Origin of the sequence: Lacinutrix neustonica (assembly GCF_026625145.1) — a bacterium.
Taxonomy (GTDB): domain Bacteria; phylum Bacteroidota; class Bacteroidia; order Flavobacteriales; family Flavobacteriaceae; genus Lacinutrix; species Lacinutrix neustonica.
This window is the reverse complement of the sequence record NZ_CP113088.1, coordinates 1,871,200-1,986,542: the sequence shown is the minus strand read 5'-3', so window position 1 is coordinate 1,986,542 and position 115,343 is coordinate 1,871,200. Positions and strand designations below refer to the sequence as shown.

General features: G+C 35.0%; 104 protein-coding genes and 24 pseudogenes (2 of these 128 only partly in view). 36 read left to right on the top strand and 92 right to left on the bottom strand.

Annotated features, from left to right (window positions below; translation table 11 throughout):
- Positions 1-2,206: pseudogene (locus N7U66_RS10880) on the top strand (ribonucleoside-diphosphate reductase subunit alpha) (it extends 272 nt beyond the left edge of the window).
- A 525-nt stretch (positions 2,207-2,731) separates the two neighbouring features.
- Positions 2,732-3,682 carry a hypothetical protein gene (locus N7U66_RS10875; protein ID WP_267675346.1) on the top strand — a complete coding sequence of 317 codons (951 nt, stop codon included), beginning with the start codon at positions 2,732-2,734 and terminating at the stop codon, positions 3,680-3,682.
- Positions 3,683-3,740: 58 nt separating this feature from the next.
- On the opposite strand, the gene N7U66_RS10870 is transcribed toward N7U66_RS10875, so the two are convergent.
- Positions 3,741-4,613, bottom strand: a complete 873-nt coding sequence (locus N7U66_RS10870; RefSeq protein ID WP_267678514.1) for an OmpA/MotB family protein — start codon at positions 4,611-4,613, stop codon at positions 3,741-3,743.
- Between the two features lie 130 nt (positions 4,614-4,743).
- Between N7U66_RS10870 and chrA the strand changes: the two are divergent.
- Positions 4,744-5,870 (top strand): annotated as a pseudogene (chrA, locus tag N7U66_RS10865) (chromate efflux transporter).
- A gap of 51 nt (positions 5,871-5,921) precedes the next feature.
- Here chrA and N7U66_RS10860 read toward each other — a convergent pair.
- From N7U66_RS10860 to N7U66_RS10850, 3 genes and pseudogenes are all read right to left on the bottom strand, one after another.
- Positions 5,922-8,197 (bottom strand): annotated as a pseudogene (locus tag N7U66_RS10860) (anion permease).
- Between the two features lie 79 nt (positions 8,198-8,276).
- Positions 8,277-9,212: pseudogene (locus N7U66_RS10855) on the bottom strand (porin); the annotation flags it as partial.
- Positions 9,213-9,269: 57 nt separating this feature from the next.
- Positions 9,270-9,506 (bottom strand): hypothetical protein, encoded by a 237-nt coding sequence (locus N7U66_RS10850; RefSeq protein WP_267675345.1) that lies wholly within the window; start codon positions 9,504-9,506, stop codon positions 9,270-9,272.
- Between the two features lie 392 nt (positions 9,507-9,898).
- Between N7U66_RS10850 and N7U66_RS10845 the strand changes: the two genes are divergently transcribed.
- On the top strand, positions 9,899-10,258 hold the full coding sequence (locus tag N7U66_RS10845) for a toxin-antitoxin system YwqK family antitoxin (protein WP_267675344.1): 360 nt from the start codon (positions 9,899-9,901) through the stop codon (positions 10,256-10,258).
- A gap of 71 nt (positions 10,259-10,329) precedes the next feature.
- Here N7U66_RS10845 and N7U66_RS21800 read toward each other — a convergent pair whose 3' ends face one another.
- From N7U66_RS21800 to N7U66_RS21780, 5 genes are all read right to left on the bottom strand, one after another.
- Positions 10,330-10,746 carry a hypothetical protein gene (locus tag N7U66_RS21800; RefSeq protein ID WP_313791171.1) on the bottom strand — a complete coding sequence of 139 codons (417 nt, stop codon included), beginning with the start codon at positions 10,744-10,746 and terminating at the stop codon, positions 10,330-10,332.
- Between the two features lie 454 nt (positions 10,747-11,200).
- Complete coding sequence (locus N7U66_RS21795) at positions 11,201-11,491, bottom strand: hypothetical protein (RefSeq protein WP_313791170.1); 291 nt, start codon at positions 11,489-11,491, stop codon at positions 11,201-11,203.
- A 209-nt stretch (positions 11,492-11,700) separates the two neighbouring features.
- Positions 11,701-12,291 (bottom strand): TonB-dependent receptor domain-containing protein, encoded by a 591-nt coding sequence (locus N7U66_RS21790; protein ID WP_313791169.1) that lies wholly within the window; start codon positions 12,289-12,291, stop codon positions 11,701-11,703.
- Positions 12,231-13,943 carry a TonB-dependent receptor domain-containing protein gene (locus N7U66_RS21785; protein WP_313791531.1) on the bottom strand — a complete coding sequence of 571 codons (1,713 nt, stop codon included), beginning with the start codon at positions 13,941-13,943 and terminating at the stop codon, positions 12,231-12,233. Before N7U66_RS21785 ends, N7U66_RS21790 begins: the two co-directional genes overlap by 61 nt.
- Before the next feature lie 7 nt (positions 13,944-13,950).
- Positions 13,951-14,355: a carboxypeptidase-like regulatory domain-containing protein gene (locus N7U66_RS21780; protein ID WP_313791168.1), complete on the bottom strand. Its 405-nt coding sequence runs from the start codon at positions 14,353-14,355 to the stop codon at positions 13,951-13,953.
- A 182-nt stretch (positions 14,356-14,537) separates the two neighbouring features.
- Between N7U66_RS21780 and N7U66_RS10830 the strand changes: the two are divergent.
- A pseudogene (locus N7U66_RS10830) lies at positions 14,538-15,876 on the top strand (deoxyguanosinetriphosphate triphosphohydrolase).
- Here the strand turns inward: N7U66_RS10830 and dxs are convergent.
- Positions 15,873-17,646, bottom strand: a pseudogene (dxs, locus tag N7U66_RS10825) (1-deoxy-D-xylulose-5-phosphate synthase). The pseudogenes N7U66_RS10830 and dxs sit on opposite strands and share 4 nt — an antisense overlap.
- Before the next feature lie 149 nt (positions 17,647-17,795).
- Between dxs and N7U66_RS10820 the strand changes: the two are divergent.
- The 3 genes and pseudogenes from N7U66_RS10820 (at position 17,796) to N7U66_RS10810 (ending at position 21,251) form a co-directional block, all read left to right on the top strand.
- Positions 17,796-19,022, top strand: a complete 1,227-nt coding sequence (locus N7U66_RS10820) for a M36 family metallopeptidase (protein WP_267675343.1) — start codon at positions 17,796-17,798, stop codon at positions 19,020-19,022.
- Positions 18,997-20,478, top strand: coding sequence for a M36 family metallopeptidase (locus N7U66_RS10815; protein WP_267675342.1), 1,482 nt, complete (start codon positions 18,997-18,999; stop codon positions 20,476-20,478). Before N7U66_RS10820 ends, N7U66_RS10815 begins: the two co-directional genes overlap by 26 nt.
- Positions 20,479-20,802: 324 nt before the next feature.
- Positions 20,803-21,251, top strand: a pseudogene (locus N7U66_RS10810) (nucleoside deaminase).
- 3 nt (positions 21,252-21,254) lie between these two features.
- On the opposite strand, the gene N7U66_RS10805 reads toward N7U66_RS10810, so the two are convergent.
- From N7U66_RS10805 to N7U66_RS10755, 13 genes and pseudogenes are all read right to left on the bottom strand, one after another.
- Positions 21,255-21,494 (bottom strand): hypothetical protein, encoded by a 240-nt coding sequence (locus tag N7U66_RS10805; RefSeq protein WP_267675341.1) that lies wholly within the window; start codon positions 21,492-21,494, stop codon positions 21,255-21,257.
- Positions 21,495-21,555: 61 nt separating this feature from the next.
- A complete protein-coding gene (locus N7U66_RS10800) occupies positions 21,556-23,334 on the bottom strand; it encodes a chloride channel protein (protein ID WP_267675340.1) in 1,779 nt (592 codons plus the stop codon).
- Between the two features lie 69 nt (positions 23,335-23,403).
- A complete protein-coding gene (locus N7U66_RS10795; RefSeq protein WP_267675339.1) occupies positions 23,404-24,210 on the bottom strand; it encodes a tetratricopeptide repeat protein in 807 nt (268 codons plus the stop codon).
- On the bottom strand, positions 24,182-24,736 hold the full coding sequence (locus tag N7U66_RS10790) for a hypothetical protein (RefSeq protein ID WP_267675338.1): 555 nt from the start codon (positions 24,734-24,736) through the stop codon (positions 24,182-24,184). The genes N7U66_RS10795 and N7U66_RS10790 overlap by 29 nt, the downstream gene beginning before the upstream one ends.
- A 45-nt stretch (positions 24,737-24,781) precedes the next feature.
- Positions 24,782-26,538: pseudogene (aspS, locus tag N7U66_RS10785) on the bottom strand (aspartate--tRNA ligase).
- Between the two features lie 70 nt (positions 26,539-26,608).
- Complete coding sequence (locus N7U66_RS10780; protein WP_267678513.1) at positions 26,609-27,478, bottom strand: efflux RND transporter permease subunit; 870 nt, start codon at positions 27,476-27,478, stop codon at positions 26,609-26,611.
- Between the two features lie 55 nt (positions 27,479-27,533).
- Complete coding sequence (locus tag N7U66_RS10775) at positions 27,534-28,160, bottom strand: efflux RND transporter permease subunit (RefSeq protein WP_267675337.1); 627 nt, start codon at positions 28,158-28,160, stop codon at positions 27,534-27,536.
- Between the two features lie 117 nt (positions 28,161-28,277).
- Positions 28,278-30,074: pseudogene (locus N7U66_RS10770) on the bottom strand (efflux RND transporter permease subunit).
- Positions 30,075-30,163: 89 nt separating this feature from the next.
- On the bottom strand, positions 30,164-30,640 hold the full coding sequence (locus N7U66_RS21775; protein WP_313791167.1) for an efflux RND transporter periplasmic adaptor subunit: 477 nt from the start codon (positions 30,638-30,640) through the stop codon (positions 30,164-30,166).
- Complete coding sequence (locus tag N7U66_RS21770; RefSeq protein ID WP_313791166.1) at positions 30,597-31,028, bottom strand: efflux RND transporter periplasmic adaptor subunit; 432 nt, start codon at positions 31,026-31,028, stop codon at positions 30,597-30,599. Before N7U66_RS21770 ends, N7U66_RS21775 begins: the two co-directional genes overlap by 44 nt.
- On the bottom strand, positions 30,997-31,386 hold the full coding sequence (locus N7U66_RS21765; RefSeq protein ID WP_313791165.1) for a hypothetical protein: 390 nt from the start codon (positions 31,384-31,386) through the stop codon (positions 30,997-30,999). The genes N7U66_RS21770 and N7U66_RS21765 overlap by 32 nt, the downstream gene beginning before the upstream one ends.
- Positions 31,367-32,711: pseudogene (locus N7U66_RS10760) on the bottom strand (TolC family protein). The gene N7U66_RS21765 and the pseudogene N7U66_RS10760 overlap by 20 nt, the downstream one beginning before the upstream one ends.
- 5 nt (positions 32,712-32,716) lie before the next feature.
- Complete coding sequence (locus N7U66_RS10755) at positions 32,717-33,322, bottom strand: TetR/AcrR family transcriptional regulator (RefSeq protein ID WP_267678511.1); 606 nt, start codon at positions 33,320-33,322, stop codon at positions 32,717-32,719.
- 127 nt (positions 33,323-33,449) lie between these two features.
- On the opposite strand from N7U66_RS10755, the pseudogene N7U66_RS10750 reads away from it, so the two are divergent.
- Positions 33,450-34,423 (top strand): annotated as a pseudogene (locus N7U66_RS10750) (polyprenyl synthetase family protein).
- Positions 34,424-34,441: 18 nt separating this feature from the next.
- Positions 34,442-34,798, top strand: a complete 357-nt coding sequence (locus tag N7U66_RS10745; RefSeq protein ID WP_267678477.1) for a hypothetical protein — start codon at positions 34,442-34,444, stop codon at positions 34,796-34,798.
- A 31-nt stretch (positions 34,799-34,829) separates the two neighbouring features.
- Here the strand turns inward: N7U66_RS10745 and N7U66_RS10740 are convergent, their stop codons facing one another.
- The gene (locus tag N7U66_RS10740; protein WP_267678476.1) at positions 34,830-35,369 is read right to left on the bottom strand and encodes an alpha-ketoglutarate decarboxylase; all 540 of its coding nucleotides are present in this window, start codon (positions 35,367-35,369) and stop codon (positions 34,830-34,832) included.
- Between the two features lie 117 nt (positions 35,370-35,486).
- Between N7U66_RS10740 and N7U66_RS10735 the strand changes: the two are divergent.
- A pseudogene (locus N7U66_RS10735) lies at positions 35,487-38,244 on the top strand (2-oxoglutarate dehydrogenase E1 component).
- A gap of 158 nt (positions 38,245-38,402) precedes the next feature.
- Positions 38,403-39,656, top strand: a pseudogene (odhB, locus tag N7U66_RS10730) (2-oxoglutarate dehydrogenase complex dihydrolipoyllysine-residue succinyltransferase).
- A 732-nt stretch (positions 39,657-40,388) separates the two neighbouring features.
- On the opposite strand, the gene N7U66_RS10725 reads toward odhB, so the two are convergent.
- From N7U66_RS10725 to N7U66_RS10675, 12 genes and pseudogenes are all read right to left on the bottom strand, one after another.
- On the bottom strand, positions 40,389-40,862 hold the full coding sequence (locus tag N7U66_RS10725) for a LuxR C-terminal-related transcriptional regulator (protein ID WP_267678475.1): 474 nt from the start codon (positions 40,860-40,862) through the stop codon (positions 40,389-40,391).
- Between the two features lies 1 nt (position 40,863).
- Positions 40,864-41,031, bottom strand: a complete 168-nt coding sequence (locus tag N7U66_RS10720) for a response regulator (protein ID WP_267678474.1) — start codon at positions 41,029-41,031, stop codon at positions 40,864-40,866.
- A 49-nt stretch (positions 41,032-41,080) separates the two neighbouring features.
- Positions 41,081-41,527, bottom strand: coding sequence for a retropepsin-like aspartic protease (locus N7U66_RS10715; protein WP_267678473.1), 447 nt, complete (start codon positions 41,525-41,527; stop codon positions 41,081-41,083).
- The gene (locus N7U66_RS10710; protein WP_267678510.1) at positions 41,484-42,299 is read right to left on the bottom strand and encodes a CHAT domain-containing protein; all 816 of its coding nucleotides are present in this window, start codon (positions 42,297-42,299) and stop codon (positions 41,484-41,486) included. The genes N7U66_RS10715 and N7U66_RS10710 overlap by 44 nt, the downstream gene beginning before the upstream one ends.
- 28 nt (positions 42,300-42,327) lie before the next feature.
- Positions 42,328-44,055, bottom strand: a complete 1,728-nt coding sequence (locus N7U66_RS10705; protein ID WP_267678472.1) for a tetratricopeptide repeat protein — start codon at positions 44,053-44,055, stop codon at positions 42,328-42,330.
- Between the two features lie 91 nt (positions 44,056-44,146).
- Positions 44,147-46,106, bottom strand: a pseudogene (locus tag N7U66_RS22815) (DUF7849 domain-containing protein).
- A 364-nt stretch (positions 46,107-46,470) separates the two neighbouring features.
- Entirely contained in the window at positions 46,471-47,094 is a 624-nt protein-coding gene (locus N7U66_RS21760) for a hypothetical protein (RefSeq protein WP_313791515.1), read from the bottom strand.
- A complete protein-coding gene (locus N7U66_RS21755; RefSeq protein WP_313791514.1) occupies positions 47,009-47,500 on the bottom strand; it encodes a hypothetical protein in 492 nt (163 codons plus the stop codon). Before N7U66_RS21755 ends, N7U66_RS21760 begins: the two co-directional genes overlap by 86 nt.
- 76 nt (positions 47,501-47,576) lie before the next feature.
- Entirely contained in the window at positions 47,577-48,596 is a 1,020-nt protein-coding gene (locus tag N7U66_RS10685; protein ID WP_267678469.1) for a hypothetical protein, read from the bottom strand.
- 84 nt (positions 48,597-48,680) lie between these two features.
- Positions 48,681-48,893: a T9SS type A sorting domain-containing protein gene (locus N7U66_RS22565; protein WP_390886653.1), complete on the bottom strand. Its 213-nt coding sequence runs from the start codon at positions 48,891-48,893 to the stop codon at positions 48,681-48,683.
- 4 nt (positions 48,894-48,897) lie between these two features.
- Positions 48,898-49,137, bottom strand: a complete 240-nt coding sequence (locus N7U66_RS10680) for a hypothetical protein (protein WP_267678468.1) — start codon at positions 49,135-49,137, stop codon at positions 48,898-48,900.
- 24 nt (positions 49,138-49,161) lie between these two features.
- On the bottom strand, positions 49,162-50,607 hold the full coding sequence (locus N7U66_RS10675) for a hypothetical protein (RefSeq protein WP_267678467.1): 1,446 nt from the start codon (positions 50,605-50,607) through the stop codon (positions 49,162-49,164).
- Between the two features lie 103 nt (positions 50,608-50,710).
- Between N7U66_RS10675 and N7U66_RS10670 the strand changes: the two genes are divergently transcribed.
- From N7U66_RS10670 to N7U66_RS10660, 3 genes are read left to right on the top strand one after another with little or no spacing between them, the layout of a single operon-like run.
- Complete coding sequence (locus tag N7U66_RS10670) at positions 50,711-51,292, top strand: RNA polymerase sigma factor (RefSeq protein ID WP_267678466.1); 582 nt, start codon at positions 50,711-50,713, stop codon at positions 51,290-51,292.
- 4 nt (positions 51,293-51,296) lie between these two features.
- Positions 51,297-51,785 (top strand): hypothetical protein, encoded by a 489-nt coding sequence (locus N7U66_RS10665; protein ID WP_267678465.1) that lies wholly within the window; start codon positions 51,297-51,299, stop codon positions 51,783-51,785.
- Positions 51,760-52,029 (top strand): hypothetical protein, encoded by a 270-nt coding sequence (locus N7U66_RS10660; protein ID WP_267678464.1) that lies wholly within the window; start codon positions 51,760-51,762, stop codon positions 52,027-52,029. Before N7U66_RS10665 ends, N7U66_RS10660 begins: the two co-directional genes overlap by 26 nt.
- 186 nt (positions 52,030-52,215) lie before the next feature.
- Here the strand turns inward: N7U66_RS10660 and N7U66_RS10655 are convergent, their stop codons facing one another.
- Together N7U66_RS10655 and N7U66_RS10650 are read right to left on the bottom strand one after the other, a co-directional pair.
- Positions 52,216-52,692 carry a S41 family peptidase gene (locus N7U66_RS10655; RefSeq protein ID WP_267678463.1) on the bottom strand — a complete coding sequence of 159 codons (477 nt, stop codon included), beginning with the start codon at positions 52,690-52,692 and terminating at the stop codon, positions 52,216-52,218.
- A gap of 23 nt (positions 52,693-52,715) precedes the next feature.
- Entirely contained in the window at positions 52,716-53,792 is a 1,077-nt protein-coding gene (locus tag N7U66_RS10650; RefSeq protein ID WP_267678462.1) for a PDZ domain-containing protein, read from the bottom strand.
- Positions 53,793-53,975: 183 nt separating this feature from the next.
- Between N7U66_RS10650 and N7U66_RS10645 the strand changes: the two are divergent.
- The 9 genes and pseudogenes from N7U66_RS10645 to N7U66_RS10605 all read left to right on the top strand — a co-directional run bounded on the left by N7U66_RS10645 (position 53,976) and on the right by N7U66_RS10605 (position 59,187).
- A pseudogene (locus N7U66_RS10645) lies at positions 53,976-54,742 on the top strand (TatD family hydrolase).
- A 31-nt stretch (positions 54,743-54,773) separates the two neighbouring features.
- Positions 54,774-55,803 (top strand): annotated as a pseudogene (locus N7U66_RS10640) (asparaginase).
- Positions 55,804-55,984: 181 nt separating this feature from the next.
- A complete protein-coding gene (locus N7U66_RS10635; protein WP_267678461.1) occupies positions 55,985-56,758 on the top strand; it encodes a MotA/TolQ/ExbB proton channel family protein in 774 nt (257 codons plus the stop codon).
- Between the two features lie 33 nt (positions 56,759-56,791).
- Complete coding sequence (locus N7U66_RS10630; RefSeq protein WP_267678460.1) at positions 56,792-57,235, top strand: hypothetical protein; 444 nt, start codon at positions 56,792-56,794, stop codon at positions 57,233-57,235.
- A 13-nt stretch (positions 57,236-57,248) separates the two neighbouring features.
- Positions 57,249-57,869 carry an ExbD/TolR family protein gene (locus tag N7U66_RS10625; RefSeq protein WP_390886652.1) on the top strand — a complete coding sequence of 207 codons (621 nt, stop codon included), beginning with the start codon at positions 57,249-57,251 and terminating at the stop codon, positions 57,867-57,869.
- 24 nt (positions 57,870-57,893) lie between these two features.
- Positions 57,894-58,379, top strand: a complete 486-nt coding sequence (locus N7U66_RS10620; RefSeq protein WP_267678458.1) for an ExbD/TolR family protein — start codon at positions 57,894-57,896, stop codon at positions 58,377-58,379.
- Positions 58,380-58,482: 103 nt separating this feature from the next.
- Positions 58,483-58,728 (top strand): hypothetical protein, encoded by a 246-nt coding sequence (locus tag N7U66_RS10615; RefSeq protein ID WP_267678457.1) that lies wholly within the window; start codon positions 58,483-58,485, stop codon positions 58,726-58,728.
- Positions 58,686-59,003 carry an outer membrane beta-barrel protein gene (locus N7U66_RS10610; RefSeq protein WP_313791530.1) on the top strand — a complete coding sequence of 106 codons (318 nt, stop codon included), beginning with the start codon at positions 58,686-58,688 and terminating at the stop codon, positions 59,001-59,003. The genes N7U66_RS10615 and N7U66_RS10610 overlap by 43 nt, the downstream gene beginning before the upstream one ends.
- Position 59,004: 1 nt before the next feature.
- Positions 59,005-59,187 (top strand): hypothetical protein, encoded by a 183-nt coding sequence (locus N7U66_RS10605; protein WP_267678456.1) that lies wholly within the window; start codon positions 59,005-59,007, stop codon positions 59,185-59,187.
- Here N7U66_RS10605 and N7U66_RS10600 read toward each other — a convergent pair whose 3' ends face one another.
- The 22 genes and pseudogenes from N7U66_RS10600 to rplM all read right to left on the bottom strand — a co-directional run bounded on the left by N7U66_RS10600 (position 59,188) and on the right by rplM (position 78,270).
- Entirely contained in the window at positions 59,188-59,793 is a 606-nt protein-coding gene (locus N7U66_RS10600; RefSeq protein WP_267678455.1) for a hypothetical protein, read from the bottom strand.
- Positions 59,793-61,251 (bottom strand): annotated as a pseudogene (gene rpoN, locus N7U66_RS10595) (RNA polymerase factor sigma-54). The gene N7U66_RS10600 and the pseudogene rpoN overlap by 1 nt, the downstream one beginning before the upstream one ends.
- Positions 61,252-61,334: 83 nt before the next feature.
- Positions 61,335-62,766: pseudogene (gene asnS / locus N7U66_RS10590) on the bottom strand (asparagine--tRNA ligase).
- A gap of 36 nt (positions 62,767-62,802) precedes the next feature.
- Positions 62,803-65,222: pseudogene (locus N7U66_RS10585) on the bottom strand (efflux RND transporter permease subunit).
- Positions 65,223-65,285: 63 nt separating this feature from the next.
- Positions 65,286-66,545: a hypothetical protein gene (locus tag N7U66_RS10580; RefSeq protein WP_267678454.1), complete on the bottom strand. Its 1,260-nt coding sequence runs from the start codon at positions 66,543-66,545 to the stop codon at positions 65,286-65,288.
- Between the two features lies 1 nt (position 66,546).
- Positions 66,547-67,143 carry a peroxiredoxin family protein gene (locus N7U66_RS10575; protein WP_267678453.1) on the bottom strand — a complete coding sequence of 199 codons (597 nt, stop codon included), beginning with the start codon at positions 67,141-67,143 and terminating at the stop codon, positions 66,547-66,549.
- Positions 67,144-67,359: 216 nt separating this feature from the next.
- Positions 67,360-67,917, bottom strand: coding sequence for a ribosome recycling factor (gene frr / locus N7U66_RS10570; RefSeq protein WP_267678452.1), 558 nt, complete (start codon positions 67,915-67,917; stop codon positions 67,360-67,362).
- 67 nt (positions 67,918-67,984) lie between these two features.
- Positions 67,985-68,693 (bottom strand): annotated as a pseudogene (gene pyrH, locus N7U66_RS10565) (UMP kinase).
- 269 nt (positions 68,694-68,962) lie between these two features.
- Positions 68,963-69,295, bottom strand: coding sequence for a hypothetical protein (locus N7U66_RS10560; RefSeq protein ID WP_267678451.1), 333 nt, complete (start codon positions 69,293-69,295; stop codon positions 68,963-68,965).
- Between the two features lie 99 nt (positions 69,296-69,394).
- Complete coding sequence (locus N7U66_RS10555; RefSeq protein ID WP_267678450.1) at positions 69,395-69,874, bottom strand: hypothetical protein; 480 nt, start codon at positions 69,872-69,874, stop codon at positions 69,395-69,397.
- 139 nt (positions 69,875-70,013) lie between these two features.
- Positions 70,014-70,343: a hypothetical protein gene (locus tag N7U66_RS10550; protein ID WP_267678449.1), complete on the bottom strand. Its 330-nt coding sequence runs from the start codon at positions 70,341-70,343 to the stop codon at positions 70,014-70,016.
- A gap of 297 nt (positions 70,344-70,640) precedes the next feature.
- Positions 70,641-70,919 (bottom strand): hypothetical protein, encoded by a 279-nt coding sequence (locus N7U66_RS10545; RefSeq protein WP_267678447.1) that lies wholly within the window; start codon positions 70,917-70,919, stop codon positions 70,641-70,643.
- Between the two features lie 99 nt (positions 70,920-71,018).
- Entirely contained in the window at positions 71,019-71,747 is a 729-nt protein-coding gene (locus N7U66_RS10540; protein ID WP_267678446.1) for a hypothetical protein, read from the bottom strand.
- 321 nt (positions 71,748-72,068) lie between these two features.
- Positions 72,069-72,446: a hypothetical protein gene (locus N7U66_RS10535; RefSeq protein WP_267678445.1), complete on the bottom strand. Its 378-nt coding sequence runs from the start codon at positions 72,444-72,446 to the stop codon at positions 72,069-72,071.
- A gap of 2 nt (positions 72,447-72,448) precedes the next feature.
- Positions 72,449-72,646 carry a hypothetical protein gene (locus N7U66_RS10530; RefSeq protein ID WP_267678444.1) on the bottom strand — a complete coding sequence of 66 codons (198 nt, stop codon included), beginning with the start codon at positions 72,644-72,646 and terminating at the stop codon, positions 72,449-72,451.
- 82 nt (positions 72,647-72,728) lie between these two features.
- On the bottom strand, positions 72,729-73,367 hold the full coding sequence (locus N7U66_RS10525) for a hypothetical protein (RefSeq protein WP_267678443.1): 639 nt from the start codon (positions 73,365-73,367) through the stop codon (positions 72,729-72,731).
- Entirely contained in the window at positions 73,358-74,584 is a 1,227-nt protein-coding gene (locus N7U66_RS10520) for a hypothetical protein (protein WP_267678442.1), read from the bottom strand. Before N7U66_RS10520 ends, N7U66_RS10525 begins: the two co-directional genes overlap by 10 nt.
- A gap of 146 nt (positions 74,585-74,730) precedes the next feature.
- Positions 74,731-75,000 (bottom strand): hypothetical protein, encoded by a 270-nt coding sequence (locus tag N7U66_RS10515; RefSeq protein ID WP_267678441.1) that lies wholly within the window; start codon positions 74,998-75,000, stop codon positions 74,731-74,733.
- A 394-nt stretch (positions 75,001-75,394) separates the two neighbouring features.
- Positions 75,395-76,353 (bottom strand): annotated as a pseudogene (tsf, locus tag N7U66_RS10510) (translation elongation factor Ts).
- An 82-nt stretch (positions 76,354-76,435) separates the two neighbouring features.
- Positions 76,436-77,247: pseudogene (gene rpsB / locus N7U66_RS10505) on the bottom strand (30S ribosomal protein S2).
- 182 nt (positions 77,248-77,429) lie between these two features.
- Positions 77,430-77,815 (bottom strand): annotated as a pseudogene (gene rpsI / locus N7U66_RS10500) (30S ribosomal protein S9).
- A complete protein-coding gene (gene rplM / locus N7U66_RS10495; protein WP_267678440.1) occupies positions 77,815-78,270 on the bottom strand; it encodes a 50S ribosomal protein L13 in 456 nt (151 codons plus the stop codon). The pseudogene rpsI and the gene rplM overlap by 1 nt, the downstream one beginning before the upstream one ends.
- Positions 78,271-78,596: 326 nt before the next feature.
- Here rplM and N7U66_RS10490 point away from each other — a divergent pair.
- The 6 genes and pseudogenes from N7U66_RS10490 (at position 78,597) to N7U66_RS10465 (ending at position 83,961) form a co-directional block, all read left to right on the top strand.
- A pseudogene (locus tag N7U66_RS10490) lies at positions 78,597-80,549 on the top strand (YgiQ family radical SAM protein).
- Between the two features lie 74 nt (positions 80,550-80,623).
- Positions 80,624-81,613, top strand: coding sequence for a carbamoyltransferase family protein (locus tag N7U66_RS10485; protein ID WP_267678439.1), 990 nt, complete (start codon positions 80,624-80,626; stop codon positions 81,611-81,613).
- 13 nt (positions 81,614-81,626) lie between these two features.
- Positions 81,627-82,376, top strand: a complete 750-nt coding sequence (locus N7U66_RS10480; protein WP_267678438.1) for a carbamoyltransferase C-terminal domain-containing protein — start codon at positions 81,627-81,629, stop codon at positions 82,374-82,376.
- Complete coding sequence (locus N7U66_RS10475; RefSeq protein WP_267678437.1) at positions 82,363-82,773, top strand: SxtJ family membrane protein; 411 nt, start codon at positions 82,363-82,365, stop codon at positions 82,771-82,773. Before N7U66_RS10480 ends, N7U66_RS10475 begins: the two co-directional genes overlap by 14 nt.
- A gap of 2 nt (positions 82,774-82,775) precedes the next feature.
- Positions 82,776-82,934, top strand: a complete 159-nt coding sequence (locus N7U66_RS10470) for a DUF5989 family protein (RefSeq protein WP_267678436.1) — start codon at positions 82,776-82,778, stop codon at positions 82,932-82,934.
- A 484-nt stretch (positions 82,935-83,418) separates the two neighbouring features.
- Positions 83,419-83,961 carry a hypothetical protein gene (locus tag N7U66_RS10465; RefSeq protein WP_267678435.1) on the top strand — a complete coding sequence of 181 codons (543 nt, stop codon included), beginning with the start codon at positions 83,419-83,421 and terminating at the stop codon, positions 83,959-83,961.
- On the opposite strand, the gene N7U66_RS10460 is transcribed toward N7U66_RS10465, so the two are convergent.
- From N7U66_RS10460 to N7U66_RS10430, 7 genes are all read right to left on the bottom strand, one after another.
- A complete protein-coding gene (locus N7U66_RS10460; RefSeq protein ID WP_267678434.1) occupies positions 83,953-85,119 on the bottom strand; it encodes an SGNH/GDSL hydrolase family protein in 1,167 nt (388 codons plus the stop codon). The two genes, N7U66_RS10465 and N7U66_RS10460, sit on opposite strands and share 9 nt — an antisense overlap.
- 12 nt (positions 85,120-85,131) lie before the next feature.
- Positions 85,132-86,097 carry an acyltransferase family protein gene (locus N7U66_RS10455; RefSeq protein WP_267678433.1) on the bottom strand — a complete coding sequence of 322 codons (966 nt, stop codon included), beginning with the start codon at positions 86,095-86,097 and terminating at the stop codon, positions 85,132-85,134.
- Between the two features lie 5 nt (positions 86,098-86,102).
- The gene (locus N7U66_RS10450) at positions 86,103-86,738 is read right to left on the bottom strand and encodes a methyltransferase (protein ID WP_267678431.1); all 636 of its coding nucleotides are present in this window, start codon (positions 86,736-86,738) and stop codon (positions 86,103-86,105) included.
- 51 nt (positions 86,739-86,789) lie between these two features.
- On the bottom strand, positions 86,790-87,224 hold the full coding sequence (locus N7U66_RS10445; protein ID WP_267678430.1) for a hypothetical protein: 435 nt from the start codon (positions 87,222-87,224) through the stop codon (positions 86,790-86,792).
- A gap of 13 nt (positions 87,225-87,237) precedes the next feature.
- Positions 87,238-87,978 carry a B12-binding domain-containing radical SAM protein gene (locus N7U66_RS10440; RefSeq protein ID WP_267678429.1) on the bottom strand — a complete coding sequence of 247 codons (741 nt, stop codon included), beginning with the start codon at positions 87,976-87,978 and terminating at the stop codon, positions 87,238-87,240.
- A gap of 63 nt (positions 87,979-88,041) precedes the next feature.
- Positions 88,042-88,293: a hypothetical protein gene (locus N7U66_RS10435; protein ID WP_267678428.1), complete on the bottom strand. Its 252-nt coding sequence runs from the start codon at positions 88,291-88,293 to the stop codon at positions 88,042-88,044.
- On the bottom strand, positions 88,293-89,267 hold the full coding sequence (locus tag N7U66_RS10430; protein WP_267678427.1) for an SGNH/GDSL hydrolase family protein: 975 nt from the start codon (positions 89,265-89,267) through the stop codon (positions 88,293-88,295). The genes N7U66_RS10435 and N7U66_RS10430 overlap by 1 nt, the downstream gene beginning before the upstream one ends.
- A gap of 211 nt (positions 89,268-89,478) precedes the next feature.
- Here N7U66_RS10430 and N7U66_RS10425 point away from each other — a divergent pair, with 211 nt between their 5' ends.
- Both N7U66_RS10425 and N7U66_RS10420 read left to right on the top strand, forming a co-directional pair.
- Positions 89,479-90,519, top strand: coding sequence for an SGNH/GDSL hydrolase family protein (locus N7U66_RS10425; RefSeq protein WP_267678426.1), 1,041 nt, complete (start codon positions 89,479-89,481; stop codon positions 90,517-90,519).
- Positions 90,516-91,997 carry a glycosyltransferase family 39 protein gene (locus N7U66_RS10420; protein WP_267678425.1) on the top strand — a complete coding sequence of 494 codons (1,482 nt, stop codon included), beginning with the start codon at positions 90,516-90,518 and terminating at the stop codon, positions 91,995-91,997. Before N7U66_RS10425 ends, N7U66_RS10420 begins: the two co-directional genes overlap by 4 nt.
- Before the next feature lie 175 nt (positions 91,998-92,172).
- On the opposite strand, the gene N7U66_RS10415 is transcribed toward N7U66_RS10420, so the two are convergent.
- Positions 92,173-92,499, bottom strand: coding sequence for a hypothetical protein (locus N7U66_RS10415; protein ID WP_267678424.1), 327 nt, complete (start codon positions 92,497-92,499; stop codon positions 92,173-92,175).
- Positions 92,489-93,232 (bottom strand): hypothetical protein, encoded by a 744-nt coding sequence (locus N7U66_RS10410; protein ID WP_267678423.1) that lies wholly within the window; start codon positions 93,230-93,232, stop codon positions 92,489-92,491. Before N7U66_RS10410 ends, N7U66_RS10415 begins: the two co-directional genes overlap by 11 nt.
- A gap of 160 nt (positions 93,233-93,392) precedes the next feature.
- Between N7U66_RS10410 and N7U66_RS10405 the strand changes: the two genes are divergently transcribed.
- Complete coding sequence (locus N7U66_RS10405; RefSeq protein WP_267678422.1) at positions 93,393-94,226, top strand: 2OG-Fe(II) oxygenase; 834 nt, start codon at positions 93,393-93,395, stop codon at positions 94,224-94,226.
- 130 nt (positions 94,227-94,356) lie between these two features.
- Here N7U66_RS10405 and N7U66_RS10400 read toward each other — a convergent pair whose 3' ends face one another.
- The 7 genes from N7U66_RS10400 to N7U66_RS10370 all read right to left on the bottom strand — a co-directional run bounded on the left by N7U66_RS10400 (position 94,357) and on the right by N7U66_RS10370 (position 100,874).
- Positions 94,357-95,532, bottom strand: coding sequence for a lipopolysaccharide biosynthesis protein (locus tag N7U66_RS10400; protein ID WP_267678421.1), 1,176 nt, complete (start codon positions 95,530-95,532; stop codon positions 94,357-94,359).
- Entirely contained in the window at positions 95,525-96,574 is a 1,050-nt protein-coding gene (locus N7U66_RS10395) for a glycosyltransferase family 4 protein (RefSeq protein WP_267678420.1), read from the bottom strand. The genes N7U66_RS10400 and N7U66_RS10395 overlap by 8 nt, the downstream gene beginning before the upstream one ends.
- 87 nt (positions 96,575-96,661) lie before the next feature.
- A complete protein-coding gene (locus N7U66_RS10390; RefSeq protein WP_267678419.1) occupies positions 96,662-97,177 on the bottom strand; it encodes an FkbM family methyltransferase in 516 nt (171 codons plus the stop codon).
- A gap of 43 nt (positions 97,178-97,220) precedes the next feature.
- The gene (locus N7U66_RS10385; RefSeq protein ID WP_267678418.1) at positions 97,221-97,508 is read right to left on the bottom strand and encodes a 50S ribosomal protein L11 methyltransferase; all 288 of its coding nucleotides are present in this window, start codon (positions 97,506-97,508) and stop codon (positions 97,221-97,223) included.
- A 2-nt stretch (positions 97,509-97,510) separates the two neighbouring features.
- Positions 97,511-98,437, bottom strand: coding sequence for a GNAT family N-acetyltransferase (locus tag N7U66_RS10380; protein WP_267678417.1), 927 nt, complete (start codon positions 98,435-98,437; stop codon positions 97,511-97,513).
- Positions 98,438-98,440: 3 nt separating this feature from the next.
- Positions 98,441-99,427 (bottom strand): polysaccharide deacetylase family protein, encoded by a 987-nt coding sequence (locus tag N7U66_RS10375; RefSeq protein WP_267678416.1) that lies wholly within the window; start codon positions 99,425-99,427, stop codon positions 98,441-98,443.
- A 1-nt stretch (position 99,428) separates the two neighbouring features.
- On the bottom strand, positions 99,429-100,874 hold the full coding sequence (locus N7U66_RS10370) for an ArnT family glycosyltransferase (protein ID WP_267678415.1): 1,446 nt from the start codon (positions 100,872-100,874) through the stop codon (positions 99,429-99,431).
- A gap of 79 nt (positions 100,875-100,953) precedes the next feature.
- On the opposite strand from N7U66_RS10370, the gene N7U66_RS10365 reads away from it, so the two are divergent.
- Genes N7U66_RS10365 through N7U66_RS10355 form a run of 3 tightly spaced genes read left to right on the top strand, consistent with a single transcriptional unit; the run spans position 100,954 to position 103,035 of the window.
- Positions 100,954-101,694, top strand: a complete 741-nt coding sequence (locus tag N7U66_RS10365) for a glycosyltransferase family 2 protein (protein WP_267678414.1) — start codon at positions 100,954-100,956, stop codon at positions 101,692-101,694.
- A 28-nt stretch (positions 101,695-101,722) separates the two neighbouring features.
- Positions 101,723-102,607: a B12-binding domain-containing radical SAM protein gene (locus N7U66_RS10360; protein WP_267678413.1), complete on the top strand. Its 885-nt coding sequence runs from the start codon at positions 101,723-101,725 to the stop codon at positions 102,605-102,607.
- Positions 102,592-103,035 (top strand): hypothetical protein, encoded by a 444-nt coding sequence (locus N7U66_RS10355; protein ID WP_267678411.1) that lies wholly within the window; start codon positions 102,592-102,594, stop codon positions 103,033-103,035. Before N7U66_RS10360 ends, N7U66_RS10355 begins: the two co-directional genes overlap by 16 nt.
- A 252-nt stretch (positions 103,036-103,287) precedes the next feature.
- Here N7U66_RS10355 and N7U66_RS10350 read toward each other — a convergent pair whose 3' ends face one another.
- The 16 genes from N7U66_RS10350 to polA form a co-directional block, all read right to left on the bottom strand.
- Positions 103,288-103,533, bottom strand: coding sequence for a hypothetical protein (locus N7U66_RS10350; protein ID WP_267678410.1), 246 nt, complete (start codon positions 103,531-103,533; stop codon positions 103,288-103,290).
- The gene (locus tag N7U66_RS10345) at positions 103,530-104,390 is read right to left on the bottom strand and encodes an SGNH/GDSL hydrolase family protein (protein WP_267678409.1); all 861 of its coding nucleotides are present in this window, start codon (positions 104,388-104,390) and stop codon (positions 103,530-103,532) included. Before N7U66_RS10345 ends, N7U66_RS10350 begins: the two co-directional genes overlap by 4 nt.
- A gap of 4 nt (positions 104,391-104,394) precedes the next feature.
- Positions 104,395-105,141, bottom strand: a complete 747-nt coding sequence (locus tag N7U66_RS10340) for a class I SAM-dependent methyltransferase (protein ID WP_267678408.1) — start codon at positions 105,139-105,141, stop codon at positions 104,395-104,397.
- Positions 105,141-105,698 (bottom strand): B12-binding domain-containing radical SAM protein, encoded by a 558-nt coding sequence (locus tag N7U66_RS10335; protein ID WP_390886651.1) that lies wholly within the window; start codon positions 105,696-105,698, stop codon positions 105,141-105,143. The genes N7U66_RS10340 and N7U66_RS10335 overlap by 1 nt, the downstream gene beginning before the upstream one ends.
- Before the next feature lie 100 nt (positions 105,699-105,798).
- A complete protein-coding gene (locus tag N7U66_RS10330; RefSeq protein ID WP_267678407.1) occupies positions 105,799-106,143 on the bottom strand; it encodes a hypothetical protein in 345 nt (114 codons plus the stop codon).
- Between the two features lie 64 nt (positions 106,144-106,207).
- The gene (locus N7U66_RS10325; protein WP_267678406.1) at positions 106,208-106,531 is read right to left on the bottom strand and encodes a hypothetical protein; all 324 of its coding nucleotides are present in this window, start codon (positions 106,529-106,531) and stop codon (positions 106,208-106,210) included.
- 28 nt (positions 106,532-106,559) lie between these two features.
- The gene (locus tag N7U66_RS10320) at positions 106,560-107,357 is read right to left on the bottom strand and encodes a class I SAM-dependent methyltransferase (RefSeq protein ID WP_267678405.1); all 798 of its coding nucleotides are present in this window, start codon (positions 107,355-107,357) and stop codon (positions 106,560-106,562) included.
- Complete coding sequence (locus N7U66_RS10315; protein ID WP_267678404.1) at positions 107,358-107,966, bottom strand: hypothetical protein; 609 nt, start codon at positions 107,964-107,966, stop codon at positions 107,358-107,360.
- On the bottom strand, positions 107,963-108,298 hold the full coding sequence (locus tag N7U66_RS10310; RefSeq protein ID WP_267678403.1) for a hypothetical protein: 336 nt from the start codon (positions 108,296-108,298) through the stop codon (positions 107,963-107,965). The genes N7U66_RS10315 and N7U66_RS10310 overlap by 4 nt, the downstream gene beginning before the upstream one ends.
- A gap of 7 nt (positions 108,299-108,305) precedes the next feature.
- Positions 108,306-109,673 carry a B12-binding domain-containing radical SAM protein gene (locus N7U66_RS10305; RefSeq protein WP_267678402.1) on the bottom strand — a complete coding sequence of 456 codons (1,368 nt, stop codon included), beginning with the start codon at positions 109,671-109,673 and terminating at the stop codon, positions 108,306-108,308.
- A 67-nt stretch (positions 109,674-109,740) separates the two neighbouring features.
- Entirely contained in the window at positions 109,741-109,974 is a 234-nt protein-coding gene (locus tag N7U66_RS10300; RefSeq protein WP_267678401.1) for an FHA domain-containing protein, read from the bottom strand.
- Positions 109,965-110,678 (bottom strand): nucleotidyltransferase domain-containing protein, encoded by a 714-nt coding sequence (locus tag N7U66_RS10295; RefSeq protein ID WP_267678400.1) that lies wholly within the window; start codon positions 110,676-110,678, stop codon positions 109,965-109,967. The genes N7U66_RS10300 and N7U66_RS10295 overlap by 10 nt, the downstream gene beginning before the upstream one ends.
- A gap of 100 nt (positions 110,679-110,778) precedes the next feature.
- Complete coding sequence (locus N7U66_RS10290) at positions 110,779-110,937, bottom strand: hypothetical protein (protein ID WP_267678399.1); 159 nt, start codon at positions 110,935-110,937, stop codon at positions 110,779-110,781.
- A gap of 223 nt (positions 110,938-111,160) precedes the next feature.
- Positions 111,161-111,316 (bottom strand): hypothetical protein, encoded by a 156-nt coding sequence (locus N7U66_RS10285; RefSeq protein WP_267678398.1) that lies wholly within the window; start codon positions 111,314-111,316, stop codon positions 111,161-111,163.
- Between the two features lie 340 nt (positions 111,317-111,656).
- Positions 111,657-113,093 (bottom strand): MltF family protein, encoded by a 1,437-nt coding sequence (locus tag N7U66_RS10280; protein WP_267678397.1) that lies wholly within the window; start codon positions 113,091-113,093, stop codon positions 111,657-111,659.
- Between the two features lie 332 nt (positions 113,094-113,425).
- A protein-coding gene (polA, locus tag N7U66_RS10275; RefSeq protein WP_267678396.1) for a DNA polymerase I crosses the window boundary here: on the bottom strand, positions 113,426-115,343 show its 3' portion. Its footprint extends 929 nt past the window's final position; 1,918 of the gene's 2,847 nt are visible here — the last part of the coding sequence; its start codon lies beyond the right edge, outside the window — the gene reads right to left on this strand; it ends in the stop codon at positions 113,426-113,428.

Below are 115,343 nucleotides of genomic sequence, written 5' to 3'. Positions count from 1 at the left end.
AACATTTAGTGAAGTGATGCATGATTTGTATACGTACGTGAATCCACGAACGGGTAAAGCGGCTTCTTTGTTAAGTGAAGATGTGTATAATGTCATACAAGAAAATAAAGACGTTTTAGACTCGACAATCATTTATAACCGCGATTTTGGATATGATTATTTTGGATTTAAAACTTTAGAACGTTCTTATCTTTTAAAATTAAACGGGAAAATTGCAGAGCGCCCACAACACATGTTAATGCGTGTGTCATTAGGGATTCATTTAAATGATTTGGAATCGGCTATAGAAACCTATGAGCTGATGTCGAAAAAATACTTTACACACGCGACACCAACACTTTTTAATTCGGAACACCAAAACCGCAAATGTCATCTTGTTTTCTTTTAACAATGAAAGATGATAGTATTGAAGGGATATACGACACATTAAAACAAACAGCAAAAATCTCGCAAGCAGCAGGTGGTATCGGGCTATCGATTCATAATGTGCGTGCAACAGGCAGTTATATTGCAGGAACTAACGGGACTTCAAATGGTATTGTACCCATGTTAAAAGTCTTTAATGATACGGCACGTTATGTAGATCAAGGTGGCGGGAAACGTAAAGGAAGTTTTGCGATGTATATCGAGCCATGGCATGCAGATATTATGAGTTTCTTAGATTTAAAGAAAAACCATGGTGCTGAAGAGTTGCGTGCGCGAGATTTGTTCTACGCCATGTGGATGCCGATTTATTCATGCAGCGTGTACAGGAAAATGCAGAATGGACCTTAATGTGCCCTAACGAATGTCCAGGATTATGCGACGTACATAGTGAAGCATTTGAAACCCTATATATTAAATATGAAACCGAAGGTAAAGGGAGAAAAACCATTAAAGCGCGTGAACTTTGGGAGAAAATTTTAGAATCTCAAATTGAAACAGGTACCCCATATATGTTGTATAAAGATGCAGCAAACCGTAAGTCTAACCGAGAAAAATTTAGGAACTATTCGTTCTTCAAATTTATGTACGGAGATTATGGAATATACCGCTCCGAGATGAGGTCGCGGTATGTAATTTGGCATCTATAGCATTACCTATGTTTATAAAAAATGGAGCGTTCGATCATAAAGAACTCTTCCGAATTACAAAACGGGTAACAAAGAACTTAAATCGAGTGATCGATAGAAACTACTACCCCGTAAAAGAAGCCGAAAACTCTAACTTTAGACACAGACCAGTAGGTTTAGGTGTTCAAGGTTTGGCCGATGCCTTTATCAAATTGCGTTTGCCATTTACAAGTGATGAAGCAAAAGCCTTGAATCAAGAGATTTTTGAAACCTTATATTATGCGGCTGTTACAGCAAGTATGGAAGAGGCAAAAGTAGATGGCCCTTACGAAAGCTATAAAGGATCACCTATGAGTGAAGGGAAATTCCAGCATAATTTATGGAATATCCAAGAAGACACCTTAAGTGGTCGTTGGGATTGGGATAAATTAAGAAAAGAGGTTAAAAAACATGGCGTGCGTAACTCGTTATTGGTCGCGCCAATGCCAACAGCTTCAACCTCTCAAATTTTAGGAAATAATGAATGTTTCGAGCCGTATACCTCTAACATTTATACCCGTCGTGTACTGTCCGGAGAGTTTATAGTTGTAAATAAACACTTACTTGAAGACTTAGTAGAATTGGATCTTTGGAATGAAGAATTGAAAAACGAAATCATGAGAGCGAATGGTTCTGTTCAAAATGTCGACGGTATCCCTGCAGATATTAAAGAACTGTATAAAACGGTTTGGGAGATGAGCATGAAAGACATTATCGATATGTCTCGCCAACGGGGTTATTTTATAGATCAATCACAATCTCTTAATTTGTTCCTCGAAGGCGCAACCATGTCGAAGTTAACATCGATGCACTTTTATGCTTGGAAGAGTGGCTTAAAAACAGGTATGTATTATTTACGTACTAAGAGTGCGGTAGATGCTAAGAAAATGACGGTGACTAAAGAAAAGAAGGCAGAACCAATGGCTCAGAATGTCGCTGTAATTAATGACGGTGTCATACAAAAGCAACAAAAAGCAGCCAAAACAGCAGAGACCTTTGCAAAGCAAAACACTGATAATGTAGACGTTGAACCTTTAAGTGCTGAAGAAATGAAAGCGTTAATTGCACAAGCGAAAGAAGCAGAAGGTGATGATTGTTTAATGTGTGGAAGCTAATTAAATACTATTCTATACGGATGAAAGCATCTCACCTAATAAAATCGCTGTAATAAAAGCGCTAAATTAAGTAGTATTACCGAGAAAAGTGCCTTGAGGTTCAAGGTACTTTTTTTAGAGCTTAATTGAAATTGAAACTTCGACGCTAAGCAACTGATAATCATATTTATATGTAATTAAACGATGATTTTAAAAAAAATATAACCTTATAAAAATATAGTATATGTAGAGTAATATGGTGAAGATAAGTACAAAAAAAAGGGACATTTAGAAATATCCCTCTTGGCTTTTTTGTTTACAAGTTTGGTTCCTAGGCCTATTTTGTAATTAAAAATAAAAACGAGGTTAATAACCTCTTACTTATTTCTTCAAAGAAACAAAATTTCAATCTTCTTGCCAAGTTAAATATTTTCATTTAAAAGGATTTGTCTCTTAAGGCCTATAGTTAAGGTGTTTATGAGATGAATTATTTGTTAACCATTCTAGTTATTGTTGTTAACAACTAGAATTTAATAATTAAATAAAATGATTAATTACACTATTTACAGAGTTACACTCATTAATAAAGACAATGAAGACCAAGTATTAAATTATTTTAATGGAGAAAAGGATTTTTTAGAGGTATGTAATCAATTCTATGAATCTCTGAGAGAAAATAAGGTAGACTATTTTGATAGTAAAGGGAATAAAAGAACATTTTCGATAAGTTCAAATATTGACTATCAAATAAATGAAAGGCTATTAATATCTCATATAGATTCCGGTTATACTGGAGAAAATTTAGAAATACGCAGTGAACAAAATAAGTTAAACTATCCCGTTAATAAGACAGAGTTTCAGAGTAGAAAAGTGTTCTCTCTTTTTTATGTTCCTAAAAATTCAAAATATGGATATGTAGTTTATGAAAACAAACCTAAACATGGAGTTAAGGTGATATTTGAAAGGCAGCTTCAGAAGTTTCTTAAAGAATTGGGATATCAAGATTACAGAGTTGTAATGACACCTGGTCTAAATTTCAACTATTTATCCAATATGGTTGAAAATGGAAAACTAAAAAAAGTTAGGTTGATCAATTATAGACTTTCCTCTGATATTCAGTTAAGTCTTTGGAAAAATGTAAATTTAAAATCGGATGATCAAGATGTTAGAGAAATTAAATTCAAAAGCAAAACAGAAAACAGTTTGTTTAAAAAAGAGCTGTATGATCTATTTTTTTCTAAAATAAATAAAAGTGAAAAAATTCGCTTTATGAATCAATATGAAGTTGATGAAATTTCTTTTGAAGTTAATCACAATGGGGCTTCAAAAACATTTTACATCAAAGACAAGGCATGCATGAGAGCTAATGTTGATGTTTCAAAGCGTCTTGATATTATTAATGGAGAAGCAACTTATGAGTCTATGAAAATGATTGGGGTTGTTTTAATTAAGGAAATATTAGATTTTGGATTTTCCTATTATAATGAAGTAGCTTAAAACCAAAAAAGCATCCGTAATACGGATGCTTTTTTTATTATTTCATTCGGTTTAGTTGTTAATCAACCGTAGAAACGCCTTCTTGATTATCCATCAAAGCAAAAAACTTGTTAATGTTTGGTAAGATAACAATGCGTGTTCTTCTATTTTTTGAACGCCCATCACGCGTGTCGTTATCGGTAAGCGGTTGGTAGCTACTACGTCCAGCAGCAATTAATTTTGCTGGGTCAACATTATAACGGTCTTGTAGCTTTCGTACCACAGAAGTCGCTCTTAATACACTTAGATCCCAGTTATCGGTTACCTTTTCTGTATTAATCGTTCTACTATCTGTATGCCCCTCAACCATCACTTCTATCGACGGTTCAGAATTGATAACGTCTGCTAATTTTTGTAAGATGTTATCGGCTTTATTACTAATGCGGTAACTACCACTATTAAAAAGCATCTTGTCTGAAATGGATATCATCACCACCGTTTCATCAATATTGATCGCAATATCGTCGCTTTCATCTAAGGTAGACGTGTCCATCGATTTCTTTAAATTATACGACACAGCCAAATTCATAGAGTCTTTAAGCGTTGTTGCCTCACTTAATAAAGAAGGATCCACTTGCTTAAGCGTTTCACGCATTTTGCGCTTCGTCGCATTTGAAATGACAGCAGCATTACCAACAGCATCAAACTTAATATCGTTTTCTGCAGTTAAAGACCCCACCTCATCGGTTAAGGTATTTATTTTAGAATTGTACTGTTCAACACGTGCTTCAATTTGAGCAAATTTCTCTTCTAACTCTTCTTTTTCAACTTTCGTTTTGGTAAGTTCACTAACGACTTCACCTTTTTCTTGTTCTAGAGCTACGTATTTCTTCTTTGAAACACAGCTCGCCATTGTAATGATTGCGAATAATGCAATTGAGATTTTTTTAATAGTCATAATTAAGTTTATAGTGTTTGTATTAGATACGCACCTAATCCTGCTACAGACGTTTGAATATTGAATTTTACAATAATTTTAACATTATGATTAATTATCTTCAATTTTTGAAACGACAAGTGAAATGAATAATAATAAACTAAAAGACGTCGCTTTGGTGTTCTTTAAATTAGGCTGTTTTGCTTTTGGTGGTCCAGCGGCACACATTGCGATGATGGAACAGGAAGTGGTAACCAAAAGACAATGGATGACAAGGGACACGTTCTTAGACCTTGTTGGAGCAACAAACTTGATACCAGGTCCCAATTCAACAGAAATGACGATGCATTGTGGCTATGAGCGTGCTGGAAAAAAGGGTCTTTTTGTTGCGGGTATTGCCTTTATTTTTCCTGCCATTTTCATTACAGCGCTTTTAGCTTATTTGTATGTGGCCTATGGGCATTTACCGAAGTAACGCCTTTTATTTTTGGTGTCAAACCAGCGGTATTAGCCATTATCGCTTCTGCCGTTTATAAACTGGGCACAAAAGCGATTAAAACTATGGAGTTAGCTATATTAGGAACCCTCGTTTTAACTGTGAGCCTGTTTGGTGTTAGTGAAATTATAGCTTTGTTAGCTGCTGGCGTTTTAGGTATGGGCTATTTTTATATTAAAGAGAGGCGCCAAGGGCATTTGTATAGTTTTTTGCCTTTTACGATGTTTCTAACTCTCGGTGTGTCGCTGTTTAAAATAGAGACACTACAGGTTTTCTTTACCTTTCTAAAAGTAGGGGCCATCTTATATGGAAGCGGTTATGTGTTGTTTGCTTATTTAGATGCCGAATTGGTGAGCAAAGGCTGGCTCAGCAGGGTGGAACTTATAGATGCCATCGCGGTTGGCCAATTTACTCCGGGACCCGTATTGTCTACGTCCACATTTATAGGCTATCAATTGTCCGGTTTTCCTGGAGCCTTAGCAGCAACAGTTGGTATTTTTCTACCCTCTTTTTTATTTGTTTTATTACTTAATCCTTTAATTCCTAGAATGCAAAACTCTAAAATATTACGTTATTTTTTGGATAGCGTTAATGTTGCGGCTGTAGCTGTCATGCTTGCCGTGCTTCTTGTTATGGCACAGAAAACCTTAATAGATTGGAAATCCATTACCATTGCTGTTATAGCCAGCTACTTAACCTTTGGAACAAAATTAAGTCCCATTTGGAATATCATTATGGGGGCTGTTTTAGGTTTTGTCCTGGTTCGCTTTTTTTAAATAAAAAAAGCCACCATAATCATGGTGGCTTTTCTATCGTTATATGGACGTTTAATCCTCAGTAGTAATAGTTGCGGGAGCAACTGAACTGTCATGAGCATCATGATATTCTTGTAATAAATTCATGGTCGCTGTTAATAAATCTTTAGTCTCTAATAACAAGCTAAAATAAAGCGTCGTGTTTTTTGGACTAGACTCTTCACTACGTGTACGTGCGACTTGCTTCGAAATTTTAGAAGTTACTAGATCAAACACTTCTTTTTTGCTATTTAAGATGGCTCCAATTTGCTCAAAAGATCTAGAGTCAAATGCGCCTTTAATATCAACAAATAACAATTCTACGGCATCATCTACTTCTTTTAGCTCTTTAACCTGACTAAATTTAAGATTTTTATGGTTGTTATTTATGTGCTTATGACTGGTTTTAGAAATGTATTCTAAAGACTGTGTCATGTCCTGTAAATACCCTAATATATTAATATAGAAGCTACTTGCACTAACACTTGACTCATCTAAGTTTTTTATAAAATAGAAAATGTTATCACGCAGACTATCCACTTCATCTGCTAATTTTTTAACTTGTTTCTTATTCTTTTTTAATAATGACGAATCCTGCTTAGCAAGTCCTTTTATTGCATTCGTGTAAATTTTATTACCTCGTTTAACCACGCTTGAGATGTTTTTAGCACTCTCATGAATCACCCCTTGCACAGAACTGATATCTGAGGTTGTTAAACTGTCTTCTTCAATAGTTTTATTGGTGCTTTTTTTGTGTGAAGAATAATTTCTATATAATAAAATCACTGTTACCAATAATAAAATCGGTGTCATCACCATAGGATTCCAATTAATCAAGAACACCACGATTCCCGATGCGACAAAAGCACCAATGGCAGTACCAAACCATCCTCCAATAACATTTAAAACTCCTGCCACTCTGTAAACAGCACTTTCTCTACCCCAAGCGCGATCAGCAAAAGAGGTTCCCATAGCAACCATAAAGGTCACGTAAGTCGTGGATAAAGGCAATTTCATTGAGGTCGCTATTGCAATTAAAACTCCTGCAACCATTAAGTTTACAGAGGCTCTAATCATATCAAACGCGGGAGCATCGGCTCTAGCTGCTTTGCTTGAAGATTCCGTTGGTTTTTCAAAACTCAAGCTAATCTTATCTTGAATGGTTTTTGGAACTATAGAGTCTATAGCAATAGATAAAAAAGAAGTTCCTTTTACCACAGCTCTTGATAGTGCATTAGGTTCGAATTTCTCACTGGTATCGCCTTGACTCGAAAGTTTAATCTCTGTTTCGGCAACCGTTTTAGCTTTCTTAGAGAACCATAAGGTTAATACCATAATGCCTCCGAGAGATAAATAATAATAATGGTTCTGCCGGTACTTTTTTTGAAAGCACACCCATTGAAAATTCTCCGGCTGCTGTTCCGGAAACCACCCAAGCTTCATAAGAATGATAAGCGGCCATTGGGACACCAATAAAGTTCACTAAATCATTTCCGAGAGAAGGCCAATGCTAAGCCGAAAGTTCCAACTGCGATAACAATTATTAAAATACTTTTATTTGTGATTTTTTGAAAGGCAAAAGAAAACAAAGTCCGTAACACAAAACTACCAATTAATATAATGGCTTCTTTACCTTCAATAAGGCCTTGCATATCCTTGTAGTAAGGTGTGCCTTTTAAACCTTTTAAAAAGATGAAATACGTAATGGCTGCTAAAGCAAAGCCGCCAAAAAGCGCTCCAAAATTTTTAATTTTATTTTCGTAGTGGAATGTAAATACTAAGCGGGATACCCATTGTACCAAAGCTCCTATTGTAAAGGCTATAAATACAGACATGAGAATGCCGGAAATAATTTCTATGGCTTTAGAGGTGTTAATATAGTTTCCTAAATCTGCAATAGAATGTTCATCAGAGCCACTTATTTTTATTAAAGACATAACCACTGCAGCTCCCAATAAATTGAATACAATAGAAACCGTTGTTGAGGTTGGTAAACCTAGAGTGTTAAAGAAATCTAGAAGTAAAATATCAGTTATCATGACGGCCATAAAAATGTACATGATTTCATCAAAATAGAATTGTCCAGGCACAAAAATACCTTTACGTGCGACTTCCATCATACCGCTAGAAAACACGGCTCCAATAAAAATACCTAAACTAGCAACTATCATTATAGTACGCATAGAAATGGCCTTAGAGCCTATCGCTGAATTTAAGAAGTTAATCGCATCATTACTAACACCAACAACAATATCAGCAACAGCTAAAATGGTGATGGCAATCAACATAAATAAATAAATATTATCCATAATTTTTAATTAAAATAAGTTTGCAAATATCTCGAGTGTTTTCGAGTGTTGTGTTACCTCAATGTTATCTTTTAAATTTTTAAAAATGAATGTCAAATCCAAGTCTAAAGGTAATATTATCTTCGTTACCATCAACAGTCGTATAACTTAAGTCACTTTGTACCTTTAATTTGTGTCCCACAAGATACTTAGAACCTCCTAAAGTATATTGTTCTTGTGAAAGGCTTCCAGTAAAAGCATCATAATTTACGACGGTAAAACGTCCTGCAACTTCATAATTGCTTTTAAATAAATACCCCATTTGAAGGTTGAGTGCATTACCAGTTAAAACAGTACCTCCAGTTAAATCCCCATTAGAATCTGTTGCAAAGGTTCCGTCTGAATTGGTGGCAAATGGGTTTTCTGCATTGCGTATAGCATATTCTCCCATAAAAGAGAGGCCTCGGTATTTAAACATGGCATCAACAAAAATCGTTTCAACATCTGTTTCATACAAAGAAGTGCCCTCGTCGTTAAACATATAATCTCCTAAACCACTGCGTTCTCGAACCGCATCCTGATTAAAGTTGTAAGTAGCACCTAACATTAATTTTGGTGTTGCTTCGCGTTTTAAATCGGCTTGAACATAATCTCCTTTGGATTGAAATTCCCCAAATGGTAGAAGCTCTAAGCGACCGGTGTATTGCAATCCTCCTTTGTTACCTTCAGAAACATTACGTCCTTCACCTTGAGAAAGCGCTAATTTTTCACGCATTAAAAAGTGGTTGCCTAATTGTGCTTTATGACGTAATTGTATCCCTAAATCGCGGTCTATATTAAAACGACTGTTTAATAACGAACGATCTATTAATTGAAGATTGGCAGAAGACACGACGCGCTCCACGTTTCCAGGCAACTTAGTTTGTCCTGCCCAAAGTTCGAAATTTTCTGCAAAGTGCCACATGATCACGGCATCAAGAATGATATTAGGCGTGTCTCTATTAAAATCATTGGCTCCGAGAGACATCTCTGTTTGATAAGCCCAATTCTAGTTTGTATTTTAATTTCGGACTGTATGCAAATCCATCAAATTTTAAGCGCGCACGACGCACAATAAAGCCGTGTTCGGGCTGCCATATTGATTGCCGTCATGATTCCATGAAGACTCTGAGCGCACTTGAAAACGAGGTGCGAATTTGATACTAAAAGAACTGTCTTTAGCTGTGAAGTTTAGTAAACCCTTCCCGAAAGACGTATCGCTAATTTCTTGTGCATTTATAGACAAGTAGGCGCAAAGCAAAAATGCTGTAAGTGTAAATTTAAGTTTCATTGTAATCTATAGTTTTTTGTCGCCGCAAATAACTGACTCTAATGTTAACTCAATGTTTCCTAATGATTATTTTTTTAATTAAATCATATAAAAAAAGACTGCCTTGGCCTAGGGCAGTCTCATTAGAAATCATAATAATGTAGTCGACAAAAACTAATAGATTATATGAAATACTAATTGTTTGTCTATAGACAGTACAAATATCTCGGTATTCGAGTCATGTTATTGTAACCTTAATATTACCAAATTATTAATTCGCTATGTTAAATTTTAATTATCAAAATACTGATAATCAAGATTTTATGATTTCAATGTTAATTTAATGTTACCAAATGGTTGTTTAAATGTTAATTAAGATTTATATTTGATATATAATGATAAAACCCATAATTATGAAGAAATCAATTTTATTTTCAATTGCCTTTTTAATTGCTGTGGTATCTTATGCTCAGCAAGAGCGAGATTTAAAACTTAATAAAGACACTAATTTAATTGAAGTGGTTTATTATCATGACAATGGAGTTGTAAGTCAAACAGGTGCTTACACTACAGATGGTAAATTACAAGGAGAGTGGCTTAGTTTTGACACAGAAGGCAAGAAACAAGTTTCTGCAAATTATGATAATGGTAAAAAAGTCGGCAAGTGGTTTTTTTGGAACGAGACCACTCTTAAAGAAGTAGATTATAACAATAATGCGATTGCTAATATTAGTGAATGGGAAGTGAAAGCTCCAGTTGCTGTTAGGAATTAAATTAGTGAAAATTAAAAAACAAAAAAGCATCTTCGTCACGAAGATGCTTTTTTATTTATACCATTTTAAAACTATTCTATGGTCCAGCCTGCTCCCCAAGTAGCATAATCTGTTCCCGTTGCAGTACCTTCAGCTGTGTAAAAATCGGCGTCTGTAAAAGTGACTGTAGTGTCGTTTTTCATGTTTAATATAACATCTACAAAAGTGACTCCTGTGACTTGTAAATCATCACTTACAACCCCGTTACCTGTGTCTAAATCGTCTAAATCAAAACCTTCAGCATAGCCAGTAATCATAATGTTGTTAAATATACCTTGAGTTCCAGCTCTTAATCTTACTGCTTCTGCAGAGTTAGCAGAGCCTTCTCCAATAATAGTCACGTTGTTTACCGTTGGCTTAGAGAATATCCCTGAGGCATTGCTAAAATCGGTATTGTAACCATCGGCTTCAATCGCTTTATCATCTGTAGCTCTATTGGAGATGTACACTTCATTTAAAGTTCCGGAATAGCCTTCTGTCCAGTCTACAGAATCATCTTCAGCATGAATTACTGAAATGTAGCTCGCGTTTACCGTGCCTCCAAAAAATTCGATACCATCATCTTTTCCTGCGTAAGCCTGAATATAATTTACAGCCGTACCATTTCCAACACCGTAGAATGAAAAGCCGTTGTTTTCTGATTGTCCGTCAGCGGCACCCCCGAATATTCTACTCTTACGTAATTTAAAGCACCGTAATTGTCATTAGCTATATTTCCACCATAAGGTAAGTTAGCAATTTCTGAAGTTGCAGTAGCGGTTCCGGTTACTGAGTTTATAGGTGCTTTTCCTAATAAAATTAAACCTCCCCAATCTCCAGGTTGTGGGTTTGAAGCATCTGAAGTAAATACAATAGGACAATTGGCAGTACCGTTGGCTACAATTTTGGCACCCTGAGAAATGGCTACATATACGTTGGCTCCGAAGCTAAAGCTTCAATAGTCATACAACCAGGTATTGATAATGTGGTGCCGCTGGCCATAATTAACGCTCCATTAATTTTGTAAGTATTGTTTGCGTCTAGCGTTAAATCTTCGGTGTAAGTTCCCGACAAGAAAATAGTTTGTGGGTTTGAACCACCGCCACCTGTAGTGTTGTTTGTGGTTGTGTTGATTATAATATCAGAAGTATCGTCTGTAGTACAAGAAAATACTGTAGCTATTAAGGCTAAGCCTAAAATTAATTGTTTTTTCATTGTGTTCTTTTTTAATTTATTTTAATTAATAGTTGTGTTAAAAGTTGTATTTAATTTGAAGACTTAAGTTCATGCCGCGTTTGTAATCGGTAACTCCTTTGCCATTAGCAGAAGTTACAAATACGTTACCTTGGTTTTGGTCTTCTCTTATGTATTGAATGGTAGGATTTAATATGTTTTTTGCACTAAAGTTGATTTCAAAATCCTTTTTAATCGTGTTTTTCCGAGATGAAATCTAAAGTAGGAACACCTTTTTCTACGATGTTTCCTAAATCACCAGAGCCTAAGGCATCAATTCTATCAGAGAAATAAGAGAATACTAGGTTCGCTACTGGTTTGTAATTTTCAAAAGTTGGCGAGTAACTGATGTCTGCATTTAATAAAAGAGGAGATGCGCCCTGTAGCTCATCTTGTGCTTTCTTGAAAGATAAATCAAAAGTACCATCTATAGCAGGGTATAAATCTTGCTTGGTTTTCATGTAAGTCGCGTTAATTCCAAAGGATAAATTCGTGTCATCCGCGTCGTTTACAATGAGGTTTTTTCTTAACTCTACTTCTACACCATACACAGTAGCCTTATCTCCAGTTCTTACATAGCGTTGTGTTCCGGTGGCATCGCCTACAACTACTAGATTAATAGGGTTGTCTATCTGTTTGCCAAAAGCCCCTACAGAAAAGATCTCACTTCTACTAAAAAACCATTCGTATTTGAAATCGGCATTAACTATTTTAGAATAGCCTAACACATCCGGGTTACCACCAATTCTTGTAGAAACGTCTTCATAAACAAAAGGAGCCACTTCTTTAAATTCGGGACAGAAACCGTTTGGCTGGCAGAGAAACGTAAATTTTGATCGTCGTTTAAGGCATATTTAATGTTTAGTGTAGGTAGGACAAACGTTTCTTTAAAAGCACGTTCGCTATTGCCTTGATTTCCTAGGTTTATAACATCGTATTTAATAGACTGGTCAAAAGATTCTAGTCTAACCCCTGGAACAAATAACCATTTTTCACCAGCTTTAATTTCTGCATCCATATACCCTGCCGCAATACTTAATTTTCCGGAGTACGTGTTTTCAGGTAGCCCTGGTAAATTGGTGTTACCTAAGGTTTGATTGGGATCGGTAGCGCTCACAGGAATACCATTAATCACTGTGATGTCATAGCCTGTATTGTTATTATCAAAACTAATATTTGATAAGGTAAAGAAACTATCAAAGTTGTTAACGTCTGTAACGGCATATCCATTGTCTTGAATATCATAGCCATAACGAATATTATCAAACTGTCTTGTTTTGTACCTTCCGTTATAGCCAAAATTTAATTTAACAGTCTCATTGGCGTCATAAGCTAAATTAACCCTACCACTGTATTCGTCGTCTTCAATATTTTGAAAATAGCGCTGATTGTCAAAATCTACATTACTATAAAAGCTTGGATTTGTAGAGGCATCATTATCAAATGCCAAATGGTAGTTTTCTAAACTCACACGTTTTCTGTCGGGTTGGTTAGCATAGACCTTGTTATACCCAAAACCCCAGTCTAACTCATACTTCTCTGATTTGTGGTTTCCTAATAGTTGGTTAACAAACATTCCGGTTTGATCAAACTGAACATTCATTTGATAAAAACCTTCATCGGTGTTTAAAATAGCATCTCTGTTTTTTCCTTTTCCATCGATACCAAAATAGCCTACTTCGTCTGAAGAACTATTGATGAACACCGAGTTAAACTTTATACTATTCTCATCATTGATTCTATAGTTTATGTTAGTCATGCCCGTTGTCGTCGTACTATATTCGTATTCCTCGGCAGCATCAAAACGCTTTTTTTCTACAGTTGAAAAATCTACTGCTTTTCCAAATCGGTATTGATAATTGTTTTCAAACGAAGCTGTGGCAAAGACACTTAAACGAGAGTCGTCATTAAAATTAAAGGTATTGCCAACAGAAGCACCATAGTTAATATTAATAGGAGTGCTCACATTTTCCGGGTCTATACCATGTGATAAAATAACAGCAAAAGGATTGTGCTCATATCTGCCATAATAACCAAAATAGCCCGTACCTTCACTTCTTACAAAGCTTTTATCTATAGCATTGGTATTAAAGCCAGATCCAGTAAACACTTCAAAAAATAAATCACCTTTATGCTCTTTTGATGTGATGTCTACATTACCCGCAGAGAAATCGCCATAAAATCTCGAAGAGTAAGCCTTACTTATGGATACATTTTGAATAACGTCTGAAGAGAAGAGATTCAAGTCAATGTTTTTCTTGTTTACATCGTTAGACGGTAAAGACAAACCGTTCATAGTTGTATTTAAATAACGATCACCTAATCCACGAACATACACGTTACTTGAACCTTCTTGTTTAGATACACCGTAAATTTTAGCAACAGCACCGGCAGCATCACTAACACCTTTACGTGATAACTCGTCTGCACCAATACTTTGCTTAATTTCTACGGCCTTTTTCTCGGTTTAATAATAAGGCAGTTTCACTTTCTCGCTTTGTTGTTGTTTGAAGTACAACTTCTTCTAGTTTTGCTGTACTTGCCGCTAAGCTAACATTAATTTCTTTCTTTTCTCCAGCGTTAATTTGAACTGGAATATTTTGTGTTTCGTAACCTACAAAGCTAAATTCTAAAGTATAGCTTCCAGGTTCTAAATTAGCAATAGAATATAAACCATCAAAATCTGTAGTTTCCCCTTTCGAAGTCCCTTTAATGGCAACATTACACTGAGGTAATGCTTCGTCGTTATAGTCTTTATCAGAAACTTTTCCATAAACAGAACCCGTTTCTTGAGCGAAAGCGACTAATGAAGTTAGTAGTGTAATAATTAGCAAAAATTGTTTCATTTTTAATTTTAGTTTTCTCGATGCAAAGAAACTGCGGTTCTATGAATCGAAGGTTAAGCAGGCGTTAAAACTCAGTCATCAAAAGGTTAGCGCAATGTTACCAAGAGTGGGATTCATTTTTAATTTGGAAACATTAATTTAACATTGAATTTTTCTATCTTGCGAGCACTTAAAAACCAACTATGAACTGGGAACAATTACTCTCTTTAAAGCGCTTTGGAGACACCAATAAACGATTACGAAAAGAACAAGACGAAACGCGATTGGGTTTTGAGGTAGACTACGACCGTGTTATTTTCTCGTCGGCATTTAGAAGTCTTCAAGATAAAACCCAAGTGATTCCCTTATCGCAAACCGATTTTGTGCATACCCGTTTAACCCACAGTTTGGAAGTGAGTGTTGTAGGGCGTTCATTAGGGAGAAGAGTGGGTTTAAAAGTGTTAGAAAAACATCCGCATTTGCAAAACATTCATGGCTATCAGGCACATGATTTTGGAGCCATAGTGGCTGCTGCGGCGTTAGCTCATGATATTGGAAATCCGCCGTTTGGGCATTCGGAGAAAAGGCTATTGGAGAGTTTTTTAAATCGGAAAAGGAAGTCAATACAGAAAAGAGTTAACCGAAAAAGAGTATCAAGATTTATGTGATTTTGAAGGCAATGCGAACGGATTCAAAATCGTAACACAAAGTAGAGATGGACGTGAAGGTGGCTTAAGATTGAGTTATGCGACCCTTGGGGCATTTACTAAATATCCTAAAGAATCGCTTCCTAAAAAACCAACGCGTCATATTGCTGATAAGAAATATGGTGTTTTTCAGAGTGAGAAGGAGGCCTTTATTGACGTGGCTAAAGAACTAGGGTTGGAAAGTCGAAATGACAAGGCCATGAGTTACTCCCGTCATCCATTAGCCTTTTTAGTGGAAGCCGCAGATGATATATGTTATACGATTATAGATTTTGAAGATGGTATTAACTTAGGACTCATACAAGAAGAGTTCGCTTTGGAATATCTCATTAACTTAGTTCGCCATAAGATTAATACTAATAAATATCACGAGTTAAAAAACACAGAAGACCGCGTGAGCTATTTAAGAGCACTAGCTATTGGGACATTAATTGACGAAGCAGTGACTCTTTTTATGCAAAACGAAGACGCTATTTTAAATGGTGAATTTGATCAAGCCTTATTAGATAAAAGTCAATATGAAGCCCAAATTAACGACATCATTAAATTAAGCGTGGAAAAAATTTACCAATCTACAGAGGTAGTAGATAAAGAAATCGCGGGTTATGGTGTGTTGAGCACGCTTCTTGAAACCTATACAGAAGCGGTGAACAACAGCTACGAAAGCAAAGCCTCTAATTATGACGGTTTAATACTAAAAGGATTGCCTAAAACAATTAAAGTGAATCAAGATAGCATGTACGAACGCTTATTAAGTGTTTGTCATTTCGTTTCTTTACTATCTGACAGTCAGGCAATCATTCAATACAAAAAGATAAAAGGGTTTAGTTTTTAGATTAGTTTAGATGAAATATATTCTGAAAGTCCGTTAGCATCTAGGCCAATGGATTGCTGTAATTCATCAATAGTCCCATGTTCAATAAAAACATCGGGAATGCCTTTTAAGTAGACTTTGTTTTTATAGTGATGCTCAGCAGCAAATTCCAAAATAGCTGAGCCCAACCCGCCTATAATGGATGCGTCTTCAATCGTAACAATACGCTCATGTGTTTTGAAAATAGTGTGAAGTAATGTCTCGGTCTAATGGTTTTACAAAACGCATATCGTAATGCGAAATAGATTGAAGTGTTTCCTTTAAATGTATGGCCTCAGAAACATTTTTCGCAATACTACCAAGAGACAAAACCGCTAGTTTTTTTCCTTTTAATAGTACTTCCGCTTTTCCTATTTCAATTTTAGTAAAGGCTTGTTTCCAGTCAATTATATTTCCACGACCACGAGGATATCGAATGGCAATCGGGTGTTCTAGGCCTAATTGAGCAGTGTACATAATATTACGTAATTCAATTTCATTACGTGGAGCGAAAATGATCAAGTTAGGAATACAGCGTAAATAACTTAAATCGTAAACACCATGATGTGTTGCGCCATCTTCACCAACCGGACCAGCACGATCTAAACAGAAAATAACGGGGAGATTTTGAAGAGCAACATCATGAATCACTTGATCGTAAGCCCGTTGCAAAAAAGTAGAATAAATATTACAAAAAGGGATTAAACCTTGTGCAGCCATACCGGCAGCAAGTGTAACGGCATGTTGTTCTGCAATGCCCACATCAAAGGCACGATCTGGGATTTGTTCCATCATAAATTTAAGTGAACAGCCCGTTGGCATGGCTGGAGTAATGCCTATAATATTTTCATTCAATTTTGCTAATTCAACCAGTGTATGCCCAAAAACATCTTGAAACTTAGGCGCTTCAATACTGCCTTCTTTTACATACAAATCGCCTGTTTTTACATCGAATTTTCCTGGAGCATGGTAGGTAACTTGGTTTTCTTCTGCTTGACGAAGCCCCTTGCCTTTAGTGGTAATGACATGTAAAAATTTAGGGCCTTTTACAGTCTTTAAGCGGGTTAATTCTATAATTAATTTAGGTAAATCATGACCATCTATTGGGCGCGAATAATCAAAGTTTAAGGCTTCAAATATATTGTCTTGTTTTTGAGTGCCTTGTTTAACATTAGTCAAATATCGTTTTAGGGCACCTACGCTAGGATCGATACCAATGGCATTATCATTTAAAATAACTAATAGATTACAATTAGTGACGCCTGCATGGTTTAAGCCTTCAAAGGCCATACCACTCGCGATTGAAGCATCTCCAATGACAGCAATATGCTGTTTATTAAGATCACCTTTTAATTGAGACGCGAGGGCCATTCCTAACGCGGCAGAAATTGAAGTTGAGGAATGACCAACACCAAAAGTGTCAAATTCACTTTCACTTCGATTTGGAAACCCACTAATACCACTAAATTGTCTGTTTGTATGAAAGATGTCTTTTCTTCCCGTTAAGATTTTGTGGCCATATGCTTGATGCCCAACATCCCAAATGAGTTTGTCCTTTGGCGTATCGAAAACATAGTGGAGAGCAATTGTTAACTCAACAACACCCAAACTGGCGCCCAAATGGCCCGCTTTTGTAGCAACAGCTTCTATGATAAAGCTGCGTAATTCTTTCGTTAAATCAATAAGAGCTTTCTCATTGAGTGTCCTTAACTTTTTAATAGAATCAATGGTGTTTAAAATTGGCGTGGCCATAATAGGATAAAATTGATTGTAAAATTATCAAAATGAGCAGTATAAAATGTTAATTATTTAAGATAATTTAGAGATTATTGAAATAATTGTAAGTTGCTCCTTATATTTGGGACTTATCTTAAAAATCTATTAATAAACTAATTCAAACGATGAAGAAAAACTACTTTTTACAGCTTATTGTTTTCGCTTTCGCATTTGCTTTTCAAATGGGTAATGCTCAAAACCGATTGGCTAATAATGAATTTGGTTCAACCATTCAAAACTGGCTAAACCAAAATAAAGACAGCTATAGATTGTCTGAAAATGATCTTTCCAGCCTATTAGTAAGTGATGCTTATTTTTCTAAAAAAACTAAAATAAATCACGTTTATATTAATCAAGCCTATCAAGGGATTAAAATTCACAATGCTGTTTCAAGCGTAGCAATGAGAGATAATGCTGTGTTTTATTATGATAATGCATTACTTTCTAATATTGCTTCAAAAATAAATACAACAACTCCGGTAATTGATGCGCAATCGGCTATCAATTCAGTAGTCACGGCATATAATTTAGGACCTGTTTCTAATTTAGAGGTTCTTAAATCTTCAGAAGGGAGTTATCTTTTTTCTAAAGGGGGTGTTTCAAGAGTGGATATTCCAGTACAGTTAGTTTTTCAACCTTTAGAGAATGGAAGTATTAAATTGGCTTGGGATTTAAGCATTAATACTTTAGACAATAAAAATTGGTACAGTGTTAGGGTGGATGCTTCAACAGGAGCTATCATAGATACTAACAACTGGATTTTATCTTGTAACTTCGGAGATGGAAATCATAAAAAGCACACGTCACATAAAATAAAAGAAAGCACTGGAATTAATTTATTTAAATCAGAAAGTTCTTATATGGTAGATGGGTCTCAATATAGTGTTTACCCAATTCCTTTTGAAAATCCTAATGATGGACCATTAACTTTAGTTTCAGAACCCGCAAACCTCATCGCATCACCTTTAGGATGGCACGATACCAATGGTGCTGCTGGTGCAGAATTTACAATTACTAGAGGAAACAATGTCTATGCGCAAGAAGATGCGAATGGAGACGATGGTTTTGGTGCAGCTCCTGATGGAGGTGCCGCATTAGATTTTGATTATTCAGCATCAGTTATAACTACGACACCTTCTAGTTTCCAGGATTTATCACTTACTAATTTATTTTACATTAGTAATATCATGCATGATGTTTGGTATCAGTATGGCTTTGATGAGGTGAGTGGAAATTTTCAGCAAAACAACTATGGTAATGGTGGAGCAGGAAATGATTTTGTAGTGGCAGATGGCCAAGATGGTAGTGGTTTTAATAATGCAAATTTTGGAACACCTCCGAGATGGAAATAATCCAGGAATGCAAATGTTTTTATGGGATACGAATGGGAGTCCATTAACTGTGAATTCGGGTGGACCATTAGTAGGTGAAATAACAGCCGTTTCTCCTGCAGCAGGAGCTGGTAATAACATCACTGGGCCTTCAGGGACTCCAGTTACAGCAGATTTAGCGGTAATTATTGATGATAATATTGGACAACCCACTTCTACAGATCCTAATGATGGTTGTAACGCGGTCATCAATGCCGCTAATCTCAATGGTAAAATTGCCGTGATTAGAAGAGGGGCTTGTAATTTTACTTCTAAAATTCAAGCGGCACAAGATGCTGGTGCGGTTGCAGTAATAATGGTGAATCATAATAATCCAACGAATGATCCAGCTTATACCGAATATGTTAATATGTCGGGTGAGACAATGCCCCCTTTTACAATTCCGTCGTTGTTTATTAATAATGCAGATGGAGAACAATTAATTACAGCGCTTCAAAATAGTGAAGTAATTAACGCGACTATCTTTAGACCTTTAGTAGATGGTAGTTTAGATAACGAAATTGTGGCTCATGAATACGGGCATGGTATTTCTAATAGATTAGCAGGAGGGCCAAGTAATTCAAATTGTTTAGGGAATGCTGAGCAAATGGGAGAAGGCTGGTCTGATTGGTTTGGAATGATGATAACCATGAAGGCGACAGACCTTGGGACAGATGCTAGAGGGTTTGTAACGTATTCTACTAGCCAACCACTAGATGGTTTAGGAATTAGACCAGCACCTTATAGTACGGATACTAGCGTTAACTCGCTTACATATGCAAGTACTAATGATGACACTAATATTTCACAGCCTCATGGTATAGGAACGGTATGGGCCACCATACTTTGGGATTTAACTTGGAAGTATATTGAAAAATATGGTTTTGATTCAGATGTATACAATGGTACTGGTGGAAATAATAAAATAATGCAGTTGGTATTAGATGGACTTAAACTTCAAGCTTGTGGCGCAGGTTTTGTTGAAGGTAGAGATGCCCTTTTAGCCGCAGATACTGCTTTAAGTAATGGCGAAGACCAATGTATGATTTGGGAGGCTTTTATTGATCGAGGGGTTGGTTTGAACGCAAGTCAAGGGACTTTTGGCTCAAGAACAGATCAAGTTCAAGATTTTACAGCTCCTGCGTCATCAGATCCATCACTTCAAAATTGTACTAGTTTAAGTGTAGATAAATTCAAAGCTTCTAACTATTCAATTTTTCCTAATCCAACCAATAACATTTTAAATATTAATGTTAAAAAGAGTTTTGGTGAAGTGAACATTACATTAACGGACATTAACGGACGTGTTGTTTTAAATACAACAAAAATATTAAATGATAATGCCACTTTAAACATTGGGGCATTGCAATCTGGAATGTATATTCTTACTATTAAAGGAGAAGGTATTAATACAAACGATAAGATTCTTAAAAACTAAGTGTAGTTTTTAAGTCATAGAATTTAAAAGGCAGCTAAGAAATTAGTTGCCTTTTTTATTTAATAGTGTATCTCACAAGAAGCAGGTGTTCTACTGTGAGTCGCAATAACTTAATATTATAACAGGCATAAAATGAGCTAACGCTTTGGCGAAAGAGTTCAATAGCGAATTTTTTTAATTGAAGATATATAACCCTAGTTTTCTAATCATGGTCTTGGAATGACAATGTTCTATAGGGAGGTGATGGTTGAGTTTTTTGTTCATCTGAATCAATTTTTTTCAGATAGTATTAATAATTTAAATGAAATTGTATTTTTGTCATCTATGATAAATCCATACGACGACAAATATTTTATGCAAAAAGCAATTCAGGAAGCTGAGGCTGCTTATGAAAAAGGGGAGATCCCGGTTGGGGCTATAATCGTAATTGATAACCGTATTATTGCGAGAGCACATAATTTAACCGAGTTGTTAAACGATGTTACAGCCCACGCAGAAATGCAAGCTATAACAGCAGCAGCAAATTTTCTCGGAGGGAAATATCTTCAGAATTGCACCTTATATGTCACCTTAGAGCCTTGCCAAATGTGCGCAGGAGCATTATATTGGAGTCAGATTTCAAAAATTATATATGGGGCAAGGGATCCGAACGTGGTTGTATTCATCTTAACACAAAGTTGCATCCTAAGACTAAGATTGAAGGCGGGGTTTTAGAAGCAGAAGCATCAAGGTTATTGAAGCGGTTTTTTATAGAAAAACGCAACTTGAATTAAAGGTTATAGCTTTCGCTGGTCACCTTCCTTTTTACGCATTTCTTCTATTTTTTCTTTGGTTAACATGTATTCTTTAATATCTCTGTCTTTCCATCTATGGTATGTAAATAATGGAATGACTATAAAAAAGAAACTCAACACCCCGAAGCCAATAAGCTTCTGTGAGTAATCAACTTCTAATGTGTAGCCACAAATCACACTGGTAACCGAAGCGATAAAGAAAAGCCAAATAATATATTTCATTTTAGTATTTTATAAACTCACAAAATGCGTAAGGCATACGACAAAATTAAACAATTTAAAACTATGAACTAACATTAATCAATTGTCTTCTATAAGCCGTCAACAATTTTGACTTTGAAACAAATCCTATATATTTTCCATTGTCAATAACAGGTAAATTCCAAGCATTGGAATCTTGAAATTTCTGCATCACCTTTTGCATGGAATCTTTTTTATAATGAATTTTATCTGGTGGGTTATTCATAATATCCTGAACTAGGGTTGAATCATATAGAGATTGATCAAACATCATGTCGCGTATGTCATCTAATAAAAGGATGCCAACAAGTTGTTGGTCTTCATTGACTACTGGGAATAGGTTACGAGCAGATTTAGCAACACCTTCATGAAGCATTTTACCTAAAGTCATTGTAGGTTTTAAAACGATAAAATTGGTTTCAATGATGCCATCAAGTGTCATTAGAGTTAATACACTTTGATCTTTATTATGCGTCAATAATTGCCCTTTTTCAGATAATTCCCGAGTATATATAGTGTAATCAATCGCGCTTTTTTTAACACTGAAAGAAATACCTACAGCGATCATCAATGGTATAAATAATTCATAACCCCCTGTAATTTCAGCTATTAAAAAAATAGCGGTTAAAGGTGCGTGAAGTACTCCTGCAACTAATCCAGCCATCCCAATGAGTGTAAAATTAGTTTCTGAAACATTAAAACCCAAGCCAATATTATTAATAACTTTGGCAACCACGTTGCCTAATGCACTTCCCATAACCAGTGTTGGGATAAAAATACCCCCAACCCCTCCTGCAGCAAAAGTAGTGGTCATGGCTACTGCTTTAAAAATGGTGATACCAAATAATAATGCGATGACCACCCAAATATTGTCATTAAAAGCATCAAAAGGCGTTTTGCCTAAAGCTTGTAAATGTTTGCCAGCCAGCAAATTATTAATAAAACCGAAGCCCTCACCATATAAAGGAGGAATAAAGTACAGCATAACACCAATAGCTAGTCCGCCAATAATTAAACGCTGAAAAGCAGTTTTGAAACGCTCAAAAAATTTTAAAATGGCAAAGTACATTTTAGTAAAATAAATAGAGGCTAAGCCCGTACCAATTCCTAAAACAGCATAAAAGAGAATGTCTTTTATTTCAAACTTGTCTGAAAAGTTAAAATTAAAAAGTAAATCGTCCCCAAGAAAGAAGTATGATGTAATTACAGAAGAAACCGAAGCAATAAGTAATGGAAGTAAAGAGACAAAAGTTAAGTCTAAACTGAAGACTTCTACAGCGAATATGATTGCTGCAATTGGTGACTTGAATATAGAAGAAATAGCACCTGCTGCCGCACAACCTATTAACAAGGTTCTTGTTTTTCTATTGATATGAAAAAGCTTGCCTAAGTTTGAGCTTATAGCCGCACCAGATGAAATAGCAGGTCCTAAAAGTCCTACTGAACCACCGAAGCCAACAGTTAGTGGCGCAGCTATTAATGGGAAATATATTTTACTGCGTTGTAGAATACCGCTTTTTTTAGCTAAAGAATAGAGTACGGAAGGTATGGCGTGTTCTAATGGTTTTTTTGACACATATTTCACAAATAAATAGACTAACAATAATCCAATAACCGGTAAAATAAAATAGAGCTGATTGCTTGAAAACGCAATACTCTTAGATAGTAGAGACTCTATGGTAAACGTAATATTTTTTAATATAACAGCAGCTAAACCTGCCAATAAACCTACCAGTGCACTTAATATAAAAACAAAGTTTTTTTCTGATAGATGTTTGTATCTCCGGATTAAAAAGCGTCTAAAAGGTGTTTTTTTGGGCATAAGATTAGTCTCTATTAAAAATAACAAATAAACCTGTGGGAAGTAGATTTTTTGTTCAATTGTGAGCCGTTATTGCAATGTTTTTTTTAAGTCCTCTAAATCTTCCGGATATATTTGGCGTAAGGTTTCTACATAAGGCCGTTTATTATTATAACCTAAATTGTAATCTGCAATCGCTTCATTTATAGTTTCTTTGGATAGTTCTAAAAGGTTTTGGGCTTTAAATATTTGTGCTTTATAATATTTAGCATCTGCACTCAGATTACGGGAATACGCTAATTGTTTGTCAAAATTGACTAATGCTTTTTCGTAGTTTCCTGCTTCAAAATAAGAAATGCCGTTGTATAAGAACGCTGTAACATCGACATAATCTTCTCCAAAAGCTTTAATCTCTTGGGCGATATGTTTTTCAAAATAGGCATTAGATGCTTGATAATCTTTCAATCCTAAATAGGCGATGCCACGCCAATAATCTACACTATGGCCTTGTGGTGCATCAATAAAATTTGGAGTTAATGTATCTGAAGCGTCAAAATCTGCAATGGCTTTCTTGTAATCTCTATAAAACCATAAATATAAGTAGCCACGCCAAGGTATTCGAGTTGCAGCATCTAACGTAACAGCTTTATTGTACTGCGGCAACCATTGGTGTGGTAGTCCCCGTTTTAAGTACGCGACAGACAATTCGTAAACGGCTTGCTCATAAGTGGAGTCTATTTCTGTCGCTCTTTTTATTCCATTAATGCTCATCCTTGAGCCTTGTGGGTATTGAATCGCTCTTTTATAAACCGCTTCGGCTTTCTCTCTTTTTGTACTACAACAAAAGAGTAGTAAAAGACAGGCAATACTAAGGTATAATTTCAGTAATTTCTCCATTTTCTATGCGGTATGAAATGTACATGTAGGCATCTCTCTTTTTGTCGTGTAGATACACTGGATGCCATTGTTTAACATTTGTCGTTAAGTTAGTGAGTTGTTTTTTTAAATCTGAATTAAAAGACTGTGGTTCTAGATCGAGGTTGTTTTCATGCGTAATAAACCGCCCGGCTTTTCCTTCACAATTAATAATAAATCGAATGTTGAAATATCCGGAATCTGAATAATTTCGATTCTCGTACCCTTTATTTATATAGTCCCTAAAACCATTTTTTCCACTGAAATAAGGTAGGGTTTCTGATTGATTGTAATACTGATAAACATGATTTTTGTCACAAACCTTAAAGTCATCATTTAAAATAGAAATCTCCGGATTTATATAGTGGGCATCCTGTTTGTATTCACCTTCATTAGGTAATAAACTATAATGCATCAAATAATAAGTATAGGCAACTAAAAACCCAAAGACAAGCAAGAGAATGCCTAATATACTGCCTATTATTTTAAAAATCTTTTTTCCTTTCATAGTTCTAAACTAATAAAAAATCCTGCTCGAAGCAGGATTTTTTTATTATGATTTTAAGTTTAGTTTTAAACTTAATTCTTTTAACTGATGATCATCAATTGGTGCTGGTGCATCAATCATCACATCCCGACCCGAATTGTTTTTTGGGAAGGCTATAAAGTCTCTAATAGTTTCCTGTCCGCCAAGAATAGCGACTAATCGGTCTAAACCAAAAGCTAATCCCCCATGTGGCGGAGCACCATATTCAAAGGCATCCATAAGGAAGCCAAACTGTGCTTTGGCGTCTTCATCTGAAAACCCTAAATGCTTCAACATAATCGCTTGCGTCGCTTTATCGTGAATACGTATCGATCCACCACCAATTTCATTACCGTTTAAAACCAAATCATAAGCGTTCGCTTTTACGTCCCCTGGATGGGTATCGAGTAATTCTATTTGCCCTGGTTTTGGTGATGTAAAAGGGTGGTGCATGGCATGATAATGTCCTGTTTCTTCATCCAGTTCTAATAAAGGGAAGTCAATAACCCATAATGGCGCAAATACTTTTGGATCACGCAATCCTAAACGAGTCGCTAGTTCCATACGCAACGCACTTAATTGCGCACGTACTTTATTGGTCTCTCCGGAGAGTACACAGATTAAATCGCCAGGTTTTGCACCGGTTACCTCTGCCCATTTTGCTAAATCCTCTTGATCGTAAAATTTATCTACTGAAGACTTAAAACTACCATCCTCATTAAAACGCGCGTAAACCATACCTAAGGCACCTACTTGTGGACGCTTTACCCAATCAATGAGTTTGTCTATTTCCTTCTCCGGTATAGGTGTTTCCGCCGGGCACTGCAATACCAACCACTAATTCTGCCGTGTTAAACACGCTAAAATCTTTGTGTTGTGCTACGGCATTTAATTCTCCAAATGCCATTCCAAAACGAATGTCTCGGCTTATCGTTTCCGTATAAGCGCATCGCATCATCGTATAGCATTCTTGGGAATTTTTCCACTTCCACGCCGTTCACTTCTTTAAGTAAGTGGCGAGTTAAACCTTCAAATACATTTAAAATATCTTCTTGCTCAACAAAGGCCATTTCACAGTCAATTTGTGTGAATTACGGTTGTCTGTCGGCACGTAAATCTTCATCTCTAAAACACTTTACGATTTGAAAGTATTTGTCCATACCACCAACCATTAGCAATTGCTTAAAGGTTTGTGGCGATTGGGGAAGGGCGTAAAACTCGCCTTCATTCATTCGTGACGGTACCACAAAATCACGAGCACCCTCTGGTGTAGATTTAATTAAGTAGGGTGTTTCCACTTCTATAAAACCATCATTGGATAGATAGTTTCTAACTTCTTGAGTTACTTTTGCTCTAAAAATCAGGTTGTTTTTTACCGGATTACGTCTAATATCTAAATAACGATATTTCATACGAATGTCTTCGCCACCATCGGTTTTGTCTTCTATAGTGAACGGCGGTAAAAGGGCTTGGTTTAAAATAGTTAATTCTGAAACTAAAATCTCAATAGCACCAGTGGGCATATTTGGGTTTTTAGAATCGCGTTCAACCACTTTACCTGTAACTTGGATAACGAATTCACGACCTAATTTTTGTGCGCGTGCCAGCAATTCTTTCGAAGTACGCTCTTCATCAAACACCAACTGTGTGATGCCGTAGCGGTCTCGCAAATCGACCCAAATAATAAATCCTTTATCTCTCGATTTTTGAACCCAACCCGATAAGGTCACTTCTGTATTGATATGTGATGCGGTTAATTCACCGCAGTTATGACTTCTGTACATAATAATTGATTAGAATGCAAAAATAAAAAATCCGAAGTAAAGACTTCGGATTTTGGTGAATCATTTTAGACTATTTATCTAAAACTAAAGGCGTACTGGTTTCGAGTGGCTCTTTTTGCTCTTGATAGGTAAAGACTTCTTTTGTTTCTTCAGAAGACGTCTTTCTTCTAATCCACATTTTTATGCGCATAGATATATAGAATAATATGGGCACCACAATTAGTGTTAAAAAGGTTGCTATGAATAAACCATAGATTACAGTCCAAGCTAGTGGTCCCCAAAAAATCACGTTATCGCCCCCAAAATATATTTTAGGATTGAACTCACTAAACAATGAAAAGAAATCAATATTTAAACCTATAGCTAAGGGGATTAAACCTAGAATAGTGGTAATAGCTGTAAGTAATACGGGGCGTAAACGAGCTTTGCCTGCTAAAATAATAGCGGCTAATAAATCGTCTTTACTTAAGTATTCGTGATCTTCTAAATCTAACTCATTTTTCTTTCTGTCAATTAACAATTGTGCATAATCCAGTAATACCACACCGTTATTTACTACAATACCAGCGAGAGAGATAATACCCATCATGGTCATCATAATAACAAAAGGCGATCCTGAAATAACAATACCACCAAACACGCCTATTAAACTTAGGAAGATGGCAATCATAATGATGGCTGGTTTTGAAATAGAATTGAATTGGAAAATCAAGATTAAGAAAATCAAACCTAAACCGGTGAAAAAGGCGCCCATTAAAAAGGCCATTTGTTTGTTTTGCTCTTCGATTTGACCAGTATAATCAATGCTAATATTCTCTGGTAGATTGTTGAAGTTTTTCATTTCTTCTCTAATCTGTCCCACCGCTGCGGCAGCATCTGTAAAGCCTGGAGCTAGAGCCGAATAAACCGTTACCACTCGTTTTGTATCGCGATGTTTAATCGCACTAAAACCGGAACTGTTTTTTTGCTTGGCGACTGTAGAAATTGGAATCTCTCTAATTTGACCGTGAAGCCATGTCTCTAAAAATTATTTTCTCGTTGAAAATCGCACTTGTATTGTAACGATTGGCTTCATTAAATCGCACGTAGATATCATAATCTTCACCATCTTCTTTGAAAATACCTGCTTTAGCACCAAAAATAGAATTACGTAATTGTTGTCCAACCTGTCCTGAGCTGACACCCAATTCTCCTGCTTTCTCACGATCTACGACCACCTGCATGGCCGGTTTGTCTTTATTCACATCTATTTTTAATTCATCGATGGCCTCAATATTTTTAGAATTGATGAATTCCCGCATCAGTTCTGCAGTATTGATAAGGGCATTGTAATCATCGCCTTCCAATTCAATATTAATTGGTGCACCTGCAGGTGGTCCATTGGCATCTTTTTCTACTGAAATTAAAACGCCAGGATAAATACCTACCAATGACTCTTGTACTTTTTTTAGTAACTCCTGGCTGTCTGCACCATCCCGATATTTGTACTCACGCATGGAAACCGTGATTTTTCCTTTATGTGGCATTTCGGCAGCAGAACCACCATCCGTTTGTGGGTTCCCTGCCCCTTCACCCACTTGGGAAACCGCACTTTCTACGAGTACGTTTTCGCCATCCTGCACGTATTCGGAGCATTAAGCATCTTATATACTTTTTCTTCTATCTCTTTAGTAATGGCATTGGTTCGGTCAATATCTGTGCCTTGAGGATATTCAATGTAAACAATAATTTGATTGGGTTTATTCTCTCGGGAAGAATTCGATTTTTGTGCGTTGAGACGCTACAGAAACTCCAAACGCCATAAAGGCTCCAATAAGTAAAACAAAAGTTAGAATAGAAATAATCGCTGGACGCTTTCCTTTTAAAGCGGTTGATATTTTACCTTCATACCAATTTTCAAGTCTTACTAAGGTTTTGTTTTGAAAACGATTGGCCATACCTCTTAAAACCAAGCGGTATACCCAAAGCATGATAGCTGTAAAGATCATGACAGAACCTAAAGCTCTATAGGTTCCTCCAAACAATAAAATGAGCAAACCGATGCCTCCTATAATAGCCGAAATTCTAATTATTTTATTTATGGGCATTTCTTTATCTTCAATGGTCATGAATTGAGAGACCAAAACGGAGTTAAAGAATATAGCCACGATTAAAGAAGAGCCTAAAACAACAGATAGTGTGATTGGGAAATAGACCATGAATTCACCCATCACACCAGGCCATAATCCTAGCGGAATAAAGGCCGCTACTGTAGTAGCTGTCGAGATGATAATAGGAAATGCAATTTCCCCAATCCCTTTTTTAGCCGCTTCAACGCGAGTCATCCCTTCGTCTTCCATTAATCGGTACACGTTCTCGACTACAACAATACCATTATCTACAAGCATACCAAGCCCCATTATTAATCCAAATAGAATCATCGTATTCATGGTATAGCCTAAGTAGCTTAGTATCATTAATGACATAAACATAGACATGGGTATAGCAAAGCCAACAAATAAGGCGTTTTTAAAGCCTAAAAAGAACATTAAAACCGTAACCACGAGTATAATACCAAAAATGATGTTGTTTACAAGATCATCCACCTGCCCAATGGTTTTAGAGGATTGATCATTAGCGATTGTTACGCGTAAGTTAGATGGAAAAACATCTGTTTTAGCGTTCGCTACAATCGCTTCTATTTGTTCTGCGGCTGCAACCATGTTCTTGCCGGCACGTTTTTTAACATCCAACATGACCACACGATCTCCAAATTCTCTAGCGAAAGTGGTCCTGTCTTTTTCTTTAAAGGTCACAGTAGCTACATCTTTTAAATAAATGGGATTGTTGTTTTCAACTTTTACAACGAAGTCATTTAAATCAGACGGCTTCTCTATTTCACCAATAATGCGTATCGTTCGGCGTTGTCCACTGGTTTTTAAATTACCTGCAGACATCGTCATGTTGCCATTGCCTACAGCCCCAATAACGTCATCAAAATTTACTTTTGAGGCCATCATTTTATAAGTGTCTACTGCAATTTCAACTTCTTTTTCTTGAGCCCCACGGATGTCTACTTTTTTTATTTCATCTAAATCTTCAATTTCATCTTGAAGATACTCCCCAAATTCCTTGAGTTTGGCTACTGGATAATCACCAGTAAATATTGATGTTTAATATGGGTATTTCTTCACTCATACTCAATTCAAAAACATTGGGCTCTACTTTGGCACCGTTAAATGTTGGCCAGTCTTCTCCGAAGTTTCAGAATCTATTTCATCTTTTACTTTTTGCTTCGCTTGTTCTACAGAGATGTTTTCGTCAAATTCCACAATCACCATAGAATAATCTTCCTGCGATGTTGAGGTAATTTCAACAACATTACTCACAGTTTTTAGCTTGTCTTCTAAGGGATCTGTAATTAATTTTTCAATATCTTCAGCCGTGTTTCCTGGGAATAGAGAGCTCACATAGATTTTGGTTTCCTTAATCTCAGGAAAACTCTCACGAGGCATACTAAAATACGCTGAAACCCCTAAGAAGAGAATGAGCGCCATCGCCATATACATGGTCGTTTTATTTTTTATAGCCCATGAAGAGAGGATGAACTCCTTATCTACATTTTTTTTCTTTTTATGCTTTGCCATTATGCCTCCGTATTTTGATTAATAATTTGGACCTTCTGACCATCCTTCACACTTCGTGCGCCTTCTTTAATAATTTCAGCATTGTCTTCGATGCCTTTCAAGACTTCAATAACATCCCCTTGTGTTTTTCCCGTTTCAATAATCACTTTTTCAGCAATCGCGGTATCCCCTTCTTTTTGTTTTAACACATAGATGTATTGCTCTCCTTCAGCGTTTTCTGAAATGATGTTTTGTGGGACTAGTAGTGCCTTTTCATTAGTATAATCGTTAATCTTTAGCTTGGCTGTTAAGTTGGGTTTAATGGTCCCTTTTTTATTAGGTACGGCAATTTCAATATTAAACGTCCGGTTTGCTGGATTGATAAAATTCCCGGTTTGACGTACTTTAGAATTTAAAGTTTCTCCTAAAACAGGAAAATTAACCTCTACATCTTTATTCTTGGTGACGTCTGAAACATAACGCTCTCGGGACATCAACTGAAATATACATATCATTTAAATTTACAATACGCAATAAAGGCGTTTGTCCTGGAGCAACAACACTCCCTTGTTCTGTAATGATATCATCAATAACACCAGAGAATGGTGCGCGAACGGATGTTTTTGCTAACTGACTTTTTAATTGATTCACGGCTTCTACTTGACCTTCATAAGCCGATTTGGCTTGTAGGTATTGAATTTCACTACCAATTTTTTGATCCCAAAGACGTTTTTGACGTTCGTAAGTTGTTTTTGCCAAGTCTGCTTGAATTTGAAATTGCGCGATTTGTTGGCTCATGCCCCCATCGTCAATGCGCGCTAATAATTGCCCTCCGGAAACGTGTTGCCCTTCTTTAACAAGAACACTTCTTAAAATACCACCCATCTCTCGGAGTAATAACTAAATTTTGTTTTGTGGCAACATTACCTTGAAGTTCTAAAAAATGTTCGAATTTTTCAGATTTCGCTGTAAACGTTGTTATTAGTGGTAGTTTTTTTTCAGGCGTTAGCGCATCGATCCTCATATCGATGGTTTTTAATTTTGCACTAATTTCTTGTTGTTGTGCAATGAGTTTGTCACGTTCTGCTTTTACGGCATTAACATCTGTTGCAGAGGCAATATCAAGGGTTTTATTGGTATTGTCTCCACCGCAAGCCGTTAATAATAAAGTGAGAATTAAAATGGCATATATGTTTTTCATTGTAATGTATTTTCCGGATTGATTAATATTTTGGTACTTCATTTAAAACGGTTTCTAATGCGGCCTTTTTGGTTATAACGTCAAGCATGGTTTGTAATAATTCATTTTGAGCTTGGTACAATTGGGTTTGTGCTTGTCTCAGTTCAAAACTTGATGAAATCCCTTCGAAAAATTTCGTCTCGGTTCTTTTGTTCTATCCGTTCTGCCAATGCTAGATTGTCTCTTTTATTGTCATAATCTTCAATGGCAAATTGGTAATCGCTTTTTGCTTTAGCAATTTGAAGTTTGATTTTTTGTTCAATTTCAATCAAATCTGTATTTGATTTATCTAAATTAATTTGAGCACGTTGGGTTGCAGCACTTCGCATCCCTGAACTAAATATTGGGATACTCAAGTTAACGCCAAACAGAGAGGAGCCAAACCAATCTTGATTACTGTTAGTAAATGTAAATGCATCACTAAATGCAGAATAGCCCCCGTTTAAAAAAGCGTTAAGTGTGGGTAATGCTTTGCTTTTTTCAAGTTTCACCATCAAGGCCTTCGCTTCGGTATCATTTTCTGCGATTTGATAATCAATCGTGTTTTTAGGATTTGCATCCATTTCTAATAAACGTAAGGACATGTTTTGAACAGTTAGGGTCTCTAAGTTATCAGTCAAAATCAAAGGGTTATTAACATCCAGGCCAAGCACAATATTGAGCATTTGGTAGGCTAAAGTTTTTAACCTATTCGTATTATTTAAATTACTTTCTATTCCGAGACAAAGTGATTTTTAGTTGCTCAACACTCTCTTCTTCACCTAGACCATTTTCGTAAATTTTTGTGGTTTCAAAAAGGTTTTTTTCTAAGACACTAATATTACGTTCTAAAATATTAGTACTTTCCTCGGCTAATAATACATTGCCATAGGCGTCAATGACGGCTTTTCTAATTTCGAGATCGGTCTTTAATTTGGCGTTTTTAGAAATTTCCGAAACACTTTTGCAGATTGTAAGCCTACTAAATAAGACCCATCAAATAATTTTTGATTTAAAGTAGCAAAAGCAGTAACACTTTGTTTGGTGCCGAAAGTGACCTCTGCAAATTCCCCAGGATTACCACCAAAAAATTCTGCTGGTATCACTTGAACCTGTTGTTTTAGGAAATTTTGGTAGTCAACATTAGCACTAATTTGGGGTAATCCAGTAGCGGTCGTTTCCCATTTTTGTTGTTTAGCGGCTTCAATATCCAAAGCTGCATTTTGTGCGGTACGGTTATTTTCTAAGGCATAATCAATAGCTTCCTGTAGTGTGAAGCTGGTTTTTTCTTCTTGAGAAAATCCAAGAGAAAATGCGAATAAAAATAATAGAATATGAACGTGTTTCATATAGTTTATTGGTGGGTTTTTGTAATAAAATTATTTAATATATTGAATCCTTTTTCTGTCACTATGGCTCGCAAATGGTATTCTAAATAGCTCTCCATTAAATACTCCATGGTATAGGTTTCGGGTGGAAAAAACATGCTGTCTTTAATTCCGGTCATACCCGTGAAATACATTCTCGAAATAAAATCGATATCTATGTTAGGGCGAAAAACACCGGTCTCAACACCTTTTACGAGGCTCTCATGCACAGATTCGTGCATCTTTTCAAACTGTTTGAATTTTAATACTTCATGTATTTCAGGATAATATTTTTTAAGCTGAAATTGAGGCGAGGTTTTTTCGTTTTTTAAATGATGCATCACATACATCTTAATGTCATATAATTCCTCAATAGGGTTAGGCGAAGTGTCACAAATGCCGTCAATACCAGTGCAGATCACATCAAAAAGATTAAAAGCGACAGCTTCCACTAATTTGGTTTTATTTTCAAAATGAACATAAATCGTTTTTTTACTCATGCCCATTTCATTGGCGATATCATCCATGGTCACACTCTTAAATCCTAGATTTAAAAAGAGGTCGCTCGCTTTGTTTATAATTTGATCTTTTATCATAATGAGTGCAAAGATACATAAGGAAACTTTAAAAACATTAAAAGTTTCCTAAGTTTTAATAATTTCTTAACATTAGAATAACTTTCACTTCTATTAATTTAGGATTTTACATTATTTTTGCGGGATGCAAACAACTGAAAACTACCAAAACGAATTAATAGCGTATTTAGACTCATTTACAAAAACCGGAGAGCCTAAAAACCTATACGAACCTGTAAATTATATCCTAAAATTAGGAGGTAAACGTTTGCGACCAGTCCTTACCTTAATGTCTGCCGAAATTTTTGATTGTGATTATAAAAAGGCTTTAGATGCCGCTTTGAGTATTGAAGTGTTTCACAATTTTTCGTTGGTTCATGATGATATTATGGATGCTGCTCCTATACGACGCGGAAAGCAAACAGTTCACGAAAAGTGGGATGTAAATACGGGTATTTTATCGGGAGACGCTATGTTGATTATGGCGTATCAGTTATTTGAAAATTATGAACCACAGAAGTTTCAGGCTTTAGCAAAACTATTTAGTAAGACAGCTTTGGAGGTTTGTGAAGGGCAACAATACGATGTGGATTTCGAAGTGCGTGACGATGTTACTATCCCTGAATATCTTAAAATGATCGAATATAAAACAGCCGTGTTAGTTGGGGCTGCAATGAAGATGGGAGCAATAGTCGCTAGCGCTTCAGAAAGAGATCAAAATAGTATTTACGAGTTTGGAAGGTTGTTAGGTATTGCTTTCCAGTTGCAAGACGACTATTTAGACGCTTTTGGGGACCCGAAACGTTTGGGAAACAAGTAGGAGGCGACATTATTGAAAACAAAAAAACGTATTTATATTTAAAAGCGGTTGCATTTTTAAGTGTTTCAGAGAGCAAACAATTACAACAATTATATAGTGTCAATTTAAAGGATAACGACGAGAAAATTAATACCGTAAAAGCCTTTTTTATATCCAGTGGTTCTGCCGAAACCACAAAAAAAGAAATAGAAAATTACACGAGTAAAGCGTTTTCTGTTTTAGAAACTTTGAGTATTTCTAATGAAAAGAAAATGCTTTTACAACAATTTGGTAACACATTAATGACGCGTAAGGTTTAAATTGTGCGAATAAAAACCATGACATTACCAACTACTTTTGAAGATTTAATAGAAGAAGCTGAGACTTTAGACTTGTATAAAAAACTAATCTTTCAACTTAATAAAGATTTTTTATATGCTAATATTGATTTAGATTTTGAGGTCGAAATTCCACCTTCACAATTAAAATTAGTTTTGCATGAAACAGTATATAAGCTCCTACAACACAAATTTCGCGAATACCTCAATTTACTCTATATCATCGATGTTCCTGAACCTGCCATTAAAGCATTAGCTGGAGATGATACTGTTGCGCTTTCTGCTCAGGTGGCCTTTTTAATATTAAGAAGGGAATGGCAAAAAGTATGGTTTAGAAACAAATATTCTCAACAATAAGTCCTTATGTCATTGGGGATCCCGAGGAGTACTAAAAATAGACCCTAATAAATGGCGCCCAAGGTGTTGCGTAAACACTTTTGTCATTATCATATAATACATCATAGCGTAGACCAATGGTGGCTTGTTGTACGCGGTAACCCATACCAACAAACAAAGCGGGAACCCAGTACGAATCATCTTGGAAAGCCACAGCATCAAAGTTTTGGCTGACGTGATTTTGTTCAAATTCACCTGATAACTGAATCTCCTGAATGGGGTTAAATAAACTAATAACACTACCCCCTAATATTGTAGACTTAAAAGCATTTTTTTGACGATAATAAGTTCCATTTAGCCCAACACCCAATGAGAATTGTCGATTAAAATCGTAAACCGCACTGGGAGCAAGCGTCGCACTAAAAACAGCGTTTCCTATGCTTAATCCAATGCCGCCACCAAACCTTACCTGTTGCCAAAAATTATTTTCTGCTTTAGAGGAATCACCTTGTGAATGTGCAAGCGTGATAAAAATTAACGTAAATACTGAGAAAAGAATATTTTTTAAGACTTTGGTTGGTCTATCTTTCATAATCTTATATTTAGTGAAGTTAAGAGTGTTATAAATATAATAAAAGCATCTCTAATTTTAGATAATGTTGTATTTTTGATGAAATTTTGTTGAAGCGAACACGTCTTAAAGAAAATAATGGATAAATATTCCTTTTTAAACGCAGCACATACAGCATACTTTGCTGATTTATATGAACAATACCAAACAAATCCAGATTCTGTAGAGCCAAGTTGGAGAGCCTTTTTTCAAGGTTATGATTTTGGCAGCGAGAGTTATGGAGTGGATGGTGAAGTAGTAGAATATGATTCTACGCAAATCCCTGGCCAAGTACAGAAAGAATTTCAGGTCGTCAAGCTAATAGATGGCTATAGAAATCGCGGGCACTTATTTACACAAACGAATCCTGTTCGTGACCGTCGTAAATACGCACCAACTTTAGCGATTGAGAACTTTGGTTTAACTGAGCAAGATTTAGGGACTACCTTTAATGCTGGTGAAATTATAGGCATTGGTAAGCAAACGCTTAAAGAGATTATCACTCATTTAGAAAACATCTATTGTAAATCTATTGGGGTGGAGTACATGTATATTCGTAAGCCTGAAGAAATACAATGGATTCAAGATAAGCTGAATATCAATGATAATCAACCTAATTTTTCTTCAGAACAGAAAAAATACATTCTTAAAAAACTAAACGAAGCCGTGTCTTTTGAAAGTTTTTTACACACAAAGTATGTGGGTCAAAAACGTTTTTCTCTTGAAGGCGGAGAGGCTTTAATTCCTGCTTTAGATGCGATGATTGAGAAAGCCGCAGAGTTTGGTGTACAAGAATTTGTCATGGGAATGGCACACAGAGGACGTTTGAGTACGCTAACAAATATCTTTGGAAAATCGGCTAAGGATATTTTTAGTGAATTTGACGGTAAAGATTATGAAGAAGAAGTTTTCGATGGCGATGTCAAGTACCATTTGGGTTGGACCAGCGAACGTAAAACAGCATCCGGAAAAGCCATTAAATTAAGTATTGCACCTAACCCATCCCACTTAGAAACTGTTGGAGCTGTTGTAGAAGGTATTGTAAGAGCAAAACAGGATAAAGAATATAGTGATAATTTTAGTAAAGTTTTACCCATTATAGTTCATGGAGATGCGGCTATTGCAGGTCAAGGTATTGTTTATGAACTGGTACAAATGGCACAACTTGATGGTTATAAAACCAATGGTACCATTCACATTGTGGTAAATAATCAAGTAGGTTTTACAACCAACTATCTAGATGCGCGCTCAAGCACGTATTGTACAGATGTTGGTAAAGTAACCTTGTCACCAGTACTGCATGTTAATGCAGATGATGCTGAAGCTGTGGTACATGCTACGTTATTTGCTTTAGATTTTAGAATGCAATTTAAACGTGATGTATTTATCGACATGTTAGGGTATAGAAAATATGGTCATAACGAAGGTGATGAACCGCGTTTTACGCAACCGAAACTGTATAAAGCTATCGCGAAACACGCCAATCCTAGAGATTTATATGCTCAAAAGCTTTTAGCTGAGGGTATTATTGGAAAAGGGCATGTTAAGGAACTAGAAAGAGAATACAAAGATACATTAGAAGAGAAATTAGAAGATTCCAGGAAAGAAGACAAAACGGTCATCACCGCATTTATGGAATCGGCATGGAAAGATTTTACACGTGTTGATGAATTTGAGATGATGAAAGCGGTGGATACCACAACTTCTAAAAAGAAATTAACCGAAATTACTAAAGTGATTTCAAACCTTCCCAAAGGAAAGAAATTTATTCGTAAAATAGAGCGTCTCATCAATGACCGTCAAACGATGTTTGATGAAAACCGATTAGATTGGTCCATGGCTGAACACTTAGCCTATGGGACCTTATTAGATGAAGGATATGATGTGCGTATTTCTCGGTCAAGATGTAGAACGTGGCACATTTTCACACAGGCATGCCGTGGTTAAAGTAGAAGATAGTGAAGAAGAAATATTGCTTTTAAATCATTTGAATGCTTCGCAAGGTGATTTCTATATCTACAACTCTTTACTTTCAGAATATGGCGTGGTTGGTTTCGATTACGGCTACGCGATGGCAAGTCCGAAAACATTAGTGATTTGGGAAGCACAATTTGGAGATTTTAGTAATGGAGCACAAATCATGTTGGATCAATACATTTCTGCAGGAGAAGACAAATGGAAAACCCAAAATGGCTTGGTCATGTTGTTGCCTCATGGTTATGAAGGCCAAGGTGCAGAGCATTCTTCGGCAAGAATGGAACGGTATTTACAATTATGTGCAAAAGATAACATGTACGTTACAGATTGTACCACGCCGGCCAATATGTTTCATTTGTTAAGACGACAAATGAAATCTAACTTTAGAAAACCATTAATTGTATTTACTCCAAAGAGTTTATTGCGTCATCCAAAATGCGTGTCTACTGTAGAAGAATTTTCAAACGGAAGTTTTAAGACACTTATTGACGACGATCAGGTAACGGCAAGCAAAGTAAAAACATTAGTGTTTCTTACTGGGAAATTCTATTATGACCTTGATGAGAAGCGTGAAGAATTAAAACGTGAGGATGTCGCTTTAGTAAGAATAGAACAATTGTTCCCCTTACCTGCGGAAGAAATACGTAAGGCTATTAAAAAATATAATAAAGCAGACGACATCGTTTGGGCTCAAGAAGAACCAAGGAACATGGGGGCTTATAGTCACATGTTAATGCATTTAGACGAAGCAAAAACCTTTAGGGCAGCTTCAAGACGTCCTTATGGGGCACCAGCAGCAGGAAGTTCGACACGATCTAAAAAGAGGCATCAGGAAGTGATAGATTACGTGTTTGATAAATCGAAAAATAACCAACGATAAGCGTAATAGAGATAGACAGTTAAAAAGAAGGAAGCACTTATAGCTGTATTTTAACTTCTTAAAAAGAGGTCTTTTTCTATTAAATTAAAAAGTATAAAATAAGCGGATTCTAAAGGATATCCTGAAAATAAATAACAACACAATAAAATTATATTACGATGATTTTAGAAATGAAAGTGCCTTCACCAGGCGAGTCTATTACAGAAGTTGAAATTGCAGAATGGTTAGTACAAGATGGAGATTATGTAGAAAAAGATCAAGCCATTGCAGAGGTTGATAGTGACAAGGCAACTTTAGAGTTACCAGCGGAAGCCAGTGGAACCATTACCCTTAAAGCCGAAGAAGGCGATGCTGTTGCCGTTGGGCAAGTGGTGTGCTTAATAGATACCGCAGCTAAAGCCCCTGAAACCTCTACTTATGAAGGTGGTGATGAAGGGAGTAATGAGGATGTAGAAGAAGACTTAGCAAAAGACCAAAAGGCAGTTCCTAATACCCAAAATCATGAAAAAGCACCAAATCCAGCAAAAGGGACTTACGCTTCGGTGTAGCAAGCCCTGCAGCTAAAAAGATTTTAGCTGAAAAAGGCATGGATGCTGCTGCTGTTTCCGGTACTGGAAAAGATGGACGTATTACTAAGGACGATGCTGTAAATGCAGTGCCTTCTATGGGGACTCCAACAGGAGGAACGCGTAGTACTTCAAGAAGTAAAATGTCTATGTTACGTCGTAAAGTAGCGGAACGTTTGGTAGAAGCTAAAAACACGACGGCGATGTTAACGACATTTAACGAAGTGGATATGTCGCCCATTTTTGCATTAAGAAATGAGTATAAAGAGACCTTTAAATCTAAACACGGTGTGGGATTAGGTTTCATGTCTTTCTTTACATTAGCCGTAGTTCGTGCTCTAAAAATGTATCCTGCAGTCAACTCAATGATTGATGGAAAGGAAATGTTATCTTATGATTTTGTAGACGTTAGTATTGCTGTGTCTCGGACCCAAAGGATTAATGGTGCCAGTAATTAGAAATGCTGAAAACCTATCTTTTAGAGGGGTTGAAGCAGAAGTAAAACGTTTAGCCATAAGAGCCCGTGATGGACAAATAACTGTAGATGAAATGACGGGAGGAACATTTACCATTTCTAATGGAGGTGTTTTTGGATCCATGTTATCGACCCCTATTATCAATCCGCCTCAGAGTGGGATTTTAGGAATGCATAATATTGTTGAACGTCCGGTTGCCATAGACGGCCATGTGGAAATAAGACCAATTATGTATGTTGCACTATCATACGATCACAGAATAATCGATGGTAAAGAAAGTGTTGGTTTCCTAGTCGCTGTTAAAGAGGCCTTAGAAAACCCAACAGAACTGCTAATGGATAATGATGTAAAAAGAGCCTTAGAACTTTAAGTTTTTTCTAACGATCATAAATACTAGCGCAACTTATCAAGTTGCGCTTTTTTTATTTAAGGCCCTTTTTTCTTCTAAAAAAAAGCGGCAATAATGTTAATTGAAATCACAATGACTGCGACTATAATAATGCCAATAATAAACGTTCTGTTTTGTGTTGTTTCTTCCATGTTTTTTGGTTTAAGCTGAAATTCTAAGCTATTACAACATAGAGTTTTTTAATAGTTCTCCCTAGGAATCAATTAATAGCGGGGTAAAGGTAAACTACATTTGTGAATTATGAAATACGTGGAAATACGTATATTTCTTTAAAAATAGTGCCGTTTTTAAAATAGAGAGGCTCCACATTATCCCTTAATTAATGTGGAGCCTAATTCTCTGAGGTAATTGATTAATAGCACTGTAAAGATAAAGTGAATTTTGAAATTAAAAAATACGTTGAATTACGTATTTTTTAAGAGTTGGAGTGTCTTAAAAATAGAGAAGCTCCCTATCATCCCTTAATAATAAAGAGCTACATTCTCTATAGTAATTAATAGCACTGTAAAGGTAAAGTGAATTTTAAGTTTTAAATCACGTAGAATTACCTGTTTTTAATTCTAAAGAACGGTATGGTATTAAAAGAGAAGCTCCATATTATCCCTTAATAATATGGAGCTTGAGATCTCTGTCGTAAATGATTAATAGCACTGTAAAGATAAAATCAATTTTAAAATTAAAAAATACGTTGAATTACGTATTTTTCAAAGACTCTTTATTTAAGGTTGCCCAAAGCACCAGAGCGTTATGCGATTTTTCCAACTGTAGCTTCTTTACAATGTTACTCCTGTGTTTTTCTATGGTTCTAACAGAACTATTTAAAATTTCTGCAAGATCTGTATTGGTGTTACTGTCAGCCAAAAGCTGTACAACTTTCATTTCTGTTTTAGTTAATACTTCGGCCAAACCCGAATTGGTATATTTGATTTTAGAATTTAAATAAGAAGCAATTTCCTCACTAAAATAGGGCTCACCACGTTTTACATGTTCAATACAATGTTCAATTTCTTCAATGGCAAATTCTTTTAAAATATAACCATAAACATTAAAAGCTTTGGCTTTATCAAAAAGCGCCTCTTCATTATCAAAGGTGATTAAAATAATTTTAGTTTCTAAAGCATTCTTTTGGCAGTGTTCTGCGACATCAAGACCCGTTAGATAAGGCATTCTAATATCTAGAATAGCAATGTCTCGGTTTGTGCTTTACAATAAGATTATATGCCGCTTGTCCATCTTCTGCACGGCCAAGGATACTATAACCCTTAGATTCAATAAAATCACTAAGCCCTCTTAACATTAAGGGATGATCATCTGCTATTACGATGCTGGGTTTCATGAGGGTTGGAATAGATTAATACGCATATAAAAATAATAAAATTGGGCTATTATAAAGGTTTTAAATAGAGATATTTTTTATCGTAGTCTATAATCGCTTTTCCTTTTTTGAGAACATCGGCACCAATGATGCCATGAACAGGTTTCGCCTTATGAGCAGTTAACGCCGTGTTGACATGAACTAAATCGAATAATACCAGCTTTAATTTTTTTATTTTCCAGCTCCCAATTTTAAGTGTATTGCTGTTAGAAACTTGGGTAAGCATATTTGTTGCTCCAGCTCCAGCGGCTTTAATTTCAGAGTCTTTTACTTTTAAATTAAAGACATTAGTATCTGCAAAACCAATGCAGCTACTTGAGGCGCCTGTATCTAAAATAAACAAACCCTTTACTCCGTTTAAAGTAGCCTTAACTTCAAAATGATTTGTTTTGGTGAGCTTTAATTTTACTTTTTTATACGAGTGATTCAGTAGAAGCTCTTGAAGTTCGTTTTCCATATTTAAATATATTTAACACAAGTAAAAGTACTGCAAATCCAGCGATAACGCCTATAATAAAAATTAAATTTGAGGGACTTTCTTTGGGCTTAATAAGTGCGCCGTGGTATGTAAAGGCACTCCGTAAGTATGGTGATTTTTTTGTGTTTTTAATAGAGGCATCTTTAAGGTACTCGAGTTTTGAGAAATGATTGGCTTCAAAAGCCGACGTGCAATCCGCGTATTTTTCGTAAAACAAAGTCATTAATTGTGAAGTGGAATAATCACTAATTTGCCAAAGAGACAATAAGATGTTTTTTGCACCAGCATATTGAAACCCACGAGCGACACTCATAACACCTTCTCCCCGCTGTGAGACACCAACTCCGGTTTCACAAGCACTTAAAACCACTAAATCTGCTTTTAAATGTAGCGGATACAACTCGTTTAAGTATAGCTTTGTATCTCTAAATTCTATATAGGCCGGCTCTATAAAATCTCCGCTACTGGCGTGAGTAGATAAATGGATAATGTCGAAGCTTTCAGCCTCTGCTAAAAAAGCCTGTTTGGTTGCTTTTTCATTCATTAACAAAGTGACATCCATTTCCTTTTCTAAACTTTTTGCTTCGGTTACAGAGTGTTTTAGTTCCATATTCGAGTTTTCAAATATGGGAAAGACACCTAACGCGTTTTGTGTTGGGCTTGGTTGATCTGTTTTTATATACAAATCGACAGTAGAACCATAAGCCAGATTATGTGATTTTACGACAAAAGGCATATCCCTAAATTGAATGGCATTTGTTTTTTCTGTTAGTAGAGCATCAAAAGGAATAAAATTTAAGAAGCCGTCTCGGAATGATGATGAGGTTCTTTTTATCCTTGACTTGGTTTAATTGTAGTATTTTATACAGTTCAAAGGCATCTTTAGTGTATTGGGGCACATCATTATTTATGGCCGAAGCAGTATTGAAATAGTTAATGAAGTTTGCAATGCTTTTTCTGTTCTTATCGGTTAATGCAATCTTTATTAGTTTGGCTGTTGACTCTGAAATCACAAACTGATAGATGTTTGTTTTCCCGAAGAAATATTCCACTAAAGTCGCGTTGTCTTCCTTCAGTTTTTCTCTAATAGATTTAAAACTTGCTGTTTTAATTACTGTTGGATAACGCTTTTCTATAGCTGTATTTAGTGTTTTCAAGGCCACAGCAATGGTATTTATACTGTCCCGTAAACTATTTATTTTGGATGCTGTTTCCGGCGAATAGGGCATCTTTATTAATTTAAAACGTAAGGCATCTTGAGTGTTGAAAAGATCTTGCTGCCGTAGTAATAAGCCATCCTTAGGATGATTTTCTAAAAGTGATTTTTTATTAATCACGCCTTTTAATATGGCCGCTTTATGTCTTTCTGAAAAACCAAAAGCACGGGCAATATGTATTATACTATCGCTGGAACCTGATAGTTCGTATAACGCAGAAATACAACGCTCGCTGCGATTCCTGTTTTGAGTTAAATTAATGAGCTTGCCTTGTTGATCGGTAATGTTTTTGTCTAATAATTCTGAAACATAAAAACTTAAGTCATAGCATGCCAATGCATTCTCAGGATTGGTTTGTAGCTCAGCCAGCAGATCAAAAATGTCAATAAACGTATTTTCAGCAAAAAGCAGGTCTTTGTGTGGTAAACCATTTTGAACCTTGATCTTAGGAATCAAAATTTTCAAGGCTGTTTGTAAGTGTTCAGCACAGGTGCTTTTGTCCCCTAATAAATAATAAAGTTGCGCTTCTTCGAATTTAAATTTAGCGAGGTCTACAATCGATTGGCTTCTGCTATTTTGATAATGCTTTAACTCATTAAAATGTGCTAAAGCCACGGTATAGTCACCCTTTTGTTTAGATAAAAGATAGACGGCTTGATGTTTTGTAAAACCGGATGCTTCGTTTTGAGTAAGAATCGCGTGATCTGCTAAAGTGTTTTGTGTATTAAGGGCTATTTCACTTTGTGTTTTTAGGAGGTGTAACTCCAGTTGTTTGCTTGATGTTAAGTTTTTAATATGGAGCGCTTTATCAACAATGGCAATGGCAGATTTGTGTTTACCTAATTTCTGATATAAATTCGCGAGATTTTTGGCGCCTTTAATTTGTTGTGAGACGTTGTTGTTTTTCTCAGCGATAAAAAGATACTGTTTAATACTATTTTCAGCATTGGTATAATTGTTTGTTCTATGGTAGAGAATGCCCAAATCTATTAAGCAATACTCAACGATATCAAACTCTAAAACCCTATGTTTTTTATAAAGAGCATAGGCTTTTTCATAAGCTTGAATCGCGTGAGTTATTTGATTGTTTTGTTTTAAGTAATACCCCTTATTAACTAGTAAGTAAATGAATTCATAATACTCATTTTTTGAGGATAGCTGAGGCTCGAAACGCTCGATTTGTTGGTTTAATGTCTGTAATGTTTCCGGATTAGAATGCTCTACAAATACGTCTGTAGCCATTATAATTTGCTGCTCTAAATCTTGTGCTTCACTAAGGCTGAAGGCCAATAATATCAGGAATATAATACCGCTTTTTTTCATAGTGCAAAATACAAACAGGAGCTTTTTCAAACCAAGAATTCATAATAGACCACTGGACTCAAAATTTCCATAGGGCGTACAATTGCAGGTAATTAAATTGTTCTTTAAAACTGAAGACATAACGGGCGCCTACACTTGGTCCAATACGGGCAAATCCAGCTGTAGCTTCCACTAAAAAACCGCTTCTAAAATTAGAAAATGAGTCGCTGGTTTCTTCAGAACTGTCGTTTGCGAGAATGAGGGCTCCAGGTTGCGTGTTTATGTTTTCGAAGTTCTCGATTAAGATCTGTTCTGTTCGTTTTTCACTAAGAGACACCATGCCTTGTAATCCCGCACCTATACCCGGATAATTATTAATATTGTAGCGTGCTAAAACTGGGAATTCCCAATCTATAATTTTATAGCTGTTATTTGTTGTTATGCGCTCAAATTGCTGTTCTCCGGTGGGCGAATCGGTGAGTCCTTCTGTTACAGAACTTTCACTTTCATAGCGGTGAAAACTGTTTAATAACTCTGCTTGCCAGTACCATTTATAAGATTTATAAGGGGAAATGGTGGCACCTATAAAATAGCTAGTAGAATTTTTTAAATCACTAAATGCATTATAGCCCGTTTTTACGCCAACAGAAACACCAGGTAAAAAACGCGTGGTAGAATAGTTTGTAATGATGGGGTCATTTTTATCAAAAATAATAGCGGTACGAGACTTCGTTTTTATTTTATGAAAATCCTTACCAAACTTCAAACTGTATTTAACAAAGCCTTTGGTGGAGTCGTAATCTTTGACGTTTTTTTGTTCACTTCCAGGCAAATAGATGTTTTTAAAAGTGAAAATAGCTTGCGTCTCTGTAAATGTGGTATCCAAACAACTGTATTTTACGACTTGTTTGGGGCATATTTTGCATTTGGGGTACATGTCTTCCACTTGAATAGTCGTTTTATCAAACATGTTTGGAATGTCTGTTTCTAAACGGATGGTTCGCGCGGGGCCCTCTCCATTATTTTGAAATCTAATTTTGAATTTAGGACGTTTAAAACGAACGAGGCGGTAATTTAAAAAGGTAGCGTTCGAAGACATTTTATTGGGATCATGTGAGGTTACAATTTCCATCTCCATATCCTTAACTTTATGACTCTTGTAAGCATCATCTCGGGATGTAAATACTTCTTACAGAAATAATGGCACTGGTGTCTTTTAGCATTTACGGAGTCGTTTTAAAAGTAAAAAATACATGACGTTCCTCATTGGGCTTCATGTTACTAAACTCTAAAGCCTTCGTGTTTTTATACGTGGTCTCTGCTTCTGCTTTGGTTAACTCTAGATCTTCTCTTTCGGTAGTGTCAGAAACGATTGCTTTTATATATTGAATGCTGCTTTCTGAGGACGCATAAAAACGCGTGTCCTCATTTTTTTCTTTAGAAAAGACGAAACCATCGACAGGACTGTTTTTTTCATTATGATAGGTTCTCGAATCGACCAACTCAAAATTATCGGCTTTATATTTTGCTTCATTAAAATAAAGCAGTAGCTTTCCGTTAGTCGCATATGTCTTACTGTTTTTATAACTCATAACAATCACCATATCTTCGCTAGGCATGGGTTCGCGGTTTCTAATAAGTGTTAAATCTTCAGTCATAGAGGCTTCTTCGTTATAAGTGCCCTCTACCGTATCAATTTTTAATTTTTCAGGTCTTGTGGTTGGTGGTTTTCCTGTGTCATACATATTGGTCGCCCAATACTTTACTTCGTACTCGCCTTCTTTTTTGTATTTTTTTAGAGGCTTTTCTTCTTTGCTATAATCACCATCTCCAAATTCCCAAAAATGGTTGTAAAATGCTTTTGGGGCCCCTGCAATTTGATTTAAAGGCGGGGTAACAGCAGAAAATTCAACAGTATTGGCTTTAATCTTATAGGTTATTGTAGCCGTTCGTGTAAGGGTGTCATTTATCATGTTTTCCTGCGCCAATAGCATTACGGAAAAGCTGAAGAATAAAAGTGTAATAAAGGACGTTTTCATGGTTGAATGAATTAATAGCATTTAAATATACAAAAACTGAAAAGGGTTAATGAGATATAATTTTAAATCTTGCAATACTGGACTAATTTATAGGTTAAAAGCCGGAATCTATTTCCGGCTTTAGTTATGTAGGTTATTTATGAAATGGAAGCTAATAGGCTTAACAGAATGACCAATCGAATGGCAAAGAAAAAAAGTTGCTCTTGAATTGCTGTTGTGTTAACTGTTGTTTTCATAATCTTAAACTTTAATGTTTACACCCTTATATCAACTCAACCATTACTTTGTTACCTGTTTTTTACATTTTTTTCAAAAAAAAGTCGAAAACTAGGTGTTTTCGACTTTTTAAAGTAGGCATTAATGATTATGGTAGCGCATTAATGATGTTTATAAATTCGGATTCGGTAACTAGTGCTGTTTCACTAAAATCAAAAGTAATGATGTCATCGGCAACAATAGTTACTGCCTTTACAGCGTATCTCCATATTCCATTGTCTTCTGTTGCGAAAATAACATGACATTCTAGGCCTATTGGAATTTGTCCGTAATGTTCGCTAAATAAGTTTAATGTGCCATCGTAAGTGTCTAAAGAAGCTAAACCACTGTCTTCCCCGTCGTATGACAAGTAAATCGCACTATTTGTAAAATTGTAACCTACTGGAGCTTGTGCTTTTATTAACGTTTTTGGTCTTGGATCGTTATAAAAACGGTCAATATTAGACCATCCAAATTGACCTAAAAAAGCATAATAGGCACCGCCTTCTACAAAGACTCCCCCTTGTCCTGTAGCATCACCAACTCGGTCCCAATCTAAATTATCTTCGGCATCTATAGTGCCTTCCCAAAGGGTCATCGCTGCATCTGCTCCTCCAGTTAAACTGTGCGGCACTACTAATTGTATATCACAATTTGTTTCTATAGCGATGCCGTTTTGTGTGGCTTCTAAAAGAAACTCCCCACCGAGATAATAACAGTGCTTTGTCTCCATTAGGTAAGACCCCCATGGTTGGTTTGTTTGTGGTTAACATGTTTCCTTTTTCAAATAATTCAACATACTCCAAATCAATGGTTCCAGTGACTGCATTCCCGTTTAATGATAAACAGTTGGTGTTTATGTTGATTTGTACACCGTGGTCTGACATTAGTGAGACGTTCCCATCATTGCCATCAAACTGGAAAGTTTGTGTTTGGTTTTCTAAAGCTTGTGCTTTAATGTTTGAAAATTCCTGAGCAGTAGCGACTGTTTTTACGGTTTCCAAGTCTGAATCATCGTTGGTTTCACAACTTGTGAATAATACTGCGCTTAATATTAAGGCTCCGAATACGTGTTTTAAATTTCTATTCACGTCTTTCTTAGCGTTAAAGTGTTCGTGATTTGTTTTTGAAAAGTTCATAATTTCTATGTTTTAATTGTTATACACCTTTATATAAACAAGGCAACGTTTTTGTTACCCTGTTTTTAATATTTTTTTAATCCAATAGGCTTAAAGCCTCTAGAATTTCTTGAGTAGATTTCGCTTCAAAGTTTAAGGTCAATTCTTCGTCATCAGCAATTACTAGATCTTCTACCGCTAGATATTGCTGATTGTTTAGTAAAGTAATTGCGATATAGGTGACTGCTAAGCCTTCCGGTAACATGTCGATATAACTTTGTAACCCATTGGTATATGGTGTGCTAAATTTTACGACAGCAGGAAGGTTGTTTTCTTCAAAAATCAAGAATACCACGGTTTCTGATGGGTTTGGACTATTAGATAAATTGATGTAATTCGTCGTTTTGGTTCCGGGATAATTGTAAAACTTATCACAATTAGACCAGCCCGTTTCAAAAACATCATAAATATAAGACGCTGGAGAAGAAACATATTGCATATTGTTTCCGTTGGCACCTACATCACTAGTTGCATTCCATACAATACCTTCTTGAGTTGAAACTGTTCCAGCAAAGGGAAGTATATCTAGATCTAAACCTCCTGCTGAAGGCACTGCGATTTGATAATTAGTGCCATTAGCTATTTCTAGAGGGTTTCCGTTTTTAGAAATTTTCACTTCTGTTTCACCTTCAGAGAGAAGAAACGTATTTTCACTAGAAAAGTTAATAGCATTGGTGGGTTTATTAGACAAGATCATCCGGCTTGGTTTAAAAATTTCTTTAATCGCCACCTCTACCATTCCTGTTACTGGGGTGTTGTTCCCGTCTACAAAAGTATTGGGAGGAAAGATGACTACTGTTCCCTCTTCACCAGTTACACTTCCTCCAGCTGAGGCATCTATTGAAAAGGTTTGGTCTTGTACGCCATTTGCTTCAAAAAAGCCTTGAATGTCATTATAGTTTAACACTTCTCCCGTGTCAATAGGAGCCGTGTCATCATTTGTTTCACAGCTAAAAAATATGGCGGTTAATAATAGGGCGCCGAATACACGTTTTAAATTTTTACTCACCCCATGCTTAGTGTTTAAGTGTGCGTTATTTTTTTTTGAATAGTTCATAGTTTCTATGTTTTAAAAGTTTAATATTTTATTATTCACTTTTATATAAATGGAGGTAACATTTTGTTACCCCCCATTTTGAAATTATTTTTTAATTATTTTTTTACTGAAGGATTCTCCATCAATTTGTGCAATACAGATATACAGCCCTGTTGGCCACTTACTGGTGTTTATAGTAGTTTTTTTAGTAGTCATTTCTTTAGAAAATATACGAGTTCCACTTTGGGTTGTTATTTGTAAGGCAATAGCCGAAGTGCTTTTAAACGCTGAAAAATCTAGAGTTAATTCATTATTTATAGGATTAGGGTAGGCGACTATCTCGGTCCGCTTTTGTTTCTGTACTCTCCTCTTGTGTTATAGGGTTGGTAACAGGCAGCTCTAATTCAACCTCTTGATCTTCTTGGTGAATGATAATGCGACGTTTACAACAGCTTACTTCAAAGAAAATATCAACCGAATGCCACGGTGAACCTACAGCTAAACGAAATCTATATATTTTCCCTGGTCTTAAATGGTAACCGAGAGGGTAAAAAATCCACAATATTGATGTTGTTAGGAGCTTGTGTTAATGGGTATACCCAACCGAGTGCAATACTAAGGTGTCGGTCCAGGTCATGGGGTTGAATTCTGCAAGACCAACAAAATATCCAGTCTCACAACTACTCAATGCGCCATCAACTAATAAATTATCAACCAAACATAATTCTGTAACGTCTAATGGGCCATATTTTGATGGTACTTGATTTACGGCGTAAGGATATCTAAATTTGGCCACTGCGGTAGCCCCCATATTTGGTCGGCAATCTTTACAGTTAAACACCTGGTGGAAACTTTGGTAGCTATGTAATAATGGATTGGCGCCTAGTTTTCTATCAATTCCGGTAATGATAAATTCACAATCGTAAATAGCAATACTGGATAAGTGATTTTCAATTTTCGTGCTTACCGCATATTCATGTATTAAAGCATTAGAGGCATCGAATAGTTTTAGCTTATAGTTAGGGTAATTAATACTGCCGTAATTCTTACTTATTAATAAACGGTTATTGATATCTACGTCTACTAACCCTTCAGAAGGTTGAAAGCTGCTGCTCGTGCCACCCACTAAATGTTTTACCACTTTAGTTGTAAAAGGGTAGGACGTTGAGGTATTCACGTTATAAAACACCTCCCAATTAGATCGTAAGGCTAATTGATTATTATTAAATTCAAAACGTTGCCCTGAGGTAGCATAGCTGGAATATAGGCTCGATAAATTAATGTTAGAAAAAGGCATAAAAACTGGCGAATACGTATAGCGCTTAATATGTAATTGCGAAGCGGTAATACTTCCGTGAGAATAGCCCACGGCGAACTTGCTGTCTTTCATGTCCATTTGAATAGAAAAAGGTTTAGAGTTTGTTATGCTAGGAATATTATCTAAAGGCAAAAAGCCTTTATAAAGTAAGTTTCTAAACACTTTAACTTTAGCTTTGGTGCCTTCAACACAGCCAATAAGAACATCACCATTAGGCGCTATTTCAATGTCTGAGGGTTTGGTGTTGTTTACAACTTCAATTCTAGGGCCCAGCTGAGCTCCAGAACTGTTGTATTTTTTTAAATACGTTCTAAAAGTCGTACTCCCTGCACTGGTGCGATCTACATACAATACATAAACGGTATTGTTTTGGTCCAATCTAATTCTCGTAAAACCGTGATAGGTTGAAATAAGTACTTGGGGAGACGTCGCTGCAAATGAGGTGCCGTTGTAAACCTTCAAATAATTTCCACAATCGACACCGCTCACCCAATAGGCAGAGGCATAAAATTGTTTATTCTTGTCTGATGTAGACTGCACCCAACTGCTTATAGAAGCGGTTAGACTACTGGTTTGAACCCCAGGGGTTAATTGGCCTTGGGCATGGGTCCATGTGGCGTGAGTACTAATGAGTACAAAAAGGACGAGGGTGATCATTTTTTTCATGATTTCTAAATATTTTTGGATTAATAATTTATTTAATTGTTTTGCCAAGTTGGCATTAACAACCTTATATCAAAAGCATTTAAAAATTGTTACCATTAATCGGTGAACTTTTTTTAAATTCGTTAGTAACTAATCAGGAATTAAGGCTTTTATGAGTGAAAAAAAGATCCACGAAGACCAAAAGTATGTTGACGGTTTACTACAAAACAACTCTTTTATCATTCAAGCTATTTATGACAAGTTTGTACCCAAAGTGGTTAATTATATAAAGCAGAATAGCGGTGATGCTGATCAAGCTCAAGACGTTATTCAAGAGACCATCTTTACCATTTATAATCAAGCAAAAGAAAAAGGGTTGCAACTCACTTGCCCCTTTGATGCTTATTTCTTCTTGCTCTGTAAACGTAAATGGTTAAACACGCTCAAAAAAAAGAATAACAAAGAGGTAACAATTAATGAAGCGGTTTTATCTAAAGATGACGACGCCCAAGAACTTGTTTTTGAAACGGCATTATTTGAGGAGAAACAAGCCTTGTTTAATGAGATGTTTCAAAAGTTAGGGGCCGCATGTAAAGATTTAATAAAAGCCACCTTTAAAATAAAATCCATGGAGGAAGTGGCAAAAAGTTTAGGCGTAACGTATGCCTATGCACGAAAAAAGAAATCGTTATGTATAGGACAATTAACAAAGCTGGTTCAAGAGTCACCTAAATTTAACCAACTTAATTATTAATGTTATGGAAGATCAAAATTATATAGTATTCGACCAATACCTACAGGGCGAATTAGCTGCTGAAGAATTAATTGCTTTTGAAGCACGCCTTAAAAGTGATGCGCGATTTGAAACCGCGTTCAAACTTTATAAAGACGTGTCTTCTCATTTACAGCATAAAATAGAAAATGAGACTGAGACGCATGCCTTTAGAGAAAATTTAAAAAACATCTCGAATACGCATTTTAATAAGATCAAAACCCCTTTAGAAGCACCAAAGAAACCCAAAGTATTTAGACTCGGTCAACTTGCAATAGCGGCAAGTGTAGTCATTTTATTAGGTCTTTTTATGTTTAATCAATTTTCAAATCCAGTATATTCCGATTATAATACACACGAACCCATGACGGTTATTCGCGGAGCAGATGGTATGGAAGCTGTGATGGAGGCGACCAAAGCCTTTAATAGCGCAGACTATATCAAAGCGAATGATTTGCTCCGAGACGGCACTTGAAAAGGACCCTGAAAATAAGGAGCTGCAACTGTATTATGCTATTACTAATATTGAATTAAATCATTTTAAAGTAGCCGATGCGATGTTGCTTGATTTATCACAGAGCCATTCGGCTTATAACTATAAAGCAACTTGGTATGCGGCTTTAAGTCAATTAAAACAGGAAAAAACAGCGGAATCTATTGCGTTTTTAAAACAGATTCCGAAACTGCAGAGGATTATAATCGAGCGCAAACACTTTTAAACAAATTAAAATAACTAGAACAAATCTGTTCGGTTTTATAAGCCTGACACGTCTTAAATTGTCGATAGTAAAGTAATTAATATTACAAGCATTGTGGTTGTTTATTTTCCTGTTTCAATAAACTCCGGAGCTCTATCCAAAACCTCGTCTTTCCCTTGTTGAATGCCTAAAATGGTTGGTTTAACTTCAATATCTCGGAACAATCCCAATGCGTTGTGTTTCACGTTTATCGGGATAATAAACACCAATTCCTGTAAATCGTGAATAAAAAGCTTTTATAAAATCAAAGTCACTTACATTTCCATCTGTGCCAGCGGTTTGACTGCCAATAATTGTTGTATTCTCTGCCGTTTGAAAGCACATGGCTGTCCATTCTGATTGGCTCTTAGACTTCTCGTTAAGTAATACAACAACTTTACCTTTGTAGTTGTTATTGTTTGTTAACGAATCTACTGGTCTTTCGCTTTTTGTCCATTTAAATTTCCCTGGATACTTTAAATCCGGTTTTGTATATATTGCAAAAGCTTTTTGTTTGACATTTAAAAACTGTGAAATCGCTCTAAAAGTGCCATTTGGGTAATTTCTCATGTCAAAAATAATAGCTTTACTTGATTTTAATTCTTTAATCATTTCAGGAACGTTTTCCACTTGTAAAGCACCCATGTTTACGTAACCAATGTTATTTTCTAAACGTTTAAATTTATTTTTAACTTAGATGCTTGATTAAGCTCCCATCTTTGCCATATGTTATAATCATTCCAATCAATTGTTTTTGATGTGGTCATGCCCTCTTTCAAAAACTCTAATGTAATAGTCTCACTATATCCTGAGAGCACAGGTTCTAGTATGTGCTCTAAATAGTATGCTTCATTTGATGCACTAATGAAGTCTCTGTTTTCTAAAATAATTTCTTTAATTGATTTGCCATTAACCTTAGTGATGACGTCTCCTACCTTTATGTCTTCTTTTTCTGTAAGTGCAACCTGTAAGACCTCTGTTACAATTATTTTTTCCTCAATTATTTTACAGGTAACAGGTAGAAACCGTTTGGTTTTTGTACCCTTTCCAAGATATCTATGAAACACGACATGGGAGTCATTGAGCCTGACCGTTAATTTTTGCATCGCTAAGTAAAAATCATCGTCGTTATTAGCTTCTATGAATAGCGGTATCATGTCCTCTAGAGTGCTATCCCAATCTTTGTCCATAACATACTTATAAGGATAAAAATATTCCATTAAATTCCAGTACATAAATAGCGCTAAAAGCCTTGAGTTTTTGTCATTAAAATCGTAAGCGGAATAGTCTTCGTTTTTTACGAAAATATTTCCCGCTTTTCTTTGATGCACATAATTTTGATTGCCTTGAAAGCGGTTGTTCTCAATAAACTTCAACGCTCTTGAAAGATTATTAGAAAACAAATCGTTTTTGTCAATCCAAGACAAATCAAAGTTTTTCTCAAAATAGTCAATATCTTCTGAAAGCATGATTGGCGCGATGGCTTCTACTTCTCCCAGGGAATTAATCCAGTCTTCTAAAACTAAAGAGAAGGCTTCTTTTGTTTTGGCTTGTTCAATTTTTGGTAAAACGTCAAAAAGTTGATTGTCCCAATGATAAATACCATTAGCTACTTTTGGATGATAATATTTAAGAACCCCCCAAACTTTACAGGTAGCTGCCAGTTTTTTAGTCTCAGTAAACTCGACTTGACCAAATGTTGATTGAGAAAGTATTAGGAGGAAGAGTAGGGTGATTTTTTTCATTTATTAGAAGATTATTAAAATAAGATATCTATATATGCAACAGTAATTCCCGTCTTAACAAAAGAGCTTGAGACTTATGTATTATAATGTAAATCAAATATAGGCTTAAAAAAACAAAAAGATAAATAGTAAATAGAAGCAGAAAAGTCCTCAATAACCAGATGACTTTTTTATTTTTACACCATGATTATTACCGATACGCATACCCACTTATATAGTGAGTCTTTTGAAGAGGATAGAACCGAAATGATGCAACGCGCGTTAGAGGCTAACGTTAAGCGATTATTTGTGCCAGCTATAGACTCTACTTATACAACAGCGATGTTGGAGTTGGAAAAAGATTATCCGAACATGTTTTTTTAATGATGGGATTGCATCCAACACATGTAAAAGAAAATTATAAGGAGGAATTGTTACATGTAGAAACGATGCTAGCGCAGCATAAATTCTATGCGGTTGGCGAAATTGGGATTGATTTGTATTGGGATAAAAGCACTTTAGCCATTCAGCAAGACGCTTTTAGACAGCAAATAAAATTAGCAAAACAACATCAATTGCCAATCGTAATTCATTGTCGAGACGCCTTTGATGAAATCTTTGAAATCTTAGAAGAAGAGAAAGGCGATGATTTATTTGGGATCTTTCATTGTTTTACAGGAACGATAGAGCAAGCGCATCAAGCCCTATCCTATAATATGAAATTAGGTATTGGCGGTGTCGCAACATTTAAAAACGGAAAAATAGATCAGTTTTTAAAAGCGATAGACTTAAAACATATTGTTTTAGAAACCGATGCGCCTTATTTAGCACCAAAACCTTTCCGAGGCAAGCGAAATGAGAGCAGTTATATTTTAAAGGTGATAGAGAAACTATCTGAAATCTATACTATTTCTGAAGAAAAGATAGCCGATATTACAACCGAGAATTCAAAAGCTGTTTTTGGAGTTTAAGAAACGAAAACCAAAAAGCTAAAGCTAGACTATGACTAAAACCATTCCAAACATACTCCTTATATATACAGGTGGTACCATAGGTATGATAAAGGATCCTGAAACCGGAGCTCTCCGCGCCTTTGATTTTAATAATTTATTAGATCGTATTCGCGAACTAAAATTATTAGACTGTAATATTAGTACAACCACTTTCGATTCGCCCATAGACTCTAGTAATATGGAACCCAAATATTGGGTGGCCATTGCAGAGATTATTGAGAAAAACTATACGGCTTGTGATGGATTTGTGGTTTTACATGGTAGCGATACGATGAGTTACACCGCTTCAGCGCTGAGTTTTATGCTGGAGCATTTAGCAAAACCTGTGGTCTTTACCGGTTCCCAACTCCCCATAGGTGATTTGCGAACCGATGCTAAAGAAAATTTAATTACCTCCATTCAAGTGGCGGCACTACAGCATTATAATAAACCGGTTATAAAGGAAGTGTGTTTATATTTTGAATATAAATTATATCGAGCGAATAGAACAACCAAGATAAATGCTGAACATTTTGAAGCCTTTGCCTCATTAAATTATCCGGACTTAGCAGAATCTGGTGTGCATTTAAAGGTTAATAATGAACGCTTGTTTAAACCTAATGCAAGAAAAGAGCTTGTTGTTCATAAAAATTTAGACGAAAATATAGCGTTGGTAAAATTGTTTCCAGGTATTTCAGAACGATTGTTGACCTGTATTTTTAATACTCCGATTTAAAAGGTGTTATTTTAGAAACCTATGGTGCGGGAAATTGTACGACAGAAAAATGGTTTGTCGACTTGTTAAAAGAAACCATTAATAGAGGAATACATATTATTAATGTCACGCAATGTTCGGAGGAAGTGTTATGATGGGACAATATGAAACGAGTGAAAAGCTGAAACGTATTGGATTAATCTCCGGAAAAGACATCACAACCGAGGCTGCCATTTGTAAATTGATGTATTTGTTAGGGCAAAATATTGCGCCTAACTTGTTCAAAACCATTTATGAAACGGCCTTAAGAGGAGAAATGAGTTAAAAATTAACGGTCAAAATTTGAACCTTCGCTTTTTTTTGTTTTTATTTGAGGCCGAATTAGCAGTGCCATTGATTAATTTATAACAGAGATTTTTTAAATCGATTAATCTATTTTGTATTATTAATTCCAATTTTTATATCTTTAACACTTTAACTAATTAATAAAATTAAGATCAAAACAAATGAAAAGATTTTTTTCTATCCTAGCCATAGTATTTCTAATGGCATTTGGTACAGCTAATGCAACTACTAATGCAGCAACAGTTGCAACTGCAGTTGTAACAATTCAAGATGATGCAGATGATACAACTGCAGCAGACGAAGACAAGAGTTTTCACCAAGAATTAAAACAACGTTTTATTGAAGGTGGCCCAGGATTTATGGGAATTGTATTATTATGTTTAATTCTAGGTCTAGCGATTGCTATTGAGAGAATTATCTTTTTAAACCTTTCTACAACAAACACAAAAAAATTAACTCAAAACGTTGAAGATGCTCTACAATCAGGAGGAATCGAAGCAGCAAAAGAGGTTTGTAGAAATACAAAAGGACCAGTAGCTTCTATTTTCTACCAAGGTTTAGATCGTGCAGATGAAAGTTTAGAGTCTGCTGAAAAAGCGGTTGTCGCTTACGGTGGCGTACAAATGGGACAATTAGAGAAAAACGTTTCTTGGATTTCTTTATTTATCGCATTAGCACCAATGCTTGGGTTCATGGGTACTGTAATTGGTATGATTCAAGCCTTCGATAAAATTCAATCGGCAGGTGGTATGGATGCAACCTTAGTAGCAGGTGGTATTAAAGTAGCCTTATTAACAACAGTATTTGGACTTATTGTAGCGATTATACTTCAAATTTTTTACAATTATATCGTAGCAAAAATTGATAGCATTGTAAATGACATGGAAGATTCTTCTATCACTTTAATGGATATGTTATCGAGATACAAAAAATAAGGAATTTACTAATTTTAAAAACGAATAAAGATTATGCATAAATTTTTAAAAATAGTTGTAGCCTTATTAAGTTTAATAGGTATCGTTTCTTTATTCCGTATTATCGCAGAAGGTAATGAGGGAATGAAAAAGGCATTTGCATCAGGCGACACGACTCTATTTGAGCCTATGGCTTGGGTAGCCTACATTATATTAGCATTAACATTGGTATTGGTGGTATTCTTTGTTTTAAAAGGGTTATTTACACATACGTCATCGTTAAAAAGTACTTTAATAGGTGTAGGTGTTTTCTTAGCCATTTTAGCGATTGCTTTTGTAGTGTCTGCTGGTGATGAAAGAGCTTATTTTTACAACAACATGCAGGCAACTGCGAATGAGTCTCAACTTGTAGGAGGCGGATTAATCGCTTTTTATGTACTAGCGGTTATTGCAGTACTTTCAATGGTATTCACAGGAATTAAAAAAATGATTAGATAATTATGGCAAGAAGATCAGCACCGAAGTTAATGCAGGCTCTATGGCTGACATTGCCTTCTTATTACTAATATTCTTTTTAGTAACAACAGATATAGCGACCGATTCAGGGTTAAATAGAAAGTTACCACCATGGGAGGAGGATCCACAGGATACCGAGGTAGTTATAAAAGAAAAAAATATCTTTACTATTAATGTGAATAGTGCCGATAGGATAATGGTGACTCAAAAAGGGGAATCGGATCCTATTGACTTAGATAACTTACGTAAAGAAGCGGTTAAGTTTTTAGACAATGGTGGTGGCAAAGGCGCAGATGCTTGTAAGTACTGTAAAGGAGCCAGAGACCCAAGATCTTCAGATAATTTTGACAAAGCGGTAATTTCTTTAAGTAATAACCGTTTAACAAAGTACAAAACGTATATTGCTGTACAGAATGAAATTATTGCTGCTTATAATGAAATTAGAAATAGAGAATTTATAAGAGAGTATCCGGGAGAAGGTATAAATTATGTTCAGGCGAACGATGAGTATTTAGATCCAGCAACGCCGCCTAACAGAAGAGAAAATTTGAAAACAAAGCTAGAAGCTATTAGAATTCTAGTACCGCAAAAGTTCTCTGAAGCAGAAACAAAGTAAAGTTTAATTAGATAAAATAATTTTATGTCTAAATTTAAAAAGAAAAAAGATGGAGGTTTACCTCCTATTTCAACAGCATCTTTACCAGATATTGTATTCATGCTTCTGTTTTTCTTCATGGTTGCTACAGTAATTAAAGAAGATAACTTAAAGATTCAAAACAATTTGCCACAGGCAAATCAAATTGAAAAGCTTGATAAAAGAAAGCCTATTAGTTATATCTATATTGGAAAACCGAGTCGGAACTATGTCGATACTTATGGAACAGAAGATAGGATACAGTTAAATGATGCTTTAAAAAGCCCGGATGCTGTTCAAGCATTCATTGCTTCAGAAAGAGCGGCTTTACCGGAAGAACTCGTACCGCTTTTAATAGTATCATTAAAAGTTGACAGAGATGCTAAAATGGGGGCATTAACAGACGTGAAACAAGAATTACGTAAAACAAATGCACTAAAGATTAATTATACAACAAAGAAGGGAGAATCGATTTCTTCAAGTCGTAATTAATCTATATTCTTAATTTTATAACCTAAAGCGTTTTGATTTTCAAAACGCTTTTTGTTTTTTTATACTTGGTTTACGATTCGACTCCATATAGTAATAAGTTATTATGAAATTTACATGGCTCTTTATTTTGTTTTTCGCACTCATGGCTAAAGTTGGGGCACAGGAAATAGAGTTACTATCTGAAACACATTTAGATTCGCTTTATAAAGAAGATCAATTTTATATTGGCATTACTTCTAACCTCATTGGTAAAAAGCCTTCGGGCTATCTCAAAATGGGTTTTCTAGCGGTTTTCATGCAGGTTTTATTAAAGATATTCCTATTAATAAAAAAAGAAATCATGCCATAGGAGTTGGTTTGGGACTGTCTTTAAATTCTTATAATCAAAATCTTTTAATGAGATCCTCTGAAGATACTGGTGAGACCTTCCAAATAATCGATGATAGCCAAATAGAATTCTCTAAAAACAAATTCTCCACGTATATGTTAGAGGTACCCATAGAATTCAGATGGAGAACTTCTTCTCCCTCAGAGTATAAATTTTGGCGTATTTATACGGGATTAAGATTGGGCTATGTTGTTGCTAGTAGTAGTAAGTTTGAAGGAGAACCGAGAGAATATTAAATTGTCTAATTTAAATGCTTTAAATGCAATGCAGTATGGTGCTTCTATTAGTGCGGGCTATAATACCTGGAATGTGTTTGTTTACTATGGCTTAAATGCAATATTCAAAAGTGACACACAAGTAAGCGCTGAAACCATAGAAGCTAATGCTATTAAAATTGGGTTAATGTTTTATATCCTTTAATTACAACCAGTACTGTAACAATAGTAATTGTGGAAAAAAACCAATACAAAAACCAAAAACCAATTCTACCCCGGTGTGTGCTTTTAGGTGTAATCTAGAAGTCCCAACAGCTCCAGCAATTAAAGCGAATAACGCGAGTGAACCGTTTATGTTTTTGCTAAAGTGTAACGACAAACCAATAGCGAACATAAAAACACCTGCAATAGCGATCATATGAATGCTGGCCTTAAATTTAAATAGGGCGAGAACCAAACAGACCATGGTAGACATGAGTATGCCTACAAAGAAATAATACAATTCTATAATTTGATTGGAAGGCAACACTCTTAGAATAATGAGAAGTGTGATAATTAGATTTAAAGCGAGCGGTATAATGCGCTCTTTGGTAGTTTTTAGATATATAGAATGGGTTCTACCCAACGTTTTTAGTAGAAAGTATATTAGTATAGGTAATAAAATAGTTAAAATGACTAAAGACACGATTTTCGCATTTTCCAATTCTTTAGGAAAATATCTAGGCGTTTTAGAAAAATAAAAAATAACCCCCAACAGAGGCATGATGATAGGATGAAAAATAAACGATATACTTTTAAGAATCCAGCTCATTAGAGTTCTTTACGGAGTCTAGCAACAGGGATGTCTAACTGCTCGCGATACTTGGCAACTGTTCTACGCGCTATAGGGTACCCTTTTTCTTTCAAAATTTTGGCTAAAGCTTCGTCTGTTAACGGTTTCTTTTTGCTTTCCTCCTCAATAACCGTTTCTAAAATTTTCTTGATCTCTCGGGTAGAAACCTCTTCACCTTGATCATTCGTCATCGACTCGCTAAAGAATTCTTTGATTAGTTTTGTTCCATAAGGTGTATCTACATACTTACTATTTGCGACCCGTGATACCGTAGAAACATCCATTTCAATTTCATCGGCAATATCTTTCAAAATCATAGGTCTCAGTTTACGCTCATCACCAGATAAAAAGTATTCTTTTTGATAATGCATAATGGAACTCATGGTAACAAATAAGGTCTGTTGGCGTTGTTTTATAGCTTCTATAAACCATTTTGCGGCATCCAATTTTTGCTTAATAAATTGTACGGCATCTTTTTGTGCTTTCGATTTATCCTTAGACTCCTTATAACCCTTTAGCATATTGTTATACTCCCTAGATACATGCAATTCGGAGCATTCCGTCCATTAAGGGTTAATTCTAATTCCCCTTCAACAATGTTAATGGCAAAGTCTCGTACCACATGCTCCACCATTCGTGTGTTTCGCGAATAGCTTCCTCCAGGTTTTGGATTGAGTCTTTCAATTTCGTGTACCGCATCTTTAAGTTGGGCCTCACTCACATCAAACTTTTGCATTAATTTTTTATAATGCTTTTTGGTAAATTGGTCGAAGGCCTTATTTATAATATCAGAAGCTAATTCAATATCTGGACTTTGCTCTTTTCGCTCTAATTGAATGCTTAGACATTCTTGTAAATTACGAGCACCAACGCCGAGATGGGTCCAATTGATGTACTATTTTGAGTACGCGTTCAATTTTATCTTCGGTCGTATAAACATTTTGAGTAAATGCTAAGTCATCCATAATATCACTTAAGTCCCGACGGATGTAGCCACTTTCGTCCACGCTACCTACTAAAAACTCGGCGATATCACGCTCTTCATCATTTAATCTGTAGGTGTTTAACTGGCTTACTAAGTGTTGTGTAAATGAGGTGCCGGACGCATAGGGGATACTTTTTTCATCATCATCTGCACTGTAATTGTTAACACTAGTTCTGTAGTCTCGGAATCTCATCATCACTAAGATAATCATCCACATTAATGTCATCATTGCCTATAGATTCACTATCATCAAAATCGTCATGGGTATTATCCATGTCCTCATATTCATCAACTTTTTCTTCTTTTCCTGTATCTAGTGCAGGGTTTTCTTCTAACTCTTGCTTTAAACGCTGTTCAAAAGCTTGTGTAGGCAACTGTATCAATTTCATTAATTGAATTTGCTGCGGAGACAATTTCTGCGATAATTTGAACTGTAAATATTGTTTAAGCATGAATAATTTTTGATTTCATTAAATGTAGTAAAACTATTTAAAAAAACCTCACAGGTTTTTAAAACCTGTGAGGCTTATTAATTTTAAAACTCAGCATTTTGTGGCGTCCTTGGATAAGGGATGACATCGCGAATGTTGCCCATTCCTGTGGTAAACATTACTAAGCGTTCGAAACCTAAACCAAAACCGGAATGTACGGCGGTTCCATATTTGCGTAAATCTAAATACCACCACAAATCTTCTTCAGGAATATCTAAAACCGCCATTTTTTCTTTTAATACCTCCAAACGTTCTTCACGTTGTGAGCCTCCAACCATTTCTCCAATGCCAGGAAATAAAATATCCATAGCGCGAACGGTTTTGCCGTCTTCATTTAAACGCATATAAAAGGCTTTAATATTCGCAGGGTAATCAAACAAGATTACCGGACATTTAAAGTGTTTTTCTACAAGAAAACGTTCATGTTCTGATTGTAAGTCGGCGCCCCATTCTTCAATGATATAATTAAATTTCTTTTTCTTATTTGGTTTTGAGTTTTTAAGAATATCAATCGCTTCGGTATAGCTTACTCTTTTAAAGTTGTTTTCGGTAACAAATTTTAGTTTTTCAATTAAACGCATGTCACTGCGTTCTGCTTGAGGTTTTACTTTTTCTTCGTCGAACAAACGTTGGTCTAAAAATTCTAAATCTTCAGCATTATTTTCAAGGATGTATGTGATCACCGATTTCATAAAATCTTCTGCCAAGTCCATGTTTCCTGCTAAATCCATAAAAGCGACTTCAGGTTCAATCATCCAAAATTCAGATAAATGACGTGAGGTATTCGAGTTTTCAGCTCTAAACGTAGGTCCAAAAGTATAAACTTTCCCTAAAGACATGGCATAGGTTTCGGCTTCCAATTGTCCGAGACACCGTTAAATTAGTCTCCTTTCCGAAAAAATCTTCTTTATAGTTTACCTCTCCGTTTTCATTTAAAGGAGGGTTTTTGGCATCCAAGTTTGTTAAACGAAACATTTCTCCAGCACCTTCTGCATCACTGCCTGTAATAATTGGGGTGTGCATGTAATAAAACCCGTTCTCATTAAAGTATTTATGAATCGCAAATGAAAGTGAAGAGCGTAAACGCATGACGGCACTAAATGTGCTGGTTCGCGTACGTAAATGTGCATTTTCTCGCAAAAATTCAAACGAATGTTTTTTGGGTTGAATGGGATAGGTTTCAGGGTCACTATCTCCTAAAATTTCTATGGAGGCCACCGCAATTTCAACGTTTTGACCTTTGCCTTGACTCTCAATTAATTCTCCTTTAATATGAACGGCAGCACCTGTTGTTATACGTTTTAATGTACTTTCATCTGTATTTTCAAAATCAACAACACATTGAATATTATTAATTGAAGAACCGTCATTTAAAGCAACAAAACGATTGGCTCTAAATGTTCTTACCCATCCTTTTATATCTACTTCTTGAAGCTTCGTTTCTTTTAATAATTGGGCAACTGTTTTTGTGGTCATTTTAATACGTGTTTTATGGCAAATATAATTAGTTTTTTATTCCGATTCACTTGAAATGTCATCATCATCGTCATCACCTTCAATGGGTATAATATTGATTGCTGGTTTTTTTAGAATTTCTTTATTCGCTATGTTGCGTTCCAATGACAATAATAATGAAGGTAGAAGTAATAAGTTTGATAGCATGGCGAATAATAGCGTTACAGAGACTAATGCGCCAAGGGCAACCGTACCTCCAAAACTGGAGATAGTAAAGACAATAAAACCAAAGAATAATACGATAGAGGTATAAAACATACTTACACCAGTTTCACGCAAGGCCGCGTAAACCGATTTTTTAATCTTCCAGTTATTGGCTTGTAACTCTTGTCTGTATTTTGCTAAAAAATGAATGGTATCATCGACTGAAATACCAAAGGCAATACTAAAGACTAATATCGTGGAAGGTTTAATTGGGACGCCTAGATAGCCCATTAAACCGGCTGTAACCACCAAGGGTAACAAATTAGGAATCAAGGAGACTACAATCATTCGAAATGAACGAAACATATACGCCATAAATAGCGATATAAGGATAATGGCAAGTGATAGCGATAGGGCCAAATTTTTAACCAAATAAGTAGTTCCTTTTTGAAAGACCAAAGCCTTACCAGTCATGGTAACATTGTATTTTTCTTCCGGAAATACCTTGGCGATTTTTTGATTTAAGTTTTCTTCAATACGTTCCATTCTATCTGTTCCAATATCTTTCATAAAGGAAGTGATACGGGCATATTGACCTGTAGAATCCACAAAGTTTTGTAATAAATTAACATCACCAGTAACCTGAATTTTTAGCAAATGGTAAAATAAAAGCCTCCTCTTGTTTTGTAGGTAATTGGTAATATTTTGGATTGCCATTATAATAAGCCTGTTTTGAATATTTCACTAAGCTCACTACAGAAATGGGTCCGGATAGTTCGGGGTCTCAATAATTAAATCTTCCAATTCGTTCATGCGTTTAAGTGTGGTGGACCGCATCACGCCTTTTTTACGCTTCGTATCAATCATGATTTCCAACGGCATAATGCCGTTAAACTCTTCTTCAAAAAAACGGATATCACTAAAGAACTCTTGATTTTTAGGCATGTCTTCTATAAGACTTCCTGAAATTTTAATTTTGTAGATTCCAATCATACAAATGACTAAAAGGGCTAATGATACGATATAGATAGCAATTCGTTTGCCACGTACCATGCGCTCTGTCCAATCTACAAACCCACCAATCCAGCGTTTATTTAAATGCTCTAAATGCCGGTCTTTTGGGTAGGGTAAAAAGGTATAAATTATTGGAATAATTAATAAACACAGAATAAAAATAGCCGAGAATACTTAATGAGGCGACCACACCAAATTCTTTTAGTAATTTACTTTCTGTAAAAATAAACGTCGCAAAACCGGAGGCTGTGGTAACATTGGTCATCAAGGTGGCATTACCCACTTTAGTAATAACACGCTGTAAAGATTTTACTTTGTTTCCATGAGACTTCACCTCATGTTGGTATTTATTGATGAGAAAAATACAGTTGGGTATTCCTATAACTATAATTAGTGGTGGAATTAAAGCCGTTAAAACGGTAATTTCATATTTTAATAAACCTAAGATGCCCAAGGTCCACATCACGCCAACACAAACGACGATTAGCGAAATGAAAGTAGCACGAAGGGATCTAAAAAACAGGAAGAAAATAAAAGAGGTTACGAACAAGGCAGCACCAACAAACAGTCCAATTTCGTCGACAATATTTTGAGCATTAAGTGTTCTAATATAGGGCATACCAGAAACACGAACATCCATGTTATATTGCTTTTCAAAGGCTTCTATTCTATTAATAAGATTAGAATACACAAAATCTTTCCTGGCAGGTGTATTAACAATCTCTTTATTTAGATAAATGGCGGTACGAACAGTTTTCGTTTCTGTATTAAAAAGGAAATTGTCGTAAAAAGGGTATTGCTTAAAAAGTTCTTCTTGTAACCTGTCAATTTGTGCCATTGACGCAATAGAATCTTTAATAAAAGGTTCTAAATCGAATTTTTGGGCACTATTATTTTTAACCAGTTTTTGTAAATCTTTTATAGATACAACGGTTTCAACGGCTTTATCACTTCTAAAACTTTCTGAGAGCCTGTTCCAAGCATTTAACTTTTCAACAGTAAAAAGCGTCGTGTCTTTTACACCAAATACAATTAAATTGCCTTCTTCTCCAAAGATTTCAAGAAATTTATTGTACTCAATATTAACTTCATGATCGTCTCGGTAAAAGATTGGCTTCCGTGTAGGTAAAACGCATGTATTTCCATTGCGTACTAAATAAAACCGTAATGATAATAAGACTTAAGAGAATACCAATTTTATTCCGCAAGATGAGTCTTGCAACGACATCCCAAAATTTAGATTTTTTCTGTTTTGACATTGGCCTTTTAAAGTAGGCCGTAAAGGTATGTAAAAGCTATAAAATTTCGCTATAAATTTGCATTTATAATGTGATGTTAAAGGTGAATTTGAAGGCAATATTATCTTCTTCAAGAGGTAAATGGTAAGGTCCATACCTATACGTTAGACTCAGCCCGAAACCAAAAAGCAACTTGTTAATTTCAAAACCGCTTTCCATATAGCCGTGCTTGAGAGTACTAAAATTCACCTTTTGATGTCTGCCAACGTTATTCATATTCCCAATGGCGTAACGTGAAATGAGCACCAATTGCGGGTTGAATTTATTTGCAATGTGAAACGGTTTAACATAATGTTTAAAAACTAGGGTGGCGTAACGATCGGAAAAGAATTCATTAAAATACATCGTTTCAAAACTATTGATTCCTGCCACTGAGAACCGCTGTAAAATGGTTTCTTTTCTTATATTATTAGGGTAGGCATGATATAAGTGGGTTAAAGGGGTGTCGCCATGTGCAATGCCTGCCGAAAATGTAGCGACAGAGTAAGAATCTGCGTTGTAAATTATCTTATGAATGGTTCTGAAATCTAATTTCGAAAAATTAAAGTCGGCATTGAGCACCTCTCTAAAGCTCTTAGAGTATTGTAGGGTAAACTTAGGGTAGCCGTCTTTGAGTTCTTTAGTGGTTCCTTCCTTAGTGACTTCATATGCGCTAAAAGGGTTCCATTGCAGGGATGCTTTAGCTCTTGTGGTTTCGAAAGCGCCATAGGAGCGGCCGTTTAAAACATAATTATAATCATAAGTGGGACGAATATTACTTACTGAAAATTCTGTTTCAACCAGTAACTTGGGATTTAATTCGTGCTCAATGTTTATAGCAGTCGTAATGTGTTTATGAAATAAATCGATATTTAACAAGCGCGGTTCGAAGAAAGAGAAAAAGCGACCATCTGTGAGAAAATCGGAGCTTCCTGTTTCTTGCAAATCATCTTTATACGAGAAGTTTATCCAAGTTTTTGTTTCCGGATGCACTCTAAAACCGCCGCCTATTTTGTACTTAAACCGATGGTCGACAAAACCATAGACTACATAAGAATCAATTCTGTACTTTTCTGAAAAATTATCATTGGTAATCCCGCCTAACCCCGTTCTAAACCCCTCATATTGATTAAATTTCACGAGGTAGCGCAAATCAAAATTCCATACTTTTGTAGGAAAGAAACCGTTTCCAATTTGTTTTAATAACACATCAGAACTGGTACTGTCTTTCTCTGTTTTGGGTGTTTGTGACCGGACGTATAGAGAAAAGAAACAAAAGACAACTAGGGTTAACTGTTTTCGCATATTATTTTTCGAGTTGCGAATTAATAGATTTTGATAATACGGTTTTAATATTGGTTCTGTAACCTAATTCTTTGAGTACGATTTCTCCTTTTTTATTAATCACCATACTTGTTGGGTAGCTTTGTACTTGGTAACTCGTGATCACATCATTCGCATTTGCAGCAATCGTATAATCGAAGGTCTGCTCCTCTAGAAATTGTTCCACCACATCTTTTTTATTAAAGGTAATGGCTAAAAAAACCACTGCTTTATCTTTGTAATCTTTAACTAAGCTATTTAAATTGGGCATTTCTTGTATGCAAGGGCCACAATTAGTAAACCAAAAATTAAGCACCACTACGCTTCCTTTTAACTCTGAAAGTTTGATGGTCCTCCCGTTTAAATCACGAACAATAAAGTCTAACGCTTTTTCCCCTTTTACGAATGCGGCTTCCGGATTTTTCATAATTAAAACAGGGCGATTATTTTTCTTTTGAAACACTAGCGTTTTTATCTTATTGTTAGCGTCGACATAAAATAGGGGCTTGTATTGGGGATTAGACATCAATTTCAATTGCGACTGAGGCAAAATTTCGCCTTGTTCATTTAAGAGTAGCACTTACGGTGTTATCTTGATTTGCATAGTAGCCACCTGCTCATCGGAAAGGAGGTGTTGATTTTCCGGAATGAATGTATAGTCTTGTGCGTTGCTGATCATTAAAAATAAAAACGCACAACAAAAACTGAAGGATTTAAAATAGCACATAATATTATATATAGATAAAGTTAAGTGTTATTGCTATAAAAAAAGCGACAATTAAGTCGCTTTTAACTTTTAAACCGTCATAATCTCGGTGTCTTTATTGGCATAGAGCTCATCGATACGCTTAACAGCTTTGTCTGTTAACGCCTGAACATCTGCTTCGGCATTTTTTTGAAGGTCTTCAGAGGCGTCCTCCAGTTTTTTTATTTCATTATTCGCATCTTTTCTAGCATTACGCACGCCCACTTTAGCGTCTTCAGCTTCGGCTTTTGCTTGTTTTGCGAGTTGTATTCTGCGTTCTTCGGTTAAAGGCGGGACGTTAATGATTAGAAGTTCGCCATTATTCATGGGATTAAAACCCAGATTAGCAATTAAAATCGCCTTTTCAATAGGTTGAATCATGTTCTTTTCCCAAGGTTGAATGGTGATGGTTCTACCATCCGGGGTATTCACGTTCGCCACTTGACTCAAAGGCGTTTGCGAACCGTAATAATCTACCATGACGCTCCCTAGCATCGCAGGACTAGCTTTTCCGGCTCGAATGTTTACAAACTGTTTCTTTAAGTGTGTGATGGCGCTATCCATGGCCTCATTAGCACTGTCTATTATAAATTGAATGTCTTCGTTCATTATTGAAATTTTTTAATACTATTCGGGCATTTCAAAAACTACGCCGAATTTTCACAAAATAAAAATACTATAAACTTACTTGAGTTCCAATATTTTCACCACAAACTACTTTCATTAAATTACCTCTCGTATTCATATCGAAGACTATTATTGGTAATTCGTTTTCTTGACTTAGCGTAAAAGCCGTGGTATCCATAACTTTTAATCCCTTTCTTAGTACATCTTCAAAGGTGATGTGGTCGAATTTTATGGCTTTATCATCTTTTTCTCGGATCCACATTGTAGATGCCATCCACACGGGTCCCTTTTAAAATCACATCGGCTTCAATTTCTATGGCCCTTAACACGGCAGCAGAATCTGTGGTGAAATATGGGTTTCCTGTACCACCTCCAAAAATCACAACACGTCCTTTGGTTAAGTGACTCATGGCTTTTCGTCTAATAAAAGGCTCTGCCACTTCATTGATTTTTATGGCTGTTTGTAAGCGGGTTTTCACACCTGCATCTTCTAGTGCATTTTGTAAAGCCAAACCGTTAATTACAGTGGCCAACATGCCCATATGATCGCCTTGAACACGATCCATACCATTCATGGCGCCGGCGACTCCTCTAAAAATATTACCACCACCAATGACGATAGCGACTTCAATACCTTTTTCGGTAACGGCCTTTATGTCTTCTGCATATTCAGATAAGCGTTGGGGGTCGATACCATATTGGCGGTCTCCCATGAGGGCTTCACCAGAGAGTTTGAGGAGAATTCTTTTGTATTTCATAGAAAATAAGCTGTATCAACGGTTTATAAGATTCCTTTAAGTTAGCAACAAAGGTTTAGCAAAACTAAGTGTTTTTCAGCATAAAAAAAACCACTAACTCTAAAAAGAGCGTAGTGGTTGGCTTTTTAATTGTTTAAATAACTCAATTTTTATTCTTTCTTAATTTTTCAAAAAATGGACCTCTGCCTAGATTTGAATAAGAATAATCTTTTATTGTTCCATCATATGTAACTTCCCACATTATATGTTTTTTAGTTTTATCCTTTTCCCTAAGTAATAGTTCTCGGATGTATATTGGCGACAATAAAAATACGTATTCCACTAAAACCTTTATTTATAAGACTTAATTCATTATGGGTTTCGCAAGCAGAGGTATCTTTAAAAAAATCTTCCGGATTGATATAGTCTATAGTTTTAATATCTATTCTTTTGCCTAAGCTATATAAAGACTTCTCTTCTCCTAATGGATTATTGATTCTTAAAAAATAATTATCAGTTGAAAATCTTTTATCGTCACTTTTAATAGTGAATTTAGCTCTGTATGCCCCCGAATTACCAAAAAAATCGGTACGATTAATGTAAAAACATACGTCTTGAACCATGGCTTTATCTTGGGCAAAACTCATTAAAGAAAATCCAAATGCTATTAAAAAAAATACTTTCTGTATATTAATATACTATAATTTGTTAAATGATTTGGATCAGAGCTTTGCCTTCATATTCTTTAAAGTAACCTTTTTTGCAATCAGAAATTTATTACATTTATCATCCTTATTAGAGATATAAACGTTATCAAACGATTTTATAGTATTTATTAAGTTTTCAAAATCTCTTGCATTTAATATTTCCTCATAGGTTAACCAATTTGTAATGTTAGCTTCATTAATTAAAATTTGTGGATTATTGTCTTTAACATTTTTGTAAATTAATTCAATGAGTTTTAATTTTCTACTTTTCGAAAATATTCTTTTACCCAATTTCCCTTTTTCATTAATATAAAATTCATATTCTAAGTTATTTGAATTAAGGTTTAGCCTAAAAATTTTTAAACTAATTGAATCATTTTGTGCATTTATTGTGTCTAAAGCAACTTCATTATTAATTAAAATATACAAATCTTCATTTTGACAATAGGTTAAAGAACTATATAAACAAATAATAAATATTAATATTTTTTTCATGGACAAATATTGTTAGTGTTCGAAATTTTATTGTTAATATCACTTATATATAAAAGTTTTGATATTTGAGTAGAATAACTGTTTAAGTATGAATTATAACCGTCCGTCCCTTCTAATCCTATCCATGAAATTGCTTTAGCTAGTTCTTGTTTCCAATTTGCCCCAAATATTGAAGAAGCATTGCTAACAAATCCGAACTTTCACTACTCCAATCATAGTCATTTAAAATCATATTTTCTAACTCCTGTCTATAATCCTGAATATTAAATACATTTGAATTAAATAAATCATGAGTCCATTGCTCTGTCAATGTTCCAGCAGTATTCATTGCACAAATTAAGGAAACAAATCTATCATTTATATTTTGAGCATTTAAATTAACATTATTTGATGGGCAGTTGACATTTAAAATTGGAAAGCCTGCTGAGTCAAAAGTAATTACACCTATATCTTCCAATGCATCAAACATATATGCATGTATTAATTCATGACTCAATGTAATATACCGCATTAGATTTGAGCCGTTGGTTTCAATAGTATCTTGATGGATAATAATATTGTAGTCATTCGAAACCTGTGAGTTTTTATATGTTCTTATTAAATTATGTTATTTCTATAAAAACATTACAGAACTTGTTTTAAGCGTTACTTGTCTATTAAATTTTTACTAGACATATTCACAAAAGTAAGGTCTTTGACGCTACCGCTATACTTGCTATACCACATAAGCAGTTTTCCTTTATAATCATTACCACCTTCTCTATGGCTATCTCGGAAAATCAGTAACTATAAATATTCTCTTATACCTACTCAATTGTAAATGCATTTCACAAAAAGAGTTGTCTTCAAAATAGGAAACTGGTTCAACATAGTTTATTGAATCCTTCTTAACAATTTTTCCAAGTTCAAATAAAGTGTGACTATCTAAATCTGGATAAGTTATTTTAAAAAAGTAAGTATCTTGTTTAAAGTCTTCCTCTTGACTTTTTAAATCAAAATAGGCTTTATAGGCTAATAAAGATCCTGTAAAATTACTGTTTGGCACATAAATGTATAAGTCATCTTTCTTAGACTTTTCTTGACAATATGAAGATAGAAAAAAAGAGATAATACGATAGTAATAATTGATTTCGGCATAGTTTTATTAGTTACAGTCATTTGTATAGTGTGTTCTAGCAGAAGTTTCAACAAAATTTTTCTTTGTCAATTCTAATGGTATGTCTTGAATGTTATTAATAAAATCTTGAGTTCCTTCTAAACCAATCCAAGCGATGTAATCCATTAACTCTTCGATTGTGAAATCACCATAAAGATTTAGCGTGTCCGCATTAACATTTGTAATAAAATCACTAGACGTGTCATTCAACCAGGGATGTACAAAAACCAAATTCTGTGCCATTTTTGTTCTATAACTTAATACGTTAAATAAATTGTGATTCCATTGACTATCAGAATTTGGAGGATACGCACTATAAACTATTAAAAGTTGATTAAAAATAGCATCCGGAAGCGTAAAAACATTATTACCACTAAAACTATTAAATTCCATTCCTCCTAATATTGATACATTGTTAACTAAAGATAATTGTATACATCTATCTATCAACTCTGCGTGAATACTCTCGTGAATTATAGTTAATGCAATTTCAATAGTGGAAGCATTTTGTACAAATGTATTACTTAGCCTTACCGTCATAACATCGCCGGGAGCATTTGATATATTATTAACATCATAATTAGTGTATGTAAAAGCATCAGTATTACCTAATTGAGCAGGTATAGTTCCTATCTCAAATTTTAAATCTCTAGTACTATTACTACCAAAATGGTCGTTTATTATATCATTAAAAATAGTGCTTGATAATCCTTTCAATTTATCGTAAACACATTTTGCTTTTTCGTTATTAATAAAAGTCGAGTCTAAAACTATTTTATCCTCATAATCTACCTCATCACCATCACAAATAGCTTGAGCAGCCGGAGCACCAAAACCTTGAGCTTCTGTATCGCAACTATTATTAATTAAATAATTATTTAGCGCCCCTGTTTGGTATTTATTTTCCTGTAAACAAGTCGTTATACCGTCACTGTAAAATAATGAAAATTAAAATTTAAAGAGAGATCCACTTTAATGAGTAAGCATTAAATTTTTTTGAGGTAAGGCTATTATTATAAAGCAAAGTTTATATGTTGTTTAGTCAACTATTTTATCTTCTACAAGCCATATTTTTTCAACTTCAATAAGACAACCTATATCATTTTTATCTTTAATAAAGATATAAAATGAATATATATTAAAATAATCAGGATATTTTTTCCCTGTATTTAATCTAATAAATTCAGAAAAGGATTCAAATTTTTTGCTTTTTATCAAATCATATTTCGTTTCTATTTTCTCATTTTTTTTTCCATCAAACTTAAAAGTATGTTTTTTATCAATTGAGTAAATTTCTGAATCATGTTTGACTATTAAAGTATCACTAGCTTTATTGAAAAGAAACACTATTTTTTCTTTTTCCTGTGAAAACATGTTTAAGGATATTAATAAAAATGTATAAATTATTTTCTTCATAATTATTGACAATTAGAATTATTGATGTTATAATCAGTTACGGTTTGAATTATATTATCTCTTTCAGTTTGTGTTAAACTATTCCATGCAACTGTATTTTGAAGACCCGTCCATGCTAAAGCTTTATAAACTTCATCTGTTTGCGAGTTGTCAAATTCTTGAAGCGCCTGTTTAATAATACCCCTGTAACATTGAGCCATTGCTTCATGTTGTATTAAGGAAGCGAAAGCTTAGTTAGTTGAACTTTATTTGTTTTTTTGTGGTATTAATGCCTAAACTGTGTTATGAAATACTAAGTAATTTATAACTTTTTATTTCCCATTTCCCATTATTTTTTTCCAAAATATATAACTTTAAATTTGAATCAAGTCCTGATCTATATACTCCAACACATACAGCGGCTTTTTCATAACCTTTATTGAAAGATACTCTTGAAAAACTTATTATGCCATCTAAACTATCTTTCTCTTTGGAATTTTTTTTCAGAAATTGTTTGCTAGAAAATACAATATCATCTTCACAAAGTTTAGTAACCTTTTTCTTATCAAGTTTTTTTGAATAATTTTGAGTTTTTAAACTTTCAATTAAAACAAATTCATCTTCATTTATATTAATAGTTTTGAATAATTCTTTTGAGTTATATGACTTAAACTTTTTACTAATATTATCAATTTCAAAATTTATGAAGTTTTCATTTATAGCATAATTAAAAATAAGAGGATTAAGGTTATCATAATCTATTTTATTTACAATGGAGTCTAGAACTTCGTTTTTGCCAGTGGGCTTAGGAGGAGGTAGCAATTCCTTTGGAATAGAATTATATATAGTTGCTATAACTTTGTATTCTTCCTCATTATTATTTTGACAAGAAACAAATATTAGTAAATAAATTAGTATAAAAAATTTAGATTTTAATTGCATACATCACTGTTTTGAATTACTATTGGTTTGTAAGAATTATAACTGTCCTCTTCGTCATCTCCTAAGATATTACTGGCGTCCCAAGCTCTCAAGCCATCCCACGCAAATGATTTATAATAGTCTATTGGGTAACTATTATTATCAAATTTCTTTAAAGCATCGGCAATGGGTATAATGTATTGCGAGGTCATATAAATATGGTCTATTTCTCCTGAATTGTTGTCGTACAAATCCTTGTAATATTTATATAATGCAAAAAGATAAGGTCTATCATTTACATCTGCTCCAGATTCATATTGAAGTACATATCTTGCTAATTCAGCATGTATCGCTTCGTGCAATATTAATTGTGCAAGCTGTATCGGATTTGTATTTATATCTTCAATAATAATTGTAATATTACCTGTAGTAGACAACTCACTTGTATTGGCACAAGCGTCATCTGTAAATGTACAATTTCCAATCATAAGGGTTAAATTAAATTCAGCATTTTGCTCAAATGACTCGACAGCTATTTTAAATAATTGACTTCCATCTGCTGCAAGTTTATTATACACACACATCAACGTTGGATTATTTGTAAAAGTTGGATCTAAAATAATTTTATCGTCAAAATCCACCTCTCCACCATCACAAATAGCTTGAGCAGCCGGAGCACCAAAACCTTGAGCTTGTGTATCGCAACTGTTATTAATTAAATAATCATTAAGGGCTCCTGTTTGGGATTTATTTTCCTGTAAACAAGTCGTTAACCCGTTGTTTAAAATACTAGGGATACAATTAACTATCTGTGCTATTGGCGTGGGTGCAGGAGGTGTTATTACTGTAACTGGGGCGTTTGGGTCTTCATTTAGGCCAGTACCGTCACCAGTACCACCACCAGCTCCAACGACACCTCCGTGAGTGCTGCCATCGCCATTGTCTCCTGTTCCGGTAACGCCGCCGCCACCGCCGCATGGTCCGCCATATTCAATTGTTGTACCACACTTAGTCGTAGTGTATTGGGATTCCATACAGCCATCTATTTCGCAAGGGACTTCCCAACAGCTAAAGACAAAACTAAAACCGCAATCAGGCGTGTCTTTACTAAAAATATCGCCAATTAAATCATTGTCTTCTATGGCTGTGAAAGTAACCTTGTTTTCTAAATCTATTTCTATGCCATCTCTAATATCCAGTTTTTCTTTTACTGTTAAAGTATAAGTCACTAAAAACATAATATAAGTCCCATCGGTTTTTCGAGAAACTAATAGGTTTTCCAGTGCTTCAGTGTTTTCATTTCTAGAGATAGGAAAGGTATAAGAATGGTATAAACCATCCGGGCTTTCTATGTAAGTTGCAAAGTTTGTATCGATAGTAAAATCTAATTGACTGGATAAATGTCTTTGCTTGCTATCGCATGTCGTTTTTCTTTTTCTTGCTTGTCTTCAATTTTTAGAAGGTTTTTAACTAAACTAGTGTTCTCTTCAATCTTTGGCCTGTCGATTTTAGATATTTTAAATCTTGCTTGATAAGTGCTTGGGTCATTTTTAGTGGTTTGAAATTCATCATCTTTTTGACATGAATTAATAAAAAGAACGGCTCCCAAGGATAGGATGGTAAGTTTAATATACTGTTTTAATTTGTTGTTCATTTATCTATGATAATAATTGGTTAATAGTTTCGAAATTAAATGCTTTATGGCACTCTTACAAAGAGAACTTAGGGAGAGCGCTATTCTGTTGAGTAAACACACCATTTTAATGGGTGTGCAGCCTTTTTAATATGGAGCAAAACTAGGCAAAATGAGCACAGGCCTATTACGGGAAAAACCGTAAACCGAGTGCTAAATTATTTAAACCGCTGGTAGATAAGGCAATAGCGCCTATTGCCATGCTGGGTTTTCGATGACCTACAGTTTTTCGGGGTAACATGTACAAATTTGGCATAAAAAAAACCACTAACTCTAAAAAGAGCGTAGTGGTTTTATATTTTAAATATCAAGACAAACGCAATTGGTTTGCGCTTAGTTTGACATTATGTTTTAATTATCCTAAAGACACACGTTTAAAAGCAGTCACTTCCACGTTTTTAGACGCTACATAATCTGCAACAGTCATTTTATCATCTTTAATAAACTTCTCGTCTAATAAACATTGTTCTTGATCTAAAGTCGTGTTATCTGAAATAAAACGCTCCATTTTTCCTGGTAAAATTTTATCCCGCATTTGTTCGGTTTACCTTCGGCTTTTAATTCTGCTTTAGCATCAGCTTCTGCTTGAGCCATTACTTCAGGTGTTAATTGCGCCATAGAAATGTATTTAGGTACATTTTTTAAGGTTTTACCTAAACGACCTAATTCGATGTTGTCTTTTTCAATAACCGCAATTCTTGCTTCATTTTCACTCGCGATATAAGCGGCATCAAAACCTTTGTAAGACAAAGACGTTGCTCCCATAGAAGCCACTTGCATAGCTACATCTTTAGCCACAGTTTCGTTGGCTTCTGTTAAACCTACTAGTGCACCAATTTTATTGATGTGCACGTAAGACCCTACATAAGGAGCTTCTAATTTTTCAAAAGCATTGATTTCTAGTTTTTCACCTACAACACCAGTTTGTTCTACTAGTTTTTCAGCAACGGTCATGCCGCCAAAATCTGAAGCTAAGAAATCTTCTTTGTTATCAAAGTTGATTGCTTTTTCAACCAATTCATTTGCTAAGGCAACAAAAGAGTCGTTTTTTCCAACGAAATCTGTTTCACAGCCTAATACTATTGTTACCCCAACAGTGTTATCATCATTGATTTTTGCAACAGCAGCACCTTCGCTAGAATCGCGATCTGCTCTTTTTTCTGCTACTTTTTGACCTTTTTTACGTAATACGTCGATTGCTTTGTCAAAATCACCTTCAGCTTCTACTAAAGCTTTTTTGCAATCCATCATACCTGCACCAGTCGCTTTTCTTAATTTGTTTACTTCTGCTGCTGAAATTTTTACTTCACTCATAGTAAATATAATTTAAAAAAGTCGCTCAATTAATTTCTGTTAAGAAAGAACTAAACGACTTTAATTGTAATTGTTTTATGTTTTATTCTTCTTCTTCGTTAGCAGCCTTTGCCGTTTTTGCTGGTTTAGCTTCTGCTTTATCAGCTTTAGCTTCAGCCTTTGCTGGTTTAGCTTCTGTTTTACCTTCAGCCTTGTCTGCTTTTTCAGATTTGCGCTCGTTTAATCCCGCTTTAACAGCTTCAGTAACGTGCGTTAAAATTTTATCGATCGATTTAGAAGCATCATCATTTGCTGGTATCACGTAATCTACTTGACGTGGATCTGAATTGGTATCTACCATTGCAAAAATTGGAATGTTTAATTTCTGTGCTTCTTTAATCGCGATATGCTCACGTTTAATATCTACAACAAACAAAGCTCCTGGAAGACGCGTCATATCTACAATAGAACCTAAGTTCTTTTCTAGCTTAGCTCTTAAACGGTCTACTTGTAAACGTTCTTTTTTAGATAACGTTAAAAAAGTACCATCTTTTTTCATTCTATCGATAGTCGCCATCTTTTTGATTGCTTTTCTAATCGTAATGAAGTTTGTTAACATTCCGCCTGGCCATCTTTCAGTAATGAAAGGCATGTTAATACCCCCAGCTTTTTCAGCGACGATGTCTTTTGCTTGTTTTTTTGTAGCAACAAATAAGATTTTACGTCCAGTGAGGCTGCAATTTTTGCTAATGCATCTCCAGCTTCTTCCATCTTAGCTGCTGTTTTGTAAAGGTTTATAATATGGATGCCGTTACGCTCCATATATACGTAAGGGGCCATGTTTGGATCCCATTTACGCGTAAGGTGACCGAAGTGTACACCTGCTTCAAGTAATTCTTTTACTTCTACTGCCATTTTGTAATAGTTTACGTTCTGTTGAATTAGCAATAATTAAGTGGTCATTCGTAAAAAATCGCCTTAACTATTTAGATGCTAAACTAGATCCTGTCTTAAGACTAGGACAACAATAACTGTTTGTTTTTTAGTTTTGTGAAATGAAATGCTTCGACAAGCGCCGCATGACATATCGGATAAAATTAACGTTTAGAGAATTGGAATTTCTTACGCGCTTTCTTCTGTCCGAATTTCTTACGCTCCACCATTCTTGGATCTCTTGTTAATAATCCTTCGGCTTAAGGATGCCTCTGTTCTCGTCATTTAACTCACACATTGCGCGAGAAATAGCTAAACGGATAGCTTCTGCTTGACCAGTAATACCACCTCCAAAGACGTTTACAGTAATATCAAAAGTTTCCTCGTTGTTAGTTAAAACTAACGGTTGGTTTACTTTGTACTGTAACGTTGCTGTATCGAAGTAGTCTTTAATGTCTTTTTTGTTAATCGTGATGTTTCCTTTACCTTCTTTAAGGTAAACACGAGCAACAGCCGTTTTACGACGACCAATTTTGTGTAATACTTCCATTACTTGAATTCGTTTAAGTTAATTGTTTTAGGCTTTTGAGCTTCGTGAGCGTGCTTAGTACCTGTAACAACAGTTAAATTTCTAAAAAGTGATGCGCCTAATTTGTTTTTAGGTAACATTCCTTTTACAGATTTCTCTACTAATCTTGACGGATCTTTTCCGAACAATTCAGTAGCAGTTAGACTTCTTTGACCACCCGGGTAACCAGTGTGACGAATGTACGTTTTGTCATTCCACTTGTTTCCTGATAAGTTGATTTTTTCTGCGTTGATAACAATTACGTTATCGCCACAATCAACGTGTGGTGTGAAGCTTGGCTTGTGCTTTCCTCTTAAAAGTTTTGCAACTTGAGTGCACATTCGCCCTAATGTTTGACCGTCAGCGTCAATTAAAACCCACTGCTTATCAACAGTCGCTTTGTTAGCTGAAATCGTTTTGTAGCTTAGTGTATCCACAATTATTAAATTTTATTATTAAACATTCCTCTCTCAAAAAGAGTTTGCAAATTTACGACAATCTTCTTGATTACCAAATAGTATGCGGTATTTTATTTGATAACTTTGTTGATATGTTTTCAGGCATTGTTAACTACAATCGAAATTGCAAAAACGACCGTTTATAACTCTGTTATTTTGTTTATTTCTGTCTTAAAAACGAAAAACGCTAATGGGTTATTGAATCCTTTTTATGGATTGTGATTAATAATGTCCATGTTAAAATATATCCTAAAGGCTTTAATAATAATGCTTAGGACTCTTTTTTTAACTATTTTTGCAGCATTATGCAAGAATTAAAATTGTCCAGTTGGTTACCTACCACGAATAAAGAGGTTAAAATACGAGGATGGGAAGCACTAGACGTCATACTGTTTAGTGGTGATGCTTATGTAGATCACCCAACATTTGGTCCTGCAGTTATAGGACGTTTGCTCGAGAGCTTTGGCTTGCGTGTGGCGATTGTACCGCAACCTAATGTTAACGATAACCTTCAAGATTTTGTAAAACTAGGAAAACCCAGGTTGTTTTTTGGGGTTACTGGGGGTTGTATGGATCCTATGATTAGCAATTATAATGCGAATAAAAAGAAACGTGATAAAGATGCCTATACGCCCAATGGGGATATTGGTTTTAGACCAGACTATGCCTCTACCGTTTATAGTACTATTTTAAAAGAAAAATGGCCGAGATACCCCGGTTTTAATTGGTGGTATTGAAGGGTCTTTACGTCGCGTCACTCATTACGATTATTGGAGTGATCGATTGATGCCCACTATTTTAGAAACGTCTAAGGCAGATATGTTGGTGTATGGTATGGGTGAACAGCCCTTGCGTGAGATTATCCGTTTACTAGAAAAAGGGGTCCCTTTTAATAGTATTACGACGGTAAATCAAACCGCAGTACTATTAAATAAAGACGAAAAAATTCCAAAAAACAGTAATTGGGAAGATGTAGAAATCGCTTCTCATGAGAGCTGTTTAAAGGATAAGAAAAAATACGCCTCAAATTTTAAAGTCATTGAGCAGGAATCTAATAAATTGGCTGCTCGCCGTATTTTTCAAAAAGTAGGTGAGAAGGTATTGATGATCAATCCGCCATATCCTACCATGACTGAGGCGGAGATTGATGCTTCTTTTGATTTGCCTTATACACGTTTGCCGCATCCAAAATATGATAAACGCGGCCCCATCCCCGCGTTTGAGATGATCAAGTTTTCCATAAACATTCACAGAGGGTGTTTTGGTGGGTGTAGCTTTTGTACTATTTCGGCGCATCAAGGAAAATTTATTGCGTCGCGTAGTCAAGAATCTATTTTAAAAGAAGTGGATACCGTGGCAAATATGCCGGATTTTAAAGGCTATTTGTCTGATATTGGTGGGCCAAGTGCCAACATGTATAAAATGAAAGGTAAAATTCAATCTATTTGCGACAAGTGTGTGGCACCTAGTTGTATTTCGCCAGTAATATGTAGTAATTTAGATACCTCACATAAGCCTTTAACCGAATTATATCAAGCCGTTGATAGACATCCTAAAGTAAAAAAATCGTTTATAGGTTCTCGGTATTCGTCATGATATGTTGGTGCCGGAATTTAATAAAAACGCGGATCCAAAAGAGTTAGACGCTTACACAGAAGAGGTGATGACCAAACATGTATCTCGGCCGACTCAAAGTGGCGCCGGAACATACCAGTGATCCCGTTTTAAAACTGATGCGTAAACCTTCGTTTACCTATTTCCATAAATTTAAAGAACGCTTCGATAAGATTAATATCAAGAAGAATTTAAAGTTACAACTCATCCCTTATTTTATTTCCAATCATCCCGCTTGTGAAGTAGAGGACATGGCTAATTTAGCTGCCGAAACTAAGGACATGGGTTTTCAGCTAGAGCAAGTTCAAGGGTTTACCCCAACACCCATGACGGTTGCAACCGTGATTTATTATAGTGGTTACCACCCGTACACCCTTAAAAAGGTAAACACACCTATAACACGTAAGGAAAAAGACGAACAACACCGCTTTTTCTTTTGGTACAAAGAGGAGAATAAAGAGTGGATTAAAAAAACGTTAAACAAGTTGGGTCGTGAAGATCTTTTGAAAGTGCTGCTTCCGGAAAAGACTGAAAAATGGCGTAAAAATAAACCAGGAAAAGCGAAGCATACCTTTAATGATGCGGTGCCGTTTAATCAACGTAAAGACAAGGCTGCATTTAGGTCCAAAAAGAAGAAGATTTAATCGTTTAAATTTATTAATTCATATTCCGTTTGTAAATTACTTGCTTTATATTCGCTAATCATTGATTCTTTTTTATGAATATTATTGGGATTTCTTGTTTTTATCATGATTCAGCAGCCTGTTTAATACAAAACGGTAAATTGCTTTTTGCTGCACAAGAAGAACGATTTTCTAGAATTAAAAACGACAAGTCTTTTCCTAATAAAACAATTGCGTTTTGCTTAGAAGCTAATCATCTTTCAATATCAGATATCGATTTGATTGTATTCTATGAAAAGCCCTTTATAAAGTTTGACCGCGTTATTAACACGTTATTAAATGAAGCGCCATTGACCTTTAATTTGTTTAGAAAAACATTACTGTCTTGGTTGAAAAACAAACTTTGGGTTTCAAGCATTATTAAAGATGAGTTAAATTATACTGGAGAGATTATTTATAGCGAACACCACGAAGCTCATGCTACTGGTAGTTTTTTTACTTCTCCATTTCAAGAGGCTGTAATTATTACTATTGATGGTGTAGGGGAAAAGGCGTGTACGTCTATAGCAATAGGAAAAGACAATAGAGTAGACCTTGTAAAAGAACAACATTATCCGCATTCCATAGGGTTGTTATATTCGGCATTTACTCAATATTGTGGCTTTAAAGTTAATTCAGGCGAGTATAAATTAATGGGTTTAGCGCCCTACGGGAAGCCCATTTACAAACAACGTATTTTAGACCATATTGTTAGTTATGACTCTTCCGGTTTAGTTCATTTGAATTTGGCTTATTTCTCTTTTGAAAGAGGAAAATCTACGATAAACTCAAAATTTTGTAAAATTTTTGGAAAACAACAACGGGCTTTAGATGGGGAAATGGAGGATTTTTATTGCGATATTGCTTCTTCTATTCAGTCTGTTATTGAAGATATTATTTTAGCAATTTTAATTCATGCCAAAGAACTGACCGGTTTAAATAACCTTTGTCTTTCGGGAGGTGTTGCTTTAAATTGTAAAGCAAATGGAGAACTTTTAGGAAAAAATATATTCGATAATATATGGGTTCAGCCTGCCTCTCGGTGATTCAGGATGTTCAGTGGGTGCTGCTTATACTGGATGGTATCATTACTTAAAAAAAGATAGAATTTATTTAAATAATTCTTTAAATGATCAGGCTTACTTAGGTTCTTCATATACTAATGAAGCTATAGAAAAATATCTAAATTCCTACAATTTAACGTATACAAAACTAGACAATGTTACACTTTGTGATACTGTTTCTTCTGCTTTAAAACAAAAGCAAATTGTAGGCTGGTTTCAAGATGAAATGGAATTTGGACCAAGAGCTTTAGGACATAGAAGTATATTAGCAAGTCCTTTGTTTGAAGACATGAAGAAACATGTTAATTTGAATATTAAATTTAGAGAAGGTTTTAGACCATTTGCTCCCATAGTACTTGAAGAAGACTGTAACGCATGGTTTGATATGAAGCATACTATATCAAAATACATGCTCTTTACTGTTAAGAGCAATAAAAGAAATGAAATCCCATCATGCATTCATGAAGATAATACTGCAAGAGTACAGACCTTAAACAAGGAGGAAAATAAATTATTACACGAGTTAATTAGTAATTTTAAATTAAAAACAGAGTGTCCAGTTTTAATAAATACGTCTTTTAATGTTAGAGGAGAACCTATTGTTGAATCGCCTTTAGATGCTTTAAGATGTTTTTTTCACACAAAGATGGATGTACTGGTTTTAGGAAATTTTGTATTAAATAAAGTAGATAACTTAAAAGTAGATGAACAATTAATTGTAAGTAAAAATTATGAATTGGATTAAGACGCCATTATCGAAAGTGTTAACTATGAGTAAGTTGCCAAAAAAACAAAGGGACTTTGGCTATTTGCTTTCGGTGGTACTTATTTGTGTTCTTGGGGTCTCTATTTATAAAAATGGATTCTTATTAAACCAAAGTCAAATTTTTATGGCTGTTGGTTTGTTATTAGTTTTACTTATTACTTTTACTGTAAAACGTATATTACTCCCCTTTTTGATTGTATGGTTACTTATAGGGGAGGTTCTCGGTGCTGTAACTAGTTTTTTAATTATGGGTGTGGTTTATTTTGTGGTTTTTTCACCGATATCTCTTATCTTAAGATCCTCTAGAAGAGAACCAAGTTATCAACCGGAATGGAAAACAGTTACTCGAGAAATAGATTATAAAAAATTAAGTTAGTTATGAGTAAGTATGAAACGATAAAGCAATTAGGGGCTTTTTTAATAGAGCAAAAAAAGTTTTGGTTAATACCTATTATCATTGTTTTAGTGCTCTTAACCCTATTGGTGATTTTCGCTGAAAACTCTGTTATTGCACCATTTGTATATACTTTGTTTTAATTGAATGCGTTTTTTTAGGAGCTTTTGTCTATCCTTAGCCAAAATAACACTAATAGTTTTGGTATCGTTAGTGCTGTTTGAGCTGTCCTACAGATATAATGTTATTGATTTTTACAAAGCTCAAAATCACGGCTTAAATAGAGAAAAAGATCTGGAAGACCGCACTGTAGATCTCATGATATTTGGCGATTCGTTCTCAGCCACATCTAAAACGATTAATTACGTAGATATGCTGCGAAAAAATGCTCCAAATTGTTCGATTTTAAACTTTAGTGTCCCTGGTTTTGGGATTAGACAAGTGAACACCTTCGCGAAAAAAAAATAAAGAAACATAAACCGAAAGCAATATTATACCAAGTATATGTTGGAAATGATCTGATAGATGTGAATCATTTATGGAATTTAAAAGCCTATTCCTTTACCGAGAAATATATACTGGGAAGCTTCAGATCATTTCTTGAGTTTGGGGTATTTGAATCAGCGATTGGCTATTCTCAATGTGGAAAAGGACATTAGGCTGCCAGTACTATTAATGGACGAATTTACTAGTGATTTTTATGATATTCGGACCAAACGTTTTTTAAAAAGCGACACGAATTATTTAGACTATACAATACGGTTAGAAGGAGATTTTAAAAAACGATATGGGTCTTGGCTAGTTCATATGAACGCTTTTTTAGACGCAGTTCCTGCGGATGTCCCGGTATACATACTATGGATTCCTCATCAAGCACAAGTGAATGATTATTATTATGAAAACATGAAAAAGCTAGGCGCAATGTTTAATAGTAAAACAGCTATTCAACAATATGACTATCCTTTTTTTAGTGAAGCAACAAAAGATTTAAGTGGCTATAGAAACGTAAAACACTTAAACCCTTTGACCTTTTTTCAAACCAAAGACTCATTAAATTCGAGGTTATATTTTGTGAATGATCCACATATTAATTACCGTGGTAATTTAATGCTGAGCACTTACTTAAAAGGGTACATCCCATTAAAGACAGATACTAATCATTTAAATTAATATTAATAAAACAGGGATTATTCTTTTTCTAATTACTGGTTTTATATATTTAAAAATGCGCTCGGCAACCAATTGATTACCCCGTTCACTAGTGTGGCAAAAGTCACAATATATTGTTTTTTTAGAAGTATCGAACACATTGCTAATATCTACAAATGTGCTATCGTTAGACATTAGTGAATCTTTTCTAATCACTTCATAAGATAAGTTATACAGATTTTCATAGTATTGTTGGTCTTTATAATAACCCTTTTCTGCTGTTGTTAGATTCTTTTTTGAATAAATGACGGGTTGTAAAAAGTTAAAAACCTTAAAACGGTAGGTGTTTTCTAAGCTTTTTGAGATTTTTACGTAACCCAAATACGTATCTGCAATGTCTGTTGCTAAACTATCTGATCGTTGTCCTAATTGTTTATAGGGAGAATTACTAGATATTTTTCGCTGTAGCGTAGTAATAAATCGGTAAAGATTACTAGAAGTAATCATCAATTCAATACGTTTTTTGTAATTGTGTGCAATTTTGAATTCTTTTTTACGGTTATAAGCATTCGTGGGTAATCCCGCTTCATTATTTTGATGTGCAGAAATAACTTCATTAACACCATCATAGAAAATGACAATATCGGGGACGTTATTTTTAATGAGTTCTCTTTGTAATTGAATATTCTCAGTAGCTCGCGTATATCCATGACAACCAAAATTAGTAATCTCTACATTCTTATTTGGAAACGCCTTGTGGATCAATTTAGATAATTCTGAAGGAATGGTATACGCGTCACGAGCTCCAGCACTGTACATAGTAGAGCCTCCAAAACAAAATATTTTTATGGCTGATGTTGAATCTTTTAAACTGAGATTTAAGGTTTTCCGAATACCGTTTTCGTCAATGGTATTATGTTTACCATTCATTGGTTTGAAGCGATAATGTAGATAGGGTTCCCATAACATATCTTGTTGTCGAAGTTCTCTATAAATCTCTTTGATAGTTTCATCGTTCAAATCTCCAAAGGCCCCGGATGCAATAAGTTTTTTGGTATTAGAATCAATACCATTTTCATCGTGATAATTATAAAAAACACCTAAGCCAATTTCTAATAAAAGAAAAATAAGAAGGCAATTTCTGAATAAAATAGACGTCAATTTAAGTTTGTTTTTCACTAATAAAACCGTTTATAAAATGTATTTTAATTTGCTATTCAGCCAAATCAGGAAATAACTTGCAATCACAGATAGTATAATCGTGGCAACAGTTAATGCTGTCTGTGACAAAGTAACAACATTAAAAATTAGAAATATAATTAATGGATGTACTAAATAAATGGCAATAGAATAAGAGGATAATAGTTTACTATTTAGTTTTGACCTTACTTGGAAAGAAAATGCGGTAATTAATAACACAGGACCAAATAATAAAAAAGAAAGATTCATATTAAGAATGACTTCATGTGATAAATAGTAAAAATTAACCAAACAATCTATAACTAGCGCTAGAAAACTAATATTAATTAAAATGATAACAGTAGCTTTTTTGAATTTAGTGTGAAAATTACTACGTCTAATAACATAACCAATACTTAAAAAAGGCCAGGCGTAAAATAAAAAATTTCTATGTAAAGGCGGATAGCTCATTAATTTATCGAGCAGAGGAAACCTAGCCAACTCATGAAGCACGCCCAGATATTGAATGATTATCCCTATGGAATATAAACAAATGGCGCTTATGATCAACACATTGTTTGAGGCGTTTCGAAAGGGATAAAGTAATATCCCTCCTAAAAAGAGAGCCGCCAAATACCACAAATGATTGAAGCCAAATAAGAATATAGCAATCATTTTTAGAAGATTAAAATCATTGAGATATACCCGTAAATAAGAATAGATTAACATCCAAATAACGTATAAAACACCAACACGTTTTACCCAAATTTTAATGTGATTTCGTTTAAAAACATTAAATAAAAAGAAACCATTAACACAGAAAAAAAGAGGGATAGCAATTTTAAAAATTCCGTTTCCAAAAATTTGATAAATAATTGGGTTGAGATCTAATAAAAAACGGCAGTGCAAAGCAATCACAAATAAGGCTACAATAATTTTGAAAATGTCTAGTAGTATATTGCGTGAAGTTGCTTTCAAACGGGTTATATTTTTTCAATATTAAAGATATAATTTTTCTCTTTTAGAACGCTTTTTTTTGAAATTAACTTAAGGGATAGTTTGTTTTTGAAAGCGAGTTGTTTGATGTGTTCAATCTCGCAGTCTTCAGATAATATCATTAAAGTATTCGGTGAAATGTGTTGTGGAAGTTGCGCAAATAATTTTTCAAAATATTCAAAATTGTCGCCACAAAACCAAGCATGCTCTTTAATGTTTTTTGGGGCTTTTGGATAATAGGGGGGATTGATAATAATATAATCAAACGTTTTATTTAAAAGGTTCTCAAATAAGTCTGAATACACAACGGTTATAGGTATTTTGTTTTTTTTAGAAGCTTCTTTTAATGTTTCGATTGCAACTCGATTGATATCGGAAGCTGTTACTATTGCTTTTTTAGAAGCGGCAAAAAGGGACAAAATTCCTGAACCACACCCCAGTTCTAAAAATGTTTTATTTTGAAGCCTAAGCGATTTTACATAATCGAGGAGAATTTTTGTGCTTATAGTAAAATTTGGCGGAAACACCTCCGGATTAATTGCGATTTGAATGCCTTCATACGTGTAGGTACGTTGTTTTAAATGATAAGTGTCGAACACTAATTTGGCAATTGGGAAAGCCATTTTTTTTAGTTTCTTAAACATGTTTATAGGGGTTATTCTGAATAGAATCCTTCAATTTCTCGGCTGACGGTATTTCCAAATTTTATGCAATACTTTGATTTCATAAGGAAACTTGTACCAGCCATGTTTAAAACGATAGCCTGAAACCATTTTAAGTATCCATTTTTTGTAACCTTTAATTCTAAAATCGGAAACTGTTGGATAACAGCCATTTAACACGGTTTCAAAATTTTGAATTGTATCTACCATATAGGGTTTTAACCAAGGGGTTAATGGGTTTCTTCGCAAATCAAACTTTTCCCAACTTGGTTCAATCCATTCTTCTAAGGTTAAAGGAAACGAGAAACCGGCATCTACAATCTGTTGGTAGAGTTCTGAACCTTCTGTTGGGACAGGGCTATACAGATAAATAATAATTTCTGCCTCGGGATTAATTATTTTAATTTCACGAATAAAATTAATGTCCCACAAAATCTGCTCATACACCTTTTTTTCGCTATCACCAGGTAATCCTAGTACGAACGAAAGTTCTCGGAATAATATCAACAGCTTTCATGCGCTTCACAAAACTTTTAATCATTTCACCCGACTGTGTGCCGCCTTTATTCATTTGTTTCAAGACTTCGTCGTTACCAGTTTCAGCACCCAAAAATATCATGCGACAACCTGCTTTTCGCATGTAATGTAGTTCTTCATCCGAATATTTGTTAATCGTGTCAATACGACCTTCTCCCCACCATTCGATATTATCATCTATCACAAGTTTAGAAAATTCCATCACCCGTTTCTTCGATGTAAAAAAATTATTATCATGAAATTCTACAGCATCAATATTGTATTTTTCCTTAAAATATTTTAAATCTTTATAGATAGTCGGTGCTGCTTTTGCTTTCCATTTTGCATTATAAATGGGAACCACGGCACAAAAGGAACACGTAAAAGGGCATCCCATACTGGAGTGATAGGCAAAGGTTTTCTTTCCCATGAAGGTCTTTGCTAAATAGTTCTCCAATGGATAGAAGGTATTAAAATAGGTATAAGGGTATTGTGGTAACGAATCTTGGTCTAGCAAAGCTTCTTTTACGGTTTGTATGATTTTACCGTCTTCATTTTTAAAAATAAGATTGCGAATGAGCATTAGGTTTTTATCACTGTTACCCTCTAATACATCTAACAGCTTTGGGAAAGTATTATCTCCTGGGCCGCTAATAATATAGTCAACATACCCGAGTTCATACATACTTTATATTGATTCGAAGCAAAATAACCACCCCAAATATTGATAATTTCCGGATACAATTCTTTAAGTTTTCTCGGCGTAAGGAATCGCTTGCTTCAATTGTGGACCAGGCATGATGGTCAAACAGAAATACTTATATTCTCCAGTAGCAAAATATTTAGAAATCGTCTCCCATGGATCGTCCTCCATATTTCCGTCTATAAAAACATAGTCATATTTTCCATGAATGGCAGCACCAACCTGAATAATTGTATTTGGCAATCGATGCTTTGCATTAGCGCTTCTTGGATTGAAAATGATAATCTTATTTCCCATTATTTGTTGAATATTTCGTTTCTATTGGCTAAAATATAACTTGATAGCTTGTTTGCAAATATTTGATTCGCTTTTCCATTTGGATGTGGATCTAATTCGTTTACAATGTATTTTGGTAGATTTTTACCGTAAAAAAATTCGGAAACATCTAAAAATAGTAATCCGTTTTTCTGAGCTAAATCTTTTATTTGTGCTATTCGAGTAGGGTCGTACACTAAATCCATATAAAAAATAAGTCCTTTGGTATGGAGTTGCTCTAAAGTGTTTTGGAATTTTTGAAACTGCTTGTCAATGTATAGCACATGATAAGGTTCGTAAGTCACAGGTTTATGTTCTTGCGCATTTAATTTGACCTGTAATAGTTTTTTTAAATACGAATCCCGTAACACATTTTTCTTTGGTTTTATGGTGAAATCGTCTATTGAAAAATCCGTTCCTGGTTCATAATGATCGTTAGAAGCACAAAATCCAATCACCACTAAATCAGGACGGTGTTTTAGTACATTTCGATCTAAAATCGTTTTATAATTCGTCAGCGCGAAGCCGTAAACGCCAAAGTTAAACACTTCATAGGTTGTCCTTGCATCTTGTTTATTTAAGGCTTTTTCTGTTTGTGTCACGTACATTTCATCTTGCGAAACACCCGTTCCCATGGTAAATGAATCGCCCAAAACCGCAATTTTAGTCGTCGTTGCATTTACTTCATGATTCCGATCGCGGAAACCTTCCGCATTGGTATGAAAATCGGCAAGTTTGTATTTAGTGTCTAAATTTGGTAGCAACTCATATTTTAGCTCATCAGAATCAGAATATTTTAATAGGCCGAAATTGTCTAATATACCAAATGAATTCGTGCGTGAATATGAAAATGCTGCAGGGCCAAAAAAATATACACGAGCCAAAAACTCACCTAAAAAAGCACTGAACACAAGCCCAATAATTATTGAAATAATTTTAAATTTTGTCTGTTTCATTCATATTCTAACTTCGTGATAAATATACATCAAGTAGTAGGTAAATCTATTTTTTTCAAGACTAATAAAGAATCTTATCCCGTAGGCTGTATATTTGTTTCCATCAGATCAAATTACCAAAAGATACGCTTTGCTCAAAAACAAGATCATTAAACTAATAAAAAATCTAATACTCATCTTCGGAATTACGTTTTTTTTACTCGAAACTGTATTGTCAATCTACATTCGTGTTGCTGAAATCAAAATAGAGTTACCCACCTATACATTTCAAAATACACAGCATTTTTGGTTTGATTTAAATGAAGATTTTGGTACAATACATTTACCAAATGCGAGCTATCGACAGAAGAAATATTGTTTTGATGTGGTTTATGAGTCTAATTCAAAAGGATTTCGTGACCAAGAACGAGAAATAAATGGCGAAACTAAAAGAGTGGTGGCTTTAGGGGATTCGTTTATCGAGGGTATTGGTGTTAGTCAAGAAGATCGTTTGACGAATTTGCTTGAAAGGGAAACCGGTATTCCACACTTGAATTATGGTATGGCTGGAAATTTTGGCCCTACGCAGTACATGATGTTGTATAAAACTTTGGCGCGCAAGTATAAACACGAAGCCGTTTTAGTGAGTCTTTTACCTTCAAACGATTTTATTGACGATGATTACGAAATAAATTTACGTGTTGGTGGCGATCGCTACCAACCGTTTTTAGATGGAACGTATCCCAACTATGAATTGGTGTATTATACCGATAGTATTCACAAATCGAAAGCACGTCCAAGAAAGCAAGGGTTCATCCATAAGGTATTAAAGAATTTCACTTATTCCTATAACATGTATCGGTATGTACGTGCTATTCAAAAAGTGCAGACCATCCCTGATGATAAGCTGCTAGCAGCTTCTAAAGTTCCCAGCTATTTTAATTATTCTGAGAAGCAATTCAATCGCATGCGCTATGCGCTAGAAGCCATTAAAAAACTGGCGGGGGAGCGACCGGTAATGGTATATACTATTCCAATATTTAAGGAGATAAAAGCCTATCGTAGACATGGAAAAAATCCGCTTGGCAAACAATTAAAAAGTGTTTGTGATGCTATGGGTGTAGAATATTTAGACTTGTTGCCCCTTACCAAAAATCTTTCTACGGAAGATTATGAGGCCTTATTTTTATCATGTGACGGGCATTGGAGCGAAGCAGGGAACGCCTTTGCGAAGGCGCAAATTGAATCCTATTTTAGCTACTATAAAAAATGATTAGATTTTTTAAAAAACACCAAGACCAATTCGGTTTATTGCTCTTATGGTTGGCAATTATTGCTATTATTAATCCTATGGGTGATTTCCCATTAAACGACGATTGGTGTTATGGAAAATCTGTTAAAACGCTTCGTGAAGAAGGGTATTTAAAACTCTACAATTGGGGAGAAATGACCTTGGTAGGTCATGTCTATTGGGGCTATTTCTTTACCAAGCTATTTGGTTTTTCGTTTACCGTTTTGCGTTGGTCAACGCTGTTGATGGGATTTGCAACTATTCTCGGCATTTACGAACTCTTTAAACTTGCTCGTGTTTCGCGCTGGATGAACTTGTTTGGAACGGTTCTATGCATGATGAATCCAATATTTTTATCGTTATCGTTTTCGTTTATGACCGATGTTCCTTTCTATTGCATGACTATTTGGTGTTTTTATTTTTATGCTAAAGCCATAAAAACAGAGTCTTGGCACTCTATATTTTGGGCTATTTTCTTTTGCTGTTGGGCCTTTTTAATACGTCAATTGGCCTGGGTTTTTCCAGTAGTTTGGTTGATTACTGTACTCTTAACGAAAAAGCGAACATTAGAAAACATAGCTAAAGCCATGTCACCTTTGTTTGTTCTCATTATTTTTGCCATGCTTTTTTCCTATTTTATGGAGTCCCATGATTTGTTACAAGAACGGTATAATTCTAAGTTTAAATTATTACTGGAAAGCATTAGAAATATAGATATAAAATTAATTATTTTAATTTTATCCTATTTTTTTCGGTGCTTGGCTTATATCGGGTTCTTATTGGCACCTATATCAATTTTTTATATCAGTCGATATACGTTTAAAGGTTATAAAATTTGGGCGCTTATTTGGACGGTACTTATTACCAGCATATTAATTAAAATAGGGAAAGTGTTACCCAGTTTAGATAATATTTGGATTGATTTTGGTGTGGGTCCAACCACACTCCATGATCATGCTGGAAATTTCACGACGAGTCCAGCGCCACATGCACCCGAATTATTTTGGCTAATCGTGACCACAATTGGGGTGTTTTCAAGTATTGCACTTCTTTTTCACATCAGAGGCATGGTGGTTTCTGTATTTAATAAAATAACAATTTCTCCAATCGTATTATTGTCGTTTGTGTTTTTTACCGTGTACCTCACACCGTTTTTGTTGGTAGGGGTGTACGATCGCTATTTGCTACCGTTATTTCCTATTGCCATTGTTTTTTTAGCTGCGAATTCTCAGGAAATCCCAAAACTTTGGTATCAATATATGGCATTTGGTTTTTTAGGTGCCCTTACTTGGTTCTCAGTTTGTGCGACACACGATTATTTATCGTGGAACCGCGTTCGCTGGAATGCAATTAATGGCCTTATGGATTCGGAGTTTCGGAGAATCATATTCAAGGCGGTGTCGAATTTGTTACGTGGTACCATTTTTCTGAAGAGCAAGAGCAATGGTGGAAAGATGTAACGCCTATCTATACCTTGGTCTTTAAACCCAATAAAGAAGACCAAGTGATTAAAGACTATAACTATACGCGTTGGTTACCAGGTAAGGGAAAAATGTACTTGCTGCGAGATGCGACGTTATATAAAAAGGTTATAAATAAGCGCTGAGGTTTTTTTAGTATGTAAATTGTTTACTGTCAATGCGACAACGGTGAAATGTTTTTATATAATAGTTTACCAATAATGCTATGGGCATTCGTGTTGATGTGTAAATCTTGATCCCAAAAAACTTTTTCGGTAGCGCGTTCTAATGCCGGTTGTAAGTTTAAGTATTCAATGTTTTCTTCATTTAACCAATTGGATAATGCGTTACTCAAATGCGCATTTGTATTTATTGTTTCATCATCCAAATGATGTAATTCTTGTACATAGTTTCGAAAAGCGGGATTCACATCTATTTTAGAAGGTAATAAAGTAACGATCAATCGAATATTTTCTGCTTCGCACAGGTGTTTAATCTTCAAAAGATATTGTTTTGATAGAGCTAGTGTACGTTTTTTCTCTTCTCGGAAAGTATTTATAGAATAGAATTTGTTCCAAACCCTGATTGTAAGGAATACTTTTCTGTGCTTTTGATTGTATTTTCCTACAAACACGCATACTCAAACTTCTATATACATTGGGAACGCTAGTACGATCATCTTCAAAAATGGCCGCTTCACGAAAGTCGTTTCCTGTAAAGACATTGATTACAAAAATTTCAGGCTTCAACGTTTTATATTTCTCTAAAAAGCCGTAATAGTTACGAAACGTATAATAGCCGACACCACCATTAATGCAATTATAATACCTTGTACTGTCCGACGCGTTTAATTTTTTTTCCCATAGGTTGATAAAAGATTGGGTATTGTGTTTTAAAACCCCGTCTGTATGTGAATCGCCTGTTACCAATATGCGAAACTCGTTTGGTTGCTTTTCTATAATGTCTTCGTCTTCACGAAACCCAAAATTATTCGTGCGCCGTTCTGTAGACATTTGTTGCTGTGGCGTTCCCCAATGATCATAAATTATGATATTCGGTTTGTGTATGAAAATAGCAGTGGAGTCAGGTATAAAGTATTGAGCTTGCTTGGGTTGCTTAAAGGTAAAAAAGGCTTTTATTCGATTGGCCTCCATAAAATACGCCATCAGACCTAAAATTAATAAAAGTCCCGATAGGACTGCGAGGTTAATCAAGAGAAGGCGAATGAATTTCATAAATGAAGTTTAAACAAAAAAAAACTAAAAATGTATAACAAACAAAAAATTGGACGGTTGTATTTCTAAAAAAGGAAAATTGAGAGAAGCTTTAATCATTAGGCAAACGAATCCTATATTTTGTTTACATTTATATCCTAAATAAATAGGGACGTATTTGATGATTTTTGATTATGCACACTGGAGTAAAACGTTAGGGACTGATATCAAAAATTATCAAGAAGCATTACCGTATCCACATATCGTAAAGGATGGTTTTTTAGAAGTCGCTGCAGCCGAAAAAGCACTTGAAATGTTTCCTAAAATTAAAGATGATGGCTGGATTCATTATGTACACTTTAATGAAAAAAAGCATGGACTGAATAAGCTAGAATTAATTCCTGCATTTATTCGTGATGGCATTATTAAAGAGTTTAATTCTCCGGAATTTATTAGTTATCTAGAACGCTTAACGGGTATTCCTAACCTATTACCTGATACAACAATAGAAGGGGGTGGTATACATCAAAGTGAACATGGGGGATATTTAAATATTCATGCAGATTTCACTGTTCACCCACATCAAAAAGCATGGAGACGTCGGGTAAATGTGCTTATATATTTAAATAGAAACTGGAAAGACTCCTATGGGGGAGCCTTAGAACTATGGGAGAGGGACATGTCTAAATGTGTTGTCAAAATTGACCCCATTTTTAATAGAATCGTCATCTTTAATACAGATGAAGATTCGTATCATGGCTTTCCAGATCCCATTCAATGTCGAGATGGTATCACAAGAAAATCAATCGCTTTATATTATTTTACGGAAGAAAAGGTCGGTGCCTTTAAACGCAAGGCTACCAATTACCGAGCACGTCCAAATGATGGTTTCAAGGCTGTTTTTATTTGGTTAGACAAAAAGATGATTGCTATATATACTTGGCTCAAAAGTGAGTTAGGGATGAATGACGATTTTATGAGTAAAGTTTTAAATGTCTTTCGAAAGAAAAAATAATGACCATTTATTTTACAACATAATAATGAGTAATGGCCAAAAAAGATTGGGTGCTATTTCTTTTAGGAAAACGCTTATGACTCAGTAAAAGCTTGCTGCTTTCAATAACCATTCAATAACCATTTAAGAATCACTTGAGAGCAGTTGTCTTAAGAGCAGTTGTCTTAAGAGCAGTTGTCTTAAGAGCTTTATACACTAATAACATCATCCATTGGGTGATGCAAACGCTTATTAAAACCCCTAAAATTTCATAGGTTTCTATTAAAAGAAAAATCAAGCTAATGTTTATAAAGAATCCAAAGAGACTGATGTAAATAATAGTACTTTCCTTATGCGCCTTTATAAGTTCCATAATATTTAAAGTATAGAAATAACAGGGTAAAGCGATAAGGCTGCCAAGCACATAATAATGATAAGTAAATCCAAGTTTAACAAATTTCTCCAGTATAATCCAAATGCTAAAAACACCAAAACTTGTCAATGGCAAAGCAGCAGTATAGAGTTTGTTTTTCATCTTTTGTACGACTTTATCAGAAACACGATAAATATGTTTTGTAAAGGGGATTGTGATATACGAAGCCAAGGCTTGCAGCATTAAAAAAGCCGTAATCAATAATTGGTATTCAGCGAGTTGTGATTGGTGTAGGTAGAAATCTACGATATAAATATCTACCTTAGACATGAGCCAACCACTCAAGCCGAGAACAAAAAAAGGGAAACCAGATTTAAATTCTTGAATGGAAAGTGTTGCTGAAAATTGTTCTTTCCAAAAATTCATTTGCACAGTTAAAACTACTAATTTCGTTACTATTGCAATGGTATATACTATTAAAAAAATTTCTAAATCAAAGGTCTCAAAGTAAAAAACACTTCCGAAAATAATGATAAAAGCCGCCGCTTCTGCAAGCAATTGTGCACTAAAGTTTTGGTAGTAAATTATTAGGGTACTTAATGATGCATAGGCAAACGTTAGGACAACGAGTAGTACTGCCCATAAGGCAATATGTACAGGAAAAAATAAAAACAATAATAACGCTAAGGGTAAAAGCAGGCTTCTTGATAGTAAATTGCTAAAAAAGGCATCATACATTTTTCCTGGGGCTTTACTGTATTCCCGTAAAAGATGATCACGATTTCCCCATCCAAGAATAAAGGTTAGGAAAAACACCCAAATCATAACATTGATTAAACTGGCCCAATCATTTTTTCCGAAGATTTTCACTCCAAATATTACAATTAGAAAATTAAACGCAGGGTTAGCGAAGCCCCGAATAGTATTCATTCCTATAGTAAGTAGTCTACTCATGATATAAGGCTAAGTAGGCTGTTATGGACTCCTGTCTGTTACTCATAAGAATCCGGTTTTTAGTCTTGTTTGACTTTAAGAGCGCGCTTTTACAAGCCTCAATGAGCTCAAGCTTATCATGGCAAACGTTCCAATGTTGCGATGCTTTTGCCAGTCCAACGTTATAAGAAACAAGTTGCATGCCCGAATACAAGGCTTCTAAAAACACAAAACCGAAAGATTCATAATGGCTGGTGTGTAATAGTATATTGGATTGGGCCATTTTCTCTAAAACGTCTTTTCTAGAGCGCTTTCCCAGTAAAGTAATTGTATTCATCAATCCTAAACTTCGAATCTGTATTTGTAATTCATTTCGTAAAGTACCATCGCCGATGATAACGACCTTGAGGTTTTTATATGTTTTGGTTATTGTTGAAATAATTTTTATAAAATCTGAATAATTCTTGATGGTGTTCAATGAGCCAACGCCTAAAATGTCAATCGTGTTTTTTTGAAGCTCAGGAAAAAAATCCACATCTAGATGCCATGGAATAATAATGGAATCTAAGTTGTAAGTTTTTAATAATTCCGCTTGATGATTTTGCGAAAGCGTCACGATTCGTACCTTAGAATGTAACAAGTTTTTTGCATGAAAATTTACGACTGTAGCATCCTGGCCCATCACGGTAACAACATGGTTAATTGAATGTTCTTTTGTAAATCGAACACCAATACTTGAACATTCGCCAATCCAAAAGCTGTGAATCGTTTCAATTTCGTCTTTTTGATGGATTTTTTTCAATGTGTTCAAGGCCTTTTTCCAAACCCAAAATTTCTTTGTTTTTTTGCTTTGTCCATTGAGTGGAATGATTTCAATACCATGCCAGTCATATCGTTTTTTAGTAAATGGAAATTGAAAGGTAAGTAACGTCAGTTTTGCTTCAGGCAATGCCTTTCGCAACGCTTTTAAGAATACTTGTAATGCGGGAATTGTGGTAGAATCTTCTTCAGACTCCGCAAAACCAGGGGTTAAAAAAACGATATGTTGACTTTTGTTTTCCATAATATGACATCGTGCAGTATTGAGATTAAAAGATATTCATTCAACATATCTAGTCTAATTCTCGAGGTACATTTGCAAGACGTTTTGTTATTCTTTTTTAGGTTTCCATTTAGTATTGCTAAATACTAAATCGGTATCCTTAATCAATTCGGGCTTACGCTCTAAATGTTTAAATGAAATCTGTGTGCCGTCTGTTCTATAAATGTATGTATAAGCTTTTAAATCGTTATATGAATTTGCTATTTCTTTTCGAATTCGATTTTTAAACAATGAAAACCCAAAGGTATTTTCTAGTCGCATGAATACTTTATTTAAAAAACCGGAAGCGATATGTTTGCAATAAAAGTTTTCGTTTAAATAACTATAGTGAAAAGACACATATAACGTTGGGTAGTTTGTTTTCTTAAGCGCTTCCCCTATAGTTGGTAAAATTTTAAATTCGGCACCCTCTACATCCATTTTTATAAAATCTACCTGTTGAATATGCTCATTTTCTAAAAAATCAAACAATGAAATCGTTTCTATCTTAAACGCGTGTACTTTGTCTCGTTTCCGTTCTAAAATACTGCTAGACGATTGTCCGTAGGCCTTTCCGGCCGACAAGCATAGCGTTTCTTTTTTATTTGAAATGGCCGTTTGGTGCAGTTTAATTTTTCTCGGAAAGCGCTGGATTTAAGGCCACATTTGTTTCTAATTCACTAAAACACACAGGATCTGGATCTAGGGCATGCACCTCTTTGGCTACTTTTGCAGCATAAAGAGAGAGTATACCACTCCAGGAACCCACATCTAATATCACCGATTTTTCATTTATGAAATAATCAAAAATAGCAAATGTGTGGGGTTCCCAATTATTGGAATTCATGCACATCCAAAAGTGCTTATTTTTTCCCGGATCAATCTGAAAGGTATGATTTTTGAGTTGAATATGCATGTTTAGAAGGTGTCTAAATCTGAGTAGGTAAATATAAAGTCTTTTAAATCCATAGGCCTTTTAAAAGGTAAATACCCCACGTACCAAGATTTTTTAGGTGCAGTAATAGTCGCTAATTGTCTAGCTAAACTTGCTTTTGAATCTACTTGAAAGAGTATTTCTGAAATCCCCAAGAAAACGGCTTTTCGTTTTATTTTTATTAATGCCTTTTGTAATGCAACGTTAGAAGGTGCGTAAGATAATCCTACATGCATGACACCTTCTATTTTTACCCAAAACACGCAGTTCTCTTCTTCAATATAATAATGATTTTTAAAGCTATTTTTATAGCTCACAAAGGTTTTAGTAAATACCTGTTGAAACGTGTCATTGTGCTTTGGATTCAACGCTTTAAGAGCTTGATTAGAAGCCTCTTTTTTAAAAAACAATCCATATAAATCGTTGTAATTCAATTTGTTCAAAGCTTTTGCTGCGGGAAACGTAGGGGTTTCAAAATGAAAACGCAGCATGTGGTTATGTTCCTTCCACCCTAATTTTTTTGTACTGCGGTAAGAGTTTTCATTCATAAAAGCATACACACAAGAGACATTTTGTTTAGACATTAGTTCATATGAGAGTTTGGCCAGTTCAAAGTGCAATCCTTTACCCTGATACTTTTCTAAAGTAGAGGAATCACAAGCTTGTGCAAGAATTATTGTTTCATTATTCTTTTTAAACTGCTGTAAAATAGCACCGTAAAAAGCGATGGGCGTTTTTCCATGATACGCAATTGTACTGACTTGCTCCAAACCCGGATAAGTAGCATCGTATTTATGTTTTAACTTTGTGACTGAAATTTTTTTTCTGAAGACTTTCCAAAGCAATTCTTTGACAAAAGGAAAATCATTCTCTTCGAGTTTTTTTAGCTGATACGTATCTTTATCCCACATGGTTTAAAAGTATGACCCTTTTAATAAATATGCCAATTGGAGTTCAAAAGAGAGATAGGGATTCATGACAAATCTATTTTTGAAAGCTTGCTTTTTAGTATCTTCTTTTGTGTTATAATCAACTAACAATAAGCGTTCAAAGCCAATCTCTTCGCAATAATTAGCTATTTCATGGTTGTAAAAACCAAATGGAAAAGCAAATTCTGTAATGGGTTGCCTGCAAATTGTTTCGAGTTGTTTTTTGCTGTTTGAAATTTCATGTTTAGCAGCTTCAAGCGGGATGTCAATTAAACTAGCATGTGTTTCACCGTGTGCACCAATAGTGAATAATGGATGGTTGGCTATGTACCTGATTTGTTCCGCATTCATAAGTCTCCAGTACGTTTCATGGTGTTTAGGTGGTAGGTTTTTCCAATCATTTTCAAAAATTTTGTATATCAGTTTAATACTTTTGTATGGCATTCTCTTGGCTACATTTTTCAGTGAAACGCCATGGCAAATAAATTCGTTTTTGGCGTTTTTCTCATACAAATCGCCTTTAAAAACAACTTTCTCTTTCTTGGTGTAATACGAGACCAAATCTATAAAATCTGTCCATAGATAAGGTGTGTTTTCATGAACTGTTGTAATATAAAAACATGCGGGAACCTTGTATTTTTCTAGAATAGGGACAGCATATGTGTAATTATTTAAATAACCATCATCAAAAGTAAGGGCGATGTTTAAAGTGTCTTTTTTGAATTTTTTTAGATAGTAATCATCCAATGAAACGACATTATAATGCGTCACAATATGCTTAATAAGTGCCTCAAAAAATAGTTTTGAGATGAAACGACTGTTGTACCGGGTGTCGCCTTTGGTATCAATTCCGTGAAACAACAAAAGGCGTTCACCATACCTGTTTTTTAATAATATTTTTCCAAAACCTAGTTTGAATAAGACTGTTTTGTAGAATAAACCTAAACGGTATTTTATACGTATCCAAAACATACTATTGAATTTGATATAATTTCCATCCTTCCGGATGTGTTTCTAATACCTCTAAGACATAATTTTCTTTAATAAACTCCCAGTTCAACATAGGGTTTTTATCTTTCCATTGCACTTTATGACGGGCGGGATCAAATAAAATCAAATCCTGTTCTTTGAAATCATAATAACGCGCCGTGTACATGTTTTTAAATTTAAAGTCTAATCCGCGACCTTGCATGGCCATATCGACATCAAAACTATATAAAGTTTTGCCTTGATAGGGTGTAATCATGGTTGCTATTTCTTTTTCAATTAGCGTACGTGAAAATATATGGTGGAAAGTCATGGTAAAAAAAGCGACTTGCAATCCTATGCAAGCCATTTTCAGAGGTGTAAAAAAGGCTTTAACCATTGCCATATTCATCAGTTTTTGAAAAGCAGGAAAGAACCAGATCAACACCAATGGAAATACTAAGCCGAGAATGCGTGGGTTTTGAAAAGGAATTCCTGCCAAGAACAAAATGTATAATGCACTACAAAGTATCAGTATCGTTTGGTGAAAAGTAATACGTGTTTTGTAATCTCTCAAGGTAATTGCACTTAGAAAAAAACCAATACAAAGGAATCCAGGATGAAAAAAAAGATAAAACGTGTGCAGTAAATTAGGAAACAGATAATGCTGTGTGCCATCTTCGGTCGTATAACTTGATTTAAAATAATTTGATACGGACCACACTTTTAAAAAATAATTTGAAGAAGCTTCAAATAAAGCAGCCCATTGAAAAATGAGAAATGGAATGGCAACGATGAAACTTAATAGAATGGCGATAAAAAGTTGTTGAAATTGCCTCCGGTTGATCACTAAATACAAGGTGTATATTAAGATAGGAAAGGTAACAAAAAGGGATGCATATCGTGTCATCAGCGCACAGGTCGCGAAAATAAAAACAGGCGCTAAACTTGTTTTTTTATAGTAGGACTTAAAAAAGAAATAGAAGGAGAGCACGATAAAAACCAATGCTAGGGCATCAGACATTACAATTAAGCTCATTTTTAATAAAAAAGGACTTAACAAGACAAAAATGTAGACGTATAAAAACGTAACTCTTGAATTGGAATACAGCAATCGTATTGTTTTTAACACATATAAGCTGGCGATAGAAAAAGTTAAACAACTTATTAATTGTAAAGCAAAAGCACTGTCCATAATAAAACTAAGACCACTTCCTAAGGTTGGATATAATACGGGCCAAAAATAATGGCCCGGATGCTCTCCGCCGACAATGTAGTCTTGAATAGCAATTGTGTAGCGCAAGTATTCATAAGAATCTTGACCGTATAAACCATCAAAGCCGGCTATTTTTAAGAGAAAAACAAATAGTAGTGGAATGCCAAAAAGTGTTAAGTTTTCGTAAAAAGAAGGGGTGAGTTTTTGTAACTTCAATGCTCGTTTTGTTTTGCGCATATAAATATAGTTGTTAAATTGACCATCATAATAAAATACCCTTTTTTTTTGCATTATTAGTACCATTAACCCCAAATCCATGATCAACACCAAAAAAATAATCGTTGTACTTCCTGCATATAATGCTTCGGAAACTTTACAAAAAACCTACAATGAAATTCCTTTTGATATTGTTGATGACGTTGTTTTAGTGGATGATAACAGTACCGATGAAACACTTCTAGTAGCAAAGGAATTAGGCATCACTTATATCTTGAAACATGACGAAAATAAGGGGTATGGCGCAAATCAGAAAAGTTGTTATATAAAGGCGTTGTCCCTTGGGGCCGATATAATTATTATGTTACATCCGGATTATCAATACACCCCAAAATTGATTCATTCTATGGCGTATTTGATTGCTAATGATGTTTATCCCGTGGTTACGGGCTCTCGAATTTTAGGTAAAGGTGCGTTGCGAGGCGGCATGCCTGTCTATAAATATATTGCCAATCGTTTTTTAACGCTATTTCAAAATATACTTATAGGCCAAAAATTATCCGAATACCACTCAGGATTCAGGGCTTTTTCTAAAGAGGTATTAATTGCATTGAGTTTGGAACACAATTCCAACGATTTCATTTTTGACAATCAAATGTTATGTCAAATCTTTAATAAGGGTTTTGAAATCGCTGAAATTACTTGTCCGACCACCTACTCTAGTGAAAGTTCTTCTATTAATTTTAGCCGCAGCACGACCTATGGTATTGGTGTTCTTAAGGTGTCTATTCAATATCTTTTGCACAAAAAGAAACTAATGTCGTTTCAAATTTTTAAATAGTAACTATCTTAGCTAAAAAACTCCAAATTTGAAAAGGCAAAAAATTCTTTTATATAATCCAGTAGCTGTTTTTTATGACATGCCATTAGCTTTATTAGCCATTGGTTCTATTTTAGATCAAAAAAAATATGAAGTTATTATAGTTGATGGTCGTATTGAAGAAGATCCAATAAAAGTAATTAAAGAACATATTAATGAAGCGCTTTGTTTTGGTGTGACATCGTTAACTGGAAGACCAATAAGAAACGCCTTAGATATAACACAGGCGGTTAGAAGCCTTAGACAAGATATTCCTATTATTTGGGGAGGTTGGCATACCTCTTTATTTCCGGAACAAACATTAAAAGATGAATTATGTATAGATGTTACAGTTCAGGGACAAGGAGAAGATACTTTCAAAGATCTTGTTGAAACCTATGAGTCTGACAAAGACTTATCTAAGGTTAAAGGTATATGCTATAGAAATAATACAGGTGATATAATAAAAAATCCACCAAGAACCATTGTTAAAATGGATGCCTTTGCTGAAGTTAATTATGACTTAATTGATGTAGAAAAATATTTTGAAAAAAAGGGACGACGACAATTGGATTACATATCATCTACAGGTTGCTTTTTTAGATGTAGTTTCTGTGCAGATCCATTTGTTTACAATAGAAAATGGACAGCTATTTCTCCCGAAATAATGGTAAACAAATTAGAGGAACTTTACAATAAATATAAATTTACTGATGTTAACCTACAAGATGAAACCTACTTTACCTACAGGGATAGAGTTATTGAAATTTCTCTATTAATTATTAAAAAGAAACTCAAGTTTACCTGGGCCGCAACTATGCGTGCAGATCAAGGTTCTAGATTAACTTTAGAAGACTTTAAGATTTGTAAAGATTCGGATTGCGCCGTTTACTAATTGGTGTAGAGTCTGGTTCGCAAGAAATGATGGATTGGTTAAAAAAGGACATAAAGCTAGAGCAAGTATTTATGTGTGCTGAGCGATGTAGAGATTTAGGCATTGCAGTTCAATTTCCTTTTATTGTTGGTTTTCCTGAAGAATCAGATAAGAGCATAGTAGAAACTGTTAAAGTAGCGCATCAATTAAATAGTATGCATCCTAATTTCCAAACTCCAATATTTTATTTTAAACCTTATCCAGGTACTAAAATTACCGATGATGTTGTAAAAAAAGGGTATGTACTCCCTCAAACCATTCAGGAGTGGGCAGATTTTGATTTTGTAGGATCAGTAGGACCATGGGTAAGTGATGAAAAATATGATTTCTTTGAAAAGTTTAAATTTTATATGAGGTTAGGATATTCTAACCGAGAAAGTCATTTATAAACCGTTGCAGTTATTAGCAAGATGGCGTTGTAAATACAAATATTTCAATGTTCCTTTTGAGAAGAGAATTGTAGATGCTTTTTTTAAGAAGCAGCAGTTAGCTTAGTCGTTACTTTTTGATAGAGATCCGTTTCAACAAAGCTATCGGTTCACATAATACATTTACTTATCGTATGATACATTTTTTTATTCCTTATTTCTATACATTAGAAAATGGAATGAACCTATTAGTAACTTATTCATATTACAAAATTAGTGTTTAAGCAATGGTTTTAGCGCTTGATAGATTTGGTCAGAGGCTAATAACGCACCAGATTCGTTAAAATGAAAATCATCATAGAAAGACGCCGTCGTTTTAGGAAGTTTTAAGTCTATATAAGCAATATTATTTCGATCACAAACCGTTTTTAAACGTTCATTAAAGGCTTCCATCCCTTTATAAAAAGCGTTGGTACTATAAAAAGCCTCATTGTTTGCAAAACCACTGGTAACCATCAAATCCTCATATTTTTTTCTAAATTGGGCTTCCACATGGTCGCTTGTGTTATGAAAATTAAATTGATTCTTTTTTCCTTAGCACGTTTTATAAGTTGGGTAATATTTTTTTCATAGTGATTCAAGCCAGTTTTCAAATTGGGTAATGTATCAATAATGTTTGACTGTTTTTTTAACGATTTGATGTCTTGTACTGTTTTTGTTAAATAGTCTCTGTGATTAAAATAAAAAGAAATGTTTTTCTTTGCTCTTCGTGCCAATTTATATAAAGTAAATTTCTTATAAAAAGGAAGATTCCCATCCGGAAGATGTTGAAAGGCGATGCGTTTTAATTTAGGTTTTGGAGAATTAATATATTGTTCGGATGAAATTAAATAACCAACTAAATCATTAACGCCTTGCATAATAAGCACAGTATGTACATTACTTAGTGCTTCTTTATTAAGAATATGTTCAAACTGCAATATATGGTGGTTACTACTATTTCCTGGTCTTCCAAAATTTCCAACCCAATAGGAGGGGCCTAATTTATTTTCTAATAATGCGGGCCAGGTTTTTGATTGGGTTAAGGCAAAGCAAGCGGTAGTACTTCCGCCAAAAATTACAACTTTGTGTTCTTTATCTTGATATTTTGAAATTGATCTTGCGCCCAATGCATCAAACGAAACTTCAGAATCTTGATGAATGCCTGTTATCTCTTTAGAGTCAATTTTCCATGTAAAACCAGAATTTGGGGTCATTGTATAGTAATCTGAAGGAATGAGTTGAAAGAAGGAAAGGGTAAATTCAACAAAGACAAGTAGGATGAAAGACGAAGCACCTACAATAAGTAATCTTTTTAATAATTTGTTATGTTTCATTTGTTTATTTTTTTATCAAGCACAACCATGAATATGGTGAATCTTTTTTGCCTAGTATAGCATGGAAGAGGTTTCGCTTGTACTTATATAAAAGTTGAAAATCTTTCGTCAAGTCGATGTTATGATGGTAATACTGTTCTGCCATTTCAGGAAGGCCAAGGTCGTTATAATACTTTTTTGTACGTTGTTTTGCTAGTGGAATTTCTGAAGCCTCATAGAATGGACTGTCAATGAGATGAATTTCTCCTTTTGGTTTTAAGTAAGAGACTAAAAGCCCTATTAATACTGTGAAATTTTCAAAATATTGAATCGTTCCATTGAGAGTAATGATATCAAATTGACTTTCAAATTGGTCGAATACTTTAAATAAATCTGCATAAACAAATTTTAAATTTTTCTTATTAAAAATGCGAGCTGCTTGTTCCAATTCTACACGATTAACATCTAAACCAATAACCTCATTTTTCTTAGATATCGTTGCGATTTTATTAGAAAACCAACCGTTCCCACAACCTATATCTAAGATAGTTAATCCCCTATTTTTATTAGCAATATAGTTTACAAACCGCATAGTAGATTTTTTGCGAAGCTTCCATTCATATAGGTCGATATGAGGCAGTTTTATCACTTGTGCATCTGTCAATAGACGTTGTTCTTTTTCCCGAGCCGCGAGATAAAATTTTGAAAAAGCAGTGTTTTCAGGCGTCAAATAATAGACCTTTTTTTCAGGGATGCTGTGGCTTAAATCCATTATCTTTTATATAGTCTCATACCAGTTTGTGCTAACCTTGATTTTGTTTTCAATTTTAAAGCAGTAACCAAGCTTCGTTCTCTTCCTTTGAGTAATTCCTTATTATAATTCACTTCGTTTACAATGTATCTTACGGCAAAATCATAATATTTCTTAGCGTAGGTTCCGGAGAAATCAATGTCTCGATCGGTAGAGGTTTCCCAGTCAGGTTTAGTGGTTATTTTCCCTTCGATGTCTTTATATAGAGCGGTTCCTTTTATTGGATATGCTATGGTAATGGTAAAGTGAGTTGGGTTTGCAGCTTTAAGATATGCGACAGTTTTACTAATGTCTTTCGCGTCTTCACCAGGGTACCCTACCATGATAAATGTTCCTGTTTCTATTTCTAAAGCATTTGTTTTTTGTATGGCTTCTTTTACCACATCGACATCCACGCGTCGATCCATGGCGTCAATTATTTTTTGAGAGCCACTTTCAGCACCAATCCAAATACGGTAACAGCCTGCCTCTTTAAGGAGTTTTAACACGTTATCATTTAAGCGTTCAGCCCTGGTAATACATTCAAATGGAATTACAGCATCTTGGTTTAGAACTTCTTTGTGAAATGCTTCAATCCATTTATGGCTTACTGTAAATACGTCATCTACAAACCGGATGTTATCTCGGATTGTAAGTGTTTTTTAACATTCGTAATTCTGCGGCCACTAGCTCCGGCGGACGCCTTCTGTAACTTTGTCCATAGACCGCTGTACTACACCATTTACATGTGTAAGGACAACCACGTTGCGTACTTATGGTCATAGAGCTTTTGCCGTGATGAGTTTTCCAGGTCTCTAAATATTTCTCCACAGGAATTGCGGCTCTGTTGGGCAAAGGCAAGTCTTTGAGACTCTTCATTTGCGTACGAGGGGGAGTTGTTATAAGTTGACCTTCTTTTAAATAGGCAATGCCTTGTATTTCACTATAGTCATCATTATTCGCGATAGCATTATAAAGTTCCAATGTGGTTTGTTCGCCTTCTCCAATAATTAAAAAATGAACACCAGTGTTTAAGTACGCTTCACAATTATAGGTAATGTCTCGGACCTCCTAAAATAATTTTTGGAAAGCCATATTTTGCCTCATCAATTAATATTTTAACCAATTTTATAACATTCACTTTAGTCATTATATTGGTGTAAATAGCAACAGCTTTAGGTCTTTTTTTGGCAATATAGCTTAGTTGTTCTTCTTTAGAATAAAAGGTAGAATCATAGACATGATTTTCGACGTCATTCTCATTGAGGTATGAAGAAATATATAGAAGTCCGAGAGGTGCATAGGGTCTCATTATTAATTGCTCCTTTGGGTCTTCAAATAAATAATAGGTATGGGTAAGTATTATACTCATTATGTTTTTCTTCGTTGATTATTGTTCCTCACTGTAAGATTACGGGTTTTTCGTGAATTCGATTAAAAAATGATCTGCGTATCTCGGCCCAAAATTTATTAGTTAACACAGTGTCAATACCTTTGAAAACACTTAACAATGCTGGTTTTGCTAGAATAGATTTTTCAAAATAGGAAGGAGGAATCGCTAAGCCGATAGGTTTTATTTTTTCCAACCTATAGGATTTCGTGGTTAAAGATACAATGTCTTTAGGATTGTAGTACCAAGTTTCAACACTAATACCATCAACATTGGCCATGACGCTTTCGTTTGTATTTCTTCTTTTTGCTTTTTTAAAGTTGCATTTAATAGAAAAATAAAAGTATTCCCACAGGCAGTTTTTAGGCATGATTACGAGAATTAGTTTGCCTTTTGGCTTTAGTAAACGGGAAGTTTCCTTGAAAAAAGTAAGCAATTGTTGTTGAGATAAACAGTTTAAACCTCCAAAATTAGAAAAAATAAAATCAAAGGTCTCATTAAAAGTAGCCGCAGCAAGAGTATTGATATCTTGTTGTTGAAAGGTTACATTCTGACGATGTGGTTTGGCTATAGCTGTTTCAATCATGCCTTTCGAGAGGTCGGTAGCAATAACTTTATGGCCTAAGGCACCAAACTCTATGGCATCTGCTCCTGTGCCACAATTTAATTCTAAAATAGAAAGTTTCTTCCCTTGTTTTAATAAGGGATTGATATATTTGAACACGAGATCACGTTGTGCTTTTCCTATGTTTGAAAAGGTAAATACAGAATCATATGTTCTAGAGGCTATGTCAAAATCAGCTTTCATCTATACCTTTGAAATTATTAATGTTCCTCTTTGATATCTGGTTAAATCTTCAATAGCAATGGTCGGACTGTATTTTTTTAAAATATCTTTATGAATTAATTTCGAATTTAATTCGTTTCTTTTTCTATAATTTTCACCAATAAAATTAATGATTTTTAATTTATGTTTTTCACATAATTCAAGATAATATGGGTAAGATAATCTATTGGTATAAGCGATCGTATTTTCCGCCCAATATTTCCAAGTTGAATCAGAATATCTAAGAAAATTAAATTCGGAGATTGATTTATCCTGAAAAAGTCCAGGATTAGCAAAATGATCAATAAAATTAATGGTATGCACACAGAACTGTCCTCTATTAATGCTTTTTTTTGTGAATTGGAATAGTTCATTGAGAACTTTTGGCGACATATGCTCTAGTACGACCTGAGATGAAATATAGTCAAAGCTTTTAAACTGATTCAGAACATCATGAAATGTATATGGTGCGATATAGGTGATATTCAATAGTGCGAACAGAGTGGTTAAACTTTCGGTCTTTTTTATTTGATCGATTTTGTTTTTTAATTCTTGCTTAGAGAAAATGCTTTTTGAAGCTATTAATTTCAAAATTTCGGGTGGTCTAAGTAATAACCTTGCTTTTTGTAAGTAGAAAATTTGATGTCCTTTGTGATGTCAACAGTCACTATTTTTTGAAAACCAAGTAGTGATAAAATAATTGATGACACCAGGGAGTATCCTGTACCAATTTCCAAAGCCGTTTTGTGAGAGGATAAATCAATGTTACAGTAACTAAATTTCCGAACACATTCATGGGTTTGGTATAAAGTAACGTGGTAATGGTGGTTTCTATTTAGAGTCGCAGGAAGGTGATTTAAATAGTCGCCTAGTGGCGTAGTAGATAAAATTTTTTGAAGGAATGCTTTTACTTTCCAATTCATAATGTGTTTATTTTGAGAGCCTTTCTAAAAGATATTTATCATACATAGCAGTTGGTATATAGTAAGCTAATTTTAGTATAGATTTGAATTGGTTTATGTGCCCATGTTTCAAATTATAGAGGCCTTGACTTTTTCGATATTCTTTATGAACGTAGCGTTGTAATTTTCTGTAAAATTGGGCACTGTAAGTTCCTTTGAACATCATGGCTAAGTCGTCAGAATCGGTCCAATTGGCTTTTAATTGTAAGTCGTCTTTTACTTTCTCATAAAATTTTGTGCCAGGTAAAGGATAAGAAACCGAGATCCCAATATTATCAGGAAGTAGCTCTTTAATCATATGTATCGTTTGTTCTATATCTTTTTTGGTTTCTTCTAAGTATCCAAATTGAATAAAGAAGGCGACACGAACATCTTTTGCTTTTAATAAACGAGTGGCTTCATAAATTTGTACCACATTGGTTTCTTTGTCCATAGCGTCTAAAACACTTTGGGAACCACTTTCGGCACCCACCCAAACCTCTTGTAGGCCACTTTCTGCTAAGGCATCTATGGTGTCTTCTTTCAACAATAAATCAACGCGACTTTGGATGTAATAGGAAATAGAGAGTTTTTCTTTTTTGAGTTCCGTATTAAAATTTTGAACCCAGTTGGGCTTGAGTCCGAAAATATCATCACACATCCAAAAGCGTTTTACTCCGTAGGTTTCTTTTAAATATCTTATATGTTGGGTAATGTATGATGGTGAATGTGAGTTGTATCTATTTCCATAAATTGGTTTTGCACACCAATTGCATTTAAAAGGACAGCCACGTGTTGTCACCATATTCAACGTGAATTCATTTCCACTGCTTTTCCAAACCGCCTTGTACGCGTCTATATCTATAAGATCCCAAGCTGGCATTGGTAGTGCGTCTAAATCACGCAGTACTGGATGTTTTTGATTTTTTATAATGTTTCCCTCTTTTTCAAAAACAAGGCCTTTTATGGATGTTGCATCTTCACCGTTTGTTAAGGCATCAAGCAGTTCTTTTAAACTAATTTCACCTTCACCTTGAATAACATAATCGGCTCCTGCACTTAAATATTTTTCATAATGGTCGGTAGAATCGGAACTGCAAACAATAACTTTACAATCTAAGTTTTTCGCAATTTCAATCATCTCGAAAGCCGCTTCTCGCATAGAAGTTAAACACATTTTGGTGAGATAATTAAAGCCGTCATCATATAGGACAAAAAACCGTGGCTTTTTCTGCTTTATTTTATCTAGAATATGTTTGGGTTGGTCTGAAAGGGCGGTATCATGTAATGCGACAGAATAGTTGTGTGTCCTTAGGTAAGAAGCTGCGTAAATGGTGCCTAAAGGGGGGAAAGGCATTTTGTTTGCCCACTGTTTTTTGTCAAATTTATAAAAATAAGAATGTGAAAAAAGGACATCTACCATTTTAATGACATTTTATATTATGTTTTGCTTCAAATTCTTTACGTTTGTGTTCGTAGGATTCAATTACTTTCTTTTGAAAATTTTGAGGATGATGTTTGCTCACCGACTTTGTGGATTTTAAAGCAATTTCAAATTGCTCTTTTTCTAGATGACTAAATTTTGATGTCCAACGGTTAAGTGTCACTTTTCTAAAATAATGGTCTATCGTATCCCCCACGCCTGAATTTAATGCCAATTCCGAAGTTTAGACACAATAAAAGGCTTTACGTCTTTAATGTCATCTTCTTTTAAGGCATTAATATTGGGAAAATGTTTTTTTGCCCAAGAGTTTTTCTCTAAAAAAGCAGTGTATGTTTTTTTTCCCGTTACAGGAATCAATGTGGCTAACTCGGTTGCTGTAAATAGGTTTTTTTCAGAAATCTCCGGATGATTTGTGCTAATAAAATAATTAACACAAAAATATTTTTTAGAATTTAATAGAAATATTTTTTTATAGAGAATGAGAGATGTTCTTGCAATCCAAAGCCGGTTGGGTTTGGTAATAATAAAAAAGTCTATATCACCATCATTATCATAAGATCCTTTAGACAGAGCTCCTGAAATGCTCACGCTTTTAACATAAGGGAACTTAGAAATGAATTGAGCTCTTTTTAGTGCCTTAGGCATAATTTGCATGGCCTTTCGATTACTAATGAGTCGTCGTTCGGCAATGGCGGTATCATTGTTATAAATATAAAATCCTTTATGTTCTTTTAAAACATTTATACTTTCTAGTGTTTTGATTTCATTTTCTATTATATCTCTATTTTGGGATTGCGAGTAAAGAAAAATTTCTTCCTTAGTTAAAGGGTAGTTAAAAATAGAATAATATAGTATGGGTTTTAGCGCTAGCAAATTATACTCATCAATGATTGTGAAAATCAAATTTACAATAATCAAACAGGAAATTAAGCTTTTAAATTAATTAGTTATCTCTGTTTAGCAGTAAATTAAAAAAGAGATGTGTTCGCCTTAAATAGAAGCGTGATCAATACATGGTTTAATTGTGGTCTTCCAAGTCAATGGTGTTTCTCTCTTCTTCTTCGGCCTCTGCGATGGCATATAATAGAATACTTATTTCTGCGAGTAAAAAAATAATCTTAAGGGCTTTGCTTTTAGTTAAACCGCTTCCTAAGCTTAACAATTTTGTGATAATCATAATAGAGTTTTTTTATTTAACCGTACACTTTAGTTATTAAATAAGTGTTGTTCAAGTTTTAAAATTAAAAATACGGACTTGATTTTTGAGGTAACAGCAACCTGATTTAGATACAAAAATCACAAAATTCCTTGTGCTACCCCTTTGAATTAGGATTGTCATATAGGACCAGCACATAGTCATCGTTTTTTTGTATTATAAATAAGGCGTCCTACTATTACTTTTAATTTTGACTCAGTTTTTTGGTATGCTTTTGCGTTTCATTACTTTTAGCTAGGGCATAGGCTATAATGCCAATTTCTATTAGTAAAATAGCAATTTTAGCTTTTTTGTTTTTCGTCAATAGACTGGTTAATCCTATTATTTTAGTTGAAATCATGATTTTGTTTTTTTTACAAATTACATTATAAATTGGCATTGAATTAACTTAAATAATGATATGATGTGCTTATTTGGTGCAGGGGATAAAAAATGAAGGAATCCCTAGAATGTAATTTTAGAATAAGGACATCTGTTGTGTCTTCTCCTACTTTCTTAACATTTTCTCTATGATACCCTGTTTAGATGTTATTAAATTGAGTTATAAGTGGGATCGGTCTTTTAGTTTTATTTCATGTGATTTAAATAGGAACGCGGCACTAGGCGCTCCTCGCCATTTTTAAAATAACGTTCTGGATAGGCCTCGCTTACGAGAACATGGTTTGTTGCGATAACAATGGTTATTCCTCGATAAATTGAGTGTAATGAAGATAACGTTCAAAAATTTGATTGACGTAATTGTAGGGTTCTATACCTCTAACATAACCGTATTTTACTATTGGGTTATTATAATTTTTGGGATGACTTAATGCTAAAATCATATCTTCAACATTATCATCCCAACGGGAGGCGTCTAAGCCTCTCTCTTGAGCCAATTTACGGGCGTCTCTAACGTGGTATAATCCACAATTGTATGAAGCCATTGTAAATTTAGTACGTTGCGTAGTGTCTTTTATTTTATCAAAAGTCTTCCAAATCTGTTTAAGGTATTGGGTGCCGCCTCTAATACTCTGTTTTGGATCGCTGCGATTTTGAACACCAAGTTCCTTTGCCGTTTTAGGCATTAATTGCATCAACCCTTTAGCATTCGCCCAAGAGCTGTTGTTGGGGTCAAACCTTGATTCCTGATAAATTAGGGAAGCTACCGGACGCCAATCCCAATCCATTTTTGCGGCATGTCTTTGAATAAGCGTATCGTAAGGACTAATTTTGTCTTGTGTTAAACTGTAAAAATCACTTTTTACACGGCGCCTAAAATCTTTTTTATTCTTAAAATATTTATTATAAATCACGTTATAATCTACCTCTTTTTTAATGTCCTCAAGCCATAAATTAGTTGCTTTTAATAATTCAGGCGAATTTTTACGTGTCGCCCACCCGATACGTTGTGAAAAACTTACGGGCACCTCAATATCTAAAATGGGATAATAGGAGGCCATAATCTTGGCTATATTATTATCAGCTATAGTATATTTAATATTTCCTTTGGCGACCTCCTTAATGATCTCATCAGTCGCCATTTCACCGGAGAGAGGATGTATTATAATAGGGCCACCAAGTTCTTCGCTAAGATTTATAATACGCTCACTGTAGGAGGAGCCTTTACGAATAGAGACGGTGTCATGTAATAATTCTATGGCATCTTGTATTAACGCATTTTCCAATTTGTGCCAATGCATACTGCGCCAATGGTCCGGTTTTTTTTGAACCAAAACCTGTTTGGTCAAGTACAAATAGTTTGTGAACGCTACAGCCGTTTTTCGATTTGAGGTAATGGCAAGACCGTGCGCCAAAATATCACCTTCCCCTTGATTGAGTTTCGTAATGAGCTCATCGAGATCTTTAACCACCACCATTTCAAGCTCAAGGTCTAGATGTTTGGCCAGCCGTTTGAGTAAATCGTACTCATAACCCATAGGTTGGCCTTTATATAGGAAATAGCTTGTTCCGCTATAGACGGTAAGTGCTTTTAGTTTACCATCCTTTTTAATAGCTGTTAAATCCCGTTGTACTAGAGCCTCACTAACGACGACCTTCTTTTCAGGCTGTGCACAATGAAAGACTAACAGAAATAGTACTACATAGTGTACTTTAAAAAAAGAAGCGTTTAGTTGCATTGTTAGTAGGCTTTGGGATTCTTTGTAAAGTACTAAAAATATTGGACTTAGTCTCAATGGGACTCTTTATCTTAGCTCAAGTAAGAAACCCATATTGCTTAAATGTCATGGGTAAAGAAAAAAATTTAGCGTGTTTAACCGCAATTAAGCTGTTGAACTCGGTTTGAATTAAAATCCATAAAGGTTTTGAATAACCTTTGTTTCTTGAATTGAAAGTGTTACTACTGGTTTTTTGTAAAGCGTGCAGAGTTCAGCAACCATCAATTTATTAAATTGAGACTATATAAAATGAAATGAGATAGCGCTAGTTAGTAGAAGATGTCGGTATTGCTTTAATGCGCCTCCAACCAATTCAATCCAGTGTCCACTTCAACATCTAAAGGGACGTCCATTTTAAATGCATTTTCCATTTCGGTTTTAATCAAGGTTTTCATGGCTTCCAATTCGGGCTTGTACACATCAAATACCAGTTCATCATGGACTTGTAGTAGCATTTTTGTTTTATAATTACCCGCTTCGAGTTTGTTGTAAATATTAATCATCGCGATTTTAATAATATCGGCAGCGCTCCCTTGAATGGGTGCATTTACGGCATTACGTTCTGCAGCGCCACGAACGACTGCATTTCGGGAATTAATATCTTTTAGGTAACGGCGGCGGCCTAAAACGGTTTGAACATAGCCATGGTCTCTTGCAAAATCAACTTGCTCTCCCATGTATGCTTTTAACTTTGGGTAGGTTTCATAATAGGTGTCGATCAATTCTTTGGCTTCACCGCGCGACAAATCGGTTTGGTTACTTAAACCAAAGGCAGAGACCCCATAGATAATTCCAAAATTCACCGTCTTGGCATTACTACGTTGCTCACGTGTCACGTCTTTAAGGTCCACACCAAACACTTTTGCAGCTGTGCTGGCGTGAATGTCTTCACCATTTTTAAAGGCTTCCATCATGGTTTCCTCTTTACTTAGTGCCGCGATAATACGGAGTTCAATTTGCGAGTAATCGGCAGCTAGTAAAAGATAATTTTCGTCTCGAGGCACAAAGGCTTTTCGAACTTGGCGCCCCCGTTCAGTACGAATAGGAATATTTTGTAAATTTGGGTTGTTACTGCTTAATCGCCCCGTAGCCGCAACGGTTTGCATGTAATCGGTATGTATACGACCTGTTGAGGGTTCTACTTGTGTTGGAAGCGCATCTACATAGGTGCTTTTTAGTTTTGCCAGGCCGCGATATTCTAATATATTTCTAATGATCTCATGGTCTTTAGCAAGATAAGAGAGGATATCTTCACCTGTGGCATATTGACCCGTTTTGGTCTTTTTTGGCTTGTCAACAAGTTTTAGTTTTTCAAATAAAATAATCCCCAATTGTTTTGGAGACGCAATATTAAATTCCTCACCCGCCACGTCAAAAATCTTAGTTTCTAAGGTTTTTATGTCGTTGTTGAGGTCTCCGGATAAAGAATTTAAAAAGGCTTCATCTAAATTAATCCCTTCTAATTCCATCGCAGCCAAAACCCGTAGTAATGGCACTTCGATATCATCAAAGAGTTCTTGTGTGTTGGCCTCCCCTAATTCATTGGTAAAATGTTCTTTTAACTGTAGTGTGATATCAGCATCTTCAACAGCATATTCAGTTTGCTCGTCTAGAGGTACTTCACGCATGGAGCGTTGGTTTTTGCCTTTTTTACCAATCAATTCTGTAATTGAAACGGGTGTATAATTCAAATAGGTTTCTGCCAGTACCTCCATGTTGTGACGCATGTCTGGATTAATCAGGTAATGTGCTAACATGGTGTCAAACAATTTGCCCTTGACAACAATGTTATATTTGTGTAATACCTTGATATCATACTTTAAATTTTGCCCAATTTTCTCAATGTGTTCTGCTTCAAAAAACGGACGCAGGTGTTCTATAATGGCCTGTGCTTCGGCATTATCTTCTCGAAAAGGTAAGTAAAATCCTTTGCCAACTTCCCATGAAAAAGCGATTCCTACAAGTTCTGCGGTTAACGGATTCAAACCTGTGGTTTCGGTATCAAAACAAACACTTGATTGGTTCATTAGGTTTTTTACAAACAATTTAGTCGCCATGCCCGGGGCTATACTTTGGTAAAAATGTGAGGTATTGGCTATCGTTTTTCTTTCGTAAGTGTTTTCTGATTTCGTTTCCTCTGAAGGGTTTTCGCCACCAAATAAACTAAATTGTCCCGCACCAGCGCTACTGGTTTCTTTAGGTGTTGCTTTT

Excerpts from the sequence above, each read along its gene's own strand:
- N7U66_RS10530 (WP_267678444.1), bottom strand. The coding sequence starts at position 72,646 with ATGGCTCAATGTTACAGGGGTATTATTAAACAGGCGCTTCAAGAATTT.
- N7U66_RS10655 (WP_267678463.1), bottom strand. The coding sequence starts at position 52,692 with ATGGGTGCTTTACAAGTGGAAAACGTTCCTGAAATGATTAAAGAATTA.
- N7U66_RS10875 (WP_267675346.1), top strand. The coding sequence starts at position 2,732 with ATGATTAATTACACTATTTACAGAGTTACACTCATTAATAAAGACAAT.
- N7U66_RS21755 (WP_313791514.1), bottom strand. The coding sequence starts at position 47,500 with ATGAACTTTTCAAAAACAAATCACGAACACTTTAACGCTAAGAAAGAC.
- N7U66_RS10440 (WP_267678429.1), bottom strand. The coding sequence starts at position 87,978 with ATGTATGAACTCGGGTATGTTGACTATATTATTAGCGGCCCAGGAGAT.
- N7U66_RS10400 (WP_267678421.1), bottom strand. The coding sequence starts at position 95,532 with ATGAGTAGACTACTTACTATAGGAATGAATACTATTCGGGGCTTCGCT.
- N7U66_RS10600 (WP_267678455.1), bottom strand. The coding sequence starts at position 59,793 with ATGAGCTGGATTCTTAAAAGTATATCGTTTATTTTTCATCCTATCATC.
- N7U66_RS10685 (WP_267678469.1), bottom strand. The coding sequence starts at position 48,596 with ATGAACTATTCAAAAAAAAATAACGCACACTTAAACACTAAGCATGGG.
- N7U66_RS10580 (WP_267678454.1), bottom strand. The coding sequence starts at position 66,545 with ATGCGAAAACAGTTAACCCTAGTTGTCTTTTGTTTCTTTTCTCTATAC.
- N7U66_RS10535 (WP_267678445.1), bottom strand. The coding sequence starts at position 72,446 with ATGAAGAAAATAATTTATACATTTTTATTAATATCCTTAAACATGTTT.
- N7U66_RS10845 (WP_267675344.1), top strand. The coding sequence starts at position 9,899 with ATGAAGAAATCAATTTTATTTTCAATTGCCTTTTTAATTGCTGTGGTA.
- N7U66_RS10410 (WP_267678423.1), bottom strand. The coding sequence starts at position 93,232 with ATGAAATTCATTCGCCTTCTCTTGATTAACCTCGCAGTCCTATCGGGA.
- N7U66_RS10435 (WP_267678428.1), bottom strand. The coding sequence starts at position 88,293 with ATGGGAAATAAGATTATCATTTTCAATCCAAGAAGCGCTAATGCAAAG.
- N7U66_RS10370 (WP_267678415.1), bottom strand. The coding sequence starts at position 100,874 with ATGCGCAAAACAAAACGAGCATTGAAGTTACAAAAACTCACCCCTTCT.
- N7U66_RS10635 (WP_267678461.1), top strand. The coding sequence starts at position 55,985 with ATGAAAAGATTTTTTTCTATCCTAGCCATAGTATTTCTAATGGCATTT.
- N7U66_RS10820 (WP_267675343.1), top strand. The coding sequence starts at position 17,796 with ATGAAGAAAAACTACTTTTTACAGCTTATTGTTTTCGCTTTCGCATTT.
- N7U66_RS21795 (WP_313791170.1), bottom strand. The coding sequence starts at position 11,491 with ATGAAAAAACAATTAATTTTAGGCTTAGCCTTAATAGCTACAGTATTT.
- N7U66_RS10615 (WP_267678457.1), top strand. The coding sequence starts at position 58,483 with ATGAAATTTACATGGCTCTTTATTTTGTTTTTCGCACTCATGGCTAAA.
- N7U66_RS10345 (WP_267678409.1), bottom strand. The coding sequence starts at position 104,390 with ATGAAACATAACAAATTATTAAAAAGATTACTTATTGTAGGTGCTTCG.
- N7U66_RS10395 (WP_267678420.1), bottom strand. The coding sequence starts at position 96,574 with ATGGAAAACAAAAGTCAACATATCGTTTTTTTAACCCCTGGTTTTGCG.
- N7U66_RS10520 (WP_267678442.1), bottom strand. The coding sequence starts at position 74,584 with ATGTTTTTAGTGACTTATACTTTAACAGTAAAAGAAAAACTGGATATT.
- N7U66_RS10665 (WP_267678465.1), top strand. The coding sequence starts at position 51,297 with ATGGAAGATCAAAATTATATAGTATTCGACCAATACCTACAGGGCGAA.
- N7U66_RS10800 (WP_267675340.1), bottom strand. The coding sequence starts at position 23,334 with ATGCCCAAAAAAACACCTTTTAGACGCTTTTTAATCCGGAGATACAAA.
- N7U66_RS10285 (WP_267678398.1), bottom strand. The coding sequence starts at position 111,316 with ATGATTTCAACTAAAATAATAGGATTAACCAGTCTATTGACGAAAAAC.
- N7U66_RS10525 (WP_267678443.1), bottom strand. The coding sequence starts at position 73,367 with ATGCAATTAAAATCTAAATTTTTTATACTAATTTATTTACTAATATTT.
- N7U66_RS10650 (WP_267678462.1), bottom strand. The coding sequence starts at position 53,792 with ATGAAAAAAATCACCCTACTCTTCCTCCTAATACTTTCTCAATCAACA.
- N7U66_RS21760 (WP_313791515.1), bottom strand. The coding sequence starts at position 47,094 with ATGGAGACAAAGCACTGTTATTATCTCGGTGGGGAGTTTCTTTTAGAA.
- N7U66_RS10310 (WP_267678403.1), bottom strand. The coding sequence starts at position 108,298 with ATGAATTGGAAAGTAAAAGCATTCCTTCAAAAAATTTTATCTACTACG.
- N7U66_RS10670 (WP_267678466.1), top strand. The coding sequence starts at position 50,711 with ATGAGTGAAAAAAAGATCCACGAAGACCAAAAGTATGTTGACGGTTTA.
- N7U66_RS21765 (WP_313791165.1), bottom strand. The coding sequence starts at position 31,386 with ATGAAGTACCAAAATATTAATCAATCCGGAAAATACATTACAATGAAA.
- N7U66_RS10795 (WP_267675339.1), bottom strand. The coding sequence starts at position 24,210 with ATGGAGAAATTACTGAAATTATACCTTAGTATTGCCTGTCTTTTACTA.
- N7U66_RS10420 (WP_267678425.1), top strand. The coding sequence starts at position 90,516 with ATGATTAGATTTTTTAAAAAACACCAAGACCAATTCGGTTTATTGCTC.
- N7U66_RS10630 (WP_267678460.1), top strand. The coding sequence starts at position 56,792 with ATGCATAAATTTTTAAAAATAGTTGTAGCCTTATTAAGTTTAATAGGT.
- N7U66_RS10320 (WP_267678405.1), bottom strand. The coding sequence starts at position 107,357 with ATGAAAGCTGATTTTGACATAGCCTCTAGAACATATGATTCTGTATTT.
- N7U66_RS10290 (WP_267678399.1), bottom strand. The coding sequence starts at position 110,937 with ATGATTATCACAAAATTGTTAAGCTTAGGAAGCGGTTTAACTAAAAGC.
- N7U66_RS10305 (WP_267678402.1), bottom strand. The coding sequence starts at position 109,673 with ATGCCTTTCCCCCCTTTAGGCACCATTTACGCAGCTTCTTACCTAAGG.
- frr (WP_267678452.1), bottom strand. The coding sequence starts at position 67,917 with ATGAACGAAGACATTCAATTTATAATAGACAGTGCTAATGAGGCCATG.
- N7U66_RS10380 (WP_267678417.1), bottom strand. The coding sequence starts at position 98,437 with ATGTGGGATAAAGATACGTATCAGCTAAAAAAACTCGAAGAGAATGAT.
- N7U66_RS10430 (WP_267678427.1), bottom strand. The coding sequence starts at position 89,267 with ATGAAACAGACAAAATTTAAAATTATTTCAATAATTATTGGGCTTGTG.
- N7U66_RS10550 (WP_267678449.1), bottom strand. The coding sequence starts at position 70,343 with ATGTTTGATGCATTGGAAGATATAGGTGTAATTACTTTTGACTCAGCA.
- N7U66_RS10805 (WP_267675341.1), bottom strand. The coding sequence starts at position 21,494 with ATGAAATATATTATTTGGCTTTTCTTTATCGCTTCGGTTACCAGTGTG.
- N7U66_RS10725 (WP_267678475.1), bottom strand. The coding sequence starts at position 40,862 with ATGCCTTATCTAACGGGTCTTGATGTCGCAGAACACTGCCAAAAGAAT.
- N7U66_RS10365 (WP_267678414.1), top strand. The coding sequence starts at position 100,954 with ATGATCAACACCAAAAAAATAATCGTTGTACTTCCTGCATATAATGCT.
- N7U66_RS10740 (WP_267678476.1), bottom strand. The coding sequence starts at position 35,369 with ATGAAAGATAGACCAACCAAAGTCTTAAAAAATATTCTTTTCTCAGTA.
- N7U66_RS10485 (WP_267678439.1), top strand. The coding sequence starts at position 80,624 with ATGAATATTATTGGGATTTCTTGTTTTTATCATGATTCAGCAGCCTGT.
- N7U66_RS10560 (WP_267678451.1), bottom strand. The coding sequence starts at position 69,295 with ATGGTTCAAGACGTATGTTTTTACATTAATCGTACCGATTTTTTTGGT.
- N7U66_RS10715 (WP_267678473.1), bottom strand. The coding sequence starts at position 41,527 with ATGGAAAACGAACTTCAAGAGCTTCTACTGAATCACTCGTATAAAAAA.
- N7U66_RS10475 (WP_267678437.1), top strand. The coding sequence starts at position 82,363 with ATGAATTGGATTAAGACGCCATTATCGAAAGTGTTAACTATGAGTAAG.
- N7U66_RS10385 (WP_267678418.1), bottom strand. The coding sequence starts at position 97,508 with ATGCATATTCAACTCAAAAATCATACCTTTCAGATTGATCCGGGAAAA.
- N7U66_RS10375 (WP_267678416.1), bottom strand. The coding sequence starts at position 99,427 with ATGTTTTGGATACGTATAAAATACCGTTTAGGTTTATTCTACAAAACA.
- N7U66_RS10450 (WP_267678431.1), bottom strand. The coding sequence starts at position 86,738 with ATGGCTTTCCCAATTGCCAAATTAGTGTTCGACACTTATCATTTAAAA.
- N7U66_RS10405 (WP_267678422.1), top strand. The coding sequence starts at position 93,393 with ATGATTTTTGATTATGCACACTGGAGTAAAACGTTAGGGACTGATATC.
- N7U66_RS10280 (WP_267678397.1), bottom strand. The coding sequence starts at position 113,093 with ATGCAACTAAACGCTTCTTTTTTTAAAGTACACTATGTAGTACTATTT.
- N7U66_RS10325 (WP_267678406.1), bottom strand. The coding sequence starts at position 106,531 with ATGAGTATAATACTTACCCATACCTATTATTTATTTGAAGACCCAAAG.
- N7U66_RS10850 (WP_267675345.1), bottom strand. The coding sequence starts at position 9,506 with ATGAAACTTAAATTTACACTTACAGCATTTTTGCTTTGCGCCTACTTG.
- N7U66_RS10515 (WP_267678441.1), bottom strand. The coding sequence starts at position 75,000 with ATGAACAACAAATTAAAACAGTATATTAAACTTACCATCCTATCCTTG.
- N7U66_RS21780 (WP_313791168.1), bottom strand. The coding sequence starts at position 14,355 with ATGAAACAATTTTTGCTAATTATTACACTACTAACTTCATTAGTCGCT.
- N7U66_RS21770 (WP_313791166.1), bottom strand. The coding sequence starts at position 31,028 with ATGGGTGGTATTTTAAGAAGTGTTCTTGTTAAAGAAGGGCAACACGTT.
- N7U66_RS10340 (WP_267678408.1), bottom strand. The coding sequence starts at position 105,141 with ATGGATTTAAGCCACAGCATCCCTGAAAAAAAGGTCTATTATTTGACG.
- N7U66_RS10660 (WP_267678464.1), top strand. The coding sequence starts at position 51,760 with ATGATTTGCTCCGAGACGGCACTTGAAAAGGACCCTGAAAATAAGGAG.
- N7U66_RS10555 (WP_267678450.1), bottom strand. The coding sequence starts at position 69,874 with ATGAAAAAAATATTAATATTTATTATTTGTTTATATAGTTCTTTAACC.
- N7U66_RS10470 (WP_267678436.1), top strand. The coding sequence starts at position 82,776 with ATGAGTAAGTATGAAACGATAAAGCAATTAGGGGCTTTTTTAATAGAG.
- N7U66_RS10745 (WP_267678477.1), top strand. The coding sequence starts at position 34,442 with ATGACATTACCAACTACTTTTGAAGATTTAATAGAAGAAGCTGAGACT.
- N7U66_RS10790 (WP_267675338.1), bottom strand. The coding sequence starts at position 24,736 with ATGAAAGGAAAAAAGATTTTTAAAATAATAGGCAGTATATTAGGCATT.
- N7U66_RS10620 (WP_267678458.1), top strand. The coding sequence starts at position 57,894 with ATGTCTAAATTTAAAAAGAAAAAAGATGGAGGTTTACCTCCTATTTCA.
- N7U66_RS10720 (WP_267678474.1), bottom strand. The coding sequence starts at position 41,031 with ATGAAACCCAGCATCGTAATAGCAGATGATCATCCCTTAATGTTAAGA.